Here is a 115,343-nt window from a genome sequence, read left to right as displayed (position 1 = left end):
AACTGGGGGTTAACAACGTTTCGGCTACACAGTTCACGCTTTCCCAGCAAATTTTCAACCGCGATGTGCTGCTAGCCAAGCGCACCCGCGGCGATGTGCTTTTTGCGGCAAGCCAGAATACGGTCAACAACAAAACCGACCTGGCCGTGAGTGTTTCCAAGGCATTTTATGATGTGCTGGCCACTACCCAGCAGATCCGCGTGGCCGAAGAGGATATCCTGCGCCTGGAACGCAGCCTGAAAGATGCCCAGAACCAGTACAAATCGGGGATTACCGACAAGATCGACTACAAACGGGCGACCATCTCGCTCAACAACACCCGTGCCAATAAGAAAAGCAACGAGGAAGTGTTGAAAGCCAAACTGGAGTATTTGAAAACACTGATGGGTTACCCGCTTAACAAAGCGTTGCAAATCAGCTATGATACCTTACAGATGGAGCGCGAAATCGCCCTGGACACCTTGCAGAATGTTGACCTGAACAGCCGGATCGAGTACCAGATACTGGCAACACAGAAAAAGCTGGCCGAAGCGAATTTGCAGTACAATAAATGGAGCTATTTGCCTAACCTGTCGCTGAACGGCGCCTACAACCTCAACTTTCAGAACAACCAGTTTTCAGACCTTTACAACAAGAACTATCCCAACTCGTTCGGTTTGCTGACCCTTTCGCTGCCTATTTACCAGGGCGGCAAAAGAAAGGCCAATACCAAACAGGCCGAGTGGCAGCTCAAACGCCTGGATTGGGACCTGAAAGGCCTTCAAAACAACGTGAACTCCGAATATGCGAGCGCATTGGCTGGCTACAAAGGCAACCTGACCAACCTGCTGGCCCAGAAAGAAAATGTGGAGCTCGCGCGTGAGGTATATGATGTGATCCAACTGCAATACAAGTCGGGCATCAAAACATACCTCGAAGTGGTTACTTCCGAAACCGATCTTCGCCTGGCGCGCATCAATTATTACAATGCATTGTACCTGGTGCTGGCTAGCAAGATCGACGTTCAGAAAGCACTCGGACAGATTAACATTCAGTAACCCGGCTCCCCCGCCCATTTAACACCAGCTTCCATTAGAAAATATTTTAATGATATGTATTTAAATACAACCAAATATTATCCCGCTGCCCTGCTTGCATTGACGATCTTCTCATGCGGCAAAAAAGACCAGCAACAGGCGCCTACCGCTCCTGCGGCCGTACAGGTAACCCTCACAGAAGTAGGGGCCTCAGAGGCTTCGTACTATGACGAGTACCCCGCAACCGTAGTGCCGTTGAACGAAGTTGAACTGCGCCCGCAAGTTACCGGCTTTGTAACCGGCATTCATTTTACGGATGGCGCCCGCGTACGCAAAGGCCAGCTGCTTTACACGATCGATGCCCAACTCTACGATGCCAACTACGATCAGGCCGTAGCTACCCTGAATGTACAGGAAGCCAACCTGGCCCGCGCGCAGAAAGATGCCGATCGCTACCACGAGCTCGAAAAGAACGACGCGGTGGCCAAGCAGCTCGTCGATAATGCTGATGCTGCGCTCGAAGTAGCCAAAAGACAGGTGGACGCTGCCAAGGCAAGCATTAAAGCGAGCCAGACCAGCGTGCGCTACACCAAGGTAGTCGCGCCATTTGATGGTCTTATCGGCATTTCGGCAGTGAAAGTTGGTGCGCCTGTTTCTGCGGGCCAAACGGTGCTCAACAAAGTTTCGACCGACAATCAGCTGGCAGTGGATTTCAACGTGGACCAGAAGGAAATTTACCGCTTCACCACCTTGATGAAGTCTCAAAAGGCAAGCGACTCGACATTCTCGATCAAATTCGGAACGGACGTTTACCCGGCTCATGGCAAGATCGCGCTACTCGACCGCGCTGTGGATCCACAGACCGGTAGCATCAAAGCGCGTCTGGTGTTCCCCAATAAGGATAGCCAGCTGCGCGCGGGCATGAGCGGCACGGTGATGGTGCTCAACAATGCAGGCACTAAATCCGTCGTAATTCCTTACAAAGCCGTTACCGAGCAATTGGGCGAGTTCTTTGTATACGTAGCAGGCGACAGCAGCAAGGTTACCCAGCGCAAAGTGGTGCTAGGCACAGCCATCGGCTCGAATATCATCGTCAAAGACGGACTTAAAGAAGGCGAGAAAATCGCGGTGGAAGGTGTACAGAACCTTCGCGAAGGAGCAGTTGTACAGGAAGGCGCACCAGCTCAGGCCCAGGGTGCCGCTCCTAAGAAATAAGCAGCCGGTCTCTTTTACTATTTCATAAACCAGTACGAAATGATTGCAGATGTTTTTATAAAAAGGCCGGTCACCGCGATAGTATCCTCGGTGGTGATAGTCCTGGTGGGGCTCATTGCCCTGACCACCCTGCCTGTGGCCCAATATCCCGACGTTACCCCTCCGACCGTAACGGTTAGCGGTAACTTTACAGGGGCCGACGCCCAGACGGTCGAGCAGACGACCACAACCCCGATTGAAACGCAGATTAACGGCGTGCCCGGCATGACATACATGTCCAGTAACAGTACCAGCAGCGGGCAAAGCAGCATTAACGTGACATTTGACGTAGGAACCGACGTCAACATCGCAGCCCTTGACGTGCAGAACCGCGTGAGCGTGGCCGAGCCGACCCTTCCCGATGCGGTGAAACGCCTTGGCCTGACGGTTCGTAAACGCCAGCCAAGTATCATGATCGCCCTCGCATTGTATTCGCCCAACGGCTCTCACGATGCGCAGTTTATCGGTAACTACGCCAACATTTACCTCAAAGACGCGCTTCAACGCGTGAAAGGGGTGGGTGATATCGTATCCCGCGCCGACGACTTTGGTATGCGTATCTGGCTGAACCCGGAGAAACTAGCCAACCTGAGAATGACCCCGTCCGACATTTCAGCGGCATTGGCTGAGCAAAACTTGCAGATCGCGGCAGGTACGGTCGGCGGTACCCCGCAACCCGGCGCGCAGGCATTCGAATACAGCGTGCTGACCAACAGCCGCCTGAATACCAAAGAGCAGTTTGAAAACATCATTGTACGCTCAGCACCCGAGCAGGGCAGCGTTGTGTACCTGCGCGACGTAGCGCGCGTGGAGCTGGGTAAGTTTGACTATGGCGTGAATGCATTCGTAAGCGGAAAGCCCGCTGCATTCGTACTGATTTACCAGGCTCCCGGCGCCAATGCACTCGATACTTATGAAGGTGTCATGAAGGCGTTGACGGAAATGAAGAAAACCTTCCCCAAAGACATTGACTACGTAATCCCGGTTGAAACAGCATCGGTTGTGAAAGTGTCCATCGAAGAAGTACTTCACACGTTCGGCGAAGCGATGATCCTGGTGGTAATCGTGGTGTTTTTGTTCCTTCAAAACTGGCGCGCAACCCTGATCCCGATTCTGGCGATCCCGGTTTCGCTCATCGGTACATTCATATTCTTTATTCCCTTCGGCTTTACGATCAATACGCTTACGCTCTTTGCATTCGTACTCGCGATTGGTATTGTGGTCGATGATGCGATTGTGGTGGTGGAAGCGGTGCAGCATTATATTGATGAAAAGAAAATGTCGCCCCGCGCTGCTACCGAGCAGGCCATGAAAGATATTTCCGGCCCGGTAATCGCGATCGCGTTGATCCTTGCGGCCGTATTCGTGCCGGTAGGTTTTGTGCCGGGTATCGTAGGCCGCCTTTATCAGCAGTTTGCGATCACAATCGCAGTTTCAGTGCTGCTTTCTGCATTTGTGGCCCTTTCGCTTACGCCGGCGCTTTGCTCGATCATGCTGCGCCCTTCCAAAGGTGCTGACGAGAAAAAGAACCTTTTGGAACAGTTTTTCGACCGTTTCAACCGATGGTTTGACAAGATCTCTCGCTCGTACACAAGAGGCGTTTCCAAATGGATCAAAGCCACACCGCTGGTGCTGGTGATGATGGTCTGCTTGTTTGTTGGGTTGTTCTTCCTTTTCAAAAACAAACCTTCGGGCTTTATCCCGGTGGAAGATGAAGGCCGCCTTTTTGTCACCTATGAAATGCAGGAAGCGACTTCGACGACCCGCAACGTGGCGATGATTAAAGACATTATGGCGCGGGTATCATCGATTCCCGAAGTGAAAGTAGTGGGTGGTCTGGCCGGATTGAACGTAATCAGCTTCTCAAACAAATCCAACGTGGGTACGATGTTTGTCAGCTTGCACCCGTGGGCCGACCGTAAAGGCGCCGAGCACCACGTACAGGCGGTGATCAAGGAAATCCAGAAACGTACCGCCGATATTAAGGAAGCGCGCGTGCTTGCCATCGCTCCGCCTGCAATCCCGGGTCTGGGCGCTACTTCCGGTTTTACATTCCAGCTGCAACAGTCGACCAGTACCGATAATATTCAGCAGTTTGAAGGCGTGGCCCGCGAGTTTTTGGGAAGGGTTAATAAACGTCCTGAAATTGCGATGGCTTATACGTTCTTCAATGCCAGGACCCCAAGCTATCAGATTGACGTGGACCGCGATAAAACCAAGAAATTGGGTGTGCAGGTCAACGACGTGTTCAACTCGTTATCTACGCTGTTGGGTAGTACTTACGTGAACGACTTCAACCTCTATGGCCGGAACTTCCGCGTAATGGTGCAGGCCGACAGCAGTTTCCGCTCCTCGCTTGACAAGATCCAGAAGTTCTACGTCCGCAACAAGGCCGGAAACATGGTACCACTCAGCGCGCTGGTTACTTCCCGTGTCGTGGAGAACCCTGCATTGATTTCCCACTACAACATTTATCGTTCTGTGGAAATAAACGGTACGCCTAAACCCGGTTTCAGTAGTGGTCAGGCCATCACCGCGTTGCGCGAAGAAGCGGCCAAGCTTCCCGCCGGTTACAGTTACGAGTTCTCAGGTATGAGTAGTGAAGAGATCAAAGCCGGTGACAGTACTACCACCATTTTTGCGATTTCCATCATATTCGTGTTCCTGTTCCTGGCAGCGCTTTATGAAAGCTGGTCTATTCCGTTCTCCGTACTGTTTGCGGTACCGATCGGCGCATTCGGTTCGATTTTGACGCTGACACTGCTGCCGAACCTGTCCAACAACATCTACGCGCAGATCGGGTTGATCACCTTGATTGGTCTTGCCGCTAAGAACGCGATCCTGATCGTCGAATTCGCCAAAGAGCGGGTTGATAACGGAATGGAGCTCGTCAAGGCGACGCTCGAAGCGGTGCAGCTGCGTTTGAGGCCAATCATTATGACCTCGCTCGCATTTATCCTGGGGGTACTTCCGCTCGCATTTGCAAGCGGCGCGGCAGCTGAGTCCCGGAAAACAATCGGCTGGACGGTATTCGGCGGTATGCTTGCCGCCACGTCCCTGGCGATTTTCGTGGTCCCTGTATTGTTTGTGGCCATCGAAAAGCTGGCGGCCGGCAAAAAAGGCAATCAGCCGAATAGGCCCGGCAACATCGCCGACGCCCCTGCACATTAACAGGATATTGTTTTTAATTCAAAAAGCGGATCATAGGTATTACTATGATCCGCTTTTTTATATTTTGGCAAAGAACTTATTATGATCACACATGTACGTCAAAGAGGTCTTTTCGATCTGGCGCCTGCTCAAAGGCATTTGGGTGGGCGTCGTTGCGGTAACCGCTTACGCAACGCTGGTATTCTATCTTTTCAGTTATCAAAACTGGCACTTCCTCTCCTTCCCTATTTCGATCACCACAATCCTGGGCACGGCGCTCTCGCTGCTACTTGGTTTCAGGACCAACTCCGCCTACGACCGCTGGTGGGAAGCGCGCAAGTCGTGGGGTGAGATCGTCAACGACAGCAGGACGCTCGTGCGCCAGGCCGTCGCATTTACAGAAGCACCGGCCAAAGAAAAAGACGAGCTGGTTTCCAACATTGCCCACTTGCAGATTGCCTGGTGCTACGCGCTGGCCAATTCGCTGCGCCGTACGCAGGTGCTCGTGTACGCCGACCTGCACCTGACCGCCCAGGAGCGCGAGTATGTAAGCGCGCAAGACAATATTCCAAACGCCATCCTGAACCTGATTCAGTTTAAAGTTGCCTCACTGCACGAGTCGGGAAAGATCAAGACGCTGCTCTACCAGAACATCGACGATACCCTTCGAAGGCTTTGCGACGCGATGGGCAAATGCGAGCGGATCAAGAATACGGTTTTCCCTACCCAGTATGCCTTTTTCGTACATTTGGTGATATTCATTTTCACGCTGGTGCTGCCCATGGGCCTTGTTGAAAGCATCGGCCGCATCGCCATCCCGATTACATTCACGATTTCCTTCCTGTTCTTTTATGTGGAGTGGATTGCATACATCATGCAAAACCCGTTCGAAAACGGGCCTAATGACATTCCCATGACCTCGATGTCGCGCAACATCGAGATCAACCTGCTGCAACTGATCGGCGCGGAGAAGATCCCCGAAAAGATATTGCCAAAAAATGGTGTTGTGATGTAAATGAAAAAGGGTAAGCGTTGCGGCTTACCCCTTTCTGTATATCGATCTGAATGATTACTTCGGCTTAACCGTCGTGTAATAAAGTTCAAGTTCTACTCCTTTATCTGCATTCTGCTGATCTCCCACAACCAGCCGGTCGACGCTCATCGAGTACTGGCTGCCAGCTTCGCGGAAAGTTCCGCTTGAACCAAACGGGCTGCTGCGAAGTACAAAACCACCGATATCATTGGTCTCTGAAACCATTGCTTCCGTGGCGAAAGAGCTGATATCGAAGCGGTAGTACCGCTCGTTTTTGATCAGGTCGGTAAAATAGGCGCTGCTCACACCACCTCCCGTGCCAAGCAAAGTAACTGCCAAAGGCGCGCCGTTAGCATCGGTAAAAAACTGATTATTCTTATCCAACCGGTACAGATACAAAACCTTGGGAACCCTAAGCTGATCGGTTACAGAAGCTTTCAAAGGTTTTACTCTCAGATAAGCCTTGTTAATGGCCGTGTATTGGGCGTATTTGAACTGCCGCAAGTAAGGCAGATCAACGCGCAGCATTACACCCGTTCCTGCCTGCATAAATGCCTGGTTTCCTGATTGCGCCGACGGCAACGAAACCCTTGTATTGCTAGGCAATTTCGCCAGCTGCGTACCCGCATGGTCAGCCAATGTCTGGTTGTAATTCGCAGTAACTTTAAATATCGTCGAGTCTTTTTTGTGCTCACTTACCAGCGGTGTATGATAATGAAGCTGAACCGATGTACTATCACCGACAGTGCCACCCCATTTGAATCCGATAACCGGTCCATTGTCTGTCGTTGCAGGCACTACCACCAATCCTTTTACGAGATTGATCCAGTCGACACTCGAAGTCAGCTGGTTGTTTTTTGCCATTTCAAAAATTTGCTTCCCAAGCGCATCTGAAAGTCTGATTTTCAATTGCTTGGTGGTTGTAGGCCTTGGCACGATAGTAATCTTGCCTATCGCTGCCGGGTCGTAAGGAGTCGAGTTATGGTTCCAATATGCACTACCCGTTGGAATGTCCACGATATCTTTCAGCAGCTTATGAACCGTCAGGTTCATCGGCTTGGTCGTATCACCATAGTTGTAAGAATTATCGTAAGTTAGAGACAGAATCAGCGAGTCATATTCTGCTTCCTGCGCCAGCGACAACCCACTTGCCAGTGTTGGCTGAAAGAAGCTCATGGTCCGTACCTTTCCGAAATAGGGGTCTTTATAATTGCCCAGCAGCATTCTCGGTGCAGCACCGGTCATCAGCGAATCCGTGCCGATCGTTGATAGCTTGATTGTGACAGTATCGGTACTTAGTACCGCAAAATCATCCGGATTAGGCTGGTCCAGCGATTCGATCTGATCCCCCCACTCACACGCTGTGAGTGAAAACGCAAATCCAATTATGATCAGAAGCTTATGAACTATGGACGACTTCCCTAAGGAATAAGACTGAAATTTCATTTAGAGCAAGAACAGTAAAAAGTGCAAAAATATCAGTTGCATTCTTAAATACAACATGATTCAACGATTTCGAACAAATAAGAAAGTAAAATGCGGTTTGCAACAAAAAACGGAATGCCTACGTAAGAGTTAAGCAGAGGCTTTTGAACCGTTACGCTGCAAGCCCCGTAATAGTGGCAAACATGGTAAGAAACGTAAAAGATGCATGACTATTTTAAACCTTTCGGGGTTGGAATGCATCCTCAGACAGGCCGGCAGCGATAACGGCGCAACATTGTAACCCGATACGCGTTGAAAGTAACTGACAGATTAAAGTTTTGGACAAAAAATTTCTGATTATTTTACTTAGCAGTATCAAGATGTTATGTTTGCAAAAATTTCAGATTACGGGTGGGCTCGCCGCACAGTTTACAAGACGGCAAGTCACCGAAAACATTCAATAATTCTCATTACTCATTTGTAACAATTCGTCAAACTATAATTTCATGTTTAATACCTTAAAAAAGACTTCGTTAGCCCTTCTAGTCGCTTCTACTGCGTTAGTTCAGATGAGCTGTAACAAGGATGATGAGACCGAAAAACAAGGAAACTGGTTCAGAAAGGATCTTCCAAACTTCGGAGGATCGATCAGGACCAATGCAGTAAGCTTTGTGATTGGTAGCGTAGGTTACATTGGTACTGGTTATACAAACGAAACAGTCGCCAGGGTGAAAGATTTTTGGGCTTACAATGCCGAAAGACAAACCTGGTCACAGATAACTCCATTCCCCGGAACTGGCCGCAACAGCGCAGTGGCGTTCGTATTGAAAGGCAAAGGTTATGTAGGCGGCGGCTTCGATAATATAACAACCGTAGACGCTGGTTACAAAAAAGATTTCTATGAGTACGATCCTGCTACCAACAAATGGGATGCGATCGCGGACTTCGGAGGTGGCCCCCGTCAGTTTGCCACTTCATTCGTAGTAAACGACAGAGCATACGTAGGCCTTGGCTACAACGGCAGCAACTACTACCAGGACTTCTACGAATACAACCCTACTACCGATAAATGGGCTGAAATGGCTACCTTCAAAGGAGGTAAGAGAACGGGCGCAATGTCATTCACCATTGGTACCAAGGCTTATGTAGGATTTGGTGATAGCAATTCGGGAACTTCTTACAAAGATATGTACAGCTTCGATCCGGCAGGTAACGGCGGTGCAGGTAACTGGACCCGCGTTGATTTCGCTGACGGATTCGACCAAGACAAATTCCCGGCGCGTGCCTATGGCGCTACGTTCGTGATCGAAGGCAAAGCTTACGTGGTTGGAGGTAAAGGCAGATCCGATGTTTGGGAATACGATCCGGGTGCAAACAGCTGGATCGAAAGAGCTCCCTTCCCAACTCAGAGAGGTTTTGCAGGCTCATTCGTAGTAGGCAAAATAGGTTATCTTGGAACAGGTAGCCCATCTGGCCAGGGAGGCGGTTCTGACGACTTCTGGGGCTTTGATCCTTCCGCGGCAATCAACACCGACGACGATCTGTGATTCGCAAAAACAGCAGAATCCTGATTATAGGTATACTGGCCTTTGCCGCCGCGATTTACTTTTTGTTCTTCAAAAGACAAGGTGTAGATCAGGGCGGCGAAGGCCTTTCCCGTTTCAAGGTTGAAACAATCAGGGGTGAACATGGCTGGGGATACAATATCCGCCAGGATACCACTTTGGTGATCGAGCAGAAGGTTATTCCGGGATTGCCCGGCATGAATGGTTTTGCAACCGAACAGGATGCTGCCAAAACCGGCGGGCTGGTCACGCATAAGCTGGACCGGGGCATTTTCCCGCCGACGATCTCCATACACGAGCTGGATAGTCTGGGCATTAAGTATTAGTAAAACAGGCTCCGAAGAGCCTGTTTCTATTTAAAGCGGTAGGTACCCATGACCGGATAGTGATCTGAGTATTTGATCTTCGAGAATGTCCTAAAGTCGAGCGCCGATAGTTTGCTATCATCATAGAACTGATGATCAATCCGGATAAAATAAGGCAGGTGGTTATAAGAGAAGCCAAACCCATGCCCTTTCTCTTCAAAGCTGTTTTTAAGTGATTTCCGCAGCTTGCCATAAATATAGCTGTAAGGCACCTCATTAAAATCCCCGCATACCAGCACCGGGTAAGGCGATTTTTCCACCCAGTCCTGCAAAACAGTAAATTCTTCTGCCCTTTGCGTGAAGCCATTTTTCATTTTCCGAAGTGTAATGCGTCCTTCTGCCTTTACGCCGTCCATTTCCTTTTGATGCACTAGTTTACTCAGGCCAAGCGTCATCGAGTACAAATGCAGACCGATCACCCGCACAGTATCCTGTCCCACTTTGATGTCGGCCTGGATCATCCCGTTTTGGGCCACAAAAATCGTATCATGAGACGCCACAATAGGATATTTGGAAAGTATGGCAAGCCCCCAGTAAGACTTTCCGTATTTGCGACGGTAAAAATGGGCGGTATGCTTGTATCCCTTTTTGGCCAGGTAGTTCCCTATATCGAAAATCGTTTCATCTTCGTCGTAGTACTCGGGCAGGCAAAGCACATCGGCCCCGCTATCTCCCACCCAGGCTTTCATTTCCCTGATTTCCTTTCTACCCTTTTCACTTTGCCATTCGGAAAACTTCTGGAAGACGTGCACATTATAGCTCATCACAGAGAATTTGCGCTTACCCTCATTTCCTTCGGGTGCATCGTCGGAACCGCCGAACTGATATGTTCTTGAAAGGAATAAGCCGGCTGCAACAAACATGATCAGCGGCAAAATGGCCCTTTTCCTCTCGACTACCAACCAGGCCGGGATCGAAATCAGATGAACGAGTACCACTGCCGGAAACGACATCATCATAAAGCCTGCCACCCAACCATCGGACGGTACCCATAGTATCAGTATGTAAATCAGCAGGGTATAACAAGCAAAGCATTGATACAAAAACCACAGTAACTTCTTGATCCCCTTCATTGATTCAGAATAGCATTTTTTGCAAAAATAGGCTACGGAAATGGATTTGGAAGACATCTCCGAATGTTTGTAGAAATGATAAAATAATTTTATATTTGCATCCAATTCTATTTTGATCGATTGATTGAGGGGGTCTAAATCCCCTTTTTTATTTGTATAGCTTATACATGACCGTAAAGGAACATTTAGAAGTTTTGCTGGCCCCTCTTCTGGAAGATGGCGATTGTTTTCTGATAGACATCGTTATGAAACCTTCAAAGGCAAGTCAGAAAGTTACCATCCTTGTCGACAGCGACGAGGGCATTACCATTCAGCAATGCACCTCCATCAGCCGCAGGCTCGCCAAGCAGCTTGAAGAGCTGGAAATATTCACAGACGCGTACACGCTGGAAGTTTCTTCCCCTGGCCTGGACCAGCCGCTAGTGCTGCCACGCCAGTATAAGAAAAATGTGAGCCGGAACCTTAAGATTACCTTGAAAACCGGTGAAGCCCTGCTGGGAAACCTGACTGACGCAGGTGAAGAAAGCATTACCATACAGCTGCCCGCTCCCAAGAAAAAACCGAAAACACCGGTCGACGAGGCGTCGCTGGTGCGGACGATACGCCTGGATGAAATATCCAAAGCGTTGATCGAAATCTCGTTTAAATAGACTCACAACGCCGGAATCGCATATTCTGGTTGTGATCAATTATATAATATGTCTAACTTAGTATCAGCAAATATTCTTTAACATACCCATGGATAGCGGAATATTAATTGAATCATTCGCGGAGTTCGCAAGCTCCAAGAACATCGATCGTCCTACGATGATCAGTGTTTTGGAAGAGGTATTTCGTACTATGATTCGTAAGAAATATGGCACCGACGATAATTTTGATGTAATCATCAACCCGGAAAGCGGTGACCTCGAAATGTGGCGTACCCGCGAAATCGTGGACGATAACTCCGAGGATATCTGGGAATATAACAAAATACCTCTGGCAGAAGCGCGCAAGATCCAGAACGACTTTGAAGTAGGCGAAGAAGTGGCCGAAGAAGTAAAACTGGTGGAATTCGGTCGTCGCCTTGTGCAAACTGCCCGCCAGACCCTGATCCAGAAGATCAAGGATATGGAAAAAGAGATCATGTATGAAAAATACAAGGATCAGGTGGGTGAAATGATTACCGGCGAGGTTTACCAGACTTTGAGACATGAGGTGATCATCGTGGACTCGGAAGGTAATGAGCTTTCGCTGCCACGTACCGAACAGATCTCAAAAGACCGTTTCCGCAAAGGAGAATCCGTGAAATCAGTGATCCATAAAGTGGAAATGAACAACGGATCGCCAAAGATCACCCTATCCAGAACATCGCCCGTATTCCTGGAAAGATTGTTCGAAGTGGAAATTCCGGAGATCTATGATGGAATCATTTCGGTACGAAAAGTTGTTCGTGAACCAGGGGAACGTGCCAAAGTTGCCGTAGAATCATACGACGACAGGATCGACCCGGTGGGTGCATGTGTGGGTATGAAAGGCTCACGTATCCATTCCATTGTTCGAGAACTGGGTAACGAAAACATCGACGTTATCAACTACACCGACAACCTCGAACTACTCATCAGCCGCGCATTGAGCCCAGCGAAAGTGAGCTCGATGCAAATCGACCGCGACGCCAAACGCGTATCGGTTTTCCTCAAACCAGACCAGGTATCACTGGCAATCGGTAAAGGCGGACAGAATATCAAGCTGGCCGGCAAACTGGTGGGAATGGAAATCGACGTATTCCGCGATATCGAAGAACAAAATGACGAAGACGTTGATTTGACCGAATTCTCGGATGAAATCGACGAATGGATCATCGACGAATTGCACAAAATCGGTCTGGATACTGCCAAGAGCGTACTAGCGCTGAGCAAGGAAGAACTGGTAAGAAGAACCGACCTTGAAGAAGCGACCGTCGAAGACGTGCTCGATATTCTGCGGAAAGAATTTGAATAATATTAACCCGTGGGGCTGTGCAAAACAGCCCTGCAATCAATGCAAAACCTTATTCTACTAAATTGCTAATATGGCAGAAGATAAAATGATGCGCCTTAGCCAAGTGGCACGGATCCTGAACGTGGGAATTACTACGATCGTGGATCATCTGTCTGCCAAGGGGTATAAGGTGGAAACTAATCCGAATACCAAAATTAATGCCGATCAAATCGAGTTTCTTGCGAAGGACTTCAAATCGAATGAACTGAGAACTTCCCTGACACAAAAACCGGCTGCTCCTGCTGTGGAGGCGCCGATTGAGGTGAAGGAAGACAAAGTCAAAAGCGATGTTGAGGGAATTCTTTATTTCCGAAATACACCGAAAGCCGAGGAAAAGCCAGTTGTAGAAGAGAAACCTGCCGCAACCGAGCCACAGCCTGCTTTTGAAAATAAACTTCCTGGTATCAAGGTAGTTGGCAAGATCGACCTGGATGCAAAAAGACCGGTGGTACAACAGCCAGCACCTGAGGAGCAACCCAAGCCGGAAGCTCCAAAAGAGGTAGTTGCGGAAGCGCCGAAACCTGCTCCTGCACCGGTAGACAAAGAAGAAATTAAGCCGGTAGCAGCCCAGCCTGAACCTGTGAAGGAAGTTCCGGCACAAGCTCCTGTGAAAGAAACTCCTGCTGCACCAGCAGCACCGGCGGCCGAGGCACGGGTTAAAGAGGAGCCTCGCCCAGCAGCACCGGCGGAAGCAAAGCCAGCACCGACACCTGCGCCAGTTGAGCCGAAAGAGGCAGCGCCAGTTGCTGAAAAACCGGCACCGGCAGCTCCCGAACCAGCCAGTACAAGCGAAGAACAACCAGCAGGTGAATCTGAGCTGATCGAGGCGCGCGGCGAACAACTCAGAGGATTAAGGGTAGTTGGAAAAATCGAGCTTCCTACGAATAAAAAGAAAGATCCGGTAGCTTCCAGCGATAATGCCGCTGACAAGAAACGCCGCAGAAAAAGAAAAAGAATCCGCGACGGCGCAGCAGCCCCTGGCGAAAACCGGCCGGCTGATGCAAATGCAACCCCGGGTGCCAGCACCAATACCAACACTGGTGGCACCGATGCTAACCGCAACCGTCCGAGCACGCCCGGCAACAACACGCAGGGTGGCAACCAGCAAGGCGGCGGACAACGTCCGGCGCAAGGCGGCCAGGGCAACCGCGGAGGCAATAACAGCAACAACAACCGCAGAGGCGGCCGCCGCGAGGAGGTTTCCGATAAAGAAGTTGCCAGCAATATCAAAGCTACAATGGCCCGTATGGGTGGCGGTAGCGCCAAAGGTCCAGCCAGAGGAAAAGGCCGTCGCCGCGACCGTACAGATCAGAACGATCCAAACGGCTTCGAAGATGAAGAAACAAAGGTATTGCGCGTAACCGAGTTCGTTTCTGCGAACGATTTGGCGTCGCTGATGGATGTGACCGTGCAGGAGGTAATCTCGGTGTGTATGAGCATGGGTATGTTCGTTTCGATCAACCAGCGCCTCGACGCGGAAGCGATTACTTTCATTGCCGATGAATTCGGGTTCGAAGTAGCCTTTATTTCTGCGGAAGAAGAAGTACAAAACGACGTTCAGGAAGAGGTCGACGACGAGGCAAGCCTGAAAGAAAGAGCACCGATCGTAACGATCATGGGTCACGTTGACCACGGTAAAACATCACTCCTTGACTACATCCGTCAGGAAAACGTAGCAAGCGGCGAGGCCGGAGGTATCACCCAGCACATTGGTGCATATAGCGTTAAAACAAAAACCGGCAAGCCGGTAACATTCCTGGATACACCAGGTCACGAAGCATTTACCGCGATGCGTGCACGTGGTGCGAAAATTACCGACGTTGTAATCATCGTAATCGCAGCGGACGACAGCGTCATGCCGCAAACACGCGAGGCGATCAACCACGCGCAGGTAGCCGGTGTACCTATTGTATTTGCATTCAGTAAAGTGGATAAGCCAGGTGCCAACACTGAGAAAATCCGTGAGGAGCTGGCCAATATGAACCTTTTGGTGGAAGAATGGGGAGGTAAATACCAAACCCAGGAAATCTCTTCCAAATCGGGACTAGGTATTGACGAGTTGCTTGAAAAAGTATTGCTCGAAGCGGAACTGCTCGAACTGAAAGCCAATCCGGACCGCCGCGCTGCAGGAACCGTTGTAGAAGCATCGCTCGATAAGGGCCGCGGCTACGTAACAACGATCCTGGTTCAAACCGGTACATTGAAAGTGGGAGACGTGGTATTAGCCGGTGCGCACTTCGGTAAGGTGAAGGCAATGACCGATTACCTTGGAAAAAGGCTCAAAACAGCAGGCCCGTCCATGCCGGTACAGTTGCTCGGTCTTAACGGAGCTCCGCAGGCAGGTGACCGTTTCAACGTATTCGAAAACGAGCGTGATGCGCGCGACATTGCTACCAAACGCGAGCAGATACAGCGTGAGCAGTCGATCCGTACCCGCAAGCACATTACCCTTGAAGAGATCGGCCGTCGTAAGGCAATCGGTACATTCCGTGAGCTGAACCTGATCGTAAAAGGTGACGTGGATGGTTCGGTAGAAGCGCTCTCGGATTCATTGCTGCAACTTTCGACTTCCGAAGTTCAGGTAAATATCATTCACAAGGCGGTAGGTCAGATTTCCGAATCCGACGTCAACCTTGCGATTGCTTCCGATGCGATCATCGTCGGATTCCAGGTTCGTCCTTCTTCAAATGCGAAGAAAATGGCCGAGCAGGATCAGATCGAGATCCGCCACTACTCGGTAATTTACCAGGCGATCGAAGAGATCAAGGATGCGATGACGGGTATGTTGGCTCCGACGATCGAAGAGATCATCACCGGAAACATCGAAATCCGCGAAGTGTTCAAGATCAGCCGCATAGGTACGATCGCAGGTTGCTACGTGACCGACGGGTACGTGAAACGCAACAACAAGATCCGCGTGATCCGCGACGGTATCGTACTTTACACGGGTGAAATCGACTCGCTGAAACGTTACAAAGACGACGTTCAGGAGGTAAGAAACGGTTACGAATGTGGTTTGAGCATCAAAAACTACAACGACATCGAAATCGGCGATATCATCGAAAGTTTCGAGCTGCGCGAAGTAAAACGTACGCTTTAATCAGCTACCGATATAATGAAAGCCTGCTTCATCCATGGAGCAGGCTTTTTTATGCGCTTATGCCCCCTATTAGTTCTGGTCAATCCCCAGCTTTCCCTTCACCTCAGTAAGAAGCTCACAACACGCCGCATAAAGACGGGGATTTCCCATGTTGATCTTCCACAAATAGTGATCCACCTCACGCGCATATACACGCGCAAAGCCAGGATCATGTTCGGCCAGCGAAAGCATATTATCAATTATGTCAGCATATTTGACTGTCTGCGCGACTGGCCGCGAAGTGACTATTCTGGCACTTTCCAGCTCCTTGCGCTCTGCCCTGTTGAGTGACGGGTATTTTTCGGTAGTATACTTATCGGTAAGGTCGTCCACGCAGGCAAGGATCACTTCGTCTTCCTCGATATTGTAACCAATGCTCATCAATTTGTAAGATAAGTCGGCCAATGAGCATTCAGTATCCTCGATCAGATCGTGGCAAAGCGCTATTTCAGTTTCATAGCCATTCTGCACATATTGCTCGACACGATTGGCCACACTCAATAAATGCGTGTAATAAGGTGCACCGGTATATTTACGCTTCTGCCCACCGTGCATTTCCTTCACATAGTCAAACAACGCCCACTGGCGCTCGGTCAATTCCAGCATAACTTTTAATACAATCGAGAATTAGAGACTCCATTCAACTTCGTCTTTTTAAAGTAATAATAAAACTCTGGTTATTGAAATTATTACTTGCACCGTGCAACTCATTTGATCTGTATTTCGCTCTATGTAGCTACAATTTCTTCATCCGACCGGATTTAGAATTACATCTTCACCAATCTTTAATTGATCATGAGATATGTTTGCTTTTTTATTTTGTGTTTGGGGTTATGGCAATGTAAAAATCCGCATTCCCATGAACCTACGCCGGTACCGGAGAATGCCGGGAAAGGAGATACAATTGGTATCATAACCCCGCCCATCATAATTACCGCATCAAATGCCATTAGTTATGATATTGCCGTAGACAAGGCAAACAATATATACGTGACCGGTGCATTTTCTTCCACAACCACCTTCGACAGCATTAGCATAATCGCGAAAGGGAACACCGATGTATTCATCGCAAAATACAAGCCGACAGGGAAACTCGAATGGGTCCAGGCCATTGGAGGTGCCGGACACGACGAGGGGCACGGTGTTGCAGTGGACGCGAATGGCAATGTATATGTGACCGGACATTATTATGAAACGGTTTCCGCCGGCGACATCTCGGTTACCTCCGCGGGCAGCGCCGACGTGTTCATTGCTAAATATGACACCCATGGTCAGCCACAATGGATCCGCACCGCTGGAAGCGACGGCGGAGAGCGCAGCTATGACCTGGCCCTCGATAATGCGGCTAACGTATATCTGACCGGAGAATTTCAGGGCACCGGCTTCTTTGGAGGCGTCCGCAAACAGTCTGCCGGAGAGTTTGATCTGTTTGTTGCCAAGTACAATACCGACGGTGAATTTTTGTGGGTACGATCAGCCGGGGGCAGCGAGCGCGAAACCGGATATGGGATCGCAGCCGACCCGGGCGGCGACGTTTATGTGACAGGCGCGTTTTTTGGCACCACGGCCTTCGGCAATACCAGCACGACCTCCGTGGGATATGCCGATGCATTTGTTGCCAAATACGATAAGGACGGCTCGTTTAAATGGATGCAATCATTGGGAAAACCATACTCCGATTCTGGCAGAGGTATCGCCCTGGACCTGCTTGGTAATGTATTCGTGACAGGCCAACACGAAGCCAATGCCAGCGGCTTCCTGGCAAAATATAGCCCCGATGGCAGCCTATTATGGAACATGCCGCTTGATAAGACCGCTCAGGGATCGGGTGTAGCCACTGATAAGTCGGGCAATGCGTACGTAATAAGCAATGTCTCGACCCTGTTAAAATATGGCGCAGATGGCATGCTTCAGCGCGCGGAATTTCCACGTAGCGACGATACTGTCGCCGGTACTGGCATCGCGGTCGGCAGTAATGACAAACCCCACCTGTCAGGATATTATAAAGGGAATCTCACATTCGGCGGCAGCTCCAAAATCTCAGCCGGTTTCCTTGATATTTTTGTGATCGCATATCAATTATAAGCGACAACTAATAGTCATCAGCGATAATACGACAAAGGCTTGCATATCATATTGATATACAAGCCTTTTTTTGTAGGACGTAGCGGGTTCGAACCGCTGACCTCCGCCCTGTCAAGGCGGCGCTCTGAACCAGCTGAGCTAACATCCTTCGCTTTCGTGCCGCGATATTAAATCAATTTTTGTTACGATCCAATTCGAAGCTGTAAACTTTCCGGGAAGGAATACGGTATAGCAGCAGCAGTCCGATCACGAAAATGATCAGCAGCGCCAGTATGCTGTTGCGCATGCTGCCGGTAATGTGCTCGACCGTACCATATATAAATGTACCTATCACAATGGCCAGCTTTTCGGTCACGTCATAAAAGCTGAAATAAGAGGCCGTGTCGGTAATATTCTCGGGAATCAGTTTGGAATAAGTGGAGCGGGAAAGCGATTGAATGCCGCCCATCACCATACCTACTGTGCAAGCAATCACATAAAACTCCATCGCTTCGGTGGTGTAATAGGCCCCCGTGCAGATGCCGATCCAGATAGCCACGCCGATCATCAAAGCATATATATTACCGATCTTGCCCGAAAGCCATGCAAATGTATAAGAGCCGGCAATGCCGACCAACTGAATCAGAAGCACCGTAATGATCAGACTTTGCGAAGGCAGTTTCAATTCATTTGCTCCAAAGATCGTCGCTACGTACATGACTGTGCGCAGGCCCATAGTGTAAATGAAGAATGCGCTCAGAAACTTGGCCAGATAAGGCTGCTCACGCAGGCGCCCGTACACTTTCCTTAGCTCTTTAAACCCATGAAATATCCAGTTGCCGCTCTTTTCCTTTTCCGCATTGCCGGAAGGCAGGTAATAAAAAGGAATCTGGGCAAACAATATCCACCACAGGCCCACGGTGAAAAACGATATTCGGGCAGGAAGCGACTTTTGGGTAATACCATAGAACTGCGGCGCGAGGATCATACTCAAATTGAATAGCAGCAACAGCACGCTCCCCAGGTAACCCAGCGAAAAACCCCGCGCACTGTATTGATCGAAGCGGTCTTCGGTTGCGATTTCGGGCAGGTAGGAGTCGTAAAAAACGATGCTGCCGCTCCATCCGATCAGGCTCAAACCGAATAGAAACACGCCGGAAATCATGGTTTCTTTGGTAAAAAAATACAGCAGCATACAACTCACTGCGCCGGTATAGCAGAAAAACTGCATAAACCGCTTCTTCTTGCCTGTAAAATCAGCGATAGCCGTGCAAATCGGGATCAATAGCGCGGTGATCAGGAACGAGACGGAGACCGTGTAGGAAAAAAGCACGGAGCTTTTGATCTGAGCGCCGAAAAAATTGACTTCGGGCGTACCCGAAGCACTTAGTGCAGTTGCGCTGAAATAGACGGGAAAAATGCTGGATACGATCACCAATGCGTGCACCGAATTGGCCCAATCGTACATGCACCACGCGTTGATGATGGAGGGTACGTTCTTTTTCATTCAAAAAAATTTGTACAAAATAAGAAAAGCGGCAGATTTTATCCGCCGCTTTCCACTATAAATTGTATATCGCACCACCGGTTATTTGATCACAGGCTGGAAGACCATAATCGCCTCCTGCTCTACCCCATTAACCGGCATTTTGCTCTTCAGTCTCATTTTACTGCTCGTTAATTCTTCCAGTCCGAATTCGCCGGAGAATCCTATAATCTTGATATCCAGCGCTTTTTCTTCGTTGATCAGATACCAGGTCCCACCATTGAGTACCTGACTTGAACCTTGATCCAATGCTTTCACAGTCGCATTTGATTGAAACTGGATGTCCATTTTCAAAATGTATTTTGTATCCGTCCCCCATTGGGTATCCGGAATGGCCTTTCCCGACAAATCCGTCACGGCGGACATTCTCCACGGATAATTGACCAGTATTTTACTCTTTGCTGTTGGCTCAGGCGTTTGGTCCTTATCTTTGTCTCCGCAGCTAATTACCAAAAGCGAGAAAAACAGGACTGGAACAAAAAGAAGTAATCGTTTCATGTTGATTGTATTTTACGTTTCAAGGCAATTTCTTTTCAGCTGAACTATTCCGCATCCCGAACTGCTCGTCTCGGAAAAATGAAATTGGCGACATTGCAAAAGTAACGAATTTGTCTGGTCAAATCTTATGACATACTATACAAACATCTATTCAAAGGCATTTTTCAGCATTTTTCTGAGTGTATTGCTCATCGCATCAAAGGCTCACAGCCAGAACTGCCAGCCCGGTTATGTGCTAAACCCCGTTACAACCAACAATAGCATAGAATGGGGCAAATTCCCGGAGTTTTCGCTTCCATTTAAAATCATTTACAGCGGGCCGCGCTTCGGAGATACCCAGTCACAGCCGTTGAAACATGGTTTCAGTCATATTGCCGCATTCAGCGGTTCGGAACCCGGGTCACTGGCCCCCAAGCAGCTTGCAAATCTGTGGTACGGCGTGGCCACATCGAGCGGTAACCAACCCTGGGCGGATAATGCGCTGAAAAGCCCGTGGGGGAATGATACGGCAGCCTACCGAAGCTATTGGGATAATTATGCCGCCACCGTTACCAGCACCGACGTGGTGTGCCTTGACATCGAGCGTATGCAGCGTGAGGACCGCGATATCCTCGCACTGAAAACCAACACACAGATACCCCAAAATTACCGCAACCTGTCCGATGCCGATTTTCTGGCTGCCTACAAGCGCGATATGCGCTGGTGGTACACCGAGGCAGCTAACCGCCTGCGCGCCAAAGGTGTCAAGGCTTCGTTGACCAGTTACAGCGATGTACCTATCCGTAATACCTGGCTAAATATCACAGCAAACAGCTGGCAGGACTGGACAACTAACCTGGCGCGCACGCATTATCTGATGCAGGACAATGCAGGCAAGATCGGTGGCAGCTTCTACAATGCCATGGATTTCCTGTCGCCCTCGCCATATTACTATTATGGTTACGACCACCCCATCGGCAAGGACTACCTCTCCTACCTGCTGTTCAGCATCGAAGCGAATGCGGCGTGGAGCAACAAGCCGATCATCCCGTTCGTCTGGCTGCGCGTACACGACAGCTATGACCCAAACATCCCGCTGATCACCGACTTCATGGCCGAAGCCACGGCGATTTTCCCGTTCTTTTCCGGCGCAAAAGGCCTCTGGCTTTGGGAAAACCCATTTTTATCGGCCGACAGGAAAGAAAATTACGCGCCCTATGAGCATTTCATTTACGGGCTGTACCGGCTCTCGCAATTCAAGGATATGCTTGAAGGAGATTATCAATTGGCGATCCCGATGTCGGCGCGTGACAATATGGAGCAGCAAAACCCGGTTTGGCGCGGAATTGTAAAAGGCCAGAATATCCTGATCGCCGCCCAAAATCCGTATGCGGCCGATAATGCCACCACTTCGATCACAGTTTCCTATCAGAACTGGGCGCGCAACATTACCTTAAAAGGAAAGGAAGTTTTTCTCTGCAAATTCGATCTGAACGACACCGTCAATGGCGTTGAACCCTCACTGGATATGGTTAATGTATACCCCAACCCGGCAGCGCAGGAACTCAATGTTTCGCTAGCGGGTATCAACGGGGTTACCGATGTTGAATTTGCATTGACCAATACCAAAGGACAGACATTCCTGCAACAAAAACTGAAAGCATTCGCTGGTGAAACAAAAATGAAGATCACGCTGCCCAAACTATCGTCTGGCATGTATTTTGCCCGTTTCACCACCAACAACCGAACTGTCATTAAAAAGGTAGTGATCCTGCAATAGCCGCTGCCTGCATAGCTATGAACCGACTCAGCCAAGAAACCAGCCCATATCTACTTCAACACGCCCACAACCCGGTAGATTGGTATCCCTGGGGCGAAGAAGCTTTATCCAAAGCCAAAAGCGAAAACAAACCTATTCTAGTCAGTATTGGCTACTCGGCTTGCCACTGGTGCCACGTTATGGAGCGGGAATGCTTTGAAAAAGAGCCTATTGCCCAGGTAATGAACGAGTACTTTGTGTGCATCAAAGTCGACCGGGAAGAGCGCCCCGACGTGGACGCGGTGTACATGGATGCCGTACAGGCGATGGGCGTGCGCGGGGGGTGGCCGCTGAATGTATTTCTGCTGCCCGATACCAAACCTTTTTACGGGGTTACCTACCTGCCGCCGCAAAATTGGGTACAGCTTTTAAAAAGCATTAACCAGGCATTTACCAACCATTACGGCGAGTTGGCAAGCTCTGCGGAGGGTTTTGTCGAAAATATGGTGGCATCCGAGAGCCAGAAATACGGCTTGGTGAATGGTACCATTCATTTCAACACGAGCGATGCGGACGCGATGTTCGAGCAGATTCAGCGGCATTTCGACACTGAGAAAGGCGGTATGGACCGCGCGCCGAAGTTCATGATGCCGTCGATCTATAAATTTCTGCTGCGCTATTTCGATATCAGCCAGAATCCCGAAGCATTAGCGCAGGTAGAGTTGTCGTTGAACCGCATTGCCCTGGGCGGAATTTACGATCACGTCGGCGGCGGCTGGGCGCGTTATTCGGTGGACGAGGACTGGTTTATTCCGCATTTTGAGAAAATGCTTTATGATAACGGGCAGCTGCTGAGCATTTACGCAGAAGCCTACTCGCTGACCCAAAACCCGCTTTATGCAAACCGCATCGAGCAGACCATTCACTGGCTCCGAAACGAAATGCTCAGCAAGGACGGCGGTTTCTTCTCCGCATTGGACGCCGACAGCGAGGGCATCGAAGGCAAGTTTTATATCTGGACCGAACAGGAGCTAAAAACAGCATTGGGCGATGATTTTAGCTGGTTTTCAAAACTTTACAGAATATCTCGGCATGGCAACTGGGAGCACGGCTACAATCACCTGCATTTGACCGAACCCGTGGAATATGCTGCTAAAACAGCCGGTATTCAGGCGGGTGATTTTGTTGCACTGTATGAAAATGCATTAGCTAAACTGGCTGAAAAACGCCGGTCGAAAATCAGGCCGGGGCTGGATGATAAAATACTGGCATCGTGGAACGGCCTGCTGATCAAAGGCCTGACCGATTCCTACCGTGCATTAGGCCATGAAGAAATCCGTGATCTGGCCGTTGCGACCGGGCATTTCATCGCTGAAAAAATGACTACGGAAAACCGTCTGAAACACAGCTACAAGAACGGGGTAGCTACTGTAACGGGCTTTCTGGAAGATTATGCCGCGGTCATCGAAGGCTACCTCGGACTTTATCAGATCACGTTTGAAGAAGACTGGCTGCAAAACGCGCAAGCGCTGGCCGATTACACGCTAAGCAATTTCTTCGACCAGTCGGAGGGTTTCTTCCATTTCACCGATGCGTACGGGGAAACGCTCATTGCACGCAAGAAAGAGCTCTTCGATAACGTAATCCCGGCTTCCAACTCGATGATGTCCCATAATCTTTACACCTTGGGTAAAATGCTGGACCGCGACGATTACCTGGAAATAGCCGACAATATGCTTTCCAAAATGACGAAGCTGCTCCTCGCAGATGTGCAATGGGTTACCAACTGGGCCGCCCTGTATTGCCAACGCGCCGTTCCGACTGCCGAAATCGCGATCGTCGGCGGGGATGCGGATGCGATGCGCAAGGACTTTGATCGCTTTTTTATTCCCAACAAAATCGTGATGGGAACAAGCACCTCCTCCACGCTGCCGCTGTTACAGAACCGGACTGAAATAAATGCCAAAACGGCCATTTACGTTTGTTACGATAAAACCTGCCAGTTGCCGGTAACCAAGGTGGAGGAAGCGCTCGATCAGCTCGCAGGCGTTTAGAGCAGCGGAAAATAGCGGTCGCGGATCACTTTCATGTGATGCACCGGATGTCCCAGGATCACAAAGCCCAGAGCAAGGGCCGTAATCTCTGTCTGATTGGCATTACCTACGCGCGTCAGCATGGTTTTGTCCATGTTTTTGAACAAAGTGATGGTACTTCGGCGCAGTTCGCTCCATTCCTCCATCAGATCGGCGACGGTGCGGTGGCTGGCCACAGTATTGGCCGCAAGAATGGCCTCGTCATAGCCTGGAAGCTGAGTTTTGTCGTTTCTTGAAAACCGTAGCGCCCGGTAAGACATGATCCTTTCGTTATCGATCACGTGCTGCAAAATGTCCTTGACGGTCCATTTGCTTTCTGCATAAACCCAGTCTCCAAGCGCGTTCAGCTTTTCTGTTTCGGCAAACACAGACTCGGGCGTGAGCTTTGAGAAACCTTCGAAAAGGTCGATATCGTCAACAAGGTTAATATATCTGTCAAAAAACTGAGGCATTGGCAGGATCTCTGATCTTTTCATGGTGATTATGGATAGTTTAATGTATTCTGCGGTAGGGATAATCGATTCTGCGCTGCCGGGACTGCATTTCGCCTTCGATGTGCGCATACAGCGAATCGTTTGACCGGAAATCGTAGACAATCCGTTTGGGAAAATCGTGTTGCAGGTTCTCGAATACGAAACGGTTGCCTTCTATGGTTTTCAGTTTAAACAAGACCTCTTTGTCATCATTCTGCCCCGCAGCTACCGGAGCATACACGATCTCGTTTCCCTGAATATAAAGGCGGACCTTTTCAAGAGGCGTGGTATCGGCGCCCGCCAGCGTATAGCTCATGCCGGCAAACTCTTTTTCACTCTTCCGGGTCCAGGTTTCGTAAATATCTCCCCTCGAACGTTTATTTAACCAGGTTCCCACAATAGGTTTCAGCTTTTCAAAGTCCTTTTGGGTAAATGTGGTTTGCCCCGCAAAGGCACACAACGCCAGAAACAGGAAGAATACGGCGTTTTTACAAAGCTCAGACAAAGACGGATAGATTCGCATGGCTTTCGGCGATATGATGGTGGCATCAAGTTAGCAAATTTTGATAGTCGTTAATCCGGGCTCTATGCACATAGCTTTGAAATCCAAATAAATAACCTATTCATCCTATAATAAATAACCAGTGGTTACTACATATAACAGTAAATGAGCCTGTTAATGATTTATCCAGACCCTTGTTTATATGTATCTAAAATGATTACATTTGATTATAAATCCTCTTTAAGAATTGAGAAGACTGGCGTCGATAGGGTTACTGATATTGCTGCTCTACAACATGTTTGGGCTAAGCTGCGCTGTTCTTTTCTTTGAAAAGGATTATCAAATCGCTGCTTCCAAAGTAACGGGCGAGTCGCTCATCAGGAAAATGTACCTCCCGTCGCTGCCCTATTCCGGTGACCTGGAAATGCCTGAAAACATTGAGGGACTGGTTCGTCAGGACGGGCAGTTTTACAACCCTACCCACGTTCTGCACCAAAATGATACGCTTTATGTGACGCTGCAATCCAACGAGGCTGCGCGCGACCACTTTTTCGAGCTGGCTAATGCAATTCAGGTCCTCAGTGACCCGCAAGCCGATATGCCCCAGAGTCCGTACGGCAAGGCCATCAAGTTGTTAAGTAACCTTCTGAAAATTTACATTCCCAATACACAGCAGTTTCCTGATCACTCCGGGGCCGTTGCCCGGCAGATCCGGTTATCGGCCAACAACCGTTACGTGGCGGCGCATTACATGTCGCGCCAGACCTCACAGGCATCCCCCCCGCCCGAATATTGCTAGCGTGTCTTTTTGAATCATAACGCATTACGGTCAGGTCCTCCGACCGTCAAGTGGTATGCTACATTATTTGCACCCGTCCAGGTGTGCGCCATCATATTAATTTCTGATCTATGATAAGTTCTTTACATCAAAAAGGGCTGCGTCTGCTCGGCATCTTGCTGACAATCGCCGGCCCGATATCCTCCGCTTACGCGCAAATGCCCAACGACGCGATTTATATGGGTAAAAAGACGGCCTGTCTGGCCGTATCCTACACGCACAGCGCATGGGACCAGTACTGGGAAAACACATTGAAGCGTGAAAACCTCAATATCGGTACCCATACGACGCAGAGCGTCATGCCAATGCTCGCAGTCGGTATTACCAAAGATTTCAATGCTATCGTGGCAGTGCCTTACGTGTGGACGAAGACCAGCGCGGGTAACCTTAAATGGCAGAAAGGCATGCAGGATGCTTCTCTCTGGCTGAAATACCGTTTCCTGAACAAATCAGGGTTCTCTCTGCACGCCATCGGGGGCGCTTCGATTCCGACATCCAACTACATTCCCGATTTTCTGCCCATGTCGATCGGCCTGCAATGCAAAACCGCCACTGCGCGCTTGCTGGCAAGTTACCGGCATCAGAGCGGCATTTACCTGACCGCTTCGGGCTCCTATATTTTCAGAAGTAAAATCACCATCGACCGCGATTCTTACCAGGCCGATGGCAAGTTGTACAATACCAACCAGGTATCCGTCCCGAATACATACGATGCTTCGGCGAGGCTGGGTTATTTGAAAAAAGCCATCCAGGCCGAAGGTTTTATTGAATATGGAGCCTGTGATGGTGGCGACAACATTCGCCGGAACGATATGCCTTTCCCGACCAACAACATGAAAGCGACCATGGTGGGGGTGTATGCCAAATTCCAACCTAAAAATATCGGTGTGAACGCGCGCGCATCACACGTGATCTCTGGACAGAACATGGGCCAAAGCACAGCCTTTTCCGTAGGCGTACTTTACCAGTTCCGTTACGCCAAAGAAGCTAAAAACTAATTTTTCCGACAGAAAACGATGAAAATCAACTATATCTCCTTTCGGCAGTCCATTACGCGCCTGGTAGTACCGGCAATGGCAGTGATGATGCTATGGTCTTGTTCTAAGACCGTCGATGAACCAACAGCAGGCATCAACACGCCTTCCAGCCTCGACGAAAAAGCCGGCACCTGGAAGCCTTATGTGCTGGCGTCATCCGGCGCCATCGCGGTTGCAGAGCCCAAGGAAGCAACCTCGGCTGACTACAAAGCTGAACTTCAAAAGCTGAAAGCGGCTACCGAAGCTGTTACGCCCCAGCAACGCGAGCAAATCAACTATTGGGGAGCAGGTGCAGTGTATCGCTGGAACGAAATAGCGCGCGAACTGGCTGCACGCTACAACAGCCCACCAGCTTCCAATGCGGACGGCAAATACCCCGTGCCCGACGCGAGCAAACCGTTGGATGATCCCAAATTCCCCTTCGCTAACCCGCCTTACACAGCGCGCGCGCTCGCGTACCTGAGCGTAGCCCAGTACGATGCGCTGGTAGCCGCGTGGAACTATAAATTCAAATACAACCGTAAAGCTCCTTCGAAAAACGACACTTCCATTAAAACACTGCTGCCGGTAAGCGACCTTCCATCCTACCCATCGGAAGATGCGGTAGTCGCAGAAGCTTCTTGTGTTGTTCTGAAAGCGATGTTCCCCGGAGAAGTGCCCTTCCTGGAAGCGAAGCTGGCTGAGCACAAACAAAGCAGAATATCGGCGGGGATGAACGTTGAAAGCGACATCACGGCTGGCTCCGAGTTGGGTAAAGCTGTGGGCGCAAAAATCATGGCGCGTGCTAAAACTGACAAAATGAGCGGCGCGAACAACCAGGCCCAAACAGCCTCCATGATCGCCAATGCACGCAAAATTGGCGTTACCGAGCCCTGGGTGAGCCAGGAATTTCCTCCCCGCCCGCCTATGCTTCCAACTTATGGCTTCGTAACACCCTGGAACTTCGACTCGGCGACGGTGGTAGCACTCCGCCCCGAAGCACCTCCGATCATCGGCAGCCCAGCCTACCAGAAAGATTTGAACGAGCTACTCGACATCGCCAAAAACCAGACACGTGAGCAAGCACGTATCGCCAGCTTCTGGTCCGACGGCGTCGGCAGTTATACCCCTCCGGGTCACTGGCACAGAAAAGGAGCTGAGTTGTGCCACGAAAACAAATACAGCGAAGTGCGCACCGCACGTACGCTTGCCCTGCTGGGTACCACCATGCAGGATGCGGGAATCTGCTGCTGGGACGTAAAGTACTGGTACTACTATCCGCGCCCGAACCAGATGAGCAGCAAAATCAAGACGTCGGTAGGCTTGCCTAACTTCCCGTCTTACACGTCTGGTCACTCTACATTCTCGGGCGCCGCAGCCGAGGTACTAGCGCATATCTTTCCCGACAAAAAGAAAGAAGTCGACGATATGGCCTCCGAAGCGTCAGTGTCCCGCATTTACGGCATGATCCACTATCGTTTCGACTGCGAAGTAGGCCTGTCATCCGGCCACAAGATCGGCGGCTACGCCGTTCAGCGGGCTAAGACCGATGGCGCTGAGTAATTACTCCCGAGGGAAAATTGTCGCTATTCAACAGGATAATCGGAAATTTTCCGATTATCCCGTTGAATTTACACATAGACTGAGCACAAAGCCTACGAAATCTTTCCACTCGGCCGCTGACGCATCATCTGCCCAACTAGCTGTTGATGTCCCCTCCTGACGGGCGGCCCAGTTCCGTGGCTGCAAAAAGGCCGGATTCATCTTAGACAGCGGCAGCCTTGCAGGTAATGAGTTATAAAAACACTTTCTATAACTCATTTTTTGTGCAATATTGAGTTATAGAAAGAGAACTTTTAACTCATGAAATGGATCTGGGAAGAACAGAACTGGCCACAGTTCACATTTGACGCAACTGCATTTACTCATTTTGAGCGTGAATTCCATCGAAATGCAGGGCTGATTATTGGTTCGCTGAAAGCAGTCTCTTCTGATGAGGTTGATGAATTGAGGGTCACATTGCTGAGCAATGAAGCAATCGATACCTCAAAAATCGAAGGAGAAGTCTTAGACAGGGATTCGGTTCAATCCTCTATTCGAAAACAATTGGGTTTACAAACGGACGGCAGAAAAACTGGACCGAAAGAAACGGGCGTTTCTCACATGATGGTAGACCTCCACAGGAGCTACGAGGAGCCGCTTGCCGAAGAGCGTCTTTTTTCGTGGCATCGAATGATTATGAATGGAAGAATTGATCTGGAGGTCGTTGGAGGATATCGCACGCACACTGACCCGATGCAAATCGTATCCGGCAGATTGGACATGCCCAAAGTATTCTATGAAGCCCCTCCGTCTCGCCGCCTACCGGAGGAGATGAAAAACTACATTCATTGGTTCAATCAGGCCGCGCAAGAAGGGATGCCAACCATCGTGCATGCAGGAGTAGCTCATTTGTATTTTGAGCTGATCCACCCTTTTGAGGATGGGAATGGACGCATCGGGCGTATCATTGCTGAAAAAGCACTAGCCATTGGAGCCAAGCAATCACTAATCACCTCGCTATCCAGCACTATCGAACGCGATAAAAAAGCCTATTATCAGGCCCTGGAGCGGGCTAATATCTCTCTAGAAATCACCAACTGGCTTATCTATTTCTCTGAAAAAGTTCTGGAAGCACAAATACATGTCCATAAAATGATTGCCTTCATCGTGGACAAGGCCCGTTATTTTGAAAAATTTAAAGACATCCTGAATGAACGACAGACCAAAGTCGCATTACGACTGTTTAAAGAAGGGCTGGATGGATTCAAGGGAGGCCTAAGCGCTGAGAATTACATTCGCATTAGTAAAACGTCACGGGCCACCGCCACAAGAGACCTGGCAGAGATGGTAGAACTGAGAGCCCTGAAAAAAGTAGGTAAGTTAAGGCATACGCGCTATTACCTTCCTATTGTGGAAAACATAGAATGACCTCAGCTTACCAGTTTAAGTTGTTTGAAAAATCGGGCCAAAACTTAAAAGATAGGCTTCTCAGAGATTTTCCTCAAACAGAAACATAAAAGATGGCAGAGATGATCCAAAAATCAAGTTTATCACCGGAAAGCAAAAACAGCTACATTTCAACTGTGAAAGACAGGCTTGTCCGGATTGGCGACATGACCCGGAAAAGTCAGGCCAACAAAAAATAAGCGCGACTGAGGCGAAACTAAGCTAAATCGGCTGATCGCCCGTCAACCGTTTGCCTTGCAGCAGCATATCGATCATTTTCGCGATGCGGGCTACTTTTGTCTCGTCTTTTTTGGCGGAATAAACCCAGTCGCGGTACTCCTTTTGAGCCCCTTCGCCGAGTTTCATGAAATTGGTGTAAGCTTGGGGTTCGTCTTTCAGGCAGTCGATCAGTTCCTCCGGAATAGCCAATGCTGAATCGTCGGCGTAAAGTTCGATACTCACCCAATCCCCCTCCTTCTTTTTGATCTTTTTGCGGATTTCAGCTTTTACGGGAAGAAACAATTGTCCGGTGCCCATGGGCATCAGATTGTAGCCCATTAGTTCATAATCATCAATACGTCCCTTGACCTTCACCATTCCGAACCTTCTTTTGATACGCTGCGGAATTTCGGGAAGGGCCACATATGTCCAGCCTCCTTTTCCGGGAAACTTTTCCAGCTGGTACTTTTGGTTAATCAACAATTCCTCCATTACTTTTTCTTTTTGGATGACTTGGCCAGCTTGTTGAAGCCAAGGCATTTTGCCACCCATGATTCAAAGGCTTCCCGGGAGGCATAACCTTCGGGGCTTACAAATACATACCCTTTCATTGACTTTCCGTTGTGAATCATCGGCTCCACACCAATTATTTCCAATGCCGCCTCGTATTCATCAGGGCCTATGCGGCATAAGAGCACGTCGTTGCGGACACAGATACACATTTTGTCGTCGACCATAAAAGCCAACCCCTGGAAGAGGGTTTTCTCCTCCACCAGGGGTTGGTTAGCCAATGCCTCACGAATGCGGTTGGCTACTCGTTCATCATAGGCCATGCTATCAGGCAATATTGTTAATATCAAAAGGCAATTTTCTCAGGCGCTTGCCGGTGGCTGCGAATATTGCATTACCCAACGCCGGAGCGATCGGCGGAAGGCCGGGTTCTCCTACCCCACCAGGAACCGCGCCGCTATCGACAATATGGATTTCCATCGGCGGTGCCTCGTTCATGCGCATAACATTGAACTGGTGGTAATTGGTCTGATCGCAAATGCCGTTCGTGAATGTAATCCCGTCCTTGATCGCCGCGGTGATACCCATTACGATATTACCCTCCGTCTGCGCCTTTACGTTGTCGGGATTTACATAGTAACCACAGTCGATCACCGAGACCACTTTATCGATTTTCACTCCACTATCCTTTTTGGAAACGGTAATGCAGCAGGCCGAAATGCTCCCAAATGATTTAAACACCGCGATTCCCCTGCCGCTGCCTTCGGGAAGCTTCTCATTCCAGTTGGCTTTTTCGGCCAGCGTTTCAAGTACTTTTTTGAAGCGCTCGTCCGGCAGGATTTCGAGGCGCGCTTTGAGCGGGTCTTTCTTGGCCAGATGCGCCAGCTCATCTACGAAGCATTCCTGTCCCCAGCCAAAGTTGGAAGCGTACACCGACCGCCACCAAACGACAGGGATGTCGGTTTTTACATTCGTCCAGCTCACTTTTGAGGCCGTACCAAACTGATACTTGTTATTCCCTGTGCTGATTTCCTCGCTCAGCCACGGGTCGGCTTCGTCGTCTTTGAGCCCTTTGAAAACCTGGCCAACAATGGACTCCCCGATGGCATGATGGTGAAAACCGGTGATCTTACCGTCTTCTACAAATCCCTGCATGTGGCTCAGCATACCCGGACGGTACGGTCCCTGGGTAATATCGTCTTCCCGCGTCCAGATCACTTTAACGGGCTTTTTCAGCTCTTTGGAAATATGGCACGCTTCGAGCAGAAAGTCATGGTATGCCTTGCGGCCGAACGCGCCCCCCAGCAAGGTTACATTAATTTTAACCTGCTCGGGTTTTACCTTCAAATAGCCACAAACATCCCGTAATGCCCAGTCAGGTCCCTGGATCGGCGCCCATATCTCCACATTTCCATCATCCTTCACATGCACGACCGCGTTCTCGGGCTCGATAGGCGCATGCGCCAGGAACGGCGTCTCATAATGAGATTCGAGTTTATCCTTCGCATTCGCATACTTCACAGCGAAATCGCCTTTTTCTTCAAAATTCACACCTTCCTTTTTCGCAGCTTCGTAAGTGGCCGCGAAATAGCCGGCGGTATCCACCGTTTTGGCATAATTACCATTATCCCAGCTCACCTTCAAAGCGCGCTTGCCCTTCAATGCCGCCCACCAGTTGGTGGCAACAACCGCCACGGCCTCCGAAGCACGGTGCGGCATAGTGCGCTCGGTTTTCATCACCCGCAAAACGCCTTTCACCTTTTTGGTATCCGAATCATCGATGGAAGCCACTTTGCCGTGGATCATCGGTGAATGCACAATAGCAGCATACACCATGCCCGGCACATCCACGTCCAGCCCGTAAACAGCTTTTCCAGTCACGCGCTCCGGCACATCCAGGCGCTTGTTATACTTTCCGATGATCTTGAAGTCCTTCGGCTCTTTCAGTTTCGGCTCTTTGGGGATTTCCAGTTTCGAAGCGTCATCTGCCAGCTCCCCGTAAGAAAGGCTCTTTCCGCTGGCCTTATGCCAGATCTTGCCGTCTTCGGCCATGCATTCAGCGGCGGGCAGATTCCATCTTTTAGCCGCGGTGGTAGTGAGCATTTCGCGCGCAGCTGCACCCGCTTTGCGTATCGGCATCCATAGCTCTCGCACGGAGCTGCTTCCCCCCGACGTCTGACTACCATATTTACCCATGCCGTCGCTTTGCACAATAAGCACTTTTTCAAGGCTTACTTCCAGCTCTTCGGCTAGCAGCGAGGGCACGGCCTGCGTGGAGCCCTGGCCCATATCCGGGCGCGGGTTGACGAGCGTGATATTGCCGGCAGTATCAATGATAATGAATGGATTGATTTCCAGCTTCAATACCGCCGGGGCGATCTTTTTCAGGGAAGCATCTTTGGTAAAGCCTGAAATACCGACGGCCAGCCCGAGTGATGTAAATCCGGCGGCTTTCAGAAAGTCGCGCCGCGATGTTTGTATATTTTCCAATGTTTTCTGAGGCTAAGGTTGATGAATGAGCATTAGCGCTGGCCGATCCCTTTTTCGGCGACTTTCATTTCGTCCGACGCGCGGTGGATCGCCTTTCTGATCCTGTCGTAAGTGCCGCAGCGGCACAGGTTACCGCTCATAGCCACGTCAATGTCCGCGTCAGTCGGTGTTGGGTTGGATTTAAGCAACGCCGCCGCCGACATAATCTGCCCCGACTGGCAATAACCGCACTGCGGAACCTGCTCCTCGATCCAGGCCTTCTGGATAATGCTCAGTTTCCCTTCGCCGATGCCTTCGATCGTCGTGATTTTGTCGTTTTTCCCGACACTCGAAACCGGTGTCTGGCATGCCCGTGCCGGCTGACCGTTCAGGTGGATCGTGCAGGCGCCGCAAAGCGCCATTCCGCACCCGAATTTGGTCCCTTTCAAATCGGCAAAGTCGCGTATTACCCAAAGCAGAGGCATATCGGGTTCCACATCGACTTTCACCTTTTTGCCATTTAATGATAGGTTGTATACAGCCATGATGGTGAGTGATGAAGATTTTGTGAGAGTGGTGAACAATCCTGTAAAATATTACAAAATCGCTGACTTTTACAACTGTCGCCCGGCGATGTCAGGCTTTTAAAAAATAAGTTGCCCCAGGTGGTAAGCTTCATGATTAGTCCTGTTAATCAATATATTAAGCTTATTCCGGTGTGGTTCGCGCGCGAAGTCTTCGTCGGAGATGGCATTATGCTTTGTGAACCATTCCTCAGCGTCGAGCCCGGCGAAATAGTCGGTCAGTACCGCATTCAGATTTGTCCATTTTTCTTTCAGTTCAGCTACCGTTGGAATTTCGTCGAAGCTGCGGTCGGGATTTTTAACAAACGGCTCGTCGAGCTCCGGATACAGCCGCTCGCCCAGTCCCAGCAATGCAATCATACCATCATTGACTGCCACCAGATGGCCCAGCAGGTAAACCGCCCGGTTTTTGCCTTCGGCAACGGGCTCCAACAAACGTTCGTCGGATAATTTGGCCAGCCAGCCATTCAGGCGCTGGTTTTGCAGCTCCCAATTGGAGACTACCATTTTAACAAATAATTCTTTACTGGTTTTGAGCGCGGTGGTTTCGTTCTGTGTACTCATGGTGAAGGTTTGGATGATTGGTGGTTAAAAAGCGGATTGACTCCGTTTCCGACAACAACATCTGCCTCACCAACGATCGCAATCGGGAGTATTTATTTTTTGTTAAGCTAAAATAAGGCTTGTTTCGCTACGGATTACGCCAGGACACGCCTATCAATTTATAGCCGCTACCTGTCCGCAGAAATGAGTAATTCTCCTGATAATCAAGGCGGCCGCTTTTGTCCATAAAATTGGATGTCACTTCGAACGCCGGGTAAATTCCGGCATCCCCAGGAATGCATCCGTCATAAAATGGTTCAAACGACGGGCCGGTGTGAATATAAGGATTCAGGCCAAACGGGGTCAGGCCCGTAAATACCTGTATCTGTCGGTCGTTGATCGGTTTCAATCTGGCGGCCAATCGATCCCCACACTGCCGGATAAACTCGTCTCCCGACATCCGCATCCATTCCTCCGATTCAGGCAATGAACTCACCAGCGAATCGTGTGCAAACTCCCGCAGCTTGCCAGGATCCGTGGATACAGGCAGATATTTTTCAAAGAACCATTGGTCGAACTCTCTCTGATAATCCATAAATACATACCATTTGCCGTTGACGCCTTTCGCTGAACGATACAGACTGGTATCACCGGGCGAATCCTTGATTTGCAAGGAGTACCAGTTGATTACCGGATAAAAATCCATCTCTATATCATCAACCAACACCTCGTTGCGCGCGTTAATCAGCATTGTGCTGCCGCCTTGCCATACCCAATGCTCGCAACCGCCCTTTTCACAATCTTCCCCGTCCCATCCTACTTGTTTGGCATCCTTGATCACCATGGCCATACCGTTCTGAAACCTGCTTACATCATTATACATAGCGGGAATTACCACCTTTCCATTGTTATCGAAAAATCCGGCCTTATTGGCAACCCAATCCCGAAAACGAATTTTTCCATCACTTTCGCAGTCGTCGGTTGCGTCGAATGCGTAAACGCTGTCCTCCCCGACCACCCTGCCATTGGCCAATTTGTAGTAATGGCGATATTTGGTGCCATCGGTCGTATCCAATATCGCGGTAATGCTTGCTTTAATGTTCGAATCAAGGCGCTTCTCGTCAACCTGCTGCGCTAGCGCATTACACACCAGATTTACCAGCAATACCGCCGGCAAATACCTTTTTAGTATTCCAAACATAGTCCTATCTGTCTTTAACCCTGATGACCAACTTCAACCCTGACCAAACCGCATCCACGGCGCATACTTTCACATCTACCAGACCAATCGACAGTGCAAGATTACGGATCACGTCCTCAGTCACATCGGTCGGCACTTTCGATGCCTTTTTAGGCCACGAGATCCAGATGGTACCGTTTGATACGATCTGAGTTTTCAATGCAGCTAAATCCCTTTCCAGTGCTGCGGCCTGTTTGGTGAAGTAGTGGACGAAATCAACACCTGATGTGGGCTCTTCAAAAACCTCAATATCGGCGGGAAGCCCTTCAAGCAAATCCAAATAATGCTCCGGCGGATCAACGAACCTGATTTTAAAGCCGGCCTTGATGCCCAGCTTTTTGACAAGACTTGTATTCGAATAACCTGCCTGCGCTGCCATAGTATAAGTAAATGATATATCAGGTAAGTTACAAACCGCCTGTTTCAGACACAAGGGCCCGTATGCAAAAGCTTTAAAAGAATGCATTTCCGGCACTTTTCAGCTATTTTTAGCCATTCACTTTTCCCTTACTGTAATTCTGACACATGATTACCAACGACGCCGTCGTTCTCGGCCTGTTAATGCTTATACTGGCTGGCATTTTCTACACGGCTGCCCAGCCCGGCTGGAAACGGTTTTATACTGTTATTCCTCCCCTGCTGCTTTGCTACTTCATACCGGGTTTGCTCAATTCGTTCGGGGTGATCAATGGCGCAACCTCTCAGCTTTACCCGGTCGTTTCCAAGTACTTCCTGCCGGCCTGTTTGGTCCTATTTACGGTCGGAATGGATTGGAAGTCGCTCACGCGGCTTGGGCCGAAGGCGTTGGCGGCCATGCTGATTGGAACCGCGGGCATCATGATCGGCGGCCCGGTTGCATTATGGATTGTCGGGACGGTCAGCCCGGCGACCGTTGCAGGTGAAGGAGCCGATGCTGTATGGCGCGGGCTTGCGACCATCGCCGGAAGCTGGATCGGCGGCGGGGCTAACCAAACCGCATTGCGCGAGGTGTTTCATCCAAGCGACGCGCTTTTCTCTCAAATGGTGGCCGTCGACGTGCTCATTGCCGAGCTTTGGATGGCCGCATTGATTTATGGAGCCGGTATTGCATCCCGCGTGGACGCGTTTCTGGGCGCAGACAGCAGCGCGGTGCAGGAGGTCAAAGAGCACCTGGATTCGGATCAAAAGGCCAATGAACAAAACCCCATGCTACGTGACTACATTTTCCTGGCAGCAGCGGGCTTCGGGGCAACCGGCCTCGCGCACGGACTGGCAGAAATCATCACTCCTTATCTTGCTGCAAATTATCCTGCGCTTGAAAAATACAGCCTCACTTCCAACTTTTTCTGGGTTATCAGCATTGCTACCCTGATCGGCATTCTGCTTTCGCTCACGCCCGTGCGTAAGCTTGAATATTATGGCGCATCGCGGTTAGGCTCGGTGTTCCTGTATGTGCTGGTGGCTACCATAGGCATGCAAATGGACCTGGGGGCGGTGGCCGATAACCCCGGCTTGTTCGCCATTGGCCTAATATGGATTTCCATCCACGGCATTATCCTGATTATTGCCTGCAAATGGCTCAAAATTCCTTTTTTCTTCCTCGCGGTGGGAAGCCAGGCCAATGTGGGCGGCTCGGCTTCGGCTTCGGTGGTTGCCGCGGCATTTCATCCGTCGCTGGCGCCTGTGGGTGTGCTGCTCGCAATTTTAGGGTACGCTATCGGAACTTATGGAGGGTATTTGACTGCTTTAATGATGCAATGGATCAGCACCTAAACATCAACTGACATGGAAGAAAATAGCAAACTCGATAAAATCGTCGAAGCGCGGATGAAACTCCGGGCCCGGTTCGAGCAGCAAATGGCCGAGACGCCCTCGGTTTCCGATACACGCCCCATGGGAAGCGGCACGCCCAACCGCCACGGAATGCCGCAGCTACCGGTCGGCCAGACAAAAACCGTCAAATGGCCGGTGCTCGACCTGGGTTTCAAACCCGACGTGCCGCTCAGCAAATGGAAGCTGGTGGTAGATGGCGAGGTAGAATCCCCCGTCACCCTGACCTGGGACGACTTTATGGCATTACCCCAAACCAACGATGTAAGCGATTTTCACTGCGTAACCACCTGGTCGCGCATGGATGTGCCATGGGTAGGTGTGCGCCTGGCTGATATTGCCGCGTTGGTTATGCCTAAACCCACCGCCACACACGTGCTGTGCCACGGATATGACCAGTACACGACCAATCTTTCACTCCAAGAGGCATTAAAAGAAGACGTGCTGCTCGTTCACACCGCCGACGGAAAGCCGCTCGAACGCGATCACGGCGGCCCGGTGCGTATGATCACGCCGCAACTTTATGCGTGGAAAGGCAGCAAATGGATCAGCCGCATTCAATTTTTACCGAAAAATCAGCTTGGATTCTGGGAATTGAGGGGATATTCCAACACAGCCTATCCCTGGAGAAACGATCGGTATAGCTAATATACCTGTTCAAGAGGCCTGCCCTTGTCTCGGATCACAAATCCAGCACCAGCCCGTCATAGGACAGATGCACGTGCGGGGGAAGTTCGCTTTCTACGACAGCGTGCAAGCCCAGCTTATGGCTCATATGCGTCAGGTAGGCCTGCGGTACATTCAGTTTGTCGATCAAATCGAGCGCCTGCGAGAGCGTGAAATGCGAAAGATGCGGCTCTTTCTGCAATGTATCGAGCACGAGTACCTGCGAACCTTTAATTTTCTCCTGCTCTTCTTCGGAAATGTAGTTACAGTCGGTAATGTAGGTAAAATCGCCGATGCGGTAGCCGTAAACCGGCAGCTTATGGTGCATTACCTCAATGGGGATCACCTCCACGCCTTCTATATCAAACGGCTCGTTTTCGATGGGGTGTAAGGAGAAATGCGGAACACCCGGGTAACGCTTTTCTGAAAATGCATAGGCAAATTCCGTCTTGATCTGATTGAGCACCTCCTGCCTGCCGTACAGTGGAATATCCATCAGCTGGCGGTGATTGAATGCCCGGATATCGTCCAGGCCGGCAGTGTGGTCTTTATGCTGGTGGGTAAAAATGGCGGCATCCAGGTTGTGGACATCTGCCCGGAGCATTTGCTGGCGAAAATCGGGGCCGGTATCGATTACAAACGATTTTCCGTGGGCCTGGATCCACACGGAAGTTCTTAAACGCTTGTCATGCTGGTCATTAGAACGGCAAACGACACAATCGCAGGCAATAACCGGTATTCCCTGCGATGTGCCGGTTCCTAAAAATGTAATCCTCATCAGGTATTTATTCAGTCAAATGCGCCACCACTTCAACCAGGCGGTCGAAATTCAACGGCTTCATCAGCGCATCGTCAAATCCTGCTTCTTTGAAATCCTCGTCTGAATAATTTTTGGCATTACCCGTGATCGCCACAATCGGTGTTTTGGCTTTCTTCTCATCAGGCAATTTGCGGATGCTTCTTGCACATTCCATTCCATCCATCACAGGCATATTGATATCCAAAAGAATGATATCAAAATCCTCTTTTTCAAGCAATTGCAGCACCTGCTCGCCGTTTTTCACGGAAGTGATTTCATAATGCTGAAATTCCAGAATCTTCCTTGCCAGGTTTTGAATAACTGAACTGTCTTCGGCAATGAGTACTCGTTTTGTGTATGACATACAATGGGGCAGGTATTGTGTTTAAAGTTTTTTCCCAGGTCAATTTAGATATATTTCAACCAACATCGCAAACCCGATGGTCGCGAAGTTTCAAAATTATTCCAAAAAAGTAAATAAACCTTCCATACTTTTTCAAAGCGCGCGATCGGGTGTAAGTTTGCAGTCCGATTACCCAATAATCCTTATTATGTTCAAAAATAAAGTGATCCGATACAGCACGATCGCCATGTTCATTGCGATTCTTGCTTACTTCATTATTGAAAACATGGGCGGCACCAGCAGCTCCGACGACGCCGTCGCGGCCAACCCGGCGGCCTATAAAACCAAGATCCTCGAAGAGCGCGCGGCCAAAGACGAGCAGTTCAAATCCGGCGACGACTCGCCTATCAAGGATAAGGAGGCATTCCACGGCCTGCATTACTTCGAACCGAGCCTGGCGTTTCGCGTGAAAGCCAATATCTCTCCGTACATGCAAGACGATAAGGAGGTAATCGTGAAATATACTGACGGTACCACCGAGAAATATGAAAAATACGGCTATGCCAGTTTCAATATAGAAGGTCAGCCGCAAAAACTGCTGCTTTTAAAGAACGAAGGTACTATTTCGGTGCTTTTCCGCGATGGGACCAGCGGCAAGGAAACCTACGGCGGCGGCCGCTACCTGGATTATCCGGTCGATCAGATCAAGAACAACACCATTGTGCTCGATTTCAACAAAGCGTATAACCCCTATTGTGCCTACCAGGAAAGCTATGCTTGTCCGGTACCACCCGCTGAGAATACGTTGACCGTAGCCATTCACGCCGGTGAAGTGACTGAGGAAGCGACGCACCAGTAACCAGACCGGCATAAAAAACGGCCTCTGCGCACAATGCCCGAATGCCGTTCAAACTAAATCATTAATTTTGCAAACAGGCTGTATTTCCCGCGCCTGAGTTTTTATTGTTATTAAAGCATTCTAGATGAAGATCTCTTATAAGTGGCTTAAAGATTTAATTGAAATTACTGAAACACCCGAGGAAATCGACCGTTTGCTAACGGGCACTGGGCTGGAAGTCGAAGGTATTGAAGAGATCGAATCGATAAAAGGCGGTTTGCAGGGCGTGGTGATCGGCGAGGTACTGACGCGTGAAAAACACCCCGAGGCCGACCGGCTGAGCCTAACCACAGTGGACGTTGGCGGCGAAACCCCGCTTTCGATCGTTTGCGGCGCGCCGAATGTGGCTGCGGGGCAGAAAGTGATCGTCGCGACGGTAGGCGCTACATTATATCCGACCGGCAGCGACCAGCCGCTGGTTTTGAAAAAATCCAAAATCCGCGGGGCGCTTTCAGAAGGAATGATTTGTGCGGAGGACGAGCTGGGCGTAGGCACTTCACACGACGGCATTCTGGTGCTTGACACCCAACTACCCAACGGCACACCCGCCGCTGAGTATTTCGGTATTTCCTCCGATTACCTGATTGAAATTGGTCTTACGCCAAACCGCGCCGATGCGGCATCGCATTATGGTGTTGCGCGTGATTTGAAAGCGGTTTTAAAACGCGGGATCACCTTGCCTTCGGTTGACGCATTTAAAGTCGATAACCAAACCCTGCCGATACCGGTAGAGGTTCGTAATACGGAGGCTTGCCCTCGCTATACAGGTTTGACTATCTCAGGCATTCAGGTTGCCGAATCGCCGGAATGGCTCAAACAACGCTTGCAAACCATCGGTATCCGCGCGATCAACAACATCGTTGACATTACCAACTACGTTTGCCACGAGCTCGGCCAACCAATGCATGCATTCGATGCGGACAAGGTTTTGGGCGAAAAAGTGATTGTTACTACGGTTGCCGACAACACGCCATTTGTGACCCTCGACGGTGTGGAGCGAAAGATCTCGGCCAACGACCTGATGATTTGCAGTGAAGGCGTGGATGGAAATCCCGAGCCTATGTGCATTGCCGGTGTTTTCGGTGGGCTTACTTCCGGTGTTACCGATACGACCACTTCCATCTTCCTGGAATCAGCCTATTTCTCACCTGTGTGGGTACGCAGGACTGCGCAGCGTTTCTCGCTCAAAACAGATTCCTCGTTCCGCTTCGAGCGCGGTACCGACCCTAATATGCCGCTTTTCGCATTGAAACGCGCGGCATTGCTGATCCAGGAAATAGCTGGTGGAAGCATTTCATCCGACATTATCGACATTTACCCTGAGCCTGTCAAGGATTTCAAGGTAAATATCAAATACAAAAACATCGACCGGTTGATCGGCAAGTCTTTGGGCAAAGAGCTGATCAAAGACATCCTCGAAAGCCTTGATATCCGCGTTACCGACGAAACCGAAGCGGGTTTCACGGCCATCGTGCCGCCTTACCGCGTGGACGTGCAACGGGAGGCGGACGTAATTGAAGAGATTCTGCGCATTTACGGTTTCGGCCAGGTGGAGCTTTCGGATGCTTTGAGCTCGGATTACCTTTCGGATTTCCCGGTTAATGATCCTGAAAAGCTCAAACTCCGTGTGGCTGAGATGCTGGTAGGCAATGGTTTCAATGAGATGATTAATAACTCGTTGACCAAACCCGAATATCAGGCCATTTTGGGCGAAAGCCTTGCCGGCAATCCGGTGAAGATTCTTAACTACCTGAGCGAAGACCTTTCGGTGATGCGTCAGACGCTGCTTTTCTCTGGTTTGGAGGTGATCGCCTACAACAGCAACCGCCGTCAAAAGGATTTAAAGGTATTTGAATTTGGAAAAACCTACCACGAAATCGACGGCAAATACATCGAGAAAGAACGCCTTTCTGTTTTCCTGACAGGCAATATCAGCCAGGAAAGCTGGTTTGAGAAGTCGCGCGAAGTGGTTTTCCATGATCTGGCTGCGTTCGTCAACCAGGTTCTGACTGCGATGAAGATCCGGGACGTGCAAAAACAGGATGCGGACAATGCCATTTTCAAAAGCGGCCTTACGTTGCTGGCCAATAAAAAACCGGTAGTATCCTTCGGTTTGCTTAATGCCGCCGTTGCCAAGAAGCTCGACATTAAAGCGCCGGTTTTCTTTGCCGATTTTGACTGGGAATACCTGCTGCGGCAGTACAATGCAGCAGTTGAATATGTGGAAGTGCCCAAGTTCCCGGAGGTACGCCGTGATCTTTCGGTAGTTCTCAGCAAAAAAGTGACTTTCGAAGAACTGCGCCAGGCCGCTTATAAAACCGAACGCAATCTGCTTCGCGCCGTGAACGTGTTTGACGTCTACGAGGGCGCGAACCTGGAAGGCAAAAAATCGTATTCGATCAGCTTCATTTTGCAGGATGAGCAGCAGACGCTCACCGACAAGGTGATCGACAAAACGATGCAGCGCCTGATTGCTACCTACGAAAGGGAATTTGAAGCGGTGATCAGAAAGTAAACCACAGTTTTTTCATTGTCGGATTTTTTCAGTTGAGGAAAATGGAGAGGACTACCGAACGTATTATCGAACATAAACTGTCCGACGTCGAGAAAAAACTCGAAATCCTGATCAATCATAAAGAGAAATTAACTTGGTCGATCTCAGAGCTCCAGCGTGAAAACGCGGAGCTCAGGGCCGCCAATGCGAGGCTCACGGAAGAATCGAAAGAAATAAGGAAAAAATACACCTCTTTAGAAAAAGACTTTAATAAGTCTAAAAGTTTCGCTAAACTTGTCACTAGTAAACTGACACCAACAGGCGCAATTGCCGAGCTGAAAGAATCAGTTGAAAGATATATCCAGGAGATCGATAAGTGCATCGAATTGCTTGAAGATACCTTATGAAAAAAAATAGCATACCTAATCCAGACGTTTCTGTCTTTATAAAACTGCTGGACAGAGGTTTCAAACTGAGCGTTCCGGCGGATCAGGAGAAATTCTACAGGGATGGGTATGAGGTGTTCATGCAGCGTGTGCAACAGCATAAATTAAAAGGGAAAGTATACGGTGACATAGAGGCTATTGCATTGACCTCTATTGAATGCCTGGTGGCATTACAACGGAACCAGGAAGAAATGGACGACCTGGTAGCGGCTTTTAAGAGCAGAGTAGAAAAACTGGACGAGACCATCGCCAGTGCTATCGAGAGCTGACACCCATACCTGACCCTTTGATTTTTTAGAGTATCTGCAAAAATATACTTTCAATTTCTTCCTTTTTCGGCATTTCAACGCGGGTGTAGTCGGTAAAACCAACTATATATAACCATTATTGAAATGTCTAATTCATTGTATTTCATCGTTATCCTGTCCGATATCATCGCCATAGGTGTGGGTATTTTTGCAGGAAAGTACATCTTTCAGCGATCGTTTGACGCCAAGGAAAAAGAAGCCCAGGACCGTGCCGCTGAAATTCTCCGGAATGCCGAGGTAGCGGCCGAAAACATCAAAAAAGACCGCATTCTCGAGGCGAAAGAAAAGTACCTCCGTTTGAAATCGGAATTCGAAGAAGACGCAAATAAAAAGCGTAGCATCCTGCAAAGCAACGAGCAGAAGCTCAAACAACGCGAGCAAAGCCTGAACCAGAGCATGGAACAGACCAAGCGCAAGGAAAGCGAGCTCGATAACCTCAAAAACAACCTCAACCAGCAGCTGGAAACGGCCACCAAACGCCGGGAAGAAGCTGAAAAATCCCTGCAACAACAGGTTGCCCAGCTTGAAAAAATAGCCAACCTCACCGCCGAGCAGGCCCGCGAACAACTCGTGGACGCTCTGAAAGCAGAAGCCGAAACCCGCGCGGGATCATATATTAAGAGTGCCATGGAAGAGGCTCGCCTTACCGCGACCAAAGAGGCAAAAAAGATCGTTATCGAAACCATCCAGCGCACCGCCGCCGAGCACGCGATCGAGAACTGCGTGTCGGTATTCAACATTGAAAACGACGATATCAAAGGTAAAATCATCGGTCGCGAAGGACGAAATATCCGCGCTTTGGAAGCGGCTACCGGTGTTGAAATTATCGTGGACGACACCCCGGAAGCAATCGTTATCTCCGGTTTTGACCCTGTAAGAAGAGAAATCGCGCGTTTGTCGCTGCACCGTTTGGTTCAGGACGGACGTATACACCCTGCCCGCATTGAAGAGGTGGTAGCCAAAACCCGTAAAAACATTGAGGACGAGATCGTCGAAATCGGTGAAAGAACCGTGATCGACATGGGTATCCACGGCTTGCACCCTGAGCTGGTGAAAATGATCGGCCGGATGCGTTTCCGCTCTTCTTACGGACAAAACCTGCTGCAACACTCCCGCGAGGTAGCGAAATTGTGTGCTACCATGGCCGCTGAGCTTGGTTTGAACACCAAGCTGGCCAAACGCGCAGGCTTGCTCCACGATATTGGTAAAGTGTGGCCAGAGGAATCGGATCTGCCGCACGCAATCCTGGGTATGGAATTGGCCAAGAAATACAAAGAGAACCCTGAGGTTTGCAACGCGATCGGGGCGCACCACGACGAGATCGAAATGACCTCTATCCTATCGCCGATTATCCAGGTATGTGATGCCATTTCAGGTTCACGCCCGGGTGCACGCCGCGAAATGATGGAATCGTACATCCAGCGCCTTCGCGACCTGGAAAACCTCGCCTTGTCATTCGACGGCGTAGAGAAATGCTACGCGATCCAGGCGGGCCGCGAGCTGCGCGTGATCATCGACGCCGACAACGTTTCCGACGAAAAAGCGGGCTTGCTGTCGTTTGATATCTCGCAAAAAATTGAAAAAGAAATGCAGTACCCAGGCCAGATCAAGATCACGGTGATCCGTGAAATGCGGTCAGTGGCGTACGCGCGTTAATCCACTATTTTTACATGACATACTCAAAGCTCACAAGCACAGAACTACTGGGAATCCGGACACTCGGAGAACTAAAAAAAGCAGGTTATCAGTCGCGTTCTATCAAGCAGGAGCTGAGAGATAACCTGATTGAAAAGATCAGGAACAAGGAGAATGTCTTCCCGGGAATCTGGGGTTATGAAGAAACGGTCATTCCCGATGTGGAAAGGGCCATTCTTTCGATGCATAACATCAACTTCCTGGGCTTGCGCGGGCAGGCTAAGACGCGTATCGCACGCATGATGGTCAGCCTGCTCGACGAATATATTCCTTACATCAAAAATTCGGAGCTGCACGACGATCCTTTCGCTCCGCTCTCCCGCTATGCCAAGGACATTTTGGCCGCGGAAGGCAACGATACGGAAATCGAATGGCTGCATCGTGACGAGCGCTATACCGAGAAACTGGCGACGCCCGACGTTTCGGTTGCGGATTTGATTGGTGATGTCGACCCTATCAAGGCTGCAACATTGAAATTGCCATATTCGGATGAACGAGTGATTCATTTCGGGTTGATCCCACGCTCCCACCGCGGTATTTTCGTGATCAACGAGCTGCCGGATTTGCAGGCGCGTATTCAGGTAGCACTGTTTAATATTTTGCAGGAAGGCGATATTCAAATCCGTGGTTTCAAACTGCGGTTGCCGCTGGATATTCAGTTCGTTTTCACTGCTAACCCGGAGGATTATACCAACCGCGGAAGCATTGTAACACCGCTCAAAGACCGGATCGAGAGCCAGATTGTGACGCACTACCCGAAAACGATCGAAACCGGCAAGCGTATTACCGAGCAGGAAGCGGTCGTAAAACCCGAGCAGAAAAGCATTGTGCGCGTCAATGAACTGATAAAGACATTAATTGAGCAGATTGCATTCGAAGCCAGGGAGAGCGAATATGTCGATAGCAAAAGCGGTGTTTCGGCGCGTTTGACGATTTCGGCTTATGAAAGCCTTTTGAGCACTGCTGAGCGCAGAGCGCTGATTAATGGCGAAAATTCGACTTACGTGCGCATTTCCGACCTTTACGGGGTTGTTTCTGCGATTTGCGGGAAAGTAGAGCTGGTTTATGAAGGTGAAGTGGAAGGCCCGGTAATCGTGGCGCAAAACCTGATCGGCAAAGCCATCCGCACGCAGTTCCTGAATTTCTTCCCGGATCCCGAGAAAAGCAAAAAAAGCAAGATCAATCCTTACGCGAAAGTCGTGGAGTGGTTCGGTGCGGGCAACGAAATGGAAATGCCTGCCGACATGACCGACCGCGAGTACATCGCCCGACTGAAAACCATCGATGGCCTGGACGATTTCGTGGATATGCTCTCTGCTTACGCGGATGCCGAAGAAAAGCTTTTCATGATGGAATTCGCATTGCACGGCATGGCTGAATTCTCGCTCGTAGGCAAGCAAGCGCTCGACCAGGGCATGAAGTTCCAGGATCTGGTGAGCAGCATGTTCTCCGGCCCTGGGGAAGATGATTACGACTTCGAAGATGATGACGACGATGACCGTAAGCCTTTCTAACAGGCCTTAGCCGCTCAAATAGCCAACAAACAAAAATGCCCTGCTACAAACAGGGCATTTTTTATGACTTAGCTCAAAAGCTTATTCCGGAGAACCGTCGTCGGCAACATTTGGCTCGCTGGTGTCGATCAATGAATCGGGATCGGTATTCACCTGGCCACGGATTTTACCTTCCAGCTCGTCCATCAGCTCCGGATTGTCTTTGATCAGCGCTTTCACGGCGTCACGGCCTTGTCCGAGGCGGTTGCCTTCGTAGCTGAACCATGAGCCTGATTTTTTCACGATGTCGAGCTCCACCGCAAGGTCGATAATCTCCCCTACTTTGGAAACGCCTTCTCCGTACATAATATCGAATTCCACCACTTTGAATGGAGGCGCTACTTTGTTTTTAACAACCTTCACACGTGTGCGGTTACCCAGGATCGCGTCAGCGCTTTCCTTGATCTGGCCTACACGGCGAATATCCAGACGCACGGATGCGTAGTATTTCAATGCATTACCACCGGTGGTAGTCTCAGGATTACCGAACATCACACCGATCTTCTCACGAAGCTGGTTGATGAAGATACAGCAGCAGCCTGTTTTGTTAATCACACCGGTCAGTTTACGAAGTGCCTGGGACATCAAGCGTGCCTGCAAGCCCATCTTGCTGTCGCCCATTTCGCCTTCCAGCTCGGCACGTGGTACCAATGCGGCCACGGAGTCGATAACGATAATGTCAACCGCACCGGAGCTGATCAGGTGCTCGGCGATTTCGAGTGCCTGCTCACCGCTGTCGGGCTGCGAAATAAGGAGATTGCTGGTATCGATACCGAGCTTCTCCGCGTAAGTTCTGTCGAATGCATGCTCCGCATCGATAAATGCTGCCAGCCCGCCTTTTTTCTGCGCCTCGGCAATGCAGTGCATCGACAGTGTAGTTTTACCTGACGATTCAGGTCCGTAGATCTCCACGATACGGCCGCGGGGAACACCGCCTACGCCAAGCGCGAGGTCAAGACCCAGTGAACCGGTCGAAATCACCGGAATATCTAATACTTTGGTGTCGCTCAGACGCATCACAGTACCTTTTCCGTAAGTCTTGTCGAGCTTTTCGAGCGTGGTCTGTAACGCTTTTAGTTTGTTGTCTTTATCTGTTGTTGCTTGTGCCATAGAAATGGTAACAGTAATTTGGTTGGTACATAAAAAAGCGGCTTTTGCAGGACAAAAACCGCTCGTAAATGGGTCTTTATTGTTTTGTAAAAATAGCTAATTCCCACTAAAACAACAACCCGATTTTTGCCTTAAAACTTAATTTTTCCCGAAATTTTCGCATTTTACAGCGTTTGTGAAGCAAGGCTAAAAATGGCGATATGCAAGCGGGAATAACAGATTATCAAACGGTGAAGAAGCTGGGAGCCCGATATCTAAATGTCTGCCAATTGGCTAATTTTGCGAACGCTAACAGCGTACCCCGGCAAGCCATTTTCCGGTGTCCGCTCCATGAAGGCCGTCCTGCGGTACCCGCATTCATTTTAACGTTGAAATTGTGATCAAGAAAATATTGCTTGCCGTGCTGGCTGTCCTGGTATTACTCGGCATTTGGCAAAGGGATGTGCTCACTTACGCTTTTTTACAGGCCAAAGGACAAATTGGCATACTCATGCAGGTAGAGGACGTAGACCAAGTCCTGGCCGATAAAACGTTTCCCGATTCCCTCAAAGCGAGGATTCGCCTCATTCAGGAGATCAAGCAGTTCGGTGTGGACTCGCTGGGGCTAACGCCGTCGGATAATTATACTACCTTCTACAATCAGCACGGGCGGCCGCTTATATGGCTCATTACAGCCTCGGAACGCTATAAAATAGAACCATACCAATGGCATTTCCCGGTCGTCGGCACGTTCCCCTACAAAGGCTATTTCGATTCGACGCGCGCTGTTACCGAAGAAAAAGCGCTGATCGACAATGGGTTTGACACCGATATCGGCGAGGTATCAGCCTGGTCGACGCTCGGTTATCTGAAAGACCCTATCCTTTCGAGCATGCTGCTCCGGCGGGTCGGCAGCCTCACTAATCTGATATTGCACGAACTTACACATGGTACGCTTTTTGTGAAAAATAACCTGGAACTCAATGAAAACCTGGCCAGTTTTGTTGGTGACCAGGGCACTATCCGTTTTTTGAAGTACAAATACGGTGGGGATTCGGAACAAATGCGCCAATACGAGTATTCAAAACGGTATAATGACGCCTACTCGCGGCATATGCTTAGGGGGGCAGGCCGTTTGGATAGTCTTTATAAAACATTCGGCCCCGATCCAACTCCGAGCCCTGAAAAGGACTCATTGAAGTTGAAATTGATCACGGATATCGTCGGCGATACGGATACACTTCTTTCAGGCAAGCGTACGTTAACAAACAAAAACCGCTGGCCCGACGGAAAACTTCCTAATAATGCTTACTTTATCAGCTATCTGACCTATAAATCGAAACAGGACAGTTTCAGGCAGGAATTTGAAAAGAAGTTCGAAGGGGATTTGAAGAAATACCTGAACCATTTAAAGGGCAAATACCCTTCCCTGTAATGTTATCATGAGCATGAAAAGATCGTACGCATTACTATTAGCCATATCAACATTCACATTACTGTTCTCTTTCCGCCAGTTCGACGAGAGTGCGGAAATGGATCGCGTGGTTCACAACAGAAGCTTCGGAACCGGCGAACGGGTTGAGTACCGTGTGCATTATGGCTTCATCAATGCCGCAGAGGCCAAAGTAGAGGTAAGCAAGGCGGTTTCGATGATTAACAACCGGCCCTGCTACCGGGTCAACGTAATAGGACGGACAGTTGGAGCATTCGATCTAATATCACGGGTGCGTGACACGTGGCGTTCGTACATTGACACCACTGCCATTCTCCCCCATATGTTCGAGCGGCAGATCCAGGAAAACAAATACCGCAAAGAGGAAACGGTGTTTTTCAATCATAGCAAAGATCAGGCGGTTTCGAATGTGAAGGATGAAAGCAAGACTTACAATGTCCCCAACAATATCCACGATATCATCAGCGGCTACTTTTTCCTGCGCACTATCAATTTCGACAAAGTGCGCGAGGGCGAAATCATCGAAGTTCCTACCTTCTTTGATGGTGAAGTTTACAAACTCCGCGTGCGTTATGTGGGCAGGGATGTGATCAAGACCAAGTTCGGCAAAAGCAAAGTGCTGCGCTTGTCTCCGCAAATCCCTACCAATAAGTTCTTCAAAGGTGAGGAACCGATGGCGCTTTGGGTCTCCGACGATTCGAATAAGATCCCATTGAAAGCCGAAGTCGATCTTAAAATCGGCTCACTGGAAATGGATTTAAAATCCTACAAGGGTCTGAAAAGAGATATTGCCTGGTTTTAACCAACAGCCATTTCCGCAGGTTTTGCATTTGCCTGAATGGGAAAGCTAATGCATTTCTGTTATAGCATCACTCTTTAAAATGGCATAACGCATTTTATAATCAATGATTTGCCAGAGAGTTTTGTTTTTGGTTTACAAAGGTCTCGGTGGGGCAGTATTTGGAAAGTTGGTGTAGCACAAAAAGTTTTTTCGTGCCCCCCATCACTTTTACAATCCAAACCATTTTCAAATTCTGAAATAGACGTTGCTGAAAATACCCATGTATGCTGATTCGCTGTAATCCGTCCGTGTGTTTAAGAGATAACAAATGGCAGTCAACTTCTTCAATGCGGTAAAACGTGGGGGCGACACCAAGATTTCTTTACTACGGGATGCGGCATTACGATCTGGCAAAAGTTATTAGTGATTCAATGCTTCCTTGATCAGCAAGCTTTACGCTCCGCAGATATGTCGTTCGTACGTCATTATGAGCACTCAAATCTGCAGCTCCCCAACTGAAAACAGGTTTGTTGTATATCTTCTCAATAATGACGTCGGCCATCAAGCGGCTATGACGACCATTTCCGTTAGGAAAGCAGTGGATGCTCACAATTCTATGTTTGAATCTTACCGCGATTTCATCGGGGGAAAGGTCTCATTTTGAATCCAGAATAATATGTCGTCCAGTAGTGTGCGCAACGCGGTTGAAATTTGCCACCTATCGATACCTAGATTTTTATTACTATTTCGGATCCGGCCAGCCCATGCCCATACGTTTCCATACAATCGCTTGTGTAGATCGAGTATGAATTTTTCTGTTAGAATCGCTTCCGACCTCAACTTTCGCGTTAATAGCCACTGGATGGCATCCTCTATATTCTGCTGTTCGAATTCATCTAGTTCCCCTCTTGTTGCTATCGTGGGTATCAAGAGTCCCTCCTTTTCTTCTTCATCTAAGGGTGTTTGGCCTGGAATGTATTCAAGATTTAATCCCATAGAATTTTAGGCATATCGTTTTTGATGGAAAGGGCCCTTTCCTCGATCGCATTCTTTATGCGAGTTTTGGAGTTTTCCTGGTCTTCCAGCTTCATTGTGGTCGAAGTTCGCATTACAATTTTAGTCGCTAATTCCCTGGCTTTCCGATCGATTAACTGATCAAGTGAACCATCTTTGGGAACTAAGCCGTAGACTAAGTCCATGTCCATCGCATTAGCTGCCTCGCGTAGTGATTTCAATGTAATTGAGCCTTCTTGTTCTCGTTTTTCAATATCCTGAACGCTCTGTTTGGTTATTGAAAGTTTAGCGCCCAATTGCTGCATGGACATTCCTATCGCAGTACGGACTGCTTTAATCCATCCCGTAGGCGGTGTTGCAATATTTTTAGTTGCGCTGAACGCACTTAATTTGCTGCCTATCTGCTGGATTTGTAAGTTTTTACGAGACATGATAAAAGAATGCTTTGACTTTTATATTACTAATGTAAGATTATATTCTGACTTTATAGCCATTTTAGTCAAAATATAATCTTACACACGTTGTGAGTCTTGATGTCGCTAACTTGCCTCAGTAGGGAGGAATTGTCAAGTGATTGTTGCCGGTTCGGTGATGGCGGCTGGTTGGGCGAAACCATTTTTTGCGACTTTTGAGAAAGTAATTGCTATATATTGACAATGCAGCAATCGTGGATGTCACGCACCTTAGCTTCTGCTCCTCCTCTATCGAGATTAACGTCAGGATATATTATGACTTTTTGAATTTAAAGTCAGACTATTATATGACAAATTTGAGCTCCCTCAGTTTACAGATTCGGCTTGAAAGTCCAATATGAAATCATCGGCATGATATCAGTTGGCTTGAATAGTTCGGGTAAAATACAACGAGCTTGACAGTGCAACGCATAGAAAAGAGAACATGCTCAAAAGTTCCAGTAAGTTACAACCTATTTTGTGGCCTAGGTGGCTGGATTCGGTTGCTGTGCTCACGGTTACCAATAAAAGAAATATTCCTGCATCGTCAACAATCGGTATGAAGTGCTCTATCCGCATCTAGGCTTGGTTAGCGATACGGGGTACCAAACGCGCTTCTTCCGCACATGCAAAGGGCAGGTGATGCAGATGGTCCAAATGCGCTCTAACAAAGCCTTTGTTAGGCATTAAAAGTCGAAAAGTGTACTAAAAATCCAGCCGAATCACTTAAAGGAAAAATGAGCCCCTCCCAGGTTTTCAGATAAGCGTCAAGCATTACCGCTCTGGCATTTCCCTTCGCCTGCATGGTCGGCGGCATTAAAAAGGTAAATTGCTCGTCCGTGGTAGCGCGTGAGCAATACGCCCGCTCGAATATGTACGCCTGCCCGCACATGCAACAGGCGGCCATGGTCATTTCTAATGCACTCCATTCCAAGCATTTTTAGCATCCTATATGCCTCGGCTTTGATTCTCCCGATGCCAGGAGCGTGATTCTGCGCAAAAAGCGTTAGTAGCGGCTCAAAATCATCCGATTCAAAGGTCTTCCAGGCTGTATTACTGCCCCTTTTCAGGTTTTTCTTCCTGTCCCTCGAATACCCTGCACGGAGGTCGGTATAGGATTGATCCAGGCTCAGCCAATGCGTTTGAAATACCTCGATCTCAAAACCCGATGGACTGAGCTTACTCATTAATGCAAAGTTTTCAGGATTGAACGCGTAACAGGAAATGTAGGGAAACTGCCTTTTCAAAGCTTCAAGAAACGCATCGCATTGCGCGCCATTCAGCGTTTGTCGTGAAAAAATCCCCAAATACTGACAAAACAATGGCTGGCACAAAACCGGCCTACCAAACTTCCTCCTGACGGGCAAAGGCATTGCGATGGAGATGTCGGACATAGAAGGCCACACCAGCGCCTCCCATTGCTCGCAAACAATATCAAGGTACCAGCTTAATGCGTAAATCACGCCTTGCCGGCTATTGTGAATGTGATTGTCCCAGATTTGAGCGTCGATCTGCTCCCGGGAAAGTAGAATAGGTTTTGGTACCACGTTGTTCAGGGGCTTTTCCTGAACATTGATACGTCAAAACCTATTTGAAGTAACTGCGAAGCTTCTGCAAAGTTTCTTCCACGTCTGGCGTCTCGTCCATGAGCAGGTTAATGCTCTGGATCGAGTGGATCACCGTACTGTGGTCGCGGCCGCCGAAATGATACCCGATGGATTTAAGCGGCAGATCGGTGTATTCTTTGGCGAGGTACATCGCCAGCTGGCGCGGATACACGACCTCCTTCTTACGGCTCTTGCTTTTCAGGTCGGCAATGGATACCTGGAAATAATCGGCGATGATCTCCTGAATAGTGTCAATCGTTACCTCCTTATCCTCGTTCATCACGATGTTGCGCAGCGTATTTTTCGCCAGCTCCACATCGATATTACGGCGGGTAAGCGACGCCTGCGCCATCAGCGATACGATCACGCCTTCCAGCTCTCTTACGTTGGAGTTCACGCTGTGCGCAATGTATTCGATCACGTCATAATCAATCGAAATGCCCTCCGACTGGATTTTTTTCTGAATGATCGCGATACGCGTTTCGAAATCCGGTGCCTGCAAATCGGCCGTTAAGCCCCATTTGAAGCGGGATAGCAAACGGTCCTGCAAGCCTTGCAATTCGCGCGGCGGGCGGTCACTGGTCATGATGATCTGCTTGCCGAGCTGATGCAGGTGGTTAAAAATATGGAAGAAGGTATCCTGCGTCTTTTCCTTTCCTGACAAAAACTGCACGTCGTCGATCGCGAGCACATCCACTTTCATGTAAAAATCGGTGAATTCCTGCAGCGTGTTATTGCGGATCGAGTTGATAAACTGGTTGGTAAATTTCTCAGAAGAAACGTATAGCACCAGCTTGTTCTCGTAATGGTTGGTAATGTAGTTACCGATCGCCTGCACAAGGTGTGTCTTACCCAATCCTACCCCGCCGTACATCATCAGCGGGTTGAACGAGGTAAGTCCCGGACGCTGCGCTACCGCGAAGCCAGCCGAGCGGGCGAGACGGTTACAGTCCCCTTCGATGAAGTTATCGAACGAATAATTGGGGTTCAGATAGGTATCGAGCGTCAGCGAATCCTGGTCTTTCTCCTTCATGCTCGCCCCCATACGAGGGTCGGTCGAGAAATTATCCGGCTTGGAATAATTTGGAGATTTCTGAGTTGAGACGTTCATCGTCAGCGGCTGGTGCTTCTCGTTACCGGTATCGACAATAATGGAATATTCCAATAAACCGTCGCGGCCGATCGCGTAATCCAGCGCCTTTCTCAGCAGATTGACATAGTTATCTTCCAGCCATTCGTAGAAAAACTGGCTGGGAACCTGCACGGTAAGTACTTTACCATAGAGCTTTAAGGGACGAATGGGTTCAAACCACGTCTTAAAACTCTGCTCGGGAATGTGCTGCTGAATAATCCTCAGGCAAGCATCCCAAACCTGGTCTACCTCTCTATTTGTGCTGATTCTTTCCAATGTATAATTTACCAAACTCTGAGTATCATAGTTCAAAAGGACGGCAAAGATATAAAAATACCTGATCTCTCCAGATGAAACGGGTATTCAATTTAATCGTCACAAAGTGTATCTGCAAACCCAAAAATAAAATTGGGAGCTTAATCGTGTCCAGAAGGTTACAGAAGCGGTTTTGCTGTTTCGGCTCCCTTAATTGCGTCTCAAAATTTGTAGTTTTGCTAATAGCACTTTTCCGCAAACCATTCATTAGCCCAACAGCCCATGTCAGCGAATCTCTTTTCTGAATTTCCCGCGTCGGACAAAAACACCTGGGAAAAACGCGCAACGAAAGAGGTAAAAGGCCGTGCTGAGCTGTTTGATTCTTGGAAAGTAGCCCATGGCGTGCATTTCAAGCCCTACGTTACATTTGATGAAACAGATTGGGAAACGGTCGCCGAAATTCAGAAAGCGCAGAAACCGACCGCCGGATGGCAGAACCTGAACGAAGCGCCTGCTGCGAATTCCCGGCCCGTAACCATAGAATTACAAGGCACCGATCCGGTCATGCAGCTGCTGTCCGCCGTCAGCACCTTCTCGAATTTATATGCCAATAGCGTATCGCCTGAAATTGCATTTGAACAAACTGTATTCTCGGTTCCGGTCGGCTCGCAATACCTGACTGAAATCGCCAAACTGAGAGCATTAAGGTATATGCTGCAAAAAATTGGGCAAATACTTGGATGCAAGGGCACTCCTTTTATTCATGCCTGGACGGCCATCCATTACAAGGAAAACGAGCCGGATTATACCAATTTGATAAGATCTGCCGCACAGGCTATGAGCGGAGTTATCGGAGGATGCGACGCGCTTACTGTGCTTCCGTTTGATAAAGGCGATAAGCCATTGGCTCTACGGCTCGCCACACACGTTTCCTATATTCTTGAACACGAAAGCCTGATGGCCAAAGTCGCCGACCCTGCGGCTGGCGCGTTTGCCCTGGAAGATATGACGTTGAAACTGGCGAATGCAGCATGGAAAGTGTTTTCGCAAACCACCGATAATGAAGTTTTCCAAAATGAAGCTGGCGGAGCCGAAGGTTATAGCCCCAACATTGCCCAGGCCGCGCTCTTTCAAACGGCCGAAGGCATAGCGCTCAAAACCACATTTACTGCAAACGACCTCGCCGACGCGGAGCACCTCGCATTCGGCGCAGGTACTCCACCATTCCTGCGCGGCCCCTACGCGAGCATGTACCTCGAACGCCCATGGACAATCCGCCAGTACGCAGGTTTCTCGACGGCATCCGAATCCAACGCATTCTACCGCAGAAACCTCGCCGCCGGGCAAAAGGGTTTGTCCGTCGCCTTTGACCTGGCGACCCACCGCGGCTACGACTCCGACCACCCACGTGTGACGGGTGATGTGGGGAAAGCCGGTGTGGCCATCGATTCGGTCGAGGACATGAAAACGCTGTTTGACCAGATACCACTGGACCAAATGTCGGTATCGATGACAATGAACGGCGCGGTGATACCCGTAATGGCCTTTTTTATCGTCGCTGCCGAAGAACAGGGCGTGCAGACGGACCAACTCACCGGGACGATCCAGAACGACATTCTGAAAGAGTTTATGGTGCGCAACACCTACATTTACCCGCCCGCCCCATCCATGCGCATTGTAGGTGATATTTTTGCGTACGCCTCGCGGCATATGCCGCGTTTCAACTCGATCAGCATCAGCGGCTATCATATGCACGAAGCGGGTGCACCCGCACACATTGAGCTTGCCTACACGCTCGCCGACGGGCTCGAATACATCCGCACGGGCCTGGCAGCCGGCATTCCTATCGACGATTTTGCGCCGCGATTATCGTTTTTTTGGGGAATTGGGATGAATCACTTCATGGAAATCGCCAAAATGCGGGCCGGGCGAATGCTGTGGGCCAAAATTGTCAAACAGTTTAACCCGCAGAACGAAAAATCGCTCATGCTGCGCACGCATTGTCAGACGAGCGGTTACAGCCTTACCGAGCAGGAGCCGTTCAATAATATTACCCGCACGACCATCGAAGCTATGGCAGCAGTCATGGGCCACACGCAGTCGCTGCATACCAATTCCTTTGATGAGGCCATCGCATTACCCACCGACTTCTCGGCCCGCATTGCACGGGATACGCAGCTTTTTATTCAAAATGAAACGGACCTCTGCAAAGCCGTCGATCCTTGGGGCGGCTCCTACTATGTCGAGTATCTGACCATGCAACTCGCCGAAAAGGCCTGGGCTTTGATCGAAGAAGTGGAAGCATTAGGCGGCATGACCAAGGCCATTGAAACCGGCTTGCCCAAAATGCGCATCGAAGAAGCCGCTGCCCGAAAGCAGGCCCGGATCGACTCGGGTAAAGAAGTAATAGTGGGGGTTAACCGGTACAAAACCGACGAAAAGCAATCTTTTGAAATACTGGAAATTGATAATGAGGCGGTAAGAAACGCCCAAATCACGCAGCTTGAAGCTATTCGCGCAAAACGGAACGAAACAGAAGTGCGGCATTCGCTCGACCGCATTACGCAGGCATGCCTGGAAAGCGGCGGAAAAGATATGCATTCCAATCTGCTGGCATTAGCCGTGGACGCCGCGCGGAAAAGAGCTACATTGGGAGAAATTTCGGAGGCAATGGAGAAGGAATTCGGAAGGTACCAATCTACAATAAGGTCGGTTTCGGGCGTTTACCGTACGGAGGTTTCGGACGACGAAAACTTTCGGCGCGCTCGCGCAATGTCCGACGAGTTTGCCCGGCTGGAAGGCCGCAGACCACGCATGATGGTCGCTAAAATGGGCCAGGACGGACACGACAGGGGCGCCAAGGTGATCGCAACGAGCTTCGCCGATCTCGGCTTCGATGTAGACATTGCCCCATTGTTCCAGACGCCTCAGGAGGTAGCTATGCAAGCAGTGGAAAACGATGTGCACATCATAGGCGCATCGAGCCTCGCTGCCGGGCATAAAACGCTCATTCCCGAGCTCATCAGCGAATTGAATAAGCTGGGCAGAGGTGATATTATGGTTATCGCCGGAGGTGTCATTCCCGCGCAGGATTACCAATTTCTGTACGACGCAGGAGTAAAGGGCATTTTCGGTCCCGGAACCATCATTTCAGTGGCCGCCCAGGAGATTCTGACCAAACTGATGCAGGATGGGTAATCACCGAATTGCGGTGAGTGAGCTGTGAGAAATATCTGCAAGCACGCATCAAAGTAAAATACTCAGTTTTTTATCCCAAATTTCCGCGTATCGCTTCTTCCAATCCGCTGGCAGGAATGAAGACTCTATCACTTCCTTCACTTTCCCGCTCGCACCTGCAAACTTTGCATAAATATTAAGAACCGCCCTTTCTGGCAACCCAATGCCCATTTTGAAAGCATCAAAGTCAGCTTTGACTATTTTTCTTTTTCTACCATTCAATGTGAGCGCCAACTCATCTGAATCGTCTGGAAATACCAAGTTTACGTTAACCAGGTCATAAGCTGGCGAGAGGGAAATCGTGTGATCGCTATGATGAGTCACCGAAAAGTTTTTTAAGTGCATGTCGTTGTTGCCGGTCAGATAACAAAACAAAACCAGTTCGAAGAAATTAATCGTGTCCAGGCCCTTGTTGGTACAATACTGATTAACTAGTCTGCCAACCTTTTCATAGGATCCCTTATACTTCTGCTCAGTCAACAGGAATAAGTCCATCAAAAAATGCGAACAGAATCCGGCTTGTAAAAGCCTCACTTTGCAGCGGTAATGTCAAACTGACCGGCATTGGATCGTTTGATTCCAGGTACTTCGGATCGTAAACAAACGTATAACCTTCGTCAGTCTCTTCAAGGTGACCCGCCAGACTTTCTCTATAATAAACGTACGCTTGCTTGCCCATGTCCCTAAGAGTTGAAATCGACTACCCCCACTTCTTTACCAAATAATGACAGAACCTGGTTGACCTTATCAAGTCGAAGTGATTTCTTACCTTGTTCTAAATCACGGATAAAGCGTAAACCCACGCCAGCTTTGGACGCTAGCTCTTCTTGCGTCAATCCGACTGTTTTGCGCCTTTCTTTCAGAAAAATCGAAAAATTAGACATATTATACCCTTTATGGTATAAAGATAACAAAAATTGATCTATTATACCATATCAGGTATAAATTTAGTCAATTCAACTATTTTATACCCGATCGGGATCATATACAAACCGGACAACACTTAGGCTTGGCGAACATCACTGCCCTATCCTATACAGGTCCTTGATTGGAGTAATAGTCGTTGATAAAATTTGCAGCTTGAAAAATCATTACGGCTACCTACGGGGCTTACGTGTGCCGACAATCCCGCTAGGCCCTCGCAAAAACCAGCGAAGTGCAGTTACCTCCAAAACCAAAAGAATTGGAAAGCACGTAATTCAATTTGTAGTCGCCTCGCCATTCGGAAACACGCGCATGATCCGCACCACTAATGGGATCATGGACATTCAAACCCGGAAACAATTCCGAATGTACGATGCTCAAAACACTGAAAATGGCCTCCACAGCCCCCGCGGCGCCCAGGGTGTGGCCTGTAAATGATTTCGTGGAACTGTAAGGAGGCATTTTTTCAAACAACTCCCCCATTCCTAAAAACTCGACCTGGTCGTTGTTCTGCGTGCCTGTCCCGTGGGCATTAACGTAACCGATTTGCGAAGTTTCGATTCCCGCAGTGCGGATCGCCTCACGCATGCAGCGGATCGCGCCGGTGGCTTCATCGGACATGGCCGAAGGGTGGTGCGCATCGTTGGCATTGCCGAAACCGGCCACTTCTGCATACACCCTCTTTCCGGCTGCCAGCTCTTCGGCTTCCAGCACAAGGTAAGCCGCGCCTTCACCCAGGTTCAGGCCATCGCGGTTCACGTCGAAGGGCTTACAGGGGGATTCGGACAGTATTTTCAATGCATTAAAACCATTAACCGTATACTTGGCCAGGCTATCCACCCCGCCCACGATCGCCCGTTTCACACGTCCTGAGCGGATCAGCCGCGCGCCGAGCATGATCGCATTCGCGGACGACGAGCACGCGGTATTGATCGTATCGGTAAAACCTTTGATGCGGTAGCGTTTGATGAGCTTCAATGTATGCGCCGAGCAGCCGTAGGATTCCAGGTATTCGGAGCCTTCCGATTTATGGTTGGCATCCTCATAAAGCTGGTCGGTGAGGCACATGCCGCCTACGGTACTGGCCGAAATCAATGCGGTGTCCAGCGAGGAAAGCTGACCAGGCGTCAATGCGGCATCGGCAACGGCCTCAGCGAAAGCCTTGTCGGCCAGCAGGCAGGTGCGCGTATAGCCCGTGGAGGTTTCAAGTTGCTGTAATGCTTTCAGTTCATCATTGCTCAGCTTCACTTCGCCGAACGGCAGCTGCGAAGCGTACAACGATTCAAAAAAGGCAACTTTACCAATCCCCGAACGCCCCGAACGCAAGCTCTCGTGATTCTGCCGCACATTGTTACCAATGGCAGAAATCATGCCCATACCGGTCACCAACACCCTTCCCATCGAAAATTAAGCGGCTTTTGTGTGCGCGAGAATGTACTCGGCCATGTGGTTTACATCGACCAGGATCTTACGCCCCTCGGCCGGATTATTGATTTTGATACCATATTCCCTTTCGAGCAGCACCACCAGTTCGAGCGAGTCGATGGAATCCAGGCCCAGATCTCCTCCGAAAAGCGGTTCGTCGTCTTTGATGTCGGCAGGGTTAATGTCGAGCAGGTTCAGGTATTGTACAATTTGCCCTTTCAGAATGGGCTTCAAGCTTTCTATGTCCATATTAATTTGTTAATCGCTTAATGTAATCGCCGGTTACAGCGAGGTTTACCGGCCGGGGGAATATCAAACTTAAATAATTCTTTCCAACCGTAACTTAAAATATGTGCCCAATTGGCAAAACACTATAAAAATGCCCAGAAAAGCGAACACCGTCCGCAGGTCCTGCCAGCTGCCGCCTTTGAGGAACAATACATAAAACCCTTCCAGGCACCAGTGCAGCGGCGAAAAGTTGCTGAAAAACTGCATGAACCCCGGCATCACAAACGTGGGTACCAGAATCCCGCCTATCGCCCCGAAAATGATGATAGATATCGCGCCGAATCCATTGGCCTGCTGCTCGGTTTTAGCAAACGACCCGATCATTAAAGCGTAGCTCACAGCCGCCATACTGCTGATGAAAATCACGGCGATGGTGGCGACGATATTATCCGGCACGCTGAGCTTGGGTAACCCAAGTTTAGGCAAAATCCAAACACCCATCGAGAATGTAAGCGCTACCTGCAATGCTGCCACGACCACGTAAACCGCCATTTTACTGAACATCACCACCATAAACGTGGTAGGCATGGTTTTCAGCCGCAGGAAGCTGCCGTTGATGCGCTCCTTCACGATGTTGCTCCCCAGGGAAACGACCATGAAAAACATGGCAAAGATGGTCCAGGCAGGCACATTATGCTGGGTAGAGTTCGGAATAGCGGTGGAGTTATTGTTCCGCGCCACGATCTGATCGATACCGACACGATTTGAAATCATTTTGTCTTTCAGTTTGGCAGACCTTTCGGCGATATCCATATTGGCATACATGCGGTCGATCATCAGCGAGTTTTCGATCACACTCATATACGACTGGATCACGCTCATGACCGAGTAGCTGTAATTTTCCTGTAAAACCGGATCGTTATAAAAGGACAGTTTAGGCATTGAAACCTTCTCCCGGGCTGCGGTATCGCGTTCCAGGCCGAGATCGTCCATTAAAATGGTACTCACGTCCTCCGCATTGCTTTCGAGCCCCGCCGAAAACGTGGCAGGGATATACAATGCAATCATTTTTCCCCTGGACAGCAATTCAGATTTCAACGACTCCTGTGGAATCGCATCCTGTGCGTCGATCTTGAACAGCCCGGATTTAGTGAGCAGCTCCACCAGTTTGTTACCTTCTTTACCATTGTCATGATTGACCACCAAAAGCGGGATCTGGTTCTCGTTCACCATTTTATAGGCGCTGTCCTGGATAATGGTGATGATAAAAACCAGCAGCAACGGCATCAGGAACATCAAAGCCAGCCCCACCTTGTCGTTGATGAGCAGCAGCAGTTCTTTGCGTAATGATGCGTATAATTTGAACATAGGCTTAATCGCGGTACTCTTCGCCGGTCAGGTTAATGAACAATGTTTGCAGGCTGCCCGCATCGTGCACGCTTTTCAAATGCTGCAAGCCACCGGCCGCAATGACCCTTCCGTGGTCGATCAGCGCGATATTTTTGCAAAATTCCTCCGCCTCCGACATATGGTGCGAGGTATAAACAATCGTTGTTCCGGCCTGGTTGATCTGCTGTAAATAGCGGATAATCGCATTGCGGCTCTGCACGTCCACACCTACCGTCGGCTCGTCGAGAAAAAGGATATCCGGCTCATGGATAATGCCGATCGCCAGATTAACGCGCCGTTTCATCCCACCCGAAAACGTGCCGACCTTCTTGTCGGCTGCTTTTTCAAGGCCTAATACTTCCAGCAAATGCTCACGGCGCGCTTCCAGCTTCTTTTTGGGCAGATTATACATCGCCCCGAAATAATCCAGATTCTGGCGCGGGGTCAGTTCCTGATAGAAGGCATATTCCTGTGGTACAAAACCAATGCGGCTTTTTCTTTCCCCATTCGAGTAGGGTGCTCCATTGTTAAAAAACTGCACTTCGCCGGAAGAAACGGGGATAATACCGCACAGAATCGAGATCAGCGTCGTTTTACCGGCACCATTCGGGCCCAGCAAACCAAATACGTCCGACTGCATAATGTCCAGCGAAACGTCGGACAGGCTATCTTCCTGGGCGGATTTGTAACGCTTATACACGTCCCTGATCGCAATACACACCTGACCCGCCATACCCATCCGCACTTATTTACCCAGTTTCAGGCTGGAAAGCTTCTGAAATGCCTCTTTCTCTACCAGGCGGATTTCGAGCATCATATCAGCAATTTCTTCGAAGTCTTTCTGCTCGGTCAGGCGGCCTTTATATACACCCGCCATTTTGATGGCGCTCGCACGCCACATGTCTCCGGCCTTGGTAAAATCCTCCGAAACATTGGCCACACGGTCGTCCTGCAAATAGGCTGCTGCCTCTTCGAGGAATGCCCCGTAAAGGAAACGGAAGCCTCCGCCCCCCGTGCCGATTTCCTCCTGCATACGCACGATTTGCCCCAAATAAAGGCTGGCCTTGCGCAAACCGAGTTTATCACGCCATTTACGGACGTGGTTGGAGGTATGTCGGATGCCGTTCACCCCTGCGAAATTGCCGGGAATGCTCAGCATATCGCGCACATTGCGGCGGATACCGGTCACGATGCCTTTGCGGATCATGTCCTCGGTAATAGGCTTTATTTTTTCGGGGAAATAAATATGTCCCTTTGGCGCCAGCGGGCCTTGCGCGAAGCGTACGCGCGAGAGCTCTTCCTTGGAAAGCGAGGTCACATCCTCCATCACCGGGTCACTTACCAGGTAACGGCCATTTTCCTCGCCGAATACGATCAGGTTGTGCGCATTGAAATGAAAGCGGTATTCTTTGGGAAAGTAAGTGAGGTGAAAAACACCCACCTGGCAGCCAACCGGCACGCCTTCTTTCACTTTTTTGTCCAGAAATGCCTCCGCGGCAGCCGGATTCGAGAATTTCTTACGGGTTACCTCCACGCCGAGCGACTTGCAGGTGCGCTTGAAGATCGCGCCGGGCATCGTCCGGAACGAGATCGCCGGGCCGTTATTGACCGTCAGAAAGGGTATTTGTATATAAAACAGGCCCGAGCCCATACCAAACGCCAGGGGTTCGGTCATGAAATCAAGTCCGTGGTAACGCAGTAACGCCGTCGTAACCCCGTTTTCGCAATGGGCTGTCTGGACGTGATGGAACTCATCCGTTTGACTGTCAATATTCACTGGATCAACCTTTAAAATTTTTCAACTCGTCCACAGTGATATCGAAAGCCCTGGCATATTTTTCCAGTTTTCGCTCGCTGAGACCTTTAAAAACGGATGGTTTGAAATGCCGTTTGATAAAAAACGGGAAGATCCCCGTGTAACCTGAAAGAACCGGCAAATCCATCAGGCGAAGTTCCATAAAATAGTATACCGGGCTTTTTTCACCACTGGCAACTGCCTTGCGGGCATCTTCCACACGCTCATTGACCTCCTCCCAGGCACTATCCAGCGCCTGCTTTTTCACATCCCACCCTTTGCTCAACGCGGTTTCGTACTTACCGTCCTCGTTTTTGACGTAGCATACTTCCCGGGTAAATTTGTCGAGCGCGCCGGGGTCTTGCGGCAGGTCTTCCTTTTTCATGGATATGGGCAGCTTTTGTATGGTTTCAGCACACGGTGAGCAGGCAGAACATGTACGAGAAGCGCGAGCTCTCGGGCACTGCCAGCAAAATTTTCTCGCCCTTTTTCAAAGCCCCGCTATTGAACACCTCTTCGAGCATCATGTAAATAGACGCTGCTCCTACGTTGCCTTTCGTGACGAGGTTGGTATACCATTTCTCTTTGGGAATCGGCATACCATTTTCATTGAAAAATTCGTCGATCTTGCCTTCGAAGAAGTAGCTTGACAAATGCGGCAGAAAATAGCTCACATCGTCCATCGTCACTCCTTTTTTAACCAGAATATCTTTGAGTTTGGCGAAACCCAATTTAACAATTTTTTCACCCAATAGCTTCACATCCTGCTTGATACTCAGCACCGAACGTTCCTGGATCTCCTCGGCGGTAAAATCCTTGTAGCTTTTCAAGGTACCGTCTTCCAGCTTGTCGGCGCCCATGTACATACACGCCTCTACCTCGTTGGCATACGAGCAGCCTTCAATCCAGTCTATTTTCAGGGAGATCCCCTCCTGGTTCGGAGCCGATTCTACCAAAAACGCGCCTGCTCCGTCAGAGAGCATCCAGCGCAAAAAGTCTTTTTCAAATGCCAGAAAAGGATTCTTTTCCAGGCGTGTAAGCTGCTGGATTTCATCCTCAAACTGGTCCGAGCGGAGCACAGTCGACAGGCGTTCCGAAGCGCACGCCACGGCCTTCTGCTTCTCGCCGAGTTTGACGGCCATGTAGGCATATTTGAATGCGTGCATACCCGCGCAGCACACGCCCGACGGGGATACTACTTCAATTGACGCCGCCTCGGGCAAATGGCCATGCACCATCGAGCCGTGCGAAGGCATCAGCTGATCGGGGCTGGATGTGGCGCAGCTCAGCAAATCCATTTTGCCGATTTCCGCCGGGTTATCTTTGAATAGGTCTTTGATAGCCAGAGCCGCCATTTCCGCGTTGGTGTGGGTAGGCATTCCGTCCTTGCGCAATGCATAATACCGGTTTTTGATACCGTTATTGCGCAAAACAATGGCTTTTGATTTGGAAGGTTTTCCGTTGATGTATCCTAAGTATTCTTCCATTTCCTCGTTGGAAACGGACTCATTCGGTAAAAACTTGGCAATCCTGGTAATATATGCTTCTGACATTATGATTTGGTTTCTACACCACAAAAGTATTCTTTTTTCTTCTTAATCGCATTGGCGGCGAACGGGGCGATCAGTAACCGGTAAGCCGTCACCAGCACAGGCGCTACCATAAAAAGCGCCACAAGCAGGTAGTATTTGAAAAAACCGACCAATCGTTTCCGCTTTTCGGGCGTGGTGCCCTTCGTTTTGATCAGGTTTGCCCATATTCTGAACAGCTTCTTGGCCCTTCCTTCGATAAAAAGAATATCAGTGGGTATGTTAATAAGGCCTGTGGCCATGATTTCTTTCTGTAAACCAGCGTATTGCTGGTTATCGTATGCGCTTCTGACGATCGCCCCGAAACGCGAGGCACTCTGAATGTCCTCGTCGCTCACGCCCGGTTTGGGAAAAATCCCCCATTTGCGGTCCTTCCGGCCGGTAAGCATCCAGTGCAGGATAGTCACGGCGCTGACAAGGTTCGAAACGCGGTCCATCAGCGGGATATTCCCCACCAGCTTTCCGCCCGCATCGGCGATCAGCTTTTTAATGCTTTCCTGCGAATTGAGCCACATATTCCGCCCGCCAATCACTGTTACAATCGGCGTCCCATTAACCAGATGTTTAAACTCCTGGCTTTTTAAAAGCGAAGTTATCGGCAGCGACGGCGACAAGAACCACGGCTGATAACCGAGCACGATCAAGTCGTAACGTTCGGAACCAAAATATAGCGGTTGCAGCTCGATCTGGTCTTCCTGCACGCATTCGGGCATCTTGTCAAAAAACTCGTCGGAAGTCCAGGGAAATACAAAGGGCTTTGCCGGGAAAATCTCCAATCGCTCTACTGTTTCAGGATCGAACGGTTTCAGGAACTGATCGATAATTTCATTCAACTGACCTGATTGAGAGTAGTTTACGACTAATATGTTTTTCATTGATCCGCAAAAATCCTGTTAATGCACTCCTATTTGAGATCCGATTCTTTCAACACCTTCGAATCCTTCGCATAATCGGCGATGACGTTTTTAAGGTCGGCGTCGAGCTTGTCATAGCCCGAAACGATGGCCTGTTTATCGGCATCTATTTCCTTATTGTATTTCAAAATCCCGGGCGCGTGCTCCTGTACGGTCAGGCGCAGGAAGCGGAACTCGGTATTACCCGGGTTGCTTTTAATCTCATCTTCGAGCAGGCTAGCCCCTTTTTTGAAAGTCTTGACTTTACCTCCTACCCCTTTCACAAAACCCGCCTTTTTCATCGTCAATGCGCCTTTGTAGGCATTCACTTTCGATGAAGAGCTCTCATTTTCGAGCCTGGCGAGTACCTTATCTATCGACGCTTCCTCACCGCTCGACAATGCTTTGTAATAAACTCCCTTATCGATCTGTGCGTGGGCTGTGAAGACCATCGCCAGCAGAAAAACAAGACCTAACGCCGCTACTCGCTTCATAACAATCAATATTTACGTATTCCGGATCAATAAGGATCGGGCATCAAGCCTTTTTCCTGCATTCCAGAATCGTATGATAGCTGTCGCCGATCAGCGGGTAAGTGTTAACCACCTCAAACCCAGCCTGGCATACCAGCTCCTTCATCACGCCGATCCTGTACATTTTACTGTTGCCATTGGCCATGATGGTGAAATACAAAGATGTCGCCACCAGGCTATAATGTGCAGCAGGATAATTCTGGTTATCAAAAAATGGTTCCAGAATGTACACGGTAGTGTTTTCAGAAGCTGCCTGGAAGGCATTTTCCAGTATCGCCACGATCTGCTCTTTCGAGAAGCAATCCAGAAATTGGCTCATCCAGATCACGTCGGCGCCCTGTGGTATTTTCTGAGTCGTGTCCAGCAGGTTGATCGCGTGAAAATCAATCCGGTCCAGCAAACCGCGCTCGGTCGCATTCGCGCGGGCCACATTGAGCTGCACCGGCAGATCGAGTATTTTAATCCTCACATCCGCATCATGGTCACAACATGCGAACGACCATTTCCCCGTGTTTCCACCGATATCAAAAAGCATTTTGGGCTTTTTGGCAAACACGATTTTCAGCGCGTCCGGAAATGCATTGTCGGAGTAATAGTGATCAAATTCAAACCAGGAAGTTTTGGCAGGTTCAGGCAAAATCGAGAGTCCTTCGTAGATCGTCGGCCAATTGCCCAGCTCTTTAAGGCCCTCGGGCTTACCATTGACGATACTGTCGGTCATGTGGCTCGCCCCCAGATAGCACACGTCTTTCATGAAATTCATGTTCACGCGGGTCATTTCGTCCTTCAAAAGGAAGAAACCGATCTTACTGATTTTGACAATATCGTTTTCTATTTCCACCACGCCCAGGATTTCAGCCGCTTCCAGCAAGAGGGTCACGCCGTATTCTGAGACATTCACATTTTCGATAATGTTGGCGATGCTCACGCCTTTGCGGTTTTCGCTGATGTACTGCAAAATGCCCAGGTCCCGGAGTGCTACCACCGACTGGAAGTACATCGGGCCAAACGCTATCTTCTGTGCTTCATACTTGGCTTCAATAGCCGACAATTCTTTTTTCATTGTACGCTTTAATTGTTCCCTGATTGTTCGGAAGAGGGTATCATCCGATCCTTGTATCTCCTTCTGTACTTTGCTTTTTTCAGATCCTCTTCATGCCAGACAATGTACTTGCCCATTGTGCCGCGGAAGCGTTTGAAAAAACCTTCCTTATCCGACAGCTTCACGAAACCTTCCTTCACCACCGCATTGCTATGCTCGGCTTTGGGTTCGTATACATTCAACGTTTTCACGGTATCGATCACCGTCGGCAGCAAGCCAATCGGAAGTTCATACTTTTTGATGAACTTTCTCATATAACTCGTCTGGATGGGATCAGTGGAAAGCGCAATTTTCGAAAAGCCTAGGTCTTTTCCAAGGCGATAGGAGTAATATACATTCTCCGTGCTGTGCTGGGCCTTTTCTTCTGTAAACAAATGTTCGCGCGGCACGCCAAGCGCCTCTGCGTAGTTGGCCATTACCCTGCTTTCAATATAAGGCGTGGCCACCGCGCCGCCCGAGAAGATGATGTTTTTGGTATAACCTTTCGAATACAGATAGTAAGCCCAGTGAATGCGAAGTTGCAGCACCATGTCCCATTTCCCTCCGTTGTAGGGAAAACCCGGAACGATAATCGCGTCATAAGGGGCTTCCTTTGCCCCTTTCGTAAAAGCCTTCGCCGCCGAACGGTAGAGCATCTTACCGCAGCTGGTAAAAAGCAAGCATAGGAGCACCAGGAAAAACGAGTTGGCTATGCGCACGATAATGGGTTAGCGGTTTTTAAACAGTAAGCTGTGAACGTTCACCAGACTCAGGCAAACAGATCACAGCTTACGAAAGAATGAGATGGTATCGGTAATTAATCTGAGCTTTAAAAATAAGCAAATCTATTTACTTTTTAAGCTTTGAACGACTTGCTCCACTTTTTGTAGAGGTTTTTGTCGATCTCCTGGTTGATCTTGTACACGCCGCCGGCCCAGTAGTTGCGGAAACCAAAACCACCCGCTTTGCCTTCAACTTTCTCGGTATGGATCACCTTTTTGGTGGCCAGATCGATGAATGTAACCCATGCTACCAGCTTCTCCGCATTTTTGTTCAGGCTTTCAATCACATACACCACGCCCACGCCGTCTTTTTCGCTTAATGAATATTTAGCGACTGATTTCTTCACCTGATCTTCGGTAATGCTGTACTCGTCGTCGGTGATATTCTTCTCGACATTCACCGATTTGTTCAAAGCTACCATATCCTCCACCTTCGACTTGTACTGGTCGTCTTTCAGGCTGAATGCTTTTTGCAGGGAAAACTTTTTGGGTTCAAGCTCGATCAGGTTGTTCCAGCTTACGATATGCTGATTTTGGATTGCCTGCGCATCCATAAAACCTGCTTTACCGATGTATTTGGCTTGTGTAAAATCAAGGCCCAGAAAAACCAGTTTGGTTTTACCGGCGAGAAGGTCGGCCATAGTGTTGTCAGCTTTTACCACGGCAGCATTGAACAACACGAATGCGATCAGTAATAACTTTTTCATAACTCTGAGTAATTGGGAACGGTTAGTTTATTTCAGTTTTTTATCCAGAAATGCCGCCAGGGATTTGCCTGCTTTTGCATAGGATTCGGCAATACGGACGCCGGTATCGAAGTCGAAACCACCGAACTGGCCACCCGGAACATTTCTCATTCCAATTTCAGCAACTTTATTGGATTTGTTGGCTGATTCGACCAGGTCTATTTCAAAATCTACATACGCATTCTTGCGCATCACACCCACATTGAAACCAGGCTCTACAAATTTAGTTTTTACAATGAAAGTATATTGGGCATCCGGGCGGGCGGTAACGGCCGTCAGGCCTTTGTCTTCCAAACCTTTGTTGAACAGCTCTTCAAACTTGGGCTCGTAACGTGCCTTGCGGTCTTCTACCCAGGCCTTTTTCCAGGCATCACCTTTACCGGCTTCTTTGGCATTGTACTCAGCCGATTTTTTATCCAGATACTCCTGCTCTGTGGCAAATTTACCTACTCCAAACTCCGAATAATCGTATACAACGTTAACCGTTTTCTGGCCCGACAATACGCCTACATCACCGGAACGGAGATCGACACGCTGGGCAAGGGTTGCATCCGCGGCGAGGACCGAAATCGCTATTGCAGACGCGTAAATGAACTTTTTCATGATCGTAATTTTATTTTTATGGTAACAGAGGGATCAAATATAGATCAATTTTTCAGGTTTGCGTTTCTCCTGTTTGTAGATCCGGAAAGTTAGTTCTTCAGCGGTTACGAAAGTTAATGCCGGTGATACCCGGAGCCTGGATTTGAACAGCGAATGCATCGTTTCCTTGAATGCGGACGTCTGCAATTGCATCGGCAGCACCACGGTAATCTCGTCGTTTCCGAATTCGTTTTTAGATACGACCACCTGGTACAGATCGATTTCCTTCACCGCGTCGAGCACGTCAAACAATGCCGGCGGGAAAATTGTTGTTCCCTTAAACTTGATCATCTGCTGCTTGCGTCCCACAACCGGCCCCAGGCGCGGGCTCGTGCGACCGCATGCGCAAAGCTCGTAATACACATTGCACAGGTCGCCGGTCTTGTAGCGCAGCAGCGGCATGCCTTCCACGCCCAGCGTGGTTACTACCACCTCGCCGAGCCCGCCGTTCTGCACTGCATTCCCTTCATCATCGACCACTTCCAGGATCAGCAGATCCGGATTCAAATGCCCGCCTTTGCCTTCACTGCATTCGGTAAACGCCGCACCCATTTCAGTAGACGCGTAGGTCGAATACAGCTTCACGTCCCACTGCGAGGTAATGCGCTTCCCTAGTTCATTCAAAGAAAAGTCTGGGTTACGGATCGGCTCGCCGATACAGATAATGGACTTAATGCTCGAGGCCGCGAAATCGATATCGTTGGCTACCGCGTAATCGATCAGCCTGGGGATAAAAGAAGGTATGGCAATAATGACCGTTGGTGAAAACCGCTGGATCGACTCCCATTGCAGAAATGGCGCTCCCGGACCTACCCGGATCATACCCGCCCCCATTTTGCGCGCGCCCATCCAGTACGCGAGTCCGGCCATAAAACGGCGGTCGATGGTAGTCATGAGCTGGTAAATGTCGTTCTCCGTGCCGCCCGCGCAACGAAACGACTCCGACTCATTAGTCGCGAGCCGTTCCACATCCGAATCGGTAAGATAAAAAGCAACCGGGTCGCTGAGTGTGCCCGAGGTGGTCACAAAATCGGTAATGCGGCTTTTGGGCACGCACAGGAAGTCGTCATTGTATTGCGCCAGGTCGTCTTTGGTCGTAAACGGCAGCCGCGCCAGATCGGCGGCCGTTTTGATCGCATCGACATTGATATTGTGCTCGCGGAAAATCCGCTTGTAGTAGTTCGAATGGTTGGAAACGTGCAGCAAAAGCTGCTGCAACGCGGGCTGCTGTGTGTCGGGACTCATGGCAATCAAAGGTTGGTATGGAAAATCTGAATCAGGCATTAATGCTTGCCCTGCTTGCTTTCGGTTATCCGCTCGCGGATCGATTTTTCCTCATTCAATGAAGAAACCTCGTGTTTCAAGGCCTGCTCGTAATAGCCGATCGCTTTGCCGAAATCGCCTTTCTTCTGATGATACTCACCGAGGAAAAAATACGGAAGGTAACTTTGCGCATTATTCGCGATGAAATTCTTCTCGTCCTGCGGCGTCAAAGAAAGCGGCGCATCCAGCATCACATATTTAGTGATTTTCTGCCTCACTGATTTAAATGCCTCAAACTTTTTATAGTCCGCCGATTCCAGGAACGGATCGCGGTCGATATCCAGTGAATCAAACGACTGAAAATGACCTTTTTGAGCAAAAACACGATTCAAATCATATCCCACAAACTCGCCGAGTTGGTAAGGCGGCGCCGAAATCCAGAATTCCTTTCTGGCTGGTTTGAAAACAATGCCATGGTGCGCAATGAGCTGGTTGAGCAGCTTCGAGTTGCCATAGCCGATGAATTTATCATCTACACCTTTCTGATCGCGCAGAATGCCTGCGGCCTGGCTCACATCCATCGGGTACGAACGGCCCATGAGCTGGGTCATTCTATCGAATCGCGCCTTCGAGTCCGTGTCACGGATATTGTTGATATTCACCGAATCTTTGGTGAACGCGTTGCTCTGGTAATGATTTGCGCAAACCAGCGCGTCGCTGCCCGAATCGTACACGTCCATCTTCTGAGGCGATTTCTCGATAATTACCGCCTTATCGTCCGCCGCCGAACCGATCAGCAGCGACTCTGAAACAAAAGTCTCGCTTTTCGCGGCGATTTTCCTCGCTTCTTCAATAGTGCCGGCATATTGCAGGATTTCCCTGGCCAAAATAGAAATCGGCTCTTTCGCGGCGAAGGGAATATCCGACTTGGAAGCATTTAAAGTGACGGTAATGCCCTTTTCGTTGATACCCGAAACCACGCCCGTAAGCCCCGCCCACGCGTAGGAGGCGAATTTATAGCCCTTATCAGGGTTCATAAACACGATGAGCTTGTCCTCGGCAAATGCATCGCCCATATAAAAGTCGAAATTGCGGGCAATGAGCAGCGTAGAATCCCTGGTGAGTGAATGGTTGACGGCAAACGAGGTGCAGCCTACCATATTCAGGTCGGTGAGCGCATGGCCGATGTCGTGGGCGGCGTGGTAGTTGAGAATGCGGTAATATTTAGGGCCGATGTAATTGAACTGATCTGAAAACGACTGAGAGACACCGTAAATCTCCTGCTGGTTTTCTTCGGGAATGTATTTGTAAATATCGCGGTTGAACCAGCCCACAAAACCTTTCAGCACTTGCAGGAACATGGCACTCGGGATCATTTCCTTGATCTGCCCTACGAAATGTACCTCCTGCTTTTCCATCAGTTCTTCGGCCAGGATGCCGTAAATAAGCCCGCGTTCGTACGGCGCGCCTTCCAGGTACATCTCCCAAATGCCGTGCTTGTTCTTCCGCAGCCAGTTATTGCCCACGCGGTAGTGGTTCTCGCCCACTTTCTCGCGTTTGTAACTTTCGACAGTTTTAGTACTTTCAAGCTCCGGCTTCGGCACGCGGATACGCCAGATGAACAATCCAAACAGTATCCCGATGACGAGCAGGAAAATGGAGAATGCTTTGAGTGCGGAACGCAGAACTTTGTTTTTAGGCCACATAAAAATCAGCAGACAGGTGCATACTGTGACACCGCATCTGATATCAAAATTAGCAATAAATGGGTATCGTTTCTATAAAAACCATTTCACCGGTATCGAAATTGGGGCTTTGGCGGATGACCGAACCGTGGGAGGATTTACTCAGCGAGCTCGATTTACCTGCCTCGGAAATGGCTGTACTGGAAGGTATTTCCAAAGAGAAACGAAAACAGGAATGGCTCTCTTGCAGAGCCTTGGCAAGGGAAATGCTCGGGATGAATGCAGTCATAGGCTACGACCCGGAGCGCAAGCCGCACCTGATCGGCAGTGAAGTGAACATATCCATGTCGCACTCGGGTGAATACGTGTGCGTATACCTGCGGGAGGGTGCCTCGGTGGGCGTCGATATCCAGCTAATGAAGCCATCCATTTCAAAGGGTGCATTCTACTTTTTGAATGACCATGAGCTGCAATGGGTCGATCTGAACGACAACATACAAATGCACCTGATCTGGTCGGCCAAGGAATCGGTATTCAAGTATGCCGGCGATGCTTCCATCGATCTCAAAAAACATATTCGCATTCATCCGTTTTCCGGCAACCAAAACGGCCGATTTGAAGTTAATCTGCAAAAAGGTGATCTGCCGGAAGCGATACAGATCCAATTTGATACATTTGAAGATTATGTACTGACCTGGACCCTTTAATAAGCCCAAAACCAACCACCTTAACCCGTTATGCATCGTTTCTTTACGCTCGTACTCGTACTGTTTGCCACCAGGCTTTTCGCGCAGACGCCCGCCCTCTCGTCCAGTGAAATCTTTCAAAACATCAAAAAACTCGATGTGCTGGGCTCTGTGCTCTACATCGCAGCCCACCCCGACGATGAAAATACGCTCATGCTCTCCTATTTATCAAAAGATCAGCTCGTGCGTACCGGTTATCTTTCTCTTACCCGCGGCGATGGCGGCCAGAACCTGATCGGCTCCGAGCAGGGCTACAATATCGGCGTGATCCGTACCCAGGAATTGCTGGCAGCCCGGCGCGTCGACGGGGCGCAGCAGTTCTTTTCGAGGGCATACGACTTTGGTTTTTCCAAAACCCGCGACGAAACCCTCAACTTCTGGGACCGCGATAAGGTGCTAGGCGACGTGGTATGGATGATCCGCAAATTCCAGCCAGACGTAATCATTACCCGTTTCCCGCCCGATCCGCGTGCAGGCCATGGTCACCACCAGACGTCGGCTTACCTGGCCGAAGAAGGTTTCAACCTCGCTGCCGATCCGAAAGCCTATCCCGATCAGCTGAAATTTGTCAAAACCTGGCAAACCAAGCGCCTGGTTTGGAATACATTCACGCCCGGTTTTACCAATAAAGCACCAAGTGAAGAGAAAAACCCGTTCATTTCGATAGAAATCGGCGGTTATAACCCGGTTTTAGGCAAATCCTACACGGAAATAGCTGCGACAAGCCGTAGTCAGCACCGCAGCCAGGGCTTTGGCAGCGCCCCGCAGCGAGGCGATCGCATCGACTATTTCCTTCATAAAGTGGGAACGCCAGCGCAAAAAAGCCTTTTTGACGGCATCGATGTGAGTTGGAAACGGGTGAAGGGAAGTGAGAAGGTGCATGCCCTTATTGCCGCGGCGATTAAGAACTATTCGGTGAACAAGCCTTCGGCCTCCGTTCCTGAGCTCCTTAAAATCAATGCTGAGCTGGATAAGCTCGACGCGGACAATATCTATGTCAAAACTAAAAAAGAAGAAGTAAAAGACCTTATCCAACAATGCGTGGGGCTTTGGTTTGAGACCAACCCCAATGACTTTTCGGGAGTTGCCGGCGACGAGGCGCGTATTAATATCGGTATCGTAAAACGGTCGGATTATCCGGTGAAACTCGTTTCATTGCGCTGGACGGGCAAATCGGCCGACAGCGTTTTGAACCTCGCGTTGGGAAGTAACGAAATGAATGCATTTCCTAAAAAGGCGTTACTACCTGCCAATCTAAAAATCAGCCAGCCCTACTGGCTCGAAAAACCGATCGAGCGCGGTATTTTCCAGATTGACAATCAGCAGGATATCGGTTATCCCGAAAACAGGCCCGAAACGAAAACGAGCTACAAATTCGAAATCGGCGGACAGCAGTTCGAATTTGAAAGACCATGGGTTTACAAATCGGTTGATCCCGCGGAAGGCGAGATTTACCGACCATTCGAAATCCGGCCGCTTGTGACCACCACCATTACCGAACCTGTTTTCATATTCCCCTCCATGGAAGCCAAAACGGTGAACATCGTCGTGGAAGCACAGCGCAGCAATGTAAAAGGCACATTGAAACCCGAAATCCCGGCCGGCTGGAAAGCAGTTCCCGAATCGGCGGAATTCAATCTGACCAACAAATACCAGCAGCAGTATTTCTCGTTCGTGGTTACACCTCCGGCTGGCAACCAGGAGGCGGTAATCAAGGCAGTAGCGATTGTGGATAGCAAAAATTATGACAAATCGGTCAAAACCATTGCATACCAGCACATTCCCAGCCAGACCCTATTCCCGGAATCGGCAGCCAAACTGGCGAAAATCGACGTTAAAATCGCGGCCAAAAACATTGGCTACATTGCCGGCGCGGGCGATGATGTTCCTACCGCATTGCGGCAGATGGATTGCCAGGTAACGATGCTTAATGAAGCCGGCCTTGCGAAAGATCTGAATGTGTACGACGCGATTGTCGTAGGCGTACGTGCTTATAACACGGAAAGCTACCTGAACAACTATCAGGCCAAACTGATGGATTATGTTAAAAATGGCGGCACGATGGTGGTTCAGTACACCATCCCGGGCGGGCAAAAGGTGAAGCAAATCGGCCCTTACAACATTGAATTAGGGCGCGAGCGGGTGACAGAGGAAGACGCGGAAATGCAATTTCTGCATCCGGAAAGCCCTGTTTTGAATCACCCCAATAAAATCACTCAAAAGGATTTCGACGGCTGGATTCAGGAACGCGGGCTGTACTTCGCCCAGGATTGGGATAAAAAGAATTATGTAGCCCTGTTTTCGGCTCACGATAAGGACGAACCTGCCCGCGAAGGCAGCACGCTTTACGCGCAGTATGGCAAGGGGCATTACATCTACACCGGCCTCTCGTTCTTCCGCGAGCTCCCGGCGGGTGTTACCGGTGCGTACCGGTTGTTTGCGAATATGATTTCGGTTGGCGGGGCGAAGTAAGATATTATCAGGTGTGGTTAAGTATTGTCAGGTGTGTCAGCAGGCATTGTAGGATGCAAATGAACGGCAGGATGTCAAAAAAAGCAACCAAAATCGCGTAGCGATGTAATATTGGTAGCAAAAAATTTACACAGGCTTGACAAATGCCGTCAGGCATGCGACAACAGTGCATTGTTGTTGCATGCCTGACGGCATTTTAACACAAAAGACCTACTGCGTTTCCTACCAATATTACATGCCTGACGGCATTTTCTTCATAACTACACTTGACTTCAACCCGTCAGTTATTTTACGTTCTTACGCCGGTTCCGCTGGAAATCTTCGAGTACGAATCCCCCTAGCCCCTGCAAATTGCTGTAATAGGCCCGGCCGTTGTTCACCTGCGTGAAATTCTGCACGAACTGTTTCAGGTAGGGATCGGTCGCGATCATGAATGTCGTTACCGGGATGTCGAGCCTGCGGCATTGCGCGGCTAATGTGAGTGTTTTGTTGATGATCTTGCGGTCGAGACCGAAGCTGTTTTTGTAATAGCGGATACCTTCTTTAAGGCAGGTTGGCTTACCGTCGGTGATCATAAATATCTGCTTGTTACGCGTCTTTTTGCGGCGCAGAATATCCATGGCCAGCTCCAAACCGGCTACCGTATTGGTATGGTAAGGTCCCACTTCCAGGTACGGCAAATCTTTCAACTGGATTTGCCAGGCGTCATTTCCAAAAACGATAATATCGAGCGAGTCCTTCGGATATTTGGTCCGGATCAGCTCAGCCAATGCCAATGCGACCTTTTTGGCAGGCGTAATGCGGTCCTCACCATAAAGGATCATCGAATGGCTGATATCGATCATCACTACGGTGGCCGTAGTGGTTTTCTGCTCGCGCTCCACTACTTCCAGATCATTTTCCATCAGCATAAAATCACCAATCCCGTGATTGACCTGCGCATTCTTGATGGATTCGGTCATCGAAATCTGGTCGAGTGTATCGCCGAACTGGAAATCGCGGATGTCACTCGTGAGCTCGTCGCCCGCGCCCAAATGAGGCGTGTGATGGTTGCCGCCGGATTTGGATCTTTTCAGTTTACCAAAAATCTCGTCCAAGGCGCTCTTGCGAATGCTTTTCTCCGCCTTGGGCGTCATAATCAGCCTCCCCTCGCCCTCCTGCTTCTCCTCGGTCACATAGCCCTTCTTTTTCAGGTCTTCGAAAAAATCGCCGATGCCATAGGAATCGTTGGTGAGATTATACTGGCGGTCGAGTTGGCTCAGCCACGACATGGCCTCGGAAACATCACCGGAAGTCATCAGCAGCAGCTGTTGAAAAATATCAAAAAGCTGGTCGAACTTGCTGTTGGGCCCTTGTTCGGGCGGAATGTATTTCGTGAAACGATGTCCTCGCATATGGGCAGGTATTGAAAACAGACGGCTACTTTCAAATGTAATCGAAAGTAGCCGTCAAGTCATTAAATAAATTTCGAATTATGCCTCTTCGGTGCAGAACTCTTCGAAAGCCATTTTCAGGTGTTCAGCGATCATCTGAGCCGAGCGGCCTTCGATGTGGTGACGCTCTACAAAGTGAATCAGCTCACCGTCTTTGAACAGCGCTACGGCCGGCGAAGATGGCGGATAAGGCAAAGTGTACTCACGCATTTTAGCGGTAGCTTCAAGGTCAGCTCCTGCAAATACCGTTGCCAGGTGATCAGGCTTCACATCGCTGCCAGCAAGCGCCGCGCGCACACCCGGACGTGCAGCACCCGCTGCACAGCCACATACCGAATTAATCACTACCAAAGCAGTTCCCTTGGTATTTTGCATGAAGTTATCGACTTCCTCAGCGGTTGTCAGATCCTGAAAACCGGCGTTAGTCAGTTCGGCCTTCATCGGAGCCACTAATTGTGGTGGATACATATATGTTAATGTTTAAAAGTTGTTGTTACTATTTTACATGAACCCGAGTTCGAGCTTGGCTTCCTCGGACATCATTTCGGTCGAATACGGCGGATCGAATGTCAGCTCCACGCTTACATCATTCACACCTTCCACTTCACGGATCTTCTGCTCCACTTCGCCAGGCAGCGTTCCCGCCGAGGGGCACGAAGGCGATGTCAGCGTCATCGACACAAATACATTATTGATCGGAAATACTTTCAGATCATATATCAAACCGAGCTCATAAACGTCGACCGGTATTTCAGGGTCGTAAACCGTTTTAATCGCGCGGATCACTTCTTCTTTCAAATCTTCCTCTGACATCGCAAGGTCTATATTAATGGTTATGCATTGATTGATTTGGCCTGGAACGCAAAGCCGTACGCTTTCATTTGTTTCAGCATCGCTGCCAACCCGTTCGACCGGGTTTGCGCCAAATGCTGATGCAAACCCACTTTTTCCATGAAATACACGTCAGCTTTGGCAATCTCCTCCGGCGTATGTCCCGAAAGCACCTTCACCAGCATACTCACCAGCCCGCGCACGATAATCGCGTCGCTATCCGCCTCGAATTTCAAAAGGTCACCGTCCATGTACGCATTCAGCCACACCCTCGACTGGCATCCTTTGATAATATTATCCTCGGTTTTGTACTGTTCTTCCAATGGCGGGAATTGTTTTCCGAGGTCGATAATGAACTCGTATTTGCTCTCCCAGTCATCAAACAATTCAAAATCCGAAATTAGTTCGTCCTGTGTTTCGTTTATGGTCATTGTGTAATTCTATTTTTAAGCTGTTGCCGTGCGCGTTTCGACCCAGTTGATTAACGCCTCTGCTTCTCTCAGGCCTTCCTTGGATACATTCACATTTTTGACTCCGTCATAAGCCATGTACAAATGCACCCCCTCGTAAATCGAATTGAAAGTATCAAGCGCCTTCCTATCAATCTTGCGGAGATTTTCCTGATACCATTCTACACTTTTTCTTCCTTTCTTCTTTTCCAGAATGCTATCTAATGCAATCAAAACACCTGAATAGGCTGCATGGCCTGCTAGCCGCACATATTTTCTATCCTCATAATGGTCGCCGTCTTTTTTAGCTTTTTCTCGCAGTATTTCTTTCGCATTGTTAAGATATCTTCGGGCTTCCTGTACTGTGTTTTCCATAATGTGTATATAGACTAAAATTGAACATATATTGAATTCCTGCAAAACTTTTAAACTGACTGATAATGACTTAAATCAAGTTGCCACTGATTTTGTTTCAATCCACTCGATGAATTCATCCGCTTCTTCCAATCCAGCGGATGATATCGACGGTAAAAGGATGCCATCAAAACCCATTGACAAGCTGAGCGTACAATACAACGAATGGAACCGCAGAGACCGCATTGAATCTGTTTCGGCCAGCTTACACTCATACCAGCTTATCGAATGTTCATTTTTATTTGCTAATCCAAGAAAGCTATTTAAAGCGATCATTACGCCTTTATAAGCAAGACGGCCTGCACGTCTTATAGACTTGCGATCCGTATAGTAACCGTTTTCTTGCTCTATGCCATCTACAATAGTACGCGCGTCATCAAGATAGCGCCTCGCCTTCTCCAAAGCATTTCTCATATGTGTGTATAGTTAAGTGAATGATTCAGGTAATTTAAAAAGATTATCCCAACATCCGCTTCACCTTATGCAGCCCCTGAATGAGCTTGTCGATCTCTTCGGTTGTATTGTAAACAGCAAACGACGCGCGCGAGGTTCCGGTAATATTGAAGCGGTTCATCAAGGGTTGTGTACAGTGGTGTCCCGTGCGAACAGCAATCCCTTGCTGATCGAGCAGCACGCCGATATCCTGGTGGTGAATACCGTCAATGACGAATGAGAGCACACTTACTTTCTCTTTTGCCTGACCGATAATGCGCAATCCTTCGATCTCCTTCACAGCCTCGGTGGCATAGGCAAGCAACTCGTTCTCGTAGGCCGCGATATTAGGCTTACCCAATGCATCCACATAATCCAATGCGAACTTGGCTGCAACCACATCGGCGATATTTGGCGTACCTGCTTCGAATTTGTAAGGAAGCTCGTTATAGGTCGTTTTGGCGAAAGTAACTTCCTTGATCATTTCGCCGCCACCGCGGTAGGGAGGCATGGCATTCAGCAAATCGCGTTTGCCGTAAAGGATACCCATTCCGGTTGGGCCATATATTTTGTGCAGCGAAAGCGAATAAAAGTCGCAATCCAGGTCTTGCACATCGATTTCAATGTGTGAACTGGCTTGCGCGCCGTCGATGAGCACTTTCGCGCCTACTGCGTGGGCTTTGGCTATGATTTCCTTGATCGGGTTAATGGTACCCAATGCATTGGAAACGTGCACGACCGATACAATTTTGGTCTTTTCAGTGAGCAGCTTCTTATATTCATCCATCAAGAGCTCGCCTTCGTCGTTAATCGGGATCACTTTCAGAATGCAGCCTTTCTCTTCGCAAAGCATTTGCCAGGGCACGATGTTCGAATGGTGCTCCATGGTGGAAATAATCACCTCATCCCCTTCTTTCAGGAATTTCCGACCATAAGCGGATGCTACCAGGTTAATACCGTCGGTGGTTCCGTAGGTAAAAATGATTTCCTCCGAATGCTCCGCATTTAAAAACGCCTGCAAACGCTTCCGCGACTGCTCGAATGCCGAAGTTGCTTTTTCAGCCAAATGGTGAATACCCCGGTGGATATTGGCATTATAATGCTCATAATAACCCGAAAGCGCGTCCAGCACGAGCCGTGGCTTCTGAGTCGTTGCGGCGTTATCGAAATAGACGAGTTGTTTGCCATTGACGACTTCATTCAGAATCGGGAAGTCGTTGCGGATGGATGCGATATTGAGATTGTGGCTCATTGTGATTCGTCATTTAAGAAAAATACCCAACCCCAAAAATGGCGGTTGGGTACCAGGAAATGTATTAATCGGGGTCATCAGACCCATAAAAGCTATTTCGAAGCGAGCTTCTGCGTGATCACGTTTTCGAGGTATTCACGAACCGAATCGATCTTGATCTGCGAAACCACGTCGGCGCAGAATGCGAACATCAAAAGCGACATGGCTTCCGGCTGCGAAATCCCGCGCGAGCGCATGTAAAACAGTGCTTCCTCGTCGATTTGCCCGGTAGTAGTACCGTGTGAGCATTTCACGTCGTCGGCAAAGATTTCCAGCTGCGGCTTGGTGTTCATCGTCGCGTCGGGCGACAACACGATATTTTTACATGACTGGAATGCATTGGTTTTCTGCGCATCCGGGCGAACGAAGATTTTTCCGTTGAAAACGCCTTTCGATTTATCGCGCAAAATACCTTTATAAAGCTCGTTACTCTCTGAATTCGGCTTCTGGTGGTCGGCCACGGTGTGGTTATCCACGTGCTGCGAGCCGTCCGGGAAGTACAGGCCGTACATATGCGCATCGCAATGCTCGCCGTCCAGAACGATGTTCAGGTTATTGCGGGTGAACTTGCCGTTCAGCGTCACAGTACCCGCGTAGAAATGCGAGCGGTCGAGCATGCGCACCTGCGTAGTGCCGATGTGGTAAGCATTCTCGCTTTCGTTCTGCACTTTGTAATATTGCACGTTGGCTTCTTCGGCAACCTGGATCTCGGTCACCGCATTGGTAAACGAGCGCTGGTCACCCAGTGTGCGGAACGCCTCCGCCAGTTTCACGTGCGCATTTTTACCCACAGAAATGATATTCCGCGGCTGACTTCCCACATTCTTTTCACGTGCGTCACTCACGAAGCGCAGGATGATCGGGTGCTCTACCGACTGGTTATCCGGAATATGGACAAATACGCCATCCTGAGCAAATGCAGTATTCAAAGCCGTGAATGCATCGTTGGCATCTTTGGTGAGCTCGTTGAAAAACGATGCCACTTTTGCGGGATCGTTTTTGTAGGCGTCCGCCAGCGAGCTGATGGTGATTTGCCCAACAGGCGAGATGATTGCCGACAATTCCGCATTGTAACGGCCATTCACAAAATACAGAATATTGGCCTCCTGCTCAGGCACTTTCAGATCTTCCAGCTCGGTCAGGCCGATGGAACTCTCTGCATTGAAATCGTAAGAAACACTGATCAGGTCTCTTACATTGCTATATTTCCACTCCTCGTGCTTGATAGACGGGAAGCCTAATTGCTCAAAAAGAGCCAGTCCTGCGCGTTTTTTCTGGTGAAATTCAGAAGACGCCTCACCATTCATCACCGCTTCACGGGCATGAAAATCAGTGATCAGTCTGGTTTTTAAATCTATGGTCTCGTTACTCATCGATAATGGGGTATGGTGCTGTATGGGGTTAAGTTTCTGTCGGACAATGCGCCTTTTACTTAACCTACCGCTTCAACTTCCGCTTTGATCCAATCGTAACCTTTTTCTTCCAGTTCAAGAGCAAGTTCCTTCGGTCCGGACTTCACGATCCGTCCTTTGTACAACACGTGTACATAATCAGGCACGATGTAATCCAACAGACGCTGGTAGTGGGTCACAACGATCGTCGAGCGCTCGGGAGAGCGCAGCGAATTCACGCCCTCTGCCACGATACGGAGTGCGTCGATATCCAGACCTGAATCTGTTTCGTCCAGGATCGCCAGTTTCGGTTCAAGCACCGCCATCTGGAACACCTCGTTGCGTTTTTTCTCACCACCCGAGAAGCCCTCGTTCAATGCGCGTTTCAGCAGGGAGTCGTTCATACTCACCAATTTCGCCTTTTCACGTACCATTTTCAGGAACTGAGCAGCGTCCAGTGGCGCTTCACCTTTATATTTACGGATTTCGTTAACAGCCGTTTTCAGAAAGTTGATGGTCGTAACGCCCGGAATTTCCACCGGATATTGGAATGCAAGGAAAATACCTTCGGCCGCTCTTTCCTCCGGCGCCATTTCAAGGATATCTTTTCCATCAAAAACTACATTTCCGCCAGTAACCTCGTACTCTTCCCTTCCTGCCAACACCGAAGCCAAAGTACTTTTACCGGAACCATTGGGCCCCATAATTGCATGCACTTCACCCGGCTTGACTTCCAGATTGATGCCTTTTAATATTTCCTTACCTTCAATGGAGGCACGCAAGTCATTAATAGAGAGCATAACTGATTTATACTTAAAAGATAGTTCGTGGTAATTTCCCGCAAAAGTAATACGCATTAGCCGTAAATGAAAATGAGCATCAATGTCTTAAACTGCGGGACACTCATTTTGTACAACCTTTTTAAGTGGCAGGATGTTCCCGCAACGAAGATATTTATGCCTTAAACGGTCAGAGAATAAACGGGTTGAAGAATGCCCGGTTTTTAATTCCGGAAGAAACATTTACTTTGTGCCCCCAGCGTTCCAAACACTTCATTTATGGCTATTAATCCGATAACCGGGTTTCCTGTCGGTGTTTCCTCCGAAACCGGCACCCTTAAAAGGCTTTTGATCCACAGTCCCGACAGGGGCCTGGGCAAGGTAGTACCCAGCAAGGCGCAGGACTGGCTTTTCGAGGATATTGTACACCTGGACACCATGCGCAGAAAAGAGTATGATTATTATGTAAAACTGCTCCTGTACTTCCTCGATCCCGAAAAAATTAAAGGCAAGCTCGCCGAAATCAACGACGACCCTACCCGCTCGTTCTTTATTCCCGGCACCGACAAGTACTTCGCCTCCGACCACGTGGTGGATATTCAACGGCTGCTAGGGGACATTCTGGAAGACCCCAGCATCCGCATTAAGCTCACCGCCGCCATTTGCGGCATCGAGCGCTGCTCCTACCAGATCCAGGAAGAGCTTCACCGTTTCGATGCCCACGAGCTGGCCCGCATTTTCATTTCCGGGTATTGTTCGGACAAAAGAATGCTCTTCGCGCCGCTGCCGAACCTGATTTTCACGCGGGACATCGGTATTGTGATCAACGATCATATTCTGCTCAATAAGCCCGCCAAAGCAGCAAGGACGCGAGAATCGATACTGGCGCAGTTCGTGTTCTTTTACCACCCGATGTTTGCCCATTTAAAACAAAATATCATTGAAATACCTGAAAACGAGCGGCATTTCCTGCTGCCTGACGACGAAAAAGCCAGCGACTACCAGCGCTGCACGCTCGAAGGCGGGGATGTGATGATGGTCGCGCCGGGGCATTTGCTGATCGGTTGCAGCGAGCGCACGTCCATTTACGCGGCGCAGCAGGTGATGAAGATTTTGTTCGATAAAAATGTGGTTGAAAAGATCACTATCATCAAAATCCCCAAAAAACGGGATTACATGCATATCGATACCATCTTTACGCAGGTCAAAAAGGATGTGTGGGTGCTTTTGAGCTCGCTTGCACGTGTGGGCGATGAGGCCAGGAAAAAAGATGTACTGCATTTCTTCGCACCGGTGGATGTGAACAAGGAATTCAGGATTTTGCAGTTTGTCAAAGGCAATGAGCAGCAGCCACGGGAAATAGAGAACCTGGAAGATTTGCTGACCGAAATCAGCCGCGACGACCTTGGCGTCACGGGCAAAGTCCGCTTTATTTATTCAGGCGGCAATGAATTTCCTTACGGCGAGCGCGAGCAATGGACCGACTCCTGCAACCTGCTCGCATTGCGCGACGGGGTGGTGATCGGCTATGACCGTAACGACAAAACGCTGGAAGCTTTCAAGAAAGAAGGTTTTAAGGTGATAACTGCCAAAAGACTGCTTGAAAAGTTCGAACACAACGAGCTGGCGCCCGAAGACCTGACCGATACCTTCATTACCCTACCTTCGGCCGAGCTTTCCCGTGCGCGCGGCGGCTCGCATTGCATGAGTATGCCACTGCTTCGCGGGTAGTCAGTCCGTTAATTTTAGTCTTGTAATCAAGCCGCCAGAATCGTAAATTGCATAAGGACAATAGCTTGACATTTTTGTTCTAAAAACACATTTCCAATCACTACCCAATACTCCAATGCGCGTCATCACTTCATCCGCTCAAATCCAGCCGCAATCTACCTGCCGGATCATGATGATCAGGCCCGTGCGGTTCGGTTTCAATGAGGAAACCGCCGGAAGCAACGAGTTTCAGCAGGAGTCGTTCGCGCAGCAGACCAAAGGCACAGCCCAGGAAACGGCCCGCGAAGAATTCGACCTGATGATCGACCAGCTGCAAAAAGCCGGTCTGGAACTGCATATTTTCGATGACACCGACGAGGTGGATCGCCCTGATGCCGTTTTTTCCAACAATTGGGTCTCGTTCCACCAGAGCGGCAAAGTGGTGCTCTACCCGATGATGGCCGAAAACCGCCGCCTGGAACGCCGCAGCGACATTATCGAATCGCTTGCAGGTGATTTCAAAGTGGAAGAGGTGATTGATTTGACCCATTTCGAAGCGGAGGGCAAGTACCTGGAAGGCACCGGCAGTATGGTTTTCGACCGGCGCTACAAAATCGCCTACGCCTGCCTGTCCCCGCGTACGCACAAAGAGGTGCTCGATGCTTTTGCGGATGCATTAGGCTATGAAATCATTACATTCTCGGCCTCCGACGAGCACGACAAACCCATTTACCACACCAATGTGCTCATGTGCGTGGGAGATATTTTCGCGGTGGTGTGTCTGGAAGCTATTAAAGACCCCGACGAACGGTTAATGGTCAGGTCGGTACTCGAAGAAACCCATAAGGAGGTGATCGAAATATCTCTGGAACAAATGCGGCATTTTGCAGGCAATATGCTCATGGTGAGAAACGGAAAAGGCGACAAGTTCCTGGTGATGTCCACGCAAGCCTACGACTCGCTTACACCCCGGCAAAAGGATCGGCTCGACGATTACGCGCTGCTGCTCCATACCGACCTTTCGGTGATCGAAGGCAACGGAGGGGGTTCGGCCCGGTGTATGATGACCGAGATTCACCTGCCCGTCAGATAACAAAAAATGCTCCGGGAAAACCGGAGCATTTTTATGAATACACTACCTCATCAATTTATTAGTCCTTCAAATCCTCCTTTACTTTGGCAATCTTTTCCTTGGTGTTAGCTTTAAACTCGTCCCACTTGTCGGCGGTCTCGTTCTGAGCTCGTTTCCAGGAAGCCTGCAACTCTTCTTTCTCGGCATTCAGCTCTTTTTTGCGCTCACGCCATTTGGCTTTTTCCTTGTCGGCCGCCTTGTCTATTTTGGCGTCGGCTTCCTCAATCTTGCGGTCGAGCTTGCCGATTGCATCATCGATATCTTTCTTTAACTCGTCTTTATCCTCCTTCACTTTGGCCTCAAAATCATCCCCTGCTTCCTTGATATCGGCTTTGGCATCAGCCACATTTTCGTCCATGTCGTTTTTCGCTTCCTCCACAGTCTCTTTGGCGGAGTCCTTTGTTTTGTCTGAACAGCTCGTCAATGAAAGTGTACCGACAAGCAGCAGAGAGGCGACAATCCAGGTGATCTTTTTCATGTTTTTGGGTATTAAAGTTGGTTTCAGTTACTATGCAAATGCCATTACATGAGCAAAAATCTTACCAGCCAGTTAAGCGTATACACACGAAGTTTTTGTAGAAAATTCTTCTCAGACCGCTGGAAGTCGTTGAACTTCGCGCCATACTGCGCGGTTAAGCGGATGGTGAAGTATTGAAACTGTTGGCATTTATGATCAGCTTTGCATTTTATTAATATACTCCTAAACCTTTATGCTCAAAATCTCTATTACCGGCGCTCTCGCTGCTTTCCTCATTTTCCACGATTCGGGTCCGGCATTCTCCCAAACCGACTCGTTGCAAGCGCGCGAGCTGCGTGAGGTCACAGTGCACGCATTCGAATCCGAAAAAGACCCGCTTACCACTACCGCGACGGTAGGAATGCTTACACCGCGCACGTTAGGCCGGTTTTCCAATTACACCTGGGCCAACGCGGTCAATACGATCCCGGGCGTGCGCATGGAAGAACGCTCTCCGGGTAGCTACCGGTTTTCGGTCCGCGGAAGCCTGATACGTTCCCCGTTTGGTGTGCGCAACGTGAAGTTTTACTGGAACGGCATCCCGTTCACCGATGCGAGTGGCAATACTCCGCTGAACTCGGTCGACTATGGCGCTATTCAAAGCATGGAGGTAATCAAAGGACCAGGCAGCAGCATTTATGGCGCGGGCACCGGCGGTGTGGTACTCATGCAAAGCCGCCCGGACAATGAATTTCAGAACCGCGTGGAGCAAAGCGTGAGCTTTGGCAAATATGGTTTCCAGAGCCGGAATTCTACGTTGCAGATCGGTGATATTTCCGTTCAGTATGGCCACAGCGAGCAGGATGGCTACCGTAACCACAGCGGCATGGTACGCGATGCGATCCGGTTTACGTCGAGTTCGAGCATTGGTGAAAAAGGTACATTGTCGCTGCTGGGAATGTATTCGGATTTGTATTACCAAACTCCCGGCGGTATCAACCTTGCCCAATATCAGACGGATCCCAAGCTAGCCCGCCAGTCGACAGCGACGGTACCGGGCAGCGAGGCGCAAAAGGCAGCCATTTACACCAGACTCGCATTGCTGGGCGGTAACTATGTATTGCAGCTATCGGATAAATGGACCCAATCCACTGCGTTGTATCTGACTTTCACCGATTTTGCGAACCCATTCATTTCCAACTTTGAAAAAAGGGACGAAAACGGCGTCGGCGGTCGGAATATCTGGCAGAACAAATCCGAGTGGGGTAACATCAAAACCAACTGGACCAGCGGTTTCGAATGGCAATACGGCAAATCCGCGCAGCGAAACTATGATAACAAGGGCGGTGTTGCCGACAAGCAGCAGACCGTAGAAGATATCCGCACTACCAACCTCTCGGTTTTCAGCCAGCTGGAAGCAACTTTGCTTACCGACCTGACACTGAGCGCCGGTTTGAGCTACAATACTTCGAAATACAAATACGAACGCTATTTCCCACTCCCATTCAATCAGGATCAAAAGACATTCGACGGCATATTCATTCCGCGATTTGCGGCTAACAAGGTGATCGCAGGCAACTGGTCGGTAACGGCGTCATACAGCGGCGGGTTCTCCCCTCCTACCTTGCAGGAAGTACGCCCGTCGGCGGGTGGTTTCCGGAAAGACCTGGAAGCTGAAAAAGGTAACAACACCGAAGTGGGCATCCGGAAAGCCGGCAAGGTCATTTCAGGAGAAATCAGCCTGTACCATTTCGGACTGCGCAATGCGATCGTGCGCCGGCTCGACGAAGGGGGAGCCGAATACTTCGTCAATGCAGGAAAAACCAAACAGAACGGCGTGGAATGGAATATCAATTGGGACATTCTTTCCGATCCCAAACTACCGGTTATGCTGAAACTCTGGAATACCGGAACCTATACCAAATACACCTACGAAGAATTCCGGCAGGCCGACTCCGATCTGAGCGGGAAACTCATTCCCGGTATTCCGCGTTTCTCACAGTCGACTGGTTTGGATGTGCTCCTCAAATACGGCATTTCAGCTTTCCTGACATACCAGCATGGAGATTCGTTCTATCTCAACGATGCCAATACAGTTAAAAACACCGCATACAACCAATGGATGGCGCGCGTGAGCTGGAAGAAAAGCTGGGGGCAGCATTTTTACAGTGAGTTGTCGGCATCCGCAGAAAAGGTCAATGCGGGTATTTACAGCCTTGGCTACGACCTCAATGCATTCGGTAATCGCTATTACAATGGCGCGCCGAAAAACAACCTCTGGGCTGGTGTGAAGATCGGCTGGGAGTGGCAGAAAAATTCAAAATAATGCATTTATACATCCATATCCCCTTTTGCAAACAGGCTTGCCACTATTGCGATTTCCATTTCAGTACCAACACCACCAACAAACGTGCCGTAGTGGAGGCCATTGCGCGGGAAATCGTTTTGAGACAGTCCTATTTGCCGGACGGGGATATGGAAACCATTTATTTCGGCGGAGGCACGCCGTCGATGCTCGATGAAGCCGAGCTGCGTTTCCTGCTTGACACCATTCACCGGCAATTTCGGGTGGCGCCAAACGCTGAAATCACCCTGGAAGCTAATCCGGACGATTTGAATGCGGCCACCTTGCAAATGTTTGCCAAATCGGGTATTAATCGTCTCAGCATAGGCATTCAATCATTTCATGAGCCGCATTTGCGCTTTATGAACCGTGCGCATTCCGCCGTAGAAGCAGAACAATGCGTCAAGCTGGCCCAGGACGCCGGTATCGACAATATTTCCATCGACCTCATCTATGCGATCCCTGCGGAGAGTCACGCTATTCTGCTGAGTGATTTATCCAAAGCATTTACGCTGAATGTCCCGCATATTTCGGCCTACTGCCTTACTATCGAGCCGCAAACTGCATTTGGCAGCTGGCTGAAAAAGAAAAAGATAAAGCCTATCGAAGAAGAGTATGCGGCGCAGCAATTTGAAATACTGGTAGGCTCGCTTCGTGAAAATGGTTACGAGCAATACGAAATCTCCAACTTCGCCCGAAACAGCCGGTACAGCAACCACAACAGCTCGTACTGGAAACAGCATCCCTATCTGGGCGTGGGTCCAAGCGCGCACTCGTACAATGGCGTGAGCCGCGAGTATAACATTTCCAATAATGCCAAATATCTTGAAGCAATTCAGAAAGGCAGTATTCCGGCAACGATAGAGACGCTTTCGCCCGCCGACCAAACCAATGAATATTTGTTAACGGGGCTGCGTACCAAATGGGGCGTCGAACGACAAAAACTGGAAATGCTTTCGGCCGGGGCATTCGCCTTACAGGCTGGCGAGGAATTGGAAAGAATAACCCGGAAAGGATGGATCAAGGAGGATTCGGGTATATTGCTACTTACCGAGGCTGGCAAACTTTTCGCCGACCGCATCGCAAGCGATCTTTTTATTGACTAAAAACCGGCTCGCCAGGCCGTGGTGACGTGGCGAACCGGTCCATTGACTTATACCAGCTCTGCGTTCAATGTGATTTCTGCATTGAGCAGCTGAGAGATAGGACATTCCTTTTTCGCCTTGTCGGCTACCTGCGCGAATTGCTCCGCGCTGATGCCTGGAACCTGCGCTTTCAGGTCGATTGCGCTCTTCACAACCTGGCCTTTTGCAGGATCCAGTGAAACTGTGGCGGTAGCGTTCAGCTCGTCGGCAGTGAAACCGGCGGCGTTTAGTTCGAAGCTCAGCTTCATGGCAAAACATCCGGCGTGTGCGGCTGCAACCAGCTCTTCCGGGTTGGTTCCCTTACCGTCTGCGAAACGGGTGTTGAAAGAGTACTGGGTATTTTCCAGAACTGTGCTCTGCGTGCTGATCGTACCTGTACCTTCTTTGCCGGTACCTTTCCAAATGGCTGTTGCTTTACGGTTAATCATCGTTGTTCCTTTTAATGTTGATCCAAAATCGTTGTTTCCGGGAAAAGTAGCATGCAAACGATATCTACGCAAACAATCCCTGCATTAAAAACACAATAATTACTTACCGTCCTCTGTTCCAGTATGTGCCTCCCTGTGATGCGTGGTATGGCGTTTTTTAGTTAACAAAGGTTAATGCCCGATCGAGATTTAAACTTTATAATTGCATCATCATCTAATCACAAATTTTTAACAGATTTCTCATTTTTCTCAACTCACAAGTCATGAACAGAAAACTCTTGCCCCTACTATTACTTGCTGTCCTCGCATTGTTCCAGAGCTGCCGCGGGCCGAAAGGCGATCCCGGACCACAAGGAGGCGATGTGCTGGGAATAACCTTCGACATCACTAAGGTAGACTTCACTTCTGCCAATAATTGGGGCTTCATCCTCAATTTCGCACAGGAAAACATTGAAGTCCTGCCCTCCGACGCCGTGCTGGTGTATGTAAACTGGGGTACCCAGGGCGGCCTTAAATCATACCAGCCGCTACCTCAAACGGCTTTCGGCAACAACGGTCTCATCGTAACTTATAGTTTCAACCGCACCGATAAGGATATGGAGATTTTCCTGGACTCAAATGTCCAGAGATCCCAACTCGCAACCGACTGGACCCGCGGGTTCGAGTTCCGCGTGGTGGTAATCCCCTCGGATTTCCTCAAAGGACGCGCCAATGCGGAAGTGGATCTGAACGACTATGAAGCGGTTGTGAAAGCCTATAATATCGACGAATCGAAAGTGAAGAAAATTTCGGCCCAATAATCGAAAAAGTTCCCCCGTTTTTGGGTTTCTGGAATAATTTTTATAAAATCCGGTAAAAATTACCGGATTTCTTTTTTCCCTAACGTATGAAAGTTGTTTTAAGCACACTGTTTACAGTTCTGGTCGCGGCGTTTGGATCACAAGCACAAACTTTTACCGAAGAGACTAATCAGTACAGAAATCATTACAAGGAGGAGTTCCTGCACTCGGAGAACTCGCCGCTCAAAGCAGCGGATTTGTCCTATTTACAATTCTATGAGCCCGATTCCACGTATCGCGTGGTGGCCCATTTCGAAAAGGCGAAAGGCAAGTCCTTCGAAATGCCTACTTACAGCGGAATGAACAAGACCTACGTGAAGTACGGGGTGTTGAAATTCAAGGTAAATGGCCGCAGACAAAAATTGACAGTGTACCGCAGCCTCAGCCTGCAACAACTTGCTAAATACAAGGATTATCTTTTTGTCCCTTTCAAAGATAAGACTAACGGCACCGACACCTACGGCGGCGGCCGCTACCTCGACCTGAAAACGACGGATCTGAAAAACGGAACCTGCGTGCTCGACTTCAACAAAGCATACAACCCTTATTGTGCATACAGTACCGGCTATAACTGCCCGATTCCGCCGCTGAACAACCACCTGGCGGTTGCGGTTACAGCCGGGGAAAAGAATTTCACCAAGCATCAGCACGAAGCGAGTATCAAATAGCTCCAACAAAAAACGCCCGACTTTCCAGCCGGGCGTTTTTCATGAATGCCGTCGATCAGGCTTTCAATATTTCTTTCTGCTTTAAAAGGCGTTCAAAAACCTTGATATCGTGCTCGGAAGTAAAAATATTGAACGGCAAATGCAGGAATTGCCCTTTTGAAATAACCAGCACGTAGGCGTCCTTATCTTTATACCCTTCCAGGATCTGCTCCCATTTCATCACACTTCCTTCCTTCTGGTTCAGCTTCATGAGAATCTGGCGGTTGTCGATCTCGTAAGAGAACTTTTCAAACATCGGCTTGTATTGCGCGAGCTGCGTAATGCCCGTGAACTGGATCAGCCAGAACAGCACGTAAAGAATAGAAGCCACCACAACGGTGATGTAAATCCACAAATTGGGATAAATGCCTGTGAGGCTGATCACCGCATTGATCAGGATCAGGGCCACGGGTACGAGTACCCATTTGAGCTGCGTCTTGAAAAAATAACGCATGGCCAACGAAATGTATTTTTGGGTAGGTAAGGCGTACTTCTTGGTACGAACCGCAGCCGGGTTCGTAGGCATTTGATAGACGGGCTGGTGTTTGTTTACCGAAACTTTGGCCATAACTCTGTTTAAATTAACGATCTTCTCTCTTTGCAGCCGCCATTCAAAACGCGGCCACGGCAAAATGAAGTGCAAAGTTAGAAAAAAGCGCCCGAGATATGAGAAAGGTCCTCAAATAAAAAACTGTTATGAGAATTTGGTGTAATTTGTCTTTACTAACTGCGTTGAACATTTGAAAACTGCCGTTTTGAAGCCATATTCGGCAACTGATCACTGATACAAGACTATCCTAAGCTACATGAGTTTCCTTTTTCCGTCCTTCCTGTGGGGTTTGCTGGCGATATCGGTTCCGATTGCCGTTCACATTTTCAATTTCAGGAGGACAAAAAGGGTGTACTTCACAAATGTCGCATTTCTCAAAGCGGTTGAAACGCAGACGAAATCGATCCGCCAGATCAAGCATTGGCTCGTCATGGCGGCGCGGATACTCGCTATTGCCTGCCTTGCATTCGCGTTCTCCCAGCCGTTCATCCCGGCGGAAAGCAATGTAGCCGTAGACAGGCGGGGTATTACCAGCCTCTACCTGGACAATTCCCTAAGCATGGAAAGTGAGTTGAACAATAAGCGCTACCTCGACATTGCTACCGGCCGGTTGGGGGATCTGCTGGGATTGTTCAAAAACGCGACCTCGCTGCAACTGGTAACCAACGACTTTTCCGCCCAGGAACAAGGCCTCTACCCCGCTGAAAAACTGCGCGACCGCCTGACTACCATCGGGCTTTCGGGCACTCCGCGCACACTCGAACAGGTGTATAAACGCCAGGAAAACCTCATGGCCCGCCATTCGCAGTCGGGTAAAAATCAGCTTTTCTGGTTTTCGGATTTCCAGAAAAGTACCGTCGGCGACCTCTCGGCTATCCAAACCGATTCGACGAACCAGATTTTCCTGGTACCGGTACAGGCTGAGGCTGAAAAGAACTTATTCGTAGATTCAGCCTGGCTTAATACACCGTTTATCCGCGAACTTCAAAACAATATACTATTTGTAAAAGTGAGCAACTCGGGCAACCGCGAGGCTCGAAACGTCGTGCTCAGACTTAGCCTCGACAATACCCAGGCCTCGACGGCGTCTGTCAACGTACCGGCCAATGGCAGTGCGACGGCGAAGTTCAACTTCAATCTGAAAGGGAAAGGGTATAAAAAAGGGCAGATTACGTTCGACGACTTCCCGGTGACTTTTGATAACGATTACTATTTTGTGCTCAATGCGTCACCCCTCATCCGCGTGCTGCACGTGTATGGGCAAAAACCGGAAGGAAACTACATCGAGAATGTTTATGCGAACGATAGCCTTTTCACTCTCCAGAGTTACAGCGCGCAGAATGTGGATCCGGGCCTGATCAGAAGCTCCGATCTCGTGGTGCTGGAAGGTGTAACGCAGCTATCAGGCACGCTGCCGCAGGATTTGCAGGATTTTGTACGCCAAGGCGGCAGCCTGGCGATCATACCTCCCGCTGCGCCTGCTGCGGACAGCTATGGACGTTTTTTAAGTGCATTGGGCATTAACGGCATCACTTCGGAAAAAGCCCAGGCTTCGCTGGCGCTCGCCGTGCCCGACCGCAACAATCCGTTTTTCAGCGATGTTTTCGAGGAATCGATGCGTCAGGAAATGAATCTTAACCTGCCTAATGTGTTACCCGTATGGAGCTGGGCAAGCGCCGGGCAGCAGTTGCTTACGCTGCGGAACGGACAGACTTACCTTAACCAGGTATTGGCAGGTACGGGCAAAACTTACCTGTTCGCGGCACCTCTAAGTCAGGAGAACGGGAATGTGGCCCAGCACGCCATATTTGTGCCGGTGATGTATAAAATTGCCGCTTCGAGCGTTCGGCAGCAGCGTACCTCGTTCACGTTTGATGAAAACCCGATCAGTTTGACTGTCGGTAAGCCCAAGCCCAATTCCGTTTACAAGCTCAGGCGTAACAAAACCGAGATTATCCCCGTGCAGCGTATGGCCGGCAATCAGCTCTTGCTAGAAATCCCCCAGGGTGACCAGACCGCCGACGGGCTCACCGCCGGCTATTTCGAGCTCGTCCTTGACAATAAAACCGAGCAGATTATCGCCCTTAATCACAATCACGCCGAATCCAGACTACAATACTATTCCCCAGAGGAGCTGCGAGCCGCATTTTCCGGCAAAAAGAACATCCAGGTCTTCGACCGCATTGACGACGACGCCTTCTCTACCGCATTCCAGCAGCAAAATATGGGAACTAATCTTTGGAAATTCTTCCTTTACGCGGCGCTGTTCTTTTTGTTGGCTGAAATCGGATTGATTCGGTTTATGAAATAGTAATTATCGTGTGACGATTTAGCGGCTTCTTCATCCGCGAAGCGATGCGTAAATTTGTAAAAATCAAAGAGCACGTCACTATGAAAACACCTTACCTAAACAAATCAGCCGGAAAGCACGGTGATATCGTGGAGTCGCCCTACACTGATCTTGAAGAGACAAGTGCTGCCCAGCTCAATGAACCCATTGTTCCCTACATGCGCCTTGATCCCTCAGCGCACGCACGAGTAATTTGTGAGGAGCTCACGCCCGAAGAGGAGGCCATGGCCAATGATCCTAGCGTGAAGCCTTTCTCGTATGTCTCGGATTCCGCCGAATATGTAAGGAGAATACGTCGGGATTTCAGATGTTAATATGCTCCTGCTGGATACGAATATCCTCATCGATTATCTCAGGGGGAAACAAGCGGCTATTGAGTTTATTGATTGTGCAGAAAAGCTTGATCTTGCAGTCAACACGGTTATCGTGCTTGAACTTTACAACGGTTGCCTTAACAAAGCGGAACTTGCAAAGATCAGGCGTTTGCTCAACGGCTTCAATCATTTCGATCTGAACGAAGCCACTGCTCAGGCGGCCACGCAGATAGGTCATTCATTCGCATTGTCTCACTCGGTGACTGCGTCCGACGCGCTGATAGCGGCTACCGATTGGTTTACAATCTCGAATTGCGGACGGCAAACATGAAAGATTTCAGGATGATTCCGGGGCTGAAAGTGTCAAATGCGCTATAACAATTGCATTTTCAAAATAACAACACCTGACATTCTGACCATTCCTGACTGACATTTGCCGAACATTCCTTTTTTCTGACCCGTTTTTAAACCAATTTTGCGGGAAAATATCATTTCATAAATGCTTTCATCCCGAATAGGAATTCTTGGTGGCGGGCAGCTGGGGCTGATGCTCCTTCAAGCTGCTGTGGACTGGAACCTCGATATTCACGTACTCGACCCGGACGCAGAAGCACCGTGCCGGAAAATAGCGCCCCACTTTACGCAGGGGTCGCTGCAAGATTTTGACACCGTATATCACTTTGGTAAAGAGCTCGACGTCATTACCATTGAAATCGAAAAGGTAAATGTAGAGGCGCTCGAAGCCTTGGAAAAAGAAGGAAAAAAGGTTTACCCCCAGCCTTCTGTGATCCGTCAGATACAGGACAAACGCATTCAGAAGCAATTTTACGCTGAAAAACAGCTTCCAACCGCGGAATTTATACTAACGGAAAACCGCGAGGATGTTGCCAACTACCTCTCATTTCTCCCCGCATTTCACAAGCTCGGAAAAGACGGTTACGATGGACGCGGGGTGCAACGGCTGACATCGGCGAATGACCTCGACAAGGCGTTCGACAAGCCCGGCCTGTTGGAAAAAGCGGTCCCATTTGAAAAAGAACTGGCAGTAATTGTTGCCCGCAATGCAAATGGGGAAGTAGAAACATTCCCTACCGTGGAAATGGTCTTTCATCCTGAACATAACCTCGTTGAATACCTTTTTGCACCGGCGGAGATCAGCGATGATGTGAATGCCAAAGCGCAGGAAATTGCCCGCAAAACGGCCGAAGCATTTCAGATCGTGGGATTGCTGGCGGTAGAGCTTTTCCTGACACCTGACGGGGAAGTGCTGATCAACGAAGTAGCGCCACGCCCTCATAACAGCGGCCACCATACGATCCGCGCAAACGCGACCTCTCAATATGAGCAACACTGGCGGGCGATCCTGAACCTGCCGCTGGGCAGTACGCATGCCTACGGGCCGTCGGCAATGGTGAACCTGCTGGGAGAGGATGGTTATGAAGGCCCGGCTGTTTATCAGGGAATGGAAAAGTTACTTGCAACGCCGGAAGTGTTTCCGTTCCTTTACTGGAAAGCGATCACCAAGCCATTCCGCAAAATGGGCCATATCACGATTATGGACGCGGATATAGCCTCGCTCAAAGCAAAAGCGGATTTTGTCAGGGATAATATTAAAGTAATCAGTCACAAAACGAAGTAGAACATACCAATGGTAGGGATTATCATGGGCAGCCTTTCTGACAGAAAGGTAATGCAGCTCGCCGCAGACGCATTGACGGAACTGGGCATCTCATATGAAATGGAGATCGTATCGGCGCACCGCACGCCTGAGCGCATGCTCGAATACGCAGCATCGGCACGCAGCCGCGGCTTGCAGGTGATCATAGCGGGCGCGGGCGGAGCCGCTCATTTACCCGGGATGGTGGCATCACTGACATCCCTTCCGGTGATCGGAGTGCCGGTTTTGTCAAGCAATTCGATTGACGGCTGGGATTCGGTGCTTTCGATTCTGCAAATGCCTGCCGGTGTTCCTGTTGCGACGGTGGCGTTGGACGGCGCGAGAAATGCCGGAATCCTCGCCGCGCAGATTATCGGAGCGAGTGACGCGGAGGTAGCAAAAAGGCTTGACGCATTCAAAGAGAGCCTGAAAGACAAAGTTGCAGTGATGAACGAGGAATTGAAAAATCAACTTGGAAACTAGGTTACCTTTATTATTTTCGTAGAAAATTAACTCCACTAAAAAATAGAATCCGGCCAGGTTATGGAAGACGAATTCCCGAAAAAAAGAAATATCCGTCCCACTGAAAAGTCGAATCTGCCCATTGTCACATTGCTCGTGTTGGTGTTGCTGGTACTCGCAATGCTCTATGTCGGCTACGAATATATTTCCGACAGCTCTTCCAGCTCCGAAGAACTCACATCGGTAGTCGTCGATTCGACACTCGAAGAAAGTGCTGCCGAACCCGTGAGCGATGAACCTGCGCCTACTGAGGAACCGGCCGAAGAAAAGAAGCCTGAGCCTGTAAAAGAAAAGACCGAAGAACCGAAAAAAGAACAGAAACCTTCCATTTCGGCCTCATCGATTGGTGGAGAGCAGATCACACATACTGTTCAAAGCGGAGAGACATTTTCGAGCATTGCTTCGCGGTACAACCTCAAAACGGAAACCTTGCAAGGCCTCAACTCTTCTGTTTCTGATGTAAAAGCTGGCGTTACCAAGCTGAAAATACAAGTAAAAGCGGTTCATACCGTGGGGCCCGGCGACGTACTTCGTGTGGTGGCCAGCAAATATGGTATTAGCAAAGAAGCGCTGATGAAAGCCAACGGCAAAACCCGCGACTTCTCCGAAAGGGGCGAAAAGCTGATCATCCCTTTCCCGGACAAAAAATAGCATTTAAGTAATCCCAAAAAGCAAAGAATCCCGGAGCCAACCGCCCCGGGATTTTCTTTGCACTGAATTGAAGGGTTTAATGCCTAGTCGTTGAAACCCCGGCCTCCGCCACCACCTCCGCCGGGTCCGCGGCCGCCCCCAGGGTAGCCCATTCCGCCGTCGAAGTCACGTCTTCTGAAATTACCATCGTTGTTGTTGGAAGGCATCTTCCCGAAGTTTCTCAAAGTGTAAGTGAATGTGAGCATAGCGTATTGTGTGAGCACCCGGTTAGTGACGTCCTGCACATAAGTTTCGGTCACGTTACGGGTAATGCTGTTGTTCTGTTTCAGAATATCGAAAACGGTCAGTTTCAGCTCCCCCGCATTGTTTTTAAGGAATTTCTTGCCGACGCTTGCATTCCAGAGCGTAAAATTCTGATTATAGCCCGCGCCCAGCCCCCGGTACGACTGGTTGTTGATATCGCTTTGGAATACAAATCCTTTTCCAAAGATCCAGTTCACCCGGCCGGTAATGCCTTGGGTGTAATAGTTGTTATTCAGATTGGGCTGAATACTGTTCCGCACCACATTGTAATTACCCGAATAAGAAACAGTAAAATCAAGCTTGTCGCTGATATTGCTGCTCACCACCAGACCCTGCGATATCGCGTAGGTATTTGAATAGTTGGGCACATTGTTGATCATACCCGGCGACCGCACATAATTGAATCCGGTAGTCAGGTTCAGGTTCAGTTTCAAAGGCGCAATCGGCTTTCCATAGGCGAAAAAAGAGCGGGCATTCCAGCTACCGTCGACGTTGATCGGTGCGGTGAACTTGGCACCTCTTTCCAGAAACAAGCCATTGGGCAATGTCTCGGGTTTCTGCGCGATGTAAGTCGAATTAACAATCGCGTTGTTGGTCTGCGTGACGAAAATCATCGCATTCAGGCTGTAAGGTCTCTTCGCACCTGCCAGCGAGTAACGGACGTTCACCATATTGCGGTACTCCTGTTTCAGATCGGGATTACCGGCTGTGAGCGACAGCGGGTTGCTGTTATCGACCACGTTTTGCAACTGTGAAATCGACGGCTGGTTGGTCGAGCTTCGGAAGAATGCCCGGAATTGCGCACCCTCTTTTGAACGGTAGTTTACCATCAAGTTCGGGAGAATATTGGTAAACGACTGATCAACCTTGTTGTTAATCGGCGCCAATTGCTGGCTGTACAGACCTGTGTTCTGAAAATCGAGCCCCACGTTGGCCGACCAGCTGTTTTTCCGGTAGCGGTATCCCAAACCTGCGCGGTTGGTAATGTAGCGGTTATCAAAATTGTTGGTCAAAAGCGAATCCAGATCCGAATACGTGCCGTCGTCATAGCTCATATTATAGGTATCCTTGTTCGAATTGCTATTCTGAATCGTCAAACCATAGTTAAACTGCAACTGGCCGGTGGTACTGATCGGCTCGGTATACACCAGGTTTCCGCCTAATGTAATTCCATCCGAGTGCGTGAAACTCCGCTGATCGATCGTATCGCCCCGCATAGCAGTGTCTCCCAGGGCAAGGTTATCGAAGTAAGTATTTCTCGAATACAAGTCGCGGCGGCCGTTCTTGTCATTCACCTGGGTATTGAAGTTGAATGAGACCGTGCGGCCCTTTTTCGCGAAAGCATGACGGAACAGAATGTCGTTCGAGAAGTTATACCCTTTGTTGACATTGCCCTGGCTATTATCGGAACTGTTTACATTGCTCCCGTCAGAAGCCAATGTGGTAAGCCCGGCCTTCACACTTCCTGAATGGTTATCCTGGAAGCTCAGTCGCGGCGTAATAATGAGCGAGTTTTTAGGATCGATATTGTATTCAATCCGGAAGTTCAGGCGGTGATTGGAGTTGGTTGTATTGGTCCGGCTGTTTTCTTTGTAGAACTGGTTGCTGGTGGCACCTTGTAGGAAATACTCTTGCGAGGTGCTCTGCACGTTGCTGTTGCTTGTTCTGTTAAAGAAATAGCTGCCGCTCACGTCGAGCTTCTTCCCTATTTTATTGGAATAGTTCAAACCGAAAGAATTGGTACCGGTGATCCCGCTCTGGTTCCCCACCAGGAAGTTACCGGCAGAGCCACCACCACCACGGTTACCGCCTCCCCCACCGCCTGAAACGCCCAGCAAGTCCTGGCTGGAAAAGTTCTGGTTGTTGATATTGTTGCTCAATCCGATGACCGATATCCGCTGGTTGCCTTTGAAAAAGCTCACATTTCCTCCCGCCTGATAGCGGTCATCGAGGCCGTAACCGGCAAAAACTTTTCCAAACTGACCCATCCGCTTGTCGGCCTTGGTGACGATATTGATCGTTTTCTGCGCATTACCATCATCAAAACCAGTGAATTGCGCCTGATCGCTCAGCTTATCGAACACCTCTATTTTATCGACAACTTCCGCAGGAAGATTTTTGAGGGTTAATGCAGCATCATCGCCGAAGAATGGCTTGCCATCCACCAGCACTTTATTGACAGTCTCTCCATGAGCCGTTACCGTTCCATTTGTGACGGTAATACCCGGCATTTTCTGGATCAGGTCTTCGGTCGTAGCATCGGGATTGGTTTTGAATGCAGCTGCATTGAATTGCGTGGTATCTCCCTTCTGTTCCATGGCGGTCACCTGACCTACCACTTTCACCTCTTTCAGGTTTGCGACGGCTTCTGTGAGGGTAATGGTTCCAAGATTTTCGATATCCTTGGTAACCGTAACTGTCCGGGTGAAGTCTTTATAACTTAAATAGGAAACCTTGACCAGGTAAGAAACCTGTTTGGACAGGCCTGTAAAGGTGAATTTACCGTTTACATCCGTCGTTACATATTCCGGTTTTGCATCGGGGGTGTTGCGGCTCACAGCCACATAGGCTCCCACTACCGCTTCACGGCTCACGCTATCGATGACCGCGCCGGTAATCTGTGCATTTTGTGCAAAGGCCGGGGCGGCGAAGCCGGCAAGCAGAAGGACGATGAATGTAAATCTGTTCATGACTTGTAAAGGTTTATTGCTGGTTAGAGCTCCCTTGGATAACAAAGTTTAATGCGTTCCGGCAATAAACCTTTACAATCGACAGTATCGGATAATTTAGCAGACCAACAGGCTATTTTCACCGACGAATCGGCGGTCGGTCGGCGGCAGTCAAATTACTTCAACCACTCTCCCAGTAGCCCCTTATAGCTCGCCAGGAATCTTTCATAAGCCTTTTCCAGTGCAGGTAACGCCTCCGCGAGTGTACTCGTGTCGTCCGATTTGAGCCGCCATTCGGCATCCCGCGCAATTTCGGCCACTTGTGAAACGCCCACAGTGCCACCACTCCCTTTCAATGTGTGCAGATTACTTTTCACGGTTTTAATATCTCCATTTTTATAGGCTTCCAATGCACCGGCGACCAATTCATCGGATTCGCCCACAAAATCCTCGAACACCGACCACACCAGCTCAGCACCGCCTATTCCGGCTAGCTGATCGATGATTTCCTTGTCGAGCACCGGTACCATCGCCTCTTGTGCGATTTCCTTCTGCTTTTGTTCGAGTTTTCGATTTTCCATATTGCCCATCAGCTCTTTCACCTTCTGCACGAGGGTCTGTGCGCGGATGGGTTTGGCAATGTAATCATCCATTCCCTGGCTCATAAACCGGTCGCGGTCTTCCTTCATCGAGTAGGCCGTCATGGCCACAATAGGCGGCAGGCCTTTGGAGAATCGCTTTTTCAGCTCCTGAGTCGTTTCCACGCCGTCCATATCCGGCATTTGAATATCCATAAAAATGATATCGTAACCCTTTTCATCGGAATGGTATCTCTTCTCCACCATTTCGATCGCTTTGAACCCACTTTCTGCCAAATCGGTTTCGCAGCCGGATTTTTTTAGGATTTCATTTGCCACTTTCCGGTTCACCGCATTGTCGTCGACAAGCAGGATCAGCGGGTGGTAATCAGTGAATACATCTTCAATCGGCGTCTCTTCCTGCTGGATAATCGTGCTCACCTGCGCGATCGACGTTTCCTTCGTTTCAAAGGTGAACCAGAACGTGCTACCCTCCCCTAGCGTGGACTCAACGCCGATTTCTCCATTCATTAAGGCGCAAAGCTGTTTTGAAATAGCCAGGCCGAGCCCTGTACCGCCAAACGATTTCCGCGATGAATTGTCAAGCTGGGTAAATGAGGTAAACAAAATCTGCTTGTCGGTAGCACTGATACCGATCCCCGAATCCTGCACTTCTACCTTGATCTTATGGAATAACCCTTCTTTTTTCTCCAATGTAAGAAACACCTTCACAGACCCATTCTCGGTGAATTTCAATGCATTGGAGGTCAGATTGGACATAATCTGCAATAACCTGGTCTGATCTGCAATAATGAATTTCGGAATATCGGGCCCGATGTGGTATGTGAGCGTATTGCCCTTGCTTTTGGCGGTTTGCCCGAAAAGTGAAACCAGTTTGAGCAGCAATTCCTCCACTGCGATCGGCGCCTCGTGCAGCTCCATTTTCCCCGCCTCGATTTTCGAAAGGTCGAGAATATCGTTCAGGATATTCAGCAGCGTTTCCGAGGACCGTTTGATCGTCAACACATAATCCTTTTGCTCGGTATTCAGCGGCGTCTCACCCAACAGGTCAATCATCCCGATCACCCCGTTCATCGGCGTGCGGATCTCATGGCTCATGTTGGCCAGGAACCCTTCCTTTACCTTCAACGAGCGCTCGGCGTGCTCCTTGGCTTTCAGCAGTTCGAGCTCGTTGCGTTTCAGCTCGGTAATGTCCCGGGCGAGTACGGCCACTTCGGTCGGTTTGCCTTTGTCATTGGTAAACATCAGCATGTTAATCATAAACTGACGCTCGGTACCATCTTTGCGGTACATGGTAATCTCGAAGTTCCGCAGGCTCTTTGTCTTCCGAAGCCGTATCAATGCAGAGTGGATACGCTTTTTATCTGCAAAAAACTCGGTAACCTTGTGCCCGATCACTTCTTCGGGCAAATATCCCAACCGTTTCAGCACCGACTGGCTGATCATCGTGATCTCGCCCATGCGGTTGATACGGCAGTAAATGTCCTGCAAGTTTTCAAAAATGCCTCTGAAAAGCTCCTCGCTATGCCTTAGCGACAGCTCGGCTTCCTTACGCCGCGTAATGTCGCGGGCGATACCAGACACCTCCTCAATCACGCCATCGGCATAATGGATCGGGTTCAGGTAAAATTCCAGCCACATTTCGCCCGCATCCTTACGGTCGATTTTAAATTCAAAATACTGCGGCTCACCGCGCAATGCCTGTCGGTACTTGGTTTCGAGCGTCCGCCGGTTGCTGTTGCCGACCATCCGCCATCCGAATTTCTCGGCGCTGGATTGGAGCGAAGGCCGCACACCGAGTTGATTATGGATCAGATCCGCGTAGTTCCTGTTAAATGAAGTGAGTTGCAGCGATTTGTTTACCGACCATATCAAATGCGAGCTGCTATCGAAAATCGCATTCAAACGTGCCAGATATTTGCTCAGCTCCTCTTCACTTTGCTTTCGCGCGATCGCCATTGCCACCTGCCCCGAAATAAATTCCAGCAATTCGAGGTCGCGGGCGTCGAACATATTAGGATCGTCGTAAGATTTCACCCCGATAATCCCGGTCACCCGGTCGCCTATACGCAGGGGTACGCACAGGAGAACTTTCGGCGTGACACCGTACAAATACAAGCTGTTCGTCTTTGCCAGCTTCTCAATGTCCTTGTCCGAAAGGAACAGCGGCTTGTTGGAAGCAATCGCATATTCAGTAAGGCCATTGCCCAGTTTCCGCTTGGTAAACCGCACATTGCCTTTGAAATACTGATCTACATAATACGGGAAGTAAATGTAGCTCTTGCTGGGGTCGTACAGCGCGATAAAGAAGTTCCTGACGTCGATGATCTTGCCCAACTCGTCATGAATCCCGTGGTAAAACTCGTCCAGATTTTGGGTGTTGACCGTCCAGTTGGCAATGCTGTAATAAAGGTTCTGCGCTTTCTCAGCCCTTATCTTTTCAGTAAAATCATTTAAAATACAGCGGAATGCCGTCGGTTTGCCATTGTCGAAACGGCAGTTCACGCTACCGGCTACAAATACCTTTTTGCCGTCGCGGTTCATAAATACCGCTTCGAAACTCGGGTTGGCAACGCCTTGCTCGATCAGTTTGAGCTGTTCGAGCGCCTCTTCCTTGTGCTGCGGGTGCAGAATGTCCTCCATTCGCATGGAAGCGATTTCATCCAGGCCATAGCCAAGCACCTCGCGCCAGGCCTTATTTACAAATATGAATTTACCGTCAATCGCCACGAGCTGGATCAGATCGCTGGTATTGTCCACCAGGTCCTGCAACTGCGAGTTGGACTTTGCAATGGCCGATTCCATTCTCCTGCGGCGGGTGATATCATCACCTACGAGCGTGATGCATTCCACCTCGTCGTTTTCCTGATGCATCAGCACCGAGTTGATCGAAAAGGTGCGTAATGTACCTTTTTGCGCCAGGAAAGGTACCTCCCGCTGTTCAAGTTTACGTTTCCCCTGGATGCCCTCTTCGAGCATTTGTCGCACCTCGTGTTCCTCTTCTTTCGGGATCAACTTGTCAAATATACTATGCCCCACCAGGTCCGACTCGTGCCAGCCGGTTTTCATGAGCGCATGCGGGCTTACACTGCGAATCGTAAAATCAGGTGAAAAGGTAATTCCGATCAGGTTTAAATGCTGCAGTGTGTGATGAATAGTCTGCCAGTCGGTTTGGGATAAAATCAGTTCCATGGGTCCCGGTACAATCGCACTTTTAAGTTTCCTTCCAATTCTTTATTCGATAAATCTACGAATTAAGACGTAATTTTGGCTTGTGAAAATGAATTATAAAAAACCGGATGATTCCAAAGTGCGCGCCAAAAAGCATCTGGGCCAGCACTTTCTGAAAGATTTGAATATTGCCCAACGCATCGTCGACGGACTCTCCGGCCACGGTGGTTACGACCGCGTCCTCGAAATCGGGCCGGGTATGGGCGTTCTCACCCAATTTCTTTTACCCAAAAACAGCTTTACAACCCACGTTATCGAGATCGATACCGAATCGGTGGCTTATCTTGAAAAGCATTATCCGGACCTCTCGCCGCGCATTATCGCCGGTGATTTTCTGAAATTCAACCCGGGCGACTACTTTTCAGACAAGTTCGCGATCATCGGAAATTTCCCATACAATATCTCCTCCCAGATATTCTTTCGGGCGCTCGAAATCCGCGACCGTATTCCGGAAATTGTCTGTATGCTGCAAAAGGAGGTGGCCCAGCGCATTGCATCGCCTCCGGGCAACAAGGATTACGGTATTCTGAGCGTGCTCTTGCAGGCATTTTATGATATCGATTACCTCGTGTCGGTACCTCCCGGCGCGTTCGATCCCCCACCGAAAGTGCAATCGGGCGTGATAAGGCTGCGCCGGAATGCGGTAGCGGCGCTCGAATGTGATGAAAAACTGTTTTTCAGGGTGGTGAAAACGGCATTCAACCAGCGACGCAAAACCCTGCGTAATGCGCTGAAACCGGTAGGCGAAATACCGGACCATCCGCTGCTCAACAAACGGGCCGAACAATTGAGCGTTCAAGACTTCGTTACGTTGACGTTACTTGCCCAAAACACGCAAGCAGCGAACTAAACCTTCTCTGAGACAGTATATTCAATAAGCTAAAAGCATTTCGCCAATCGCTAAAAGCTCATTACGATGACGTTCGAATTAACCCAGCTATACGTAGACCATATTCAGGAACTGATTGAAAAAGAGGACTCTGCGGCCATCCGGTCGGAAATGGAGAACCTCTTTGCTGCGGACATTACCAGCCTGCTATCCGAGCTGGAAACCGAAAGCGCGAAATTCCTGGTCAATCAGCTGAATATCGAAACCGGCGCGGCGATCCTCGCCGATATGGACCGGGGCGAACGCCGGGACTTTCTGAAAGCCTTTACATCGGAGGAAATATCCAAATTCGTCAACCTGTTCGATTCCGATGACGCCGTGGATTTGCTCAACGAGCAGCCCATCCGCGTACGCGAAGAAGTGATCGCATTGCTCGAAGACCGCGAACAGGCCCGGTTTATCCTCGACCTGCTGCATTACGATGAAGATGTGGCGGGTGGTTTGATGCAGAAGGAGCTTGTCAAAGCGAATGAAAACTGGACGGTAAACCAATGCATCGAAGAGCTTCGTACACAAGCCGAGGACGTGGAGAAGGTCTACGCGGTGTATGTGGTGGATGATTTTGGTAAACTGCTGGGTATTCTCTCTCTAAAAAGGATCGTGTTGGCGCACAAAAACACGAAGATCGAGAGCCTGTACGACAAAGACGTCATTTTTGTGGAAACCTACCGCCCTGCCGAAGAAGTGGCTGAGCTCATGCGGCGGTATGACCTTGACGCATTACCGGTGGTGAATGTCCAGGGAAAACTCCTCGGCCGCATCACGATCGATGATATCGTGGACGTAATTACCGACCAGGCAAGTTCCGATACCCTGGCTATGGCAGGTATTACCGGGGACGTGGAAGAAGACGACAGCATCTGGCAACAAACCAAGGCCCGTTTGCCTTGGCTGCTAGTAGGCATGATGGGAGGAATCCTGGCTGCAAAGTTCATCAGCTTTTTTGAAGGCGACCTCAAAATTATTCCTGCTATGGCCGCCTTTATCCCTATTATCGGTTCTACCGGAGGAAACGTAGGGATTCAAACCTCCTCGATCATTCTTCAAGGTTTGGCCGACAAGACAGGTATCGATACTACCCTGGGGCAGCGATTGATCAGGATGTTCGCCGTTGCATTTATCAACGGGCTCATTATCAGCGCTATCGTATTCGGATTCAACATGCTGATCGGGAATGACTTGCAACTGGCATTAGTCGTTTCCACCGCGCTGATGTCAGTCGTGTTTCTAGCCTCGTTTATGGGTACACTAACCCCGATTCTGCTTGAAAAAATAGGCATTAACCCGGCGGTAGCTTCCGGGCCGTTTATTACTACCGCCAATGACCTGATCGGCTATGGTGTTTACTTCGGCCTTGCGCATTTACTGCTCAAATTATAACGCAGCGATAGGCTAGCATTCGCTTAGACTGATCGGAATATTCACCGCTAGCCCGCCTTCGGAAGTTTCCTTGTACCGGTTGTTCATGTCCAAGGCGGTTTGCCACATCGTTTTCACCACATTATCCAATGAAACTTTCGCATTCTCGGGGTTGCTTTGTAAAGCGAGCTGGGAAGCCGTAATCGCCTTGATCGCCCCCATCGTATTACGTTCGATACAAGGGATTTGAACTAATCCTGCTACCGGATCACACGTGAGGCCAAGGTGGTGCTCCATCGCAATTTCCGCTGCCATCAGGCATTGCTCCACCGTTCCGCCGGAAACCTGTGCCAGCCCGGCTGCTGCCATGGCCGACGACACTCCGATTTCCGCCTGGCAGCCACCCATCGCCGCTGAAATTGTAGCACCTTTCTTGAAAATACTCCCAATCTCACCGGCAGTAAGCATAAACCTGAAAATATCCTCTTCCGTACTACCACAGAATGTAACGTGAAATTGCAGAACTGCGGGTATTACGCCTGCTGCGCCATTGGTAGGAGCCGTAACTACACGGCTGTAAGAAGCATTTTGCTCATTCACGGCCAATGCGAAGCAACTCACCCAATCGAGCGTGTAATTGAAGCCTGAACCGTTCTTGCGGATCAGGTCGATCCATTCGTCGCAGCCGGTGCAGGCATGGCCTTTTAATAATTTCTGGTTCAGTTCGGCAGCTCTTCGCTGAACATTCAGCCCACCCGGTAGCACGCCCCTGTGCTGGCAACCCAGGAAAATACTGTCCTGCATGACGCGCCAGATATTTAGCAGGTCCTTCCGGATCGTTTCATCATCCCGCCAAATGCGTTCATTATCCAGGACCAATTCCCAGATAGTCTTACCGGTAGCACGATGCCAATTCAGCAAATCCGATGCATGGTCGACGGGATAAGGGATTTCCGACAATACCGAACCGCCTGCTGCCTCCCTGCCTTCCTGGATCACAAAGCCACCGCCAATCGAATAATAGGTTTCTTCGAATACTTGTCCATCTGCACAAACGGCCGTGAAGGATACCCCGTTCGGATGAAACGGAAGCGATTCCGTTTTATGAAACACCACATCCGTTTTAGGGTTGAAATGAATCTGCATTTCTCCATGCAGACGGATCGTTTCGCTAGCGGCAATGCCTGCAAGAATGCGATCAATCGAACTCGTTTCGATCGTAACAGGATCGTAACCGCTCAGCCCGAGAATAACTGCGATATCGGTACCATGCCCCTTGCCTGTTTTAGCCAGGGAACCGTAGAGGTGTACCGTCACTTTTTCGACGCTATTCAACAAGCCTTTCTCTTTCACTGCGCCCAAAAACTGCTGCGCAGCGCGCCAGGGGCCTAATGTATGGGAACTCGATGGGCCGATGCCTATCTTAAAAATGTCAAAAACAGAAATGCGTTCGGATGTCATGAAATGGGAAGCGGGCGCTATAACGGCTTATTTGGATGAGCGGTTTAAAAGGTGCTCAGGCACGGGGTATTTTTCCAGAATCTCTCTTGCTTTGGCTGTTTTTACGGGAAAAAGATCGACATTTTTCCATTTGTCAAGGTCAGGGTTATACCTGGGACGAACGATGGGTTGAACCGATTTTTCCATAAATTTTCAGCATTTAATTAAAATTAAAACAATTTGGATACCATGAAAGATTCATAGTCGACATTTTTTTCAAACCTACTCCATTTTCCGTTCCTGAATCCGGCAATGTCGAACTCAGCTTTGATTACATCAAAATTCGTGTTAATAATGAGTCGGTACAGACGGGTTCTGGCCGGAGTACTTCCGGTCAAAAAAACTCTAGCACCGGCATGCTCCGATAGAAAAAAGCGTAAAACCTGTATAACGGTTCCTAAAACCAGTTCGATATCCCCATTGTTGGGTACGGCCATATCATCTATTTCACCGTTTTCCTCGATCCAGTCGCCGAAACCGAGGTTAAATGTAACACCATCCATCGGAGAAAACTGCACCCGTTTTTCAATATTTCCGTTTGGCCCCTCGCTTATAAAAGAAAAAAGAAACTCATTGTCGGTTGAGTTGAACGAATAGTGCGATTGAGCCATTTAGATAGAAATGTGTGCAGTTATATGTATACTCTAATATGCGAAGTCCTTTTCGTCTTGATTTACCCAACCGAAAACACCACCGGCCATATCCATTGAACCATCGGTATTTACCACGCGTTCCAATCCATTTTCCGAGATTCTCCCGTACTTTTACCCCCATTTCGAAGAAACATACATTAACATATGATTGCAGTAATCCAGCGCGTAAGCAATGCTTCCGTGACCATTGAAGGAGAAGTAAAAGGCGAAATCAAAACGGGTTTTATGGTGCTCCTCGGCATCACCCATGCCGATCTGCCAGAAGATATCGAATGGCTGGGGAAGAAGATCGTCGGACTGCGGGTATTCAATGATGAGGAGGGCAAAATGAACCTGGATTTAAAAACAGTAAATGGAGATATTCTGCTGATCAGCCAGTTTACCCTGCACGCCAGCACGAAGAAAGGCAACCGGCCATCGTTCATTGAAGCAGCAAAGCCCAATATCGCGATCCCGATGTATGAAAAAATGATTGAATTCCTGGGTACGGAATTGGGGAAGCCCATTCAGACGGGCGAATTTGGCGCAGATATGAAGGTATCCTTGCTCAACGACGGCCCCGTAACAATCGTAATCGATTCAAAAAACAGAATCTGAAACCAGCCTCCCAAAGGCTCTATTTGCTCATTCACTCATTCAAAATTAAACATGACCATCCAGGAAGCACAGGAACAAGTCGATCAATGGATCAAAACCTACGGGGTAAGGTATTTTTCAGAACTGACCAACATGGCAATCCTGACCGAGGAAGTAGGCGAGCTCGCCCGCATTATGGCGCGTACGTACGGGGATCAATCGTTCAAGAAATCGGACTTGGGAAAAGATCTCGGCGACGAAATGGCCGATGTGCTCTGGGTGCTTATGTGCCTTGCCAACCAGACGGGTATTAATCTTACCGAGGCATTTGAAAAGAACCTGGCCAAGAAAACAGACCGCGATAAGGACCGTCACAAGCAGAATTCAAAACTGCAATAGCCTATAACAGAACAAGCCCGGAAATCCGGGCCTGCTCTGTTATCTATTTTTCCGAAATGATAATATTACATATCCAGTAACAGACGCATCGGATCTTCGAGCAACTGCTTCACACGAACCAGGAAGCTCACCGAATCCTTACCGTCTATCGTGCGGTGATCGTACGACAACGCTACATACATGATCGGGCGAACGACGATCTGACCATCTACCACCACCGGGCGCTCAACGATATTGTGCATACCGAGAATCGCAGACTGTGGCGCATTGATGATCGGCGTCGAAAGCATCGATCCGAACGTCCCCCCGTTAGTGATGGTGAAGGTACCGCCCGACATTTCATCAAGGCCCAGTTTACCGTCACGTGCACGAACCGCCAAACGAACGATTTCCTTCTCAATAGCCGCAAACGAAAGTGTTTCAGCATTGCGGATAACCGGTACTACCAATCCGCGAGGCGTTGAAACAGCCACCGAGATATCAGCAAAATCGTTGTAAACCAACTCCTCGCCGTCAATTTGTGCATTGATAACCGGGAAGTCCTTCAATGCAACGGTTACCGCTTTCACGAAGAACGACATAAAGCCGAGACCTACTTCGTGTTTCTCTTTGAATTTATCCTTGAACTTAGAGCGCAGATCCATCACCGGCTTCATATCCACTTCATTGAAAGTGGTCAGCATAGCCGTTTCATTTTTAACCGCTACCAAACGGCGTGCGATGGTTTTACGCAACGACGACATTTTCTCGCGACGTGAAGCGCGCGCGCCAGACACAGCAGGTGCGGCCGCAGGAGCCGGAGCAGCAGGCTTAGCCGCAGCAGGAGCTGCTGCCGGTGCCGCTTTCTCAGCTTTCAATGCATCGTCTTTCATGATTTTGCCTCCTGAACCCGAACCGTTCACGTCTTTCGGGTCGATTCCTTTCTCCGCCAGGATTTTGGCAGCCACGGGCGAAGCATGTTTTTCGCTATATGCTTTGTCAGCAGAAGCAGGTGCAGAAGCAGCAGGAGCGCTTGCTTGTGCAGGGGTGGCCGCAGGAGCGCCGGCCGTTGCCGCGATGGTACAGATAACTGCGCCAATCGACAGCGTATCGCCTTCTTTTCCTACGATGGTAAGGATACCAGCCGCCTCGGCAGGTAATTCAAATGTTGCTTTATCCGATTCCAGCTCGCACAGGATTTCGTCCACAGCCACGTAGTCACCATCTTTTTTACTCCAAGAAGCGATGGTTACCTCGCTGATAGACTCTCCTACCGCAGGAACTTTCATTTCATAAACCTGACCTGTCGCCGCCGCAGTAGATACCGGAGCTGCTGCCGGAGCTGGTGCAGGTTCAGCCGCGACCGGAGCCGGAGCCGCTGGCGCAGCCTCCGCTTTTGGAGCGGTTTCTTTCGGAGCAGCACCGTTCGCTGCCTCGATAGTCGCGATCAGGTCGCCGATATTGAGTGTATCGCCTTCCTGCGCTTTAATATGCAATATACCTTCTGCTTCCGCGGTCAGTTCAAACGTTGCTTTATCCGAATCCAGTCCGCAGATCACCTCGTCCATCTTCACAAAATCGCCATCATTTTTGAACCAGTTTCCTATCGTAACCTCAGTAATCGACTCGCCAACGGGCGGTACTTTTATTTCAATTTCAGCCATTTTATGTGCAATCTTGTTATCGAATTAAGTCAAAAATTATAGGAATATCATTCAAAAGCTCTGTTGATGATCTCCGCCTGCTCCTTCGTATGGATTTTAGAGAAACCTGTCGAAGGCGATGCACTTGGTTCGCGCGCAATTACCTGCAATGGCTTCACGCCTTTGTACATGCGAAGCATGAACGTCCAGCCACCCATGTTGAAAGGCTCTTCCTGCACCCAGTAAACACTCGCGTTTTCGTACTGAGCAAGGTGCGCGTCGATTTGTGCCTGCGGGAACGGATGCATTTGTTCCAGACGAATAATTGCCACGTCGTCGCGTTTGTCGGCTTGCTGTCTTTCGTACAGTTCATAGTACAGTTTACCGGTACAAAGCAGCACTTTCTTCACTTTCTTCGGATCAGCATAAGTATCACCGATGGTTTCCTGGAACGAACCACTAACGAGGCTATCAATCGGCGAAACGCACAACGGGTGACGCAGCATCGATTTCGGCGACATCACGATCAACGGCTTCCGGAACGGGAACTTCAACTGCCTGCGGAGCAAGTGGAAGAAGTTAGCCGGCGTAGTTACGTTCGCCACGATGATGTTATAGTTTGCCGAAAGTTGCAGATAGCGCTCCGGACGTGCATTGGAGTGCTCCGGTCCCTGGCCTTCATAACCATGCGGCAGCAACATCACCAGACCTGTCCAACGATCCCATTTGGTTTCGCTTGACGTTACAAACTGATCGATAATTACCTGTGTACCGTTGGCAAAGTCGCCAAACTGTGCTTCCCAGATTACCAGCGCATTCGGGTTCGCCATGGAATAACCGAATTCAAAACCTAATACACCGTACTCCGAGAGCAGCGAGTTGTAGATCATGAACTGGCCCTGGCCATCCTGAATATGCTGTAAGCTGTTATATGAAGCGTTGGTTTCTACATCACGCAATACCGCATGACGGTGCGAGAATGTACCACGCTGCACGTCCTGACCGCTCAAACGGACGATATTACCTTCTGTAAGGATCGAACCGTAGGCGAGCAACTCGGCAGTAGCCCAGTTCACTTCCTTTTTATCGAAGATCATTTGCTCACGGTCTTTGAGCAACTTATCGATCTGTTTCAATCTGTTGAAGCTCTCCGGAGTGGTGATCAGCGCTTTACCGATTTTTTCGAGCACTTCGAGAGGTACACCCGTTTCTGGTGATTTCTCAAAATCTTCCGGTTTTGATTTACGCAGGGTATGCCATTCCTGTTCCAGTTTTGGCATCGTGTATGGCAATGCTTTCTGTTTCACCATATCAAGGCGTTCTTGTAGCAATTGCTTGAACTCCTTGTCCATATTGGCCGCCAGTTGTGCATCCACATCGCCGCGCTCAGCCAGTGTTTTCTGGTAGATTTCGCGCGGGTTCTGGTGGTTCTCGATAGATTTATAAAGAACCGGCTGCGTAAATTTAGGTTCGTCCGCCTCGTTGTGTCCGTGGCGGCGGTAGCAAACCATATCAATGAAAATATCCTTGTTGAATTTTTGACGGTACTCCACCGCAAGACGCATACAGTAAACAACTGCCTCCGGATCGTCGCCGTTGACGTGCAATACCGGTGCATCTACGATTTTGGCAATATCCGTACAATAAATCGACGAACGCGCGTCAACGAAGTCGGTTGTGAAACCAACCTGGTTGTTGATCACAAAATGGATGGTACCACCGGTGTAGTAACCATTCAATGCCGACATCTGAGTTACCTCATAAACGATACCCTGGCCCGCCACAGCTGCATCACCATGGATCAATACCGGCAACACGCGATCATAATCGCTGTCGTACATGCCGTCAGCACGCGCACGAATGTAACCTTCCACTACCGGGTTCACCGCTTCCAGGTGAGACGGGTTCGGTGCGAGTTTGAGGTGTACATTGTTCCCATCCTTGGTGGTGATCTGGCTCGCGAAACCCATATGGTACTTCACGTCCCCATCGCCCCAAACCTGGTCGGGCAGGTTACCTTCAAACTCGTTGAAGATCTGTCCGTAAGTTTTCTGCATGATGTTCGCCAGCACGTTCAGACGGCCGCGGTGCGCCATACCGATCATCACTTCCACCACGCCCATTTCAGCGGCTTTGTTGATCATCGCGTCCAGCGCGGGGATCGTCGTTTCGCCACCTTCCAGCGAGAATCGTTTCTGACCGAGGTATTTGGTGTGCAGGAAGTTTTCAAAAACAACCGCCTCATTCAGTTTTGAAAGAATGTGTTTTTTCTCATCGATCGAGAAACTCATCGTCAGAGCTTCCTTCTCGATTTTTTTGCGCAACCAGCTCTTCTGCTCGCGGTCACGGATGTAGAGATATTCGAAACCAATATTTCTTGCATAGATCGTTTGCAAAGCATCTACGATCTCACGCAAGGTGGCCGGACGATCAAAGACCTCAACACCTGCTTCAAAAACGGTATCGAGGTCTTCGGGGCCAAGATTAAAATCAGCAATGTCCAATTGCGGGCGACGGTCTTTCCTTTTCTGGATCGGGTTCGTAGTCGCCAGAAGGTGTCCCCTGGACCTGTATCCACGAATCAAATGCACCACTTCCATCTCCTTCCGGATGCGTGCAGGATCCACTTTCCCAACTACCGCAGCCTCTTTGCCGTTAGCAGCACCATTGGAATGTCCGTTACCGGTAGCAGGGAATTTTTGGTAAAAATCATAACCTTCAAAAAACTTCTGCCAGCCTTCGTCTACGGAAGCTGGATCTTGCTTATAGGAATTGTACAATTCATCGATATAAGCGGCGTCGGAATTTGCTATATAAGTGTATTTATCCATCACAAAAGTGAGTATTTCATTTACGGCACAAAGGTACGAGACTTATGTAAAGATTACGAATAAAAATATCCTTTTAACTTAACGCGAAAGTCGATTTGGAATGGTTATCGACATTAGAATTTCTGAAATCCTTTGGGATTCGGAATAAATTTCAGCATGAGCTCGTGGATCCCTTTCGGTCCTGAATAGGATGCGTAGATCTGTTCCACCTGCCGTGTGCTGTAAAAATACCCCAACCGTACGTTTCTTCCCAACTGAGCCTCAGCGGTTAACTGTAAATAATCCACTTTTGCCGAAAAGGAATTGTACCCGCCGCCTACCCGGTATGACGCGCCCAACCCTACCTTCTCCCTGAACCAGAACCGTGATCCGAAATCAACCCTCAGCTTGTGATCTTTTTCCTGGACAAACAGCACATGCGGCAGCATCATGACATCCTCGCTCAGATCATGACTTCCGCCGGCGGTAATGTAGAGCGGTCGGCGATAAAAGCTGCCAACGACCTGGTCGCCGAACTTTTGCGAAAGCACTTCCGGCTTCGAAACACCGAAATACAATTTTTCGGACCGCAGCCAGGCACCCAGGCCAAAACTGCCCAACGCGCGATTATTGCCGATCGAAATTCCATCCGAAACCGGCAGGACGTTGATTCCCCCCTGGGCGCCGAGGCCCAGCTTCCACGTATCGGACAAGCCGAGATGAAATGCAAATGAGCCTACAAAGCCGGTAGTCGTGAAATAGCTGGTCTGGTCGTTCAATGCCTGAAAGCCTATCCCGAACTTGCCGTCGGCGATGGTACCGTCGGCGGCAAAGGTCTGGCTGGTAGGAGAATTGGGGATATTGAACCATTTCCTGCGAAAAATCGCAGTCATATTAAAGTCCTCGCGCACGCCCGTAAATCCGGGGTTAATCGACATCGGGTTCTGAACATATTGTTCGTACAGCACTTCCCGCTGCGCCTTGGCCGCACCGAAGCTCGCAGCCAACAATACTCCCGACAGAAAAATCCTTTTCGAATAGTGATGTGTGTTCTTCAAAAACATAGCACTGAAATGGGTTATTTTAAACAAAAATGGCAGGAGAGTGAGTCCCTGCCATCTTAATAACTCTTGAATATTACTTTTTTACTGCTGAATCAGATCAAAAATCGTAACCCAGTGTTACGTAAGGAATTGGCTTGTTGGTGTAACCGTTATCAACTCCCCAGGCGTAATCAAATTTGGCATAGAAACCGAACAATGTCGTCCTCACACCGGCACCATAGCCCATCAGGTAAGGGTTCTTATAATTGGTAACCGTCGC

Annotated in this window: 106 protein-coding genes and 1 tRNA gene (2 of these 107 running past the window's edge); 45 read left to right on the top strand and 62 right to left on the bottom strand. The window is 49.4% G+C overall.

Annotation, left to right across the window (positions count from 1 at the left end):
- From CLV60_RS24985 to CLV60_RS24970, 4 genes are all read left to right on the top strand, one after another.
- Window positions 1-1,037, top strand: the 3' portion of a protein-coding gene (locus CLV60_RS24985; protein ID WP_106598109.1) for a TolC family protein. 328 nt of this gene lie to the left of the window's left edge; the window shows 1,037 of its 1,365 coding nt (coding positions 329-1,365); the start codon falls outside the window, past its left edge; the stop codon is at window positions 1,035-1,037.
- 54 nt (window positions 1,038-1,091) lie between these two features.
- Window positions 1,092-2,231: an efflux RND transporter periplasmic adaptor subunit gene (locus CLV60_RS24980; protein WP_106598108.1), complete on the top strand. Its 1,140-nt coding sequence runs from the start codon at window positions 1,092-1,094 to the stop codon at window positions 2,229-2,231.
- Between the two features lie 39 nt (window positions 2,232-2,270).
- Window positions 2,271-5,441 (top strand): efflux RND transporter permease subunit, encoded by a 3,171-nt coding sequence (locus CLV60_RS24975; RefSeq protein WP_106598107.1) that lies wholly within the window; start codon window positions 2,271-2,273, stop codon window positions 5,439-5,441.
- A 91-nt stretch (window positions 5,442-5,532) separates the two neighbouring features.
- On the top strand, window positions 5,533-6,435 hold the full coding sequence (locus tag CLV60_RS24970; RefSeq protein ID WP_106598106.1) for a bestrophin family protein: 903 nt from the start codon (window positions 5,533-5,535) through the stop codon (window positions 6,433-6,435).
- A 54-nt stretch (window positions 6,436-6,489) separates the two neighbouring features.
- Here the strand turns inward: CLV60_RS24970 and CLV60_RS24965 are convergent, their stop codons facing one another.
- The gene (locus CLV60_RS24965) at window positions 6,490-7,899 is read right to left on the bottom strand and encodes a DUF4270 family protein (RefSeq protein ID WP_106598105.1); all 1,410 of its coding nucleotides are present in this window, start codon (window positions 7,897-7,899) and stop codon (window positions 6,490-6,492) included.
- Between the two features lie 485 nt (window positions 7,900-8,384).
- Between CLV60_RS24965 and CLV60_RS24960 the strand changes: the two genes are divergently transcribed.
- Both CLV60_RS24960 and CLV60_RS24955 read left to right on the top strand, forming a co-directional pair.
- On the top strand, window positions 8,385-9,425 hold the full coding sequence (locus tag CLV60_RS24960; RefSeq protein WP_106598104.1) for a Kelch repeat-containing protein: 1,041 nt from the start codon (window positions 8,385-8,387) through the stop codon (window positions 9,423-9,425).
- Entirely contained in the window at window positions 9,422-9,769 is a 348-nt protein-coding gene (locus CLV60_RS24955; protein ID WP_106598103.1) for a DUF4907 domain-containing protein, read from the top strand. Before CLV60_RS24960 ends, CLV60_RS24955 begins: the two co-directional genes overlap by 4 nt.
- A gap of 26 nt (window positions 9,770-9,795) precedes the next feature.
- Here the strand turns inward: CLV60_RS24955 and CLV60_RS24950 are convergent, their stop codons facing one another.
- Window positions 9,796-10,881 carry an endonuclease/exonuclease/phosphatase family protein gene (locus CLV60_RS24950; RefSeq protein WP_106598157.1) on the bottom strand — a complete coding sequence of 362 codons (1,086 nt, stop codon included), beginning with the start codon at window positions 10,879-10,881 and terminating at the stop codon, window positions 9,796-9,798.
- A 167-nt stretch (window positions 10,882-11,048) separates the two neighbouring features.
- On the opposite strand from CLV60_RS24950, the gene rimP reads away from it, so the two are divergent.
- The 3 genes from rimP (at window position 11,049) to infB (ending at window position 16,000) form a co-directional block, all read left to right on the top strand.
- On the top strand, window positions 11,049-11,531 hold the full coding sequence (rimP, locus tag CLV60_RS24945; RefSeq protein WP_106598102.1) for a ribosome maturation factor RimP: 483 nt from the start codon (window positions 11,049-11,051) through the stop codon (window positions 11,529-11,531).
- 88 nt (window positions 11,532-11,619) lie between these two features.
- Entirely contained in the window at window positions 11,620-12,861 is a 1,242-nt protein-coding gene (nusA, locus tag CLV60_RS24940; protein WP_106598101.1) for a transcription termination factor NusA, read from the top strand.
- Between the two features lie 70 nt (window positions 12,862-12,931).
- Window positions 12,932-16,000, top strand: coding sequence for a translation initiation factor IF-2 (gene infB, locus CLV60_RS24935; RefSeq protein ID WP_106598100.1), 3,069 nt, complete (start codon window positions 12,932-12,934; stop codon window positions 15,998-16,000).
- A 69-nt stretch (window positions 16,001-16,069) separates the two neighbouring features.
- On the opposite strand, the gene CLV60_RS24930 is transcribed toward infB, so the two are convergent.
- Entirely contained in the window at window positions 16,070-16,645 is a 576-nt protein-coding gene (locus tag CLV60_RS24930; protein ID WP_106598099.1) for an HD domain-containing protein, read from the bottom strand.
- Between the two features lie 384 nt (window positions 16,646-17,029).
- Here CLV60_RS24930 and CLV60_RS24925 point away from each other — a divergent pair, with 384 nt between their 5' ends.
- On the top strand, window positions 17,030-18,124 hold the full coding sequence (locus CLV60_RS24925; protein ID WP_170118857.1) for an SBBP repeat-containing protein: 1,095 nt from the start codon (window positions 17,030-17,032) through the stop codon (window positions 18,122-18,124).
- Between the two features lie 73 nt (window positions 18,125-18,197).
- Here the strand turns inward: CLV60_RS24925 and CLV60_RS24920 are convergent.
- From CLV60_RS24920 to CLV60_RS24910, 3 genes are all read right to left on the bottom strand, one after another.
- A tRNA-Val gene (locus tag CLV60_RS24920) sits at window positions 18,198-18,272 on the bottom strand.
- Between the two features lie 24 nt (window positions 18,273-18,296).
- Window positions 18,297-19,610, bottom strand: a complete 1,314-nt coding sequence (locus CLV60_RS24915; RefSeq protein ID WP_106598097.1) for an MFS transporter — start codon at window positions 19,608-19,610, stop codon at window positions 18,297-18,299.
- An 81-nt stretch (window positions 19,611-19,691) separates the two neighbouring features.
- A complete protein-coding gene (locus tag CLV60_RS24910; protein WP_106598096.1) occupies window positions 19,692-20,147 on the bottom strand; it encodes a hypothetical protein in 456 nt (151 codons plus the stop codon).
- Between the two features lie 127 nt (window positions 20,148-20,274).
- Here CLV60_RS24910 and CLV60_RS24905 point away from each other — a divergent pair, with 127 nt between their 5' ends.
- Both CLV60_RS24905 and CLV60_RS24900 read left to right on the top strand, forming a co-directional pair.
- Window positions 20,275-21,906, top strand: a complete 1,632-nt coding sequence (locus tag CLV60_RS24905; RefSeq protein ID WP_106598095.1) for a T9SS type A sorting domain-containing protein — start codon at window positions 20,275-20,277, stop codon at window positions 21,904-21,906.
- A gap of 17 nt (window positions 21,907-21,923) precedes the next feature.
- Window positions 21,924-23,939 carry a thioredoxin domain-containing protein gene (locus tag CLV60_RS24900; protein WP_106598094.1) on the top strand — a complete coding sequence of 672 codons (2,016 nt, stop codon included), beginning with the start codon at window positions 21,924-21,926 and terminating at the stop codon, window positions 23,937-23,939.
- Here CLV60_RS24900 and CLV60_RS24895 read toward each other — a convergent pair.
- Window positions 23,936-24,454, bottom strand: a complete 519-nt coding sequence (locus CLV60_RS24895) for a DinB family protein (RefSeq protein ID WP_106598093.1) — start codon at window positions 24,452-24,454, stop codon at window positions 23,936-23,938. The genes CLV60_RS24900 and CLV60_RS24895 overlap by 4 nt on opposite strands.
- A 16-nt stretch (window positions 24,455-24,470) precedes the next feature.
- Window positions 24,471-24,974: a DUF6265 family protein gene (locus CLV60_RS24890; protein ID WP_106598092.1), complete on the bottom strand. Its 504-nt coding sequence runs from the start codon at window positions 24,972-24,974 to the stop codon at window positions 24,471-24,473.
- Window positions 24,975-25,200: 226 nt separating this feature from the next.
- Between CLV60_RS24890 and CLV60_RS24885 the strand changes: the two genes are divergently transcribed.
- The 4 genes from CLV60_RS24885 to CLV60_RS24870 all read left to right on the top strand — a co-directional run bounded on the left by CLV60_RS24885 (window position 25,201) and on the right by CLV60_RS24870 (window position 29,777).
- Window positions 25,201-25,752 (top strand): hypothetical protein, encoded by a 552-nt coding sequence (locus CLV60_RS24885; RefSeq protein WP_229211118.1) that lies wholly within the window; start codon window positions 25,201-25,203, stop codon window positions 25,750-25,752.
- A 110-nt stretch (window positions 25,753-25,862) separates the two neighbouring features.
- Window positions 25,863-26,789, top strand: coding sequence for a hypothetical protein (locus CLV60_RS24880; protein WP_106598090.1), 927 nt, complete (start codon window positions 25,863-25,865; stop codon window positions 26,787-26,789).
- 18 nt (window positions 26,790-26,807) lie between these two features.
- On the top strand, window positions 26,808-28,370 hold the full coding sequence (locus CLV60_RS24875; protein WP_106598089.1) for a vanadium-dependent haloperoxidase: 1,563 nt from the start codon (window positions 26,808-26,810) through the stop codon (window positions 28,368-28,370).
- A gap of 300 nt (window positions 28,371-28,670) precedes the next feature.
- Window positions 28,671-29,777 (top strand): Fic family protein, encoded by a 1,107-nt coding sequence (locus CLV60_RS24870; RefSeq protein ID WP_106598088.1) that lies wholly within the window; start codon window positions 28,671-28,673, stop codon window positions 29,775-29,777.
- Window positions 29,778-30,017: 240 nt separating this feature from the next.
- Here CLV60_RS24870 and CLV60_RS24865 read toward each other — a convergent pair whose 3' ends face one another.
- From CLV60_RS24865 to CLV60_RS24835, 7 genes are all read right to left on the bottom strand, one after another.
- Window positions 30,018-30,506 carry a YdeI/OmpD-associated family protein gene (locus tag CLV60_RS24865; protein ID WP_106598087.1) on the bottom strand — a complete coding sequence of 163 codons (489 nt, stop codon included), beginning with the start codon at window positions 30,504-30,506 and terminating at the stop codon, window positions 30,018-30,020.
- Entirely contained in the window at window positions 30,506-30,847 is a 342-nt protein-coding gene (locus tag CLV60_RS24860; RefSeq protein WP_106598086.1) for a TfoX/Sxy family protein, read from the bottom strand. The genes CLV60_RS24865 and CLV60_RS24860 overlap by 1 nt, the downstream gene beginning before the upstream one ends.
- A 4-nt stretch (window positions 30,848-30,851) precedes the next feature.
- Complete coding sequence (locus tag CLV60_RS24855; protein ID WP_106598085.1) at window positions 30,852-33,014, bottom strand: xanthine dehydrogenase family protein molybdopterin-binding subunit; 2,163 nt, start codon at window positions 33,012-33,014, stop codon at window positions 30,852-30,854.
- 32 nt (window positions 33,015-33,046) lie between these two features.
- A complete protein-coding gene (locus CLV60_RS24850; RefSeq protein WP_106598084.1) occupies window positions 33,047-33,538 on the bottom strand; it encodes a (2Fe-2S)-binding protein in 492 nt (163 codons plus the stop codon).
- Window positions 33,539-33,637: 99 nt separating this feature from the next.
- Window positions 33,638-34,141 carry a DinB family protein gene (locus CLV60_RS24845; RefSeq protein ID WP_106598083.1) on the bottom strand — a complete coding sequence of 168 codons (504 nt, stop codon included), beginning with the start codon at window positions 34,139-34,141 and terminating at the stop codon, window positions 33,638-33,640.
- A 127-nt stretch (window positions 34,142-34,268) separates the two neighbouring features.
- Window positions 34,269-35,321: a WG repeat-containing protein gene (locus tag CLV60_RS24840; RefSeq protein WP_106598082.1), complete on the bottom strand. Its 1,053-nt coding sequence runs from the start codon at window positions 35,319-35,321 to the stop codon at window positions 34,269-34,271.
- Window positions 35,322-35,325: 4 nt separating this feature from the next.
- Window positions 35,326-35,826 (bottom strand): DUF3052 domain-containing protein, encoded by a 501-nt coding sequence (locus CLV60_RS24835; protein WP_229211117.1) that lies wholly within the window; start codon window positions 35,824-35,826, stop codon window positions 35,326-35,328.
- A gap of 59 nt (window positions 35,827-35,885) precedes the next feature.
- Here CLV60_RS24835 and CLV60_RS24830 point away from each other — a divergent pair, with 59 nt between their 5' ends.
- Together CLV60_RS24830 and CLV60_RS24825 are read left to right on the top strand one after the other, a co-directional pair.
- Complete coding sequence (locus CLV60_RS24830; RefSeq protein ID WP_106598080.1) at window positions 35,886-37,112, top strand: DUF819 family protein; 1,227 nt, start codon at window positions 35,886-35,888, stop codon at window positions 37,110-37,112.
- 12 nt (window positions 37,113-37,124) lie between these two features.
- On the top strand, window positions 37,125-37,817 hold the full coding sequence (locus CLV60_RS24825; protein WP_106598079.1) for a molybdopterin-dependent oxidoreductase: 693 nt from the start codon (window positions 37,125-37,127) through the stop codon (window positions 37,815-37,817).
- Window positions 37,818-37,851: 34 nt separating this feature from the next.
- Here the strand turns inward: CLV60_RS24825 and CLV60_RS24820 are convergent, their stop codons facing one another.
- On the bottom strand, window positions 37,852-38,613 hold the full coding sequence (locus tag CLV60_RS24820) for an MBL fold metallo-hydrolase (RefSeq protein ID WP_106598078.1): 762 nt from the start codon (window positions 38,611-38,613) through the stop codon (window positions 37,852-37,854).
- Window positions 38,614-38,620: 7 nt separating this feature from the next.
- Window positions 38,621-38,998, bottom strand: coding sequence for a response regulator (locus CLV60_RS24815; protein ID WP_019944287.1), 378 nt, complete (start codon window positions 38,996-38,998; stop codon window positions 38,621-38,623).
- A 187-nt stretch (window positions 38,999-39,185) separates the two neighbouring features.
- On the opposite strand from CLV60_RS24815, the gene CLV60_RS24810 reads away from it, so the two are divergent.
- The 6 genes from CLV60_RS24810 (at window position 39,186) to CLV60_RS24785 (ending at window position 46,332) form a co-directional block, all read left to right on the top strand.
- Window positions 39,186-39,836: a DUF1684 domain-containing protein gene (locus CLV60_RS24810; RefSeq protein WP_229211116.1), complete on the top strand. Its 651-nt coding sequence runs from the start codon at window positions 39,186-39,188 to the stop codon at window positions 39,834-39,836.
- A gap of 124 nt (window positions 39,837-39,960) precedes the next feature.
- The gene (pheT, locus tag CLV60_RS24805) at window positions 39,961-42,390 is read left to right on the top strand and encodes a phenylalanine--tRNA ligase subunit beta (protein WP_106598076.1); all 2,430 of its coding nucleotides are present in this window, start codon (window positions 39,961-39,963) and stop codon (window positions 42,388-42,390) included.
- Between the two features lie 41 nt (window positions 42,391-42,431).
- Window positions 42,432-42,776 (top strand): hypothetical protein, encoded by a 345-nt coding sequence (locus CLV60_RS24800; protein ID WP_106598075.1) that lies wholly within the window; start codon window positions 42,432-42,434, stop codon window positions 42,774-42,776.
- Complete coding sequence (gene zapA / locus CLV60_RS24795) at window positions 42,773-43,084, top strand: cell division protein ZapA (RefSeq protein ID WP_106598074.1); 312 nt, start codon at window positions 42,773-42,775, stop codon at window positions 43,082-43,084. The genes CLV60_RS24800 and zapA overlap by 4 nt, the downstream gene beginning before the upstream one ends.
- Before the next feature lie 123 nt (window positions 43,085-43,207).
- Entirely contained in the window at window positions 43,208-44,779 is a 1,572-nt protein-coding gene (gene rny / locus CLV60_RS24790; RefSeq protein WP_106598073.1) for a ribonuclease Y, read from the top strand.
- Window positions 44,780-44,793: 14 nt separating this feature from the next.
- Complete coding sequence (locus CLV60_RS24785; protein ID WP_106598072.1) at window positions 44,794-46,332, top strand: P-loop NTPase family protein; 1,539 nt, start codon at window positions 44,794-44,796, stop codon at window positions 46,330-46,332.
- A gap of 81 nt (window positions 46,333-46,413) precedes the next feature.
- Here the strand turns inward: CLV60_RS24785 and recA are convergent, their stop codons facing one another.
- The gene (gene recA, locus CLV60_RS24780; protein ID WP_106598071.1) at window positions 46,414-47,481 is read right to left on the bottom strand and encodes a recombinase RecA; all 1,068 of its coding nucleotides are present in this window, start codon (window positions 47,479-47,481) and stop codon (window positions 46,414-46,416) included.
- Between the two features lie 376 nt (window positions 47,482-47,857).
- Between recA and CLV60_RS24770 the strand changes: the two genes are divergently transcribed.
- The gene (locus CLV60_RS24770) at window positions 47,858-48,895 is read left to right on the top strand and encodes an aminopeptidase (RefSeq protein WP_106598069.1); all 1,038 of its coding nucleotides are present in this window, start codon (window positions 47,858-47,860) and stop codon (window positions 48,893-48,895) included.
- A 13-nt stretch (window positions 48,896-48,908) separates the two neighbouring features.
- Window positions 48,909-49,715 carry a DUF3108 domain-containing protein gene (locus CLV60_RS24765; protein ID WP_106598156.1) on the top strand — a complete coding sequence of 269 codons (807 nt, stop codon included), beginning with the start codon at window positions 48,909-48,911 and terminating at the stop codon, window positions 49,713-49,715.
- Between the two features lie 379 nt (window positions 49,716-50,094).
- On the opposite strand, the gene CLV60_RS34770 is transcribed toward CLV60_RS24765, so the two are convergent.
- From CLV60_RS34770 to dnaA, 5 genes are all read right to left on the bottom strand, one after another.
- A complete protein-coding gene (locus CLV60_RS34770; protein ID WP_229211115.1) occupies window positions 50,095-50,304 on the bottom strand; it encodes a hypothetical protein in 210 nt (69 codons plus the stop codon).
- Window positions 50,305-50,321: 17 nt separating this feature from the next.
- Window positions 50,322-50,690, bottom strand: a complete 369-nt coding sequence (locus tag CLV60_RS34765) for a mobile mystery protein B (protein WP_229211114.1) — start codon at window positions 50,688-50,690, stop codon at window positions 50,322-50,324.
- A complete protein-coding gene (locus CLV60_RS24755) occupies window positions 50,681-51,139 on the bottom strand; it encodes a mobile mystery protein A (RefSeq protein WP_106598068.1) in 459 nt (152 codons plus the stop codon). The genes CLV60_RS34765 and CLV60_RS24755 overlap by 10 nt, the downstream gene beginning before the upstream one ends.
- A gap of 788 nt (window positions 51,140-51,927) precedes the next feature.
- Window positions 51,928-52,707 carry a GNAT family N-acetyltransferase gene (locus CLV60_RS24750; protein ID WP_106598067.1) on the bottom strand — a complete coding sequence of 260 codons (780 nt, stop codon included), beginning with the start codon at window positions 52,705-52,707 and terminating at the stop codon, window positions 51,928-51,930.
- 40 nt (window positions 52,708-52,747) lie between these two features.
- The gene (gene dnaA, locus CLV60_RS24745; RefSeq protein WP_229211113.1) at window positions 52,748-54,175 is read right to left on the bottom strand and encodes a chromosomal replication initiator protein DnaA; all 1,428 of its coding nucleotides are present in this window, start codon (window positions 54,173-54,175) and stop codon (window positions 52,748-52,750) included.
- Window positions 54,176-54,436: 261 nt separating this feature from the next.
- Between dnaA and scpA the strand changes: the two genes are divergently transcribed.
- Complete coding sequence (scpA, locus tag CLV60_RS24735; protein ID WP_106598064.1) at window positions 54,437-57,352, top strand: methylmalonyl-CoA mutase; 2,916 nt, start codon at window positions 54,437-54,439, stop codon at window positions 57,350-57,352.
- A 48-nt stretch (window positions 57,353-57,400) separates the two neighbouring features.
- Here scpA and CLV60_RS24730 read toward each other — a convergent pair whose 3' ends face one another.
- The 18 genes from CLV60_RS24730 to CLV60_RS24645 form a co-directional block, all read right to left on the bottom strand.
- Window positions 57,401-57,886: a HipA domain-containing protein gene (locus CLV60_RS24730; RefSeq protein ID WP_106598063.1), complete on the bottom strand. Its 486-nt coding sequence runs from the start codon at window positions 57,884-57,886 to the stop codon at window positions 57,401-57,403.
- Window positions 57,864-58,070 (bottom strand): HipA N-terminal domain-containing protein, encoded by a 207-nt coding sequence (locus CLV60_RS24725; protein ID WP_106598062.1) that lies wholly within the window; start codon window positions 58,068-58,070, stop codon window positions 57,864-57,866. Before CLV60_RS24725 ends, CLV60_RS24730 begins: the two co-directional genes overlap by 23 nt.
- A 4-nt stretch (window positions 58,071-58,074) precedes the next feature.
- The gene (locus CLV60_RS24720) at window positions 58,075-58,275 is read right to left on the bottom strand and encodes a helix-turn-helix transcriptional regulator (protein WP_106598061.1); all 201 of its coding nucleotides are present in this window, start codon (window positions 58,273-58,275) and stop codon (window positions 58,075-58,077) included.
- A gap of 247 nt (window positions 58,276-58,522) precedes the next feature.
- Window positions 58,523-59,716 (bottom strand): beta-ketoacyl-[acyl-carrier-protein] synthase family protein, encoded by a 1,194-nt coding sequence (locus tag CLV60_RS24715; RefSeq protein WP_106598060.1) that lies wholly within the window; start codon window positions 59,714-59,716, stop codon window positions 58,523-58,525.
- Window positions 59,717-59,722: 6 nt separating this feature from the next.
- Window positions 59,723-59,989 carry a phosphopantetheine-binding protein gene (locus CLV60_RS24710; RefSeq protein WP_106598059.1) on the bottom strand — a complete coding sequence of 89 codons (267 nt, stop codon included), beginning with the start codon at window positions 59,987-59,989 and terminating at the stop codon, window positions 59,723-59,725.
- Between the two features lie 69 nt (window positions 59,990-60,058).
- A complete protein-coding gene (locus CLV60_RS24705) occupies window positions 60,059-61,336 on the bottom strand; it encodes an ABC transporter permease (RefSeq protein ID WP_106598058.1) in 1,278 nt (425 codons plus the stop codon).
- Window positions 61,337-61,340: 4 nt separating this feature from the next.
- Window positions 61,341-62,090: an ABC transporter ATP-binding protein gene (locus CLV60_RS24700; RefSeq protein ID WP_229211112.1), complete on the bottom strand. Its 750-nt coding sequence runs from the start codon at window positions 62,088-62,090 to the stop codon at window positions 61,341-61,343.
- Between the two features lie 12 nt (window positions 62,091-62,102).
- Window positions 62,103-63,134 (bottom strand): BtrH-related acyltransferase DarH, encoded by a 1,032-nt coding sequence (darH, locus tag CLV60_RS24695; RefSeq protein WP_106598056.1) that lies wholly within the window; start codon window positions 63,132-63,134, stop codon window positions 62,103-62,105.
- A 4-nt stretch (window positions 63,135-63,138) separates the two neighbouring features.
- The gene (DarG, locus tag CLV60_RS24690) at window positions 63,139-63,537 is read right to left on the bottom strand and encodes a flexirubin biosynthesis protein DarG (RefSeq protein ID WP_106598055.1); all 399 of its coding nucleotides are present in this window, start codon (window positions 63,535-63,537) and stop codon (window positions 63,139-63,141) included.
- 25 nt (window positions 63,538-63,562) lie between these two features.
- Window positions 63,563-64,705, bottom strand: coding sequence for a dialkylresorcinol biosynthesis protein DarB (gene darB, locus CLV60_RS24685; protein ID WP_106598054.1), 1,143 nt, complete (start codon window positions 64,703-64,705; stop codon window positions 63,563-63,565).
- Window positions 64,705-65,616 (bottom strand): hypothetical protein, encoded by a 912-nt coding sequence (locus tag CLV60_RS24680; protein WP_106598053.1) that lies wholly within the window; start codon window positions 65,614-65,616, stop codon window positions 64,705-64,707. The genes darB and CLV60_RS24680 overlap by 1 nt, the downstream gene beginning before the upstream one ends.
- A gap of 29 nt (window positions 65,617-65,645) precedes the next feature.
- A complete protein-coding gene (locus tag CLV60_RS24675) occupies window positions 65,646-66,128 on the bottom strand; it encodes a hypothetical protein (protein ID WP_106598052.1) in 483 nt (160 codons plus the stop codon).
- Between the two features lie 43 nt (window positions 66,129-66,171).
- Window positions 66,172-67,230: a methyltransferase gene (locus CLV60_RS24670; protein WP_106598051.1), complete on the bottom strand. Its 1,059-nt coding sequence runs from the start codon at window positions 67,228-67,230 to the stop codon at window positions 66,172-66,174.
- An 8-nt stretch (window positions 67,231-67,238) separates the two neighbouring features.
- On the bottom strand, window positions 67,239-67,967 hold the full coding sequence (locus tag CLV60_RS24665) for a YdcF family protein (RefSeq protein WP_106598050.1): 729 nt from the start codon (window positions 67,965-67,967) through the stop codon (window positions 67,239-67,241).
- Window positions 67,968-68,104: 137 nt separating this feature from the next.
- Window positions 68,105-68,737, bottom strand: a complete 633-nt coding sequence (locus CLV60_RS24660; RefSeq protein ID WP_106598049.1) for a hypothetical protein — start codon at window positions 68,735-68,737, stop codon at window positions 68,105-68,107.
- 27 nt (window positions 68,738-68,764) lie between these two features.
- Window positions 68,765-69,379, bottom strand: coding sequence for a hypothetical protein (locus CLV60_RS24655; RefSeq protein ID WP_106598048.1), 615 nt, complete (start codon window positions 69,377-69,379; stop codon window positions 68,765-68,767).
- A 33-nt stretch (window positions 69,380-69,412) separates the two neighbouring features.
- A complete protein-coding gene (gene flxY / locus CLV60_RS24650) occupies window positions 69,413-70,663 on the bottom strand; it encodes a flexirubin biosynthesis putative acyl-CoA ligase FlxY (protein WP_106598155.1) in 1,251 nt (416 codons plus the stop codon).
- Between the two features lie 38 nt (window positions 70,664-70,701).
- Complete coding sequence (locus CLV60_RS24645) at window positions 70,702-72,387, bottom strand: C45 family autoproteolytic acyltransferase/hydrolase (RefSeq protein ID WP_106598047.1); 1,686 nt, start codon at window positions 72,385-72,387, stop codon at window positions 70,702-70,704.
- Window positions 72,388-72,446: 59 nt separating this feature from the next.
- Between CLV60_RS24645 and CLV60_RS24640 the strand changes: the two genes are divergently transcribed.
- Both CLV60_RS24640 and CLV60_RS24635 read left to right on the top strand, forming a co-directional pair.
- Entirely contained in the window at window positions 72,447-73,073 is a 627-nt protein-coding gene (locus tag CLV60_RS24640; protein ID WP_106598046.1) for a 4'-phosphopantetheinyl transferase family protein, read from the top strand.
- Window positions 73,074-73,103: 30 nt separating this feature from the next.
- Complete coding sequence (locus tag CLV60_RS24635; protein ID WP_106598045.1) at window positions 73,104-75,584, top strand: PIG-L family deacetylase; 2,481 nt, start codon at window positions 73,104-73,106, stop codon at window positions 75,582-75,584.
- Between the two features lie 284 nt (window positions 75,585-75,868).
- Here CLV60_RS24635 and CLV60_RS24630 read toward each other — a convergent pair whose 3' ends face one another.
- The 9 genes from CLV60_RS24630 to sufC form a co-directional block, all read right to left on the bottom strand.
- Complete coding sequence (locus CLV60_RS24630; RefSeq protein WP_106598044.1) at window positions 75,869-76,978, bottom strand: vWA domain-containing protein; 1,110 nt, start codon at window positions 76,976-76,978, stop codon at window positions 75,869-75,871.
- A gap of 78 nt (window positions 76,979-77,056) precedes the next feature.
- Window positions 77,057-77,485 carry a BrxA/BrxB family bacilliredoxin gene (locus tag CLV60_RS24625; protein ID WP_090385338.1) on the bottom strand — a complete coding sequence of 143 codons (429 nt, stop codon included), beginning with the start codon at window positions 77,483-77,485 and terminating at the stop codon, window positions 77,057-77,059.
- Window positions 77,486-77,518: 33 nt separating this feature from the next.
- Window positions 77,519-77,830: an SUF system Fe-S cluster assembly protein gene (locus tag CLV60_RS24620; RefSeq protein ID WP_019944321.1), complete on the bottom strand. Its 312-nt coding sequence runs from the start codon at window positions 77,828-77,830 to the stop codon at window positions 77,519-77,521.
- A gap of 20 nt (window positions 77,831-77,850) precedes the next feature.
- Window positions 77,851-78,279, bottom strand: a complete 429-nt coding sequence (locus tag CLV60_RS24615) for a SufE family protein (protein WP_106598043.1) — start codon at window positions 78,277-78,279, stop codon at window positions 77,851-77,853.
- Between the two features lie 15 nt (window positions 78,280-78,294).
- Window positions 78,295-78,672, bottom strand: a complete 378-nt coding sequence (locus tag CLV60_RS24610) for a DUF5618 family protein (RefSeq protein WP_106598042.1) — start codon at window positions 78,670-78,672, stop codon at window positions 78,295-78,297.
- A 75-nt stretch (window positions 78,673-78,747) separates the two neighbouring features.
- Window positions 78,748-79,125, bottom strand: a complete 378-nt coding sequence (locus CLV60_RS24605; protein WP_106598041.1) for a DUF5618 family protein — start codon at window positions 79,123-79,125, stop codon at window positions 78,748-78,750.
- Window positions 79,126-79,168: 43 nt separating this feature from the next.
- Window positions 79,169-80,395, bottom strand: a complete 1,227-nt coding sequence (locus CLV60_RS24600; RefSeq protein ID WP_106598040.1) for a cysteine desulfurase — start codon at window positions 80,393-80,395, stop codon at window positions 79,169-79,171.
- A gap of 92 nt (window positions 80,396-80,487) precedes the next feature.
- Window positions 80,488-81,807 (bottom strand): Fe-S cluster assembly protein SufD, encoded by a 1,320-nt coding sequence (sufD, locus tag CLV60_RS24595; RefSeq protein WP_106598039.1) that lies wholly within the window; start codon window positions 81,805-81,807, stop codon window positions 80,488-80,490.
- A gap of 59 nt (window positions 81,808-81,866) precedes the next feature.
- Complete coding sequence (gene sufC / locus CLV60_RS24590) at window positions 81,867-82,625, bottom strand: Fe-S cluster assembly ATPase SufC (protein ID WP_106598038.1); 759 nt, start codon at window positions 82,623-82,625, stop codon at window positions 81,867-81,869.
- A gap of 258 nt (window positions 82,626-82,883) precedes the next feature.
- On the opposite strand from sufC, the gene CLV60_RS24585 reads away from it, so the two are divergent.
- Both CLV60_RS24585 and ctlX read left to right on the top strand, forming a co-directional pair.
- Entirely contained in the window at window positions 82,884-84,335 is a 1,452-nt protein-coding gene (locus tag CLV60_RS24585) for an arginine deiminase family protein (protein WP_106598037.1), read from the top strand.
- 115 nt (window positions 84,336-84,450) lie between these two features.
- Window positions 84,451-85,407: a citrulline utilization hydrolase CtlX gene (gene ctlX, locus CLV60_RS24580; RefSeq protein ID WP_106598036.1), complete on the top strand. Its 957-nt coding sequence runs from the start codon at window positions 84,451-84,453 to the stop codon at window positions 85,405-85,407.
- A gap of 58 nt (window positions 85,408-85,465) precedes the next feature.
- On the opposite strand, the gene CLV60_RS24575 is transcribed toward ctlX, so the two are convergent.
- Window positions 85,466-85,924, bottom strand: a complete 459-nt coding sequence (locus tag CLV60_RS24575; protein ID WP_106598035.1) for a hypothetical protein — start codon at window positions 85,922-85,924, stop codon at window positions 85,466-85,468.
- A 232-nt stretch (window positions 85,925-86,156) separates the two neighbouring features.
- Here CLV60_RS24575 and CLV60_RS24570 point away from each other — a divergent pair, with 232 nt between their 5' ends.
- The gene (locus CLV60_RS24570) at window positions 86,157-88,229 is read left to right on the top strand and encodes a TonB-dependent receptor (RefSeq protein WP_106598034.1); all 2,073 of its coding nucleotides are present in this window, start codon (window positions 86,157-86,159) and stop codon (window positions 88,227-88,229) included.
- On the top strand, window positions 88,229-89,353 hold the full coding sequence (gene hemW, locus CLV60_RS24565) for a radical SAM family heme chaperone HemW (protein WP_106598033.1): 1,125 nt from the start codon (window positions 88,229-88,231) through the stop codon (window positions 89,351-89,353). The genes CLV60_RS24570 and hemW overlap by 1 nt, the downstream gene beginning before the upstream one ends.
- Window positions 89,354-89,400: 47 nt before the next feature.
- Here hemW and CLV60_RS24560 read toward each other — a convergent pair whose 3' ends face one another.
- The gene (locus tag CLV60_RS24560) at window positions 89,401-89,820 is read right to left on the bottom strand and encodes an OsmC family protein (protein ID WP_106598032.1); all 420 of its coding nucleotides are present in this window, start codon (window positions 89,818-89,820) and stop codon (window positions 89,401-89,403) included.
- Between the two features lie 263 nt (window positions 89,821-90,083).
- On the opposite strand from CLV60_RS24560, the gene CLV60_RS24555 reads away from it, so the two are divergent.
- Both CLV60_RS24555 and CLV60_RS24550 read left to right on the top strand, forming a co-directional pair.
- Window positions 90,084-90,620 carry a hypothetical protein gene (locus CLV60_RS24555; RefSeq protein WP_106598031.1) on the top strand — a complete coding sequence of 179 codons (537 nt, stop codon included), beginning with the start codon at window positions 90,084-90,086 and terminating at the stop codon, window positions 90,618-90,620.
- Window positions 90,621-90,706: 86 nt separating this feature from the next.
- Window positions 90,707-91,327, top strand: a complete 621-nt coding sequence (locus CLV60_RS24550; RefSeq protein ID WP_106598030.1) for a DUF1684 domain-containing protein — start codon at window positions 90,707-90,709, stop codon at window positions 91,325-91,327.
- Window positions 91,328-91,382: 55 nt separating this feature from the next.
- Here CLV60_RS24550 and CLV60_RS24545 read toward each other — a convergent pair whose 3' ends face one another.
- On the bottom strand, window positions 91,383-91,934 hold the full coding sequence (locus CLV60_RS24545) for a YcxB family protein (RefSeq protein ID WP_211302274.1): 552 nt from the start codon (window positions 91,932-91,934) through the stop codon (window positions 91,383-91,385).
- A gap of 238 nt (window positions 91,935-92,172) precedes the next feature.
- Here CLV60_RS24545 and CLV60_RS24540 point away from each other — a divergent pair, with 238 nt between their 5' ends.
- The 6 genes from CLV60_RS24540 (at window position 92,173) to CLV60_RS24515 (ending at window position 97,410) form a co-directional block, all read left to right on the top strand.
- Window positions 92,173-94,227 carry a BatA domain-containing protein gene (locus tag CLV60_RS24540; RefSeq protein ID WP_106598029.1) on the top strand — a complete coding sequence of 685 codons (2,055 nt, stop codon included), beginning with the start codon at window positions 92,173-92,175 and terminating at the stop codon, window positions 94,225-94,227.
- 80 nt (window positions 94,228-94,307) lie between these two features.
- Window positions 94,308-94,580 (top strand): hypothetical protein, encoded by a 273-nt coding sequence (locus CLV60_RS24535; protein WP_106598028.1) that lies wholly within the window; start codon window positions 94,308-94,310, stop codon window positions 94,578-94,580.
- A gap of 1 nt (window position 94,581) precedes the next feature.
- Entirely contained in the window at window positions 94,582-94,911 is a 330-nt protein-coding gene (locus CLV60_RS24530) for a type II toxin-antitoxin system VapC family toxin (protein ID WP_106598027.1), read from the top strand.
- 168 nt (window positions 94,912-95,079) lie between these two features.
- Complete coding sequence (locus tag CLV60_RS24525; protein WP_106598026.1) at window positions 95,080-96,219, top strand: 5-(carboxyamino)imidazole ribonucleotide synthase; 1,140 nt, start codon at window positions 95,080-95,082, stop codon at window positions 96,217-96,219.
- A 9-nt stretch (window positions 96,220-96,228) separates the two neighbouring features.
- Complete coding sequence (gene purE, locus CLV60_RS24520) at window positions 96,229-96,720, top strand: 5-(carboxyamino)imidazole ribonucleotide mutase (RefSeq protein WP_106598025.1); 492 nt, start codon at window positions 96,229-96,231, stop codon at window positions 96,718-96,720.
- A 60-nt stretch (window positions 96,721-96,780) separates the two neighbouring features.
- A complete protein-coding gene (locus tag CLV60_RS24515) occupies window positions 96,781-97,410 on the top strand; it encodes a LysM peptidoglycan-binding domain-containing protein (protein ID WP_106598024.1) in 630 nt (209 codons plus the stop codon).
- A gap of 83 nt (window positions 97,411-97,493) precedes the next feature.
- Here CLV60_RS24515 and CLV60_RS24510 read toward each other — a convergent pair whose 3' ends face one another.
- Together CLV60_RS24510 and CLV60_RS24505 are read right to left on the bottom strand one after the other, a co-directional pair.
- Complete coding sequence (locus tag CLV60_RS24510; RefSeq protein ID WP_106598023.1) at window positions 97,494-100,403, bottom strand: outer membrane beta-barrel protein; 2,910 nt, start codon at window positions 100,401-100,403, stop codon at window positions 97,494-97,496.
- 155 nt (window positions 100,404-100,558) lie between these two features.
- Window positions 100,559-104,173 (bottom strand): PAS domain S-box protein, encoded by a 3,615-nt coding sequence (locus tag CLV60_RS24505; RefSeq protein ID WP_106598022.1) that lies wholly within the window; start codon window positions 104,171-104,173, stop codon window positions 100,559-100,561.
- An 88-nt stretch (window positions 104,174-104,261) separates the two neighbouring features.
- On the opposite strand from CLV60_RS24505, the gene rsmA reads away from it, so the two are divergent.
- Window positions 104,262-105,062 (top strand): 16S rRNA (adenine(1518)-N(6)/adenine(1519)-N(6))-dimethyltransferase RsmA, encoded by an 801-nt coding sequence (gene rsmA, locus CLV60_RS24500; RefSeq protein ID WP_106598021.1) that lies wholly within the window; start codon window positions 104,262-104,264, stop codon window positions 105,060-105,062.
- A 66-nt stretch (window positions 105,063-105,128) separates the two neighbouring features.
- Entirely contained in the window at window positions 105,129-106,481 is a 1,353-nt protein-coding gene (gene mgtE / locus CLV60_RS24495) for a magnesium transporter (RefSeq protein WP_106598020.1), read from the top strand.
- Between the two features lie 12 nt (window positions 106,482-106,493).
- On the opposite strand, the gene CLV60_RS24490 is transcribed toward mgtE, so the two are convergent.
- Genes CLV60_RS24490 through CLV60_RS24485 form a run of 3 tightly spaced genes read right to left on the bottom strand, consistent with a single transcriptional unit; the run spans window position 106,494 to window position 108,571 of the window.
- Window positions 106,494-107,921 (bottom strand): L-serine ammonia-lyase, encoded by a 1,428-nt coding sequence (locus CLV60_RS24490; protein ID WP_106598019.1) that lies wholly within the window; start codon window positions 107,919-107,921, stop codon window positions 106,494-106,496.
- A gap of 27 nt (window positions 107,922-107,948) precedes the next feature.
- Entirely contained in the window at window positions 107,949-108,107 is a 159-nt protein-coding gene (locus CLV60_RS34310; protein ID WP_170118856.1) for a hypothetical protein, read from the bottom strand.
- Between the two features lie 23 nt (window positions 108,108-108,130).
- A complete protein-coding gene (locus CLV60_RS24485; protein WP_106598018.1) occupies window positions 108,131-108,571 on the bottom strand; it encodes a DUF6934 family protein in 441 nt (146 codons plus the stop codon).
- Window positions 108,572-108,757: 186 nt separating this feature from the next.
- Here CLV60_RS24485 and dtd point away from each other — a divergent pair, with 186 nt between their 5' ends.
- Window positions 108,758-109,210, top strand: coding sequence for a D-aminoacyl-tRNA deacylase (gene dtd, locus CLV60_RS24480; RefSeq protein ID WP_106598017.1), 453 nt, complete (start codon window positions 108,758-108,760; stop codon window positions 109,208-109,210).
- Between the two features lie 51 nt (window positions 109,211-109,261).
- Window positions 109,262-109,588, top strand: a complete 327-nt coding sequence (locus CLV60_RS24475) for a nucleotide pyrophosphohydrolase (protein ID WP_106598016.1) — start codon at window positions 109,262-109,264, stop codon at window positions 109,586-109,588.
- A 65-nt stretch (window positions 109,589-109,653) separates the two neighbouring features.
- On the opposite strand, the gene odhB is transcribed toward CLV60_RS24475, so the two are convergent.
- The 4 genes from odhB to CLV60_RS24455 form a co-directional block, all read right to left on the bottom strand.
- Window positions 109,654-111,231, bottom strand: coding sequence for a 2-oxoglutarate dehydrogenase complex dihydrolipoyllysine-residue succinyltransferase (gene odhB, locus CLV60_RS24470; protein WP_106598015.1), 1,578 nt, complete (start codon window positions 111,229-111,231; stop codon window positions 109,654-109,656).
- Window positions 111,232-111,278: 47 nt separating this feature from the next.
- Complete coding sequence (locus tag CLV60_RS24465) at window positions 111,279-114,041, bottom strand: 2-oxoglutarate dehydrogenase E1 component (RefSeq protein ID WP_106598014.1); 2,763 nt, start codon at window positions 114,039-114,041, stop codon at window positions 111,279-111,281.
- A 113-nt stretch (window positions 114,042-114,154) separates the two neighbouring features.
- Window positions 114,155-115,084 carry a PorP/SprF family type IX secretion system membrane protein gene (locus CLV60_RS24460; RefSeq protein ID WP_106598013.1) on the bottom strand — a complete coding sequence of 310 codons (930 nt, stop codon included), beginning with the start codon at window positions 115,082-115,084 and terminating at the stop codon, window positions 114,155-114,157.
- 97 nt (window positions 115,085-115,181) lie between these two features.
- Window positions 115,182-115,343: the 3' end of a hypothetical protein gene (locus tag CLV60_RS24455; RefSeq protein WP_106598012.1), read on the bottom strand. It continues 3,054 nt past the right edge of the window; only the last 162 of its 3,216 coding nucleotides appear in the window; the start codon falls outside the window, past its right edge; it ends in the stop codon at window positions 115,182-115,184.

The sequence above is a fragment of the Dyadobacter jiangsuensis genome (assembly GCF_003014695.1).
GTDB lineage: Bacteria > Bacteroidota > Bacteroidia > Cytophagales > Spirosomataceae > Dyadobacter > Dyadobacter jiangsuensis.
Note: the sequence above shows the minus strand (reverse complement) of the source record. Positions and strands in the feature narration are given on the sequence as shown.

Excerpts from the sequence above, each read along its gene's own strand:
- CLV60_RS24535 (WP_106598028.1), top strand. The coding sequence starts at position 94,308 with ATGAAAACACCTTACCTAAACAAATCAGCCGGAAAGCACGGTGATATC.
- CLV60_RS24700 (WP_229211112.1), bottom strand. The coding sequence starts at position 62,090 with ATGGCGGGTCAGGTGTGTATTGCGATCAGGGACGTGTATAAGCGTTAC.
- CLV60_RS24980 (WP_106598108.1), top strand. The coding sequence starts at position 1,092 with ATGTATTTAAATACAACCAAATATTATCCCGCTGCCCTGCTTGCATTG.
- CLV60_RS24530 (WP_106598027.1), top strand. The coding sequence starts at position 94,582 with ATGCTCCTGCTGGATACGAATATCCTCATCGATTATCTCAGGGGGAAA.
- CLV60_RS24570 (WP_106598034.1), top strand. The coding sequence starts at position 86,157 with ATGCTCAAAATCTCTATTACCGGCGCTCTCGCTGCTTTCCTCATTTTC.
- CLV60_RS24600 (WP_106598040.1), bottom strand. The coding sequence starts at position 80,395 with ATGAGCCACAATCTCAATATCGCATCCATCCGCAACGACTTCCCGATT.
- flxY (WP_106598155.1), bottom strand. The coding sequence starts at position 70,663 with ATGAGTCCCGACACACAGCAGCCCGCGTTGCAGCAGCTTTTGCTGCAC.
- CLV60_RS24915 (WP_106598097.1), bottom strand. The coding sequence starts at position 19,610 with ATGAAAAAGAACGTACCCTCCATCATCAACGCGTGGTGCATGTACGAT.
- CLV60_RS24965 (WP_106598105.1), bottom strand. The coding sequence starts at position 7,899 with ATGAAATTTCAGTCTTATTCCTTAGGGAAGTCGTCCATAGTTCATAAG.
- CLV60_RS24545 (WP_211302274.1), bottom strand. The coding sequence starts at position 91,934 with ATGGCCAAAGTTTCGGTAAACAAACACCAGCCCGTCTATCAAATGCCT.
- CLV60_RS24705 (WP_106598058.1), bottom strand. The coding sequence starts at position 61,336 with ATGTTCAAATTATACGCATCATTACGCAAAGAACTGCTGCTGCTCATC.
- pheT (WP_106598076.1), top strand. The coding sequence starts at position 39,961 with ATGAAGATCTCTTATAAGTGGCTTAAAGATTTAATTGAAATTACTGAA.
- CLV60_RS24465 (WP_106598014.1), bottom strand. The coding sequence starts at position 114,041 with ATGGATAAATACACTTATATAGCAAATTCCGACGCCGCTTATATCGAT.
- CLV60_RS24585 (WP_106598037.1), top strand. The coding sequence starts at position 82,884 with ATGGCTATTAATCCGATAACCGGGTTTCCTGTCGGTGTTTCCTCCGAA.
- CLV60_RS24850 (WP_106598084.1), bottom strand. The coding sequence starts at position 33,538 with ATGGCTGTATACAACCTATCATTAAATGGCAAAAAGGTGAAAGTCGAT.
- CLV60_RS24475 (WP_106598016.1), top strand. The coding sequence starts at position 109,262 with ATGACCATCCAGGAAGCACAGGAACAAGTCGATCAATGGATCAAAACC.
- CLV60_RS24515 (WP_106598024.1), top strand. The coding sequence starts at position 96,781 with ATGGAAGACGAATTCCCGAAAAAAAGAAATATCCGTCCCACTGAAAAG.
- CLV60_RS24725 (WP_106598062.1), bottom strand. The coding sequence starts at position 58,070 with ATGGGCAAGCAAGCGTACGTTTATTATAGAGAAAGTCTGGCGGGTCAC.
- CLV60_RS24930 (WP_106598099.1), bottom strand. The coding sequence starts at position 16,645 with ATGCTGGAATTGACCGAGCGCCAGTGGGCGTTGTTTGACTATGTGAAG.
- CLV60_RS24715 (WP_106598060.1), bottom strand. The coding sequence starts at position 59,716 with ATGGGAAGGGTGTTGGTGACCGGTATGGGCATGATTTCTGCCATTGGT.
- CLV60_RS24900 (WP_106598094.1), top strand. The coding sequence starts at position 21,924 with ATGAACCGACTCAGCCAAGAAACCAGCCCATATCTACTTCAACACGCC.
- scpA (WP_106598064.1), top strand. The coding sequence starts at position 54,437 with ATGTCAGCGAATCTCTTTTCTGAATTTCCCGCGTCGGACAAAAACACC.
- dtd (WP_106598017.1), top strand. The coding sequence starts at position 108,758 with ATGATTGCAGTAATCCAGCGCGTAAGCAATGCTTCCGTGACCATTGAA.
- recA (WP_106598071.1), bottom strand. The coding sequence starts at position 47,481 with ATGGCACAAGCAACAACAGATAAAGACAACAAACTAAAAGCGTTACAG.
- CLV60_RS24840 (WP_106598082.1), bottom strand. The coding sequence starts at position 35,321 with ATGTTTGGAATACTAAAAAGGTATTTGCCGGCGGTATTGCTGGTAAAT.
- zapA (WP_106598074.1), top strand. The coding sequence starts at position 42,773 with ATGAAAAAAAATAGCATACCTAATCCAGACGTTTCTGTCTTTATAAAA.
- CLV60_RS24905 (WP_106598095.1), top strand. The coding sequence starts at position 20,275 with ATGACATACTATACAAACATCTATTCAAAGGCATTTTTCAGCATTTTT.
- sufC (WP_106598038.1), bottom strand. The coding sequence starts at position 82,625 with ATGCTCTCTATTAATGACTTGCGTGCCTCCATTGAAGGTAAGGAAATA.
- CLV60_RS34765 (WP_229211114.1), bottom strand. The coding sequence starts at position 50,690 with ATGGGATTAAATCTTGAATACATTCCAGGCCAAACACCCTTAGATGAA.
- CLV60_RS24860 (WP_106598086.1), bottom strand. The coding sequence starts at position 30,847 with ATGGCCTATGATGAACGAGTAGCCAACCGCATTCGTGAGGCATTGGCT.
- hemW (WP_106598033.1), top strand. The coding sequence starts at position 88,229 with ATGCATTTATACATCCATATCCCCTTTTGCAAACAGGCTTGCCACTAT.
- CLV60_RS24485 (WP_106598018.1), bottom strand. The coding sequence starts at position 108,571 with ATGGCTCAATCGCACTATTCGTTCAACTCAACCGACAATGAGTTTCTT.
- rimP (WP_106598102.1), top strand. The coding sequence starts at position 11,049 with ATGACCGTAAAGGAACATTTAGAAGTTTTGCTGGCCCCTCTTCTGGAA.
- CLV60_RS24970 (WP_106598106.1), top strand. The coding sequence starts at position 5,533 with ATGTACGTCAAAGAGGTCTTTTCGATCTGGCGCCTGCTCAAAGGCATT.
- CLV60_RS24620 (WP_019944321.1), bottom strand. The coding sequence starts at position 77,830 with ATGTCAGAGGAAGATTTGAAAGAAGAAGTGATCCGCGCGATTAAAACG.
- CLV60_RS24525 (WP_106598026.1), top strand. The coding sequence starts at position 95,080 with ATGCTTTCATCCCGAATAGGAATTCTTGGTGGCGGGCAGCTGGGGCTG.
- CLV60_RS24875 (WP_106598089.1), top strand. The coding sequence starts at position 26,808 with ATGAAAATCAACTATATCTCCTTTCGGCAGTCCATTACGCGCCTGGTA.
- rsmA (WP_106598021.1), top strand. The coding sequence starts at position 104,262 with ATGAATTATAAAAAACCGGATGATTCCAAAGTGCGCGCCAAAAAGCAT.
- infB (WP_106598100.1), top strand. The coding sequence starts at position 12,932 with ATGGCAGAAGATAAAATGATGCGCCTTAGCCAAGTGGCACGGATCCTG.
- CLV60_RS24895 (WP_106598093.1), bottom strand. The coding sequence starts at position 24,454 with ATGAAAAGATCAGAGATCCTGCCAATGCCTCAGTTTTTTGACAGATAT.
- CLV60_RS24960 (WP_106598104.1), top strand. The coding sequence starts at position 8,385 with ATGTTTAATACCTTAAAAAAGACTTCGTTAGCCCTTCTAGTCGCTTCT.
- CLV60_RS24950 (WP_106598157.1), bottom strand. The coding sequence starts at position 10,881 with ATGAAGGGGATCAAGAAGTTACTGTGGTTTTTGTATCAATGCTTTGCT.
- CLV60_RS24730 (WP_106598063.1), bottom strand. The coding sequence starts at position 57,886 with ATGGACTTATTCCTGTTGACTGAGCAGAAGTATAAGGGATCCTATGAA.
- CLV60_RS24765 (WP_106598156.1), top strand. The coding sequence starts at position 48,909 with ATGAAAAGATCGTACGCATTACTATTAGCCATATCAACATTCACATTA.
- sufD (WP_106598039.1), bottom strand. The coding sequence starts at position 81,807 with ATGAGTAACGAGACCATAGATTTAAAAACCAGACTGATCACTGATTTT.
- CLV60_RS24625 (WP_090385338.1), bottom strand. The coding sequence starts at position 77,485 with ATGTATCCACCACAATTAGTGGCTCCGATGAAGGCCGAACTGACTAAC.
- CLV60_RS24615 (WP_106598043.1), bottom strand. The coding sequence starts at position 78,279 with ATGACCATAAACGAAACACAGGACGAACTAATTTCGGATTTTGAATTG.
- CLV60_RS24870 (WP_106598088.1), top strand. The coding sequence starts at position 28,671 with ATGAAATGGATCTGGGAAGAACAGAACTGGCCACAGTTCACATTTGAC.
- CLV60_RS24785 (WP_106598072.1), top strand. The coding sequence starts at position 44,794 with ATGACATACTCAAAGCTCACAAGCACAGAACTACTGGGAATCCGGACA.
- CLV60_RS24610 (WP_106598042.1), bottom strand. The coding sequence starts at position 78,672 with ATGGAAAACACAGTACAGGAAGCCCGAAGATATCTTAACAATGCGAAA.
- CLV60_RS24880 (WP_106598090.1), top strand. The coding sequence starts at position 25,863 with ATGATAAGTTCTTTACATCAAAAAGGGCTGCGTCTGCTCGGCATCTTG.
- CLV60_RS24460 (WP_106598013.1), bottom strand. The coding sequence starts at position 115,084 with ATGTTTTTGAAGAACACACATCACTATTCGAAAAGGATTTTTCTGTCG.
- CLV60_RS24605 (WP_106598041.1), bottom strand. The coding sequence starts at position 79,125 with ATGAGAAATGCTTTGGAGAAGGCGAGGCGCTATCTTGATGACGCGCGT.
- CLV60_RS24755 (WP_106598068.1), bottom strand. The coding sequence starts at position 51,139 with ATGTCTCGTAAAAACTTACAAATCCAGCAGATAGGCAGCAAATTAAGT.
- CLV60_RS24910 (WP_106598096.1), bottom strand. The coding sequence starts at position 20,147 with ATGAAACGATTACTTCTTTTTGTTCCAGTCCTGTTTTTCTCGCTTTTG.
- CLV60_RS24540 (WP_106598029.1), top strand. The coding sequence starts at position 92,173 with ATGAGTTTCCTTTTTCCGTCCTTCCTGTGGGGTTTGCTGGCGATATCG.
- CLV60_RS24575 (WP_106598035.1), bottom strand. The coding sequence starts at position 85,924 with ATGAAAAAGATCACCTGGATTGTCGCCTCTCTGCTGCTTGTCGGTACA.
- CLV60_RS24820 (WP_106598078.1), bottom strand. The coding sequence starts at position 38,613 with ATGAGGATTACATTTTTAGGAACCGGCACATCGCAGGGAATACCGGTT.
- CLV60_RS24660 (WP_106598049.1), bottom strand. The coding sequence starts at position 68,737 with ATGAAAAAGTTATTACTGATCGCATTCGTGTTGTTCAATGCTGCCGTG.
- rny (WP_106598073.1), top strand. The coding sequence starts at position 43,208 with ATGTCTAATTCATTGTATTTCATCGTTATCCTGTCCGATATCATCGCC.
- DarG (WP_106598055.1), bottom strand. The coding sequence starts at position 63,537 with ATGAAAAAGGAAGACCTGCCGCAAGACCCCGGCGCGCTCGACAAATTT.
- CLV60_RS24680 (WP_106598053.1), bottom strand. The coding sequence starts at position 65,616 with ATGAAAAACATATTAGTCGTAAACTACTCTCAATCAGGTCAGTTGAAT.
- mgtE (WP_106598020.1), top strand. The coding sequence starts at position 105,129 with ATGACGTTCGAATTAACCCAGCTATACGTAGACCATATTCAGGAACTG.
- purE (WP_106598025.1), top strand. The coding sequence starts at position 96,229 with ATGGTAGGGATTATCATGGGCAGCCTTTCTGACAGAAAGGTAATGCAG.
- CLV60_RS24835 (WP_229211117.1), bottom strand. The coding sequence starts at position 35,826 with ATGCATTCTTTTAAAGCTTTTGCATACGGGCCCTTGTGTCTGAAACAG.
- darB (WP_106598054.1), bottom strand. The coding sequence starts at position 64,705 with ATGTCAGAAGCATATATTACCAGGATTGCCAAGTTTTTACCGAATGAG.
- CLV60_RS24845 (WP_106598083.1), bottom strand. The coding sequence starts at position 34,141 with ATGAGTACACAGAACGAAACCACCGCGCTCAAAACCAGTAAAGAATTA.
- CLV60_RS24890 (WP_106598092.1), bottom strand. The coding sequence starts at position 24,974 with ATGCGAATCTATCCGTCTTTGTCTGAGCTTTGTAAAAACGCCGTATTC.
- CLV60_RS24710 (WP_106598059.1), bottom strand. The coding sequence starts at position 59,989 with ATGGACATAGAAAGCTTGAAGCCCATTCTGAAAGGGCAAATTGTACAA.
- CLV60_RS34310 (WP_170118856.1), bottom strand. The coding sequence starts at position 108,107 with ATGGAAAAATCGGTTCAACCCATCGTTCGTCCCAGGTATAACCCTGAC.
- CLV60_RS24670 (WP_106598051.1), bottom strand. The coding sequence starts at position 67,230 with ATGAAAAAAGAATTGTCGGCTATTGAAGCCAAGTATGAAGCACAGAAG.
- CLV60_RS24550 (WP_106598030.1), top strand. The coding sequence starts at position 90,707 with ATGAAAGTTGTTTTAAGCACACTGTTTACAGTTCTGGTCGCGGCGTTT.
- CLV60_RS24655 (WP_106598048.1), bottom strand. The coding sequence starts at position 69,379 with ATGAAAAAGTTCATTTACGCGTCTGCAATAGCGATTTCGGTCCTCGCC.
- CLV60_RS24490 (WP_106598019.1), bottom strand. The coding sequence starts at position 107,921 with ATGACATCCGAACGCATTTCTGTTTTTGACATTTTTAAGATAGGCATC.
- CLV60_RS24720 (WP_106598061.1), bottom strand. The coding sequence starts at position 58,275 with ATGTCTAATTTTTCGATTTTTCTGAAAGAAAGGCGCAAAACAGTCGGA.
- CLV60_RS24555 (WP_106598031.1), top strand. The coding sequence starts at position 90,084 with ATGAACAGAAAACTCTTGCCCCTACTATTACTTGCTGTCCTCGCATTG.
- CLV60_RS24630 (WP_106598044.1), bottom strand. The coding sequence starts at position 76,978 with ATGCGAGGACATCGTTTCACGAAATACATTCCGCCCGAACAAGGGCCC.
- odhB (WP_106598015.1), bottom strand. The coding sequence starts at position 111,231 with ATGGCTGAAATTGAAATAAAAGTACCGCCCGTTGGCGAGTCGATTACT.
- CLV60_RS24865 (WP_106598087.1), bottom strand. The coding sequence starts at position 30,506 with ATGGAGGAATTGTTGATTAACCAAAAGTACCAGCTGGAAAAGTTTCCC.
- CLV60_RS24560 (WP_106598032.1), bottom strand. The coding sequence starts at position 89,820 with ATGATTAACCGTAAAGCAACAGCCATTTGGAAAGGTACCGGCAAAGAA.
- CLV60_RS24975 (WP_106598107.1), top strand. The coding sequence starts at position 2,271 with ATGATTGCAGATGTTTTTATAAAAAGGCCGGTCACCGCGATAGTATCC.
- CLV60_RS24645 (WP_106598047.1), bottom strand. The coding sequence starts at position 72,387 with ATGTGGCCTAAAAACAAAGTTCTGCGTTCCGCACTCAAAGCATTCTCC.
- CLV60_RS24800 (WP_106598075.1), top strand. The coding sequence starts at position 42,432 with ATGGAGAGGACTACCGAACGTATTATCGAACATAAACTGTCCGACGTC.
- CLV60_RS24810 (WP_229211116.1), top strand. The coding sequence starts at position 39,186 with ATGTTCAAAAATAAAGTGATCCGATACAGCACGATCGCCATGTTCATT.
- CLV60_RS24510 (WP_106598023.1), bottom strand. The coding sequence starts at position 100,403 with ATGAACAGATTTACATTCATCGTCCTTCTGCTTGCCGGCTTCGCCGCC.
- CLV60_RS24635 (WP_106598045.1), top strand. The coding sequence starts at position 73,104 with ATGCATCGTTTCTTTACGCTCGTACTCGTACTGTTTGCCACCAGGCTT.
- CLV60_RS24825 (WP_106598079.1), top strand. The coding sequence starts at position 37,125 with ATGGAAGAAAATAGCAAACTCGATAAAATCGTCGAAGCGCGGATGAAA.
- ctlX (WP_106598036.1), top strand. The coding sequence starts at position 84,451 with ATGCGCGTCATCACTTCATCCGCTCAAATCCAGCCGCAATCTACCTGC.
- CLV60_RS24815 (WP_019944287.1), bottom strand. The coding sequence starts at position 38,998 with ATGTCATACACAAAACGAGTACTCATTGCCGAAGACAGTTCAGTTATT.
- nusA (WP_106598101.1), top strand. The coding sequence starts at position 11,620 with ATGGATAGCGGAATATTAATTGAATCATTCGCGGAGTTCGCAAGCTCC.
- CLV60_RS24640 (WP_106598046.1), top strand. The coding sequence starts at position 72,447 with ATGGGTATCGTTTCTATAAAAACCATTTCACCGGTATCGAAATTGGGG.
- CLV60_RS24830 (WP_106598080.1), top strand. The coding sequence starts at position 35,886 with ATGATTACCAACGACGCCGTCGTTCTCGGCCTGTTAATGCTTATACTG.
- CLV60_RS24675 (WP_106598052.1), bottom strand. The coding sequence starts at position 66,128 with ATGAAGCGAGTAGCGGCGTTAGGTCTTGTTTTTCTGCTGGCGATGGTC.
- CLV60_RS24505 (WP_106598022.1), bottom strand. The coding sequence starts at position 104,173 with ATGGAACTGATTTTATCCCAAACCGACTGGCAGACTATTCATCACACA.